This window comes from Rubricoccus marinus, assembly GCF_002257665.1.
GTDB lineage: Bacteria > Bacteroidota > Rhodothermia > Rhodothermales > Rubricoccaceae > Rubricoccus > Rubricoccus marinus.
Genome location: NZ_MQWB01000001.1, coordinates 282021 through 370473, shown reverse-complemented (window position 1 = coordinate 370473; position 88453 = coordinate 282021). Strand labels below are relative to the sequence as shown.

Annotated in this window: 70 protein-coding genes; 30 read left to right on the top strand and 40 right to left on the bottom strand. The window is 70.9% G+C overall.

Features of this window, described 5'->3' with window-relative positions; translation table 11 throughout:
- Nucleotides 1–86: 86 nt before the first annotated feature.
- The gene (locus tag BSZ36_RS01495; protein ID WP_094545396.1) at nt 87–2564 is read left to right on the top strand and encodes a zinc-dependent metalloprotease; all 2478 of its coding nucleotides are present in this window, start codon (nt 87–89) and stop codon (nt 2562–2564) included.
- Nucleotides 2565–2611: 47 nt separating this feature from the next.
- Here BSZ36_RS01495 and radC read toward each other — a convergent pair whose 3' ends face one another.
- Nucleotides 2612–3385, bottom strand: a complete 774-nt coding sequence (gene radC / locus BSZ36_RS01490) for a RadC family protein (RefSeq protein ID WP_094545395.1) — start codon at nt 3383–3385, stop codon at nt 2612–2614.
- Between the two features lie 286 nt (nt 3386–3671).
- Between radC and BSZ36_RS01485 the strand changes: the two genes are divergently transcribed.
- The 3 genes from BSZ36_RS01485 to BSZ36_RS01475 all read left to right on the top strand — a co-directional run bounded on the left by BSZ36_RS01485 (nt 3672) and on the right by BSZ36_RS01475 (nt 5422).
- Nucleotides 3672–3980 carry a hypothetical protein gene (locus BSZ36_RS01485; RefSeq protein ID WP_218827516.1) on the top strand — a complete coding sequence of 103 codons (309 nt, stop codon included), beginning with the start codon at nt 3672–3674 and terminating at the stop codon, nt 3978–3980.
- Nucleotides 3981–4019: 39 nt separating this feature from the next.
- Nucleotides 4020–4874: an alpha/beta hydrolase gene (locus tag BSZ36_RS01480; RefSeq protein WP_094545393.1), complete on the top strand. Its 855-nt coding sequence runs from the start codon at nt 4020–4022 to the stop codon at nt 4872–4874.
- A 110-nt stretch (nt 4875–4984) separates the two neighbouring features.
- Nucleotides 4985–5422, top strand: a complete 438-nt coding sequence (locus BSZ36_RS01475) for a hypothetical protein (RefSeq protein ID WP_094545392.1) — start codon at nt 4985–4987, stop codon at nt 5420–5422.
- A 78-nt stretch (nt 5423–5500) separates the two neighbouring features.
- Here BSZ36_RS01475 and BSZ36_RS01470 read toward each other — a convergent pair whose 3' ends face one another.
- From BSZ36_RS01470 to BSZ36_RS01455, 4 genes are read right to left on the bottom strand one after another with little or no spacing between them, the layout of a single operon-like run.
- A complete protein-coding gene (locus BSZ36_RS01470) occupies nt 5501–6154 on the bottom strand; it encodes an HD domain-containing protein (RefSeq protein ID WP_094545391.1) in 654 nt (217 codons plus the stop codon).
- A gap of 60 nt (nt 6155–6214) precedes the next feature.
- Entirely contained in the window at nt 6215–7894 is a 1680-nt protein-coding gene (bshC, locus tag BSZ36_RS01465; RefSeq protein WP_094545390.1) for a bacillithiol biosynthesis cysteine-adding enzyme BshC, read from the bottom strand.
- Complete coding sequence (locus BSZ36_RS01460; protein ID WP_094545389.1) at nt 7891–8493, bottom strand: hypothetical protein; 603 nt, start codon at nt 8491–8493, stop codon at nt 7891–7893. Before BSZ36_RS01460 ends, bshC begins: the two co-directional genes overlap by 4 nt.
- Nucleotides 8493–9083, bottom strand: a complete 591-nt coding sequence (locus BSZ36_RS01455; protein ID WP_094545388.1) for a bifunctional nuclease family protein — start codon at nt 9081–9083, stop codon at nt 8493–8495. The genes BSZ36_RS01460 and BSZ36_RS01455 overlap by 1 nt, the downstream gene beginning before the upstream one ends.
- Nucleotides 9084–9628: 545 nt before the next feature.
- Here BSZ36_RS01455 and BSZ36_RS01450 point away from each other — a divergent pair.
- Complete coding sequence (locus tag BSZ36_RS01450) at nt 9629–11833, top strand: T9SS type A sorting domain-containing protein (RefSeq protein WP_179270960.1); 2205 nt, start codon at nt 9629–9631, stop codon at nt 11831–11833.
- Between the two features lie 106 nt (nt 11834–11939).
- Here the strand turns inward: BSZ36_RS01450 and BSZ36_RS01445 are convergent, their stop codons facing one another.
- A complete protein-coding gene (locus BSZ36_RS01445; RefSeq protein WP_094545386.1) occupies nt 11940–12287 on the bottom strand; it encodes a winged helix-turn-helix transcriptional regulator in 348 nt (115 codons plus the stop codon).
- A 79-nt stretch (nt 12288–12366) separates the two neighbouring features.
- Between BSZ36_RS01445 and BSZ36_RS01440 the strand changes: the two genes are divergently transcribed.
- Nucleotides 12367–12999 (top strand): NAD(P)-dependent oxidoreductase, encoded by a 633-nt coding sequence (locus tag BSZ36_RS01440; protein WP_094545385.1) that lies wholly within the window; start codon nt 12367–12369, stop codon nt 12997–12999.
- 48 nt (nt 13000–13047) lie between these two features.
- Here BSZ36_RS01440 and tyrS read toward each other — a convergent pair whose 3' ends face one another.
- The 9 genes from tyrS to BSZ36_RS01395 all read right to left on the bottom strand — a co-directional run bounded on the left by tyrS (nt 13048) and on the right by BSZ36_RS01395 (nt 23902).
- Complete coding sequence (gene tyrS / locus BSZ36_RS01435) at nt 13048–14316, bottom strand: tyrosine--tRNA ligase (RefSeq protein ID WP_094545384.1); 1269 nt, start codon at nt 14314–14316, stop codon at nt 13048–13050.
- A gap of 70 nt (nt 14317–14386) precedes the next feature.
- Nucleotides 14387–15487, bottom strand: a complete 1101-nt coding sequence (gene hisC, locus BSZ36_RS01430) for a histidinol-phosphate transaminase (RefSeq protein WP_094545383.1) — start codon at nt 15485–15487, stop codon at nt 14387–14389.
- A gap of 89 nt (nt 15488–15576) precedes the next feature.
- Entirely contained in the window at nt 15577–17307 is a 1731-nt protein-coding gene (locus BSZ36_RS01425; RefSeq protein ID WP_094545382.1) for a tetratricopeptide repeat-containing S1 family peptidase, read from the bottom strand.
- A 33-nt stretch (nt 17308–17340) separates the two neighbouring features.
- The gene (locus BSZ36_RS01420; protein ID WP_094545381.1) at nt 17341–18180 is read right to left on the bottom strand and encodes a purine-nucleoside phosphorylase; all 840 of its coding nucleotides are present in this window, start codon (nt 18178–18180) and stop codon (nt 17341–17343) included.
- Nucleotides 18181–18255: 75 nt separating this feature from the next.
- On the bottom strand, nt 18256–18648 hold the full coding sequence (locus BSZ36_RS01415; RefSeq protein WP_094545380.1) for a hypothetical protein: 393 nt from the start codon (nt 18646–18648) through the stop codon (nt 18256–18258).
- Entirely contained in the window at nt 18641–19444 is an 804-nt protein-coding gene (locus BSZ36_RS01410; protein WP_094545379.1) for a regulatory protein RecX, read from the bottom strand. Before BSZ36_RS01410 ends, BSZ36_RS01415 begins: the two co-directional genes overlap by 8 nt.
- A gap of 87 nt (nt 19445–19531) precedes the next feature.
- A complete protein-coding gene (locus BSZ36_RS01405; protein ID WP_143536714.1) occupies nt 19532–22036 on the bottom strand; it encodes a TonB-dependent receptor in 2505 nt (834 codons plus the stop codon).
- A gap of 107 nt (nt 22037–22143) precedes the next feature.
- On the bottom strand, nt 22144–23343 hold the full coding sequence (locus tag BSZ36_RS01400; protein ID WP_094545377.1) for a FecR family protein: 1200 nt from the start codon (nt 23341–23343) through the stop codon (nt 22144–22146).
- Between the two features lie 7 nt (nt 23344–23350).
- Entirely contained in the window at nt 23351–23902 is a 552-nt protein-coding gene (locus tag BSZ36_RS01395) for an RNA polymerase sigma factor (protein ID WP_094545376.1), read from the bottom strand.
- Between the two features lie 173 nt (nt 23903–24075).
- On the opposite strand from BSZ36_RS01395, the gene BSZ36_RS01390 reads away from it, so the two are divergent.
- The 4 genes from BSZ36_RS01390 (at nt 24076) to BSZ36_RS01375 (ending at nt 30556) form a co-directional block, all read left to right on the top strand.
- Nucleotides 24076–25464, top strand: coding sequence for a T9SS type A sorting domain-containing protein (locus BSZ36_RS01390; RefSeq protein WP_179270959.1), 1389 nt, complete (start codon nt 24076–24078; stop codon nt 25462–25464).
- Between the two features lie 492 nt (nt 25465–25956).
- Nucleotides 25957–28659, top strand: a complete 2703-nt coding sequence (locus BSZ36_RS01385; protein WP_094545374.1) for an FG-GAP-like repeat-containing protein — start codon at nt 25957–25959, stop codon at nt 28657–28659.
- A gap of 85 nt (nt 28660–28744) precedes the next feature.
- Nucleotides 28745–28966: a hypothetical protein gene (locus BSZ36_RS01380; protein ID WP_094545373.1), complete on the top strand. Its 222-nt coding sequence runs from the start codon at nt 28745–28747 to the stop codon at nt 28964–28966.
- Nucleotides 28967–29167: 201 nt separating this feature from the next.
- The gene (locus BSZ36_RS01375; RefSeq protein ID WP_143536712.1) at nt 29168–30556 is read left to right on the top strand and encodes a T9SS type A sorting domain-containing protein; all 1389 of its coding nucleotides are present in this window, start codon (nt 29168–29170) and stop codon (nt 30554–30556) included.
- Between the two features lie 10 nt (nt 30557–30566).
- On the opposite strand, the gene BSZ36_RS01370 is transcribed toward BSZ36_RS01375, so the two are convergent.
- From BSZ36_RS01370 to BSZ36_RS01330, 9 genes are all read right to left on the bottom strand, one after another.
- Nucleotides 30567–31418 carry a geranylgeranylglycerol-phosphate geranylgeranyltransferase gene (locus tag BSZ36_RS01370; RefSeq protein WP_094545371.1) on the bottom strand — a complete coding sequence of 284 codons (852 nt, stop codon included), beginning with the start codon at nt 31416–31418 and terminating at the stop codon, nt 30567–30569.
- Between the two features lie 106 nt (nt 31419–31524).
- A complete protein-coding gene (locus tag BSZ36_RS01365; RefSeq protein ID WP_094545370.1) occupies nt 31525–31914 on the bottom strand; it encodes a helix-turn-helix domain-containing protein in 390 nt (129 codons plus the stop codon).
- A 156-nt stretch (nt 31915–32070) separates the two neighbouring features.
- A complete protein-coding gene (locus BSZ36_RS01360) occupies nt 32071–32523 on the bottom strand; it encodes a hypothetical protein (RefSeq protein ID WP_094545369.1) in 453 nt (150 codons plus the stop codon).
- 120 nt (nt 32524–32643) lie between these two features.
- Entirely contained in the window at nt 32644–36651 is a 4008-nt protein-coding gene (locus BSZ36_RS01355) for a M36 family metallopeptidase (protein WP_143536710.1), read from the bottom strand.
- Nucleotides 36652–36863: 212 nt separating this feature from the next.
- On the bottom strand, nt 36864–39431 hold the full coding sequence (locus BSZ36_RS01350; RefSeq protein ID WP_094545367.1) for a TonB-dependent receptor domain-containing protein: 2568 nt from the start codon (nt 39429–39431) through the stop codon (nt 36864–36866).
- Between the two features lie 222 nt (nt 39432–39653).
- A complete protein-coding gene (locus tag BSZ36_RS01345; protein WP_094545366.1) occupies nt 39654–42251 on the bottom strand; it encodes a serine/threonine-protein kinase in 2598 nt (865 codons plus the stop codon).
- A gap of 11 nt (nt 42252–42262) precedes the next feature.
- Nucleotides 42263–42874 carry an ECF-type sigma factor gene (locus BSZ36_RS01340; RefSeq protein ID WP_179270957.1) on the bottom strand — a complete coding sequence of 204 codons (612 nt, stop codon included), beginning with the start codon at nt 42872–42874 and terminating at the stop codon, nt 42263–42265.
- Nucleotides 42875–43228: 354 nt separating this feature from the next.
- Nucleotides 43229–43768: a tetratricopeptide repeat protein gene (locus BSZ36_RS01335; protein WP_094545364.1), complete on the bottom strand. Its 540-nt coding sequence runs from the start codon at nt 43766–43768 to the stop codon at nt 43229–43231.
- A 53-nt stretch (nt 43769–43821) separates the two neighbouring features.
- On the bottom strand, nt 43822–44430 hold the full coding sequence (locus BSZ36_RS01330) for an ECF-type sigma factor (RefSeq protein WP_094545363.1): 609 nt from the start codon (nt 44428–44430) through the stop codon (nt 43822–43824).
- Between the two features lie 242 nt (nt 44431–44672).
- Between BSZ36_RS01330 and BSZ36_RS01325 the strand changes: the two genes are divergently transcribed.
- Nucleotides 44673–46244, top strand: coding sequence for a hypothetical protein (locus tag BSZ36_RS01325; protein ID WP_094545362.1), 1572 nt, complete (start codon nt 44673–44675; stop codon nt 46242–46244).
- Between the two features lie 90 nt (nt 46245–46334).
- Here the strand turns inward: BSZ36_RS01325 and BSZ36_RS01320 are convergent, their stop codons facing one another.
- Nucleotides 46335–47408: an LLM class flavin-dependent oxidoreductase gene (locus tag BSZ36_RS01320; RefSeq protein ID WP_218827515.1), complete on the bottom strand. Its 1074-nt coding sequence runs from the start codon at nt 47406–47408 to the stop codon at nt 46335–46337.
- A 105-nt stretch (nt 47409–47513) separates the two neighbouring features.
- Between BSZ36_RS01320 and smc the strand changes: the two genes are divergently transcribed.
- On the top strand, nt 47514–51083 hold the full coding sequence (gene smc / locus BSZ36_RS01315; RefSeq protein WP_094545360.1) for a chromosome segregation protein SMC: 3570 nt from the start codon (nt 47514–47516) through the stop codon (nt 51081–51083).
- A 6-nt stretch (nt 51084–51089) separates the two neighbouring features.
- On the opposite strand, the gene BSZ36_RS01310 is transcribed toward smc, so the two are convergent.
- Nucleotides 51090–53789, bottom strand: a complete 2700-nt coding sequence (locus BSZ36_RS01310) for a T9SS type A sorting domain-containing protein (protein WP_094545359.1) — start codon at nt 53787–53789, stop codon at nt 51090–51092.
- Between the two features lie 318 nt (nt 53790–54107).
- On the bottom strand, nt 54108–55004 hold the full coding sequence (locus BSZ36_RS01305; RefSeq protein ID WP_179270956.1) for a sulfotransferase family protein: 897 nt from the start codon (nt 55002–55004) through the stop codon (nt 54108–54110).
- Nucleotides 55005–55183: 179 nt separating this feature from the next.
- Here BSZ36_RS01305 and BSZ36_RS01300 point away from each other — a divergent pair, with 179 nt between their 5' ends.
- Complete coding sequence (locus BSZ36_RS01300) at nt 55184–57004, top strand: ABC1 kinase family protein (RefSeq protein ID WP_094545357.1); 1821 nt, start codon at nt 55184–55186, stop codon at nt 57002–57004.
- A gap of 102 nt (nt 57005–57106) precedes the next feature.
- A complete protein-coding gene (locus tag BSZ36_RS01295; RefSeq protein ID WP_094545356.1) occupies nt 57107–58729 on the top strand; it encodes a hypothetical protein in 1623 nt (540 codons plus the stop codon).
- Between the two features lie 37 nt (nt 58730–58766).
- On the opposite strand, the gene BSZ36_RS01290 is transcribed toward BSZ36_RS01295, so the two are convergent.
- From BSZ36_RS01290 to BSZ36_RS01280, 3 genes are read right to left on the bottom strand one after another with little or no spacing between them, the layout of a single operon-like run.
- Nucleotides 58767–59678 carry a glutaminase gene (locus BSZ36_RS01290; protein ID WP_094545355.1) on the bottom strand — a complete coding sequence of 304 codons (912 nt, stop codon included), beginning with the start codon at nt 59676–59678 and terminating at the stop codon, nt 58767–58769.
- Nucleotides 59679–59704: 26 nt separating this feature from the next.
- Nucleotides 59705–60229: a YfiT family bacillithiol transferase gene (locus tag BSZ36_RS01285; protein WP_094545354.1), complete on the bottom strand. Its 525-nt coding sequence runs from the start codon at nt 60227–60229 to the stop codon at nt 59705–59707.
- On the bottom strand, nt 60226–61104 hold the full coding sequence (locus tag BSZ36_RS01280; protein ID WP_094545353.1) for a M15 family metallopeptidase: 879 nt from the start codon (nt 61102–61104) through the stop codon (nt 60226–60228). The genes BSZ36_RS01285 and BSZ36_RS01280 overlap by 4 nt, the downstream gene beginning before the upstream one ends.
- 127 nt (nt 61105–61231) lie before the next feature.
- Between BSZ36_RS01280 and BSZ36_RS01275 the strand changes: the two genes are divergently transcribed.
- Both BSZ36_RS01275 and BSZ36_RS01270 read left to right on the top strand, forming a co-directional pair.
- Nucleotides 61232–63127, top strand: a complete 1896-nt coding sequence (locus BSZ36_RS01275) for a cation:proton antiporter (protein ID WP_094545352.1) — start codon at nt 61232–61234, stop codon at nt 63125–63127.
- Between the two features lie 188 nt (nt 63128–63315).
- Nucleotides 63316–64518: a tetratricopeptide repeat protein gene (locus tag BSZ36_RS01270; protein WP_094545351.1), complete on the top strand. Its 1203-nt coding sequence runs from the start codon at nt 63316–63318 to the stop codon at nt 64516–64518.
- Nucleotides 64519–64607: 89 nt separating this feature from the next.
- On the opposite strand, the gene fsa is transcribed toward BSZ36_RS01270, so the two are convergent.
- A complete protein-coding gene (gene fsa, locus BSZ36_RS01265; RefSeq protein ID WP_094545350.1) occupies nt 64608–65270 on the bottom strand; it encodes a fructose-6-phosphate aldolase in 663 nt (220 codons plus the stop codon).
- A 165-nt stretch (nt 65271–65435) separates the two neighbouring features.
- Between fsa and BSZ36_RS01260 the strand changes: the two genes are divergently transcribed.
- Nucleotides 65436–66851 carry a Na+/H+ antiporter NhaC family protein gene (locus tag BSZ36_RS01260; protein WP_094545349.1) on the top strand — a complete coding sequence of 472 codons (1416 nt, stop codon included), beginning with the start codon at nt 65436–65438 and terminating at the stop codon, nt 66849–66851.
- Nucleotides 66852–67201: 350 nt separating this feature from the next.
- Here the strand turns inward: BSZ36_RS01260 and BSZ36_RS01255 are convergent, their stop codons facing one another.
- The 4 genes from BSZ36_RS01255 to BSZ36_RS01240 all read right to left on the bottom strand — a co-directional run bounded on the left by BSZ36_RS01255 (nt 67202) and on the right by BSZ36_RS01240 (nt 69970).
- Entirely contained in the window at nt 67202–68035 is an 834-nt protein-coding gene (locus BSZ36_RS01255) for a DNA/RNA non-specific endonuclease (protein ID WP_094545348.1), read from the bottom strand.
- 77 nt (nt 68036–68112) lie between these two features.
- The gene (locus BSZ36_RS01250; protein ID WP_094545347.1) at nt 68113–68541 is read right to left on the bottom strand and encodes a hypothetical protein; all 429 of its coding nucleotides are present in this window, start codon (nt 68539–68541) and stop codon (nt 68113–68115) included.
- A 101-nt stretch (nt 68542–68642) separates the two neighbouring features.
- Nucleotides 68643–69011 (bottom strand): DUF2237 family protein, encoded by a 369-nt coding sequence (locus BSZ36_RS01245; RefSeq protein WP_094545346.1) that lies wholly within the window; start codon nt 69009–69011, stop codon nt 68643–68645.
- Nucleotides 69012–69214: 203 nt separating this feature from the next.
- Complete coding sequence (locus tag BSZ36_RS01240; protein ID WP_094545345.1) at nt 69215–69970, bottom strand: nucleotidyltransferase family protein; 756 nt, start codon at nt 69968–69970, stop codon at nt 69215–69217.
- An 89-nt stretch (nt 69971–70059) separates the two neighbouring features.
- Between BSZ36_RS01240 and BSZ36_RS01235 the strand changes: the two genes are divergently transcribed.
- From BSZ36_RS01235 to BSZ36_RS01225, 3 genes are all read left to right on the top strand, one after another.
- Nucleotides 70060–71730, top strand: a complete 1671-nt coding sequence (locus BSZ36_RS01235) for a glycosyltransferase (RefSeq protein WP_094545344.1) — start codon at nt 70060–70062, stop codon at nt 71728–71730.
- 116 nt (nt 71731–71846) lie between these two features.
- Nucleotides 71847–72263: a BLUF domain-containing protein gene (locus tag BSZ36_RS01230; RefSeq protein ID WP_094545343.1), complete on the top strand. Its 417-nt coding sequence runs from the start codon at nt 71847–71849 to the stop codon at nt 72261–72263.
- 243 nt (nt 72264–72506) lie between these two features.
- Nucleotides 72507–76310, top strand: coding sequence for a multifunctional oxoglutarate decarboxylase/oxoglutarate dehydrogenase thiamine pyrophosphate-binding subunit/dihydrolipoyllysine-residue succinyltransferase subunit (locus BSZ36_RS01225; protein ID WP_094545342.1), 3804 nt, complete (start codon nt 72507–72509; stop codon nt 76308–76310).
- Between the two features lie 21 nt (nt 76311–76331).
- On the opposite strand, the gene BSZ36_RS01220 is transcribed toward BSZ36_RS01225, so the two are convergent.
- Nucleotides 76332–76862: a hypothetical protein gene (locus BSZ36_RS01220; RefSeq protein WP_094545341.1), complete on the bottom strand. Its 531-nt coding sequence runs from the start codon at nt 76860–76862 to the stop codon at nt 76332–76334.
- 76 nt (nt 76863–76938) lie between these two features.
- Here BSZ36_RS01220 and BSZ36_RS01215 point away from each other — a divergent pair, with 76 nt between their 5' ends.
- The 5 genes from BSZ36_RS01215 to BSZ36_RS01195 all read left to right on the top strand — a co-directional run bounded on the left by BSZ36_RS01215 (nt 76939) and on the right by BSZ36_RS01195 (nt 81482).
- Nucleotides 76939–77529, top strand: a complete 591-nt coding sequence (locus tag BSZ36_RS01215) for a GNAT family N-acetyltransferase (protein ID WP_094545340.1) — start codon at nt 76939–76941, stop codon at nt 77527–77529.
- Between the two features lie 53 nt (nt 77530–77582).
- On the top strand, nt 77583–78026 hold the full coding sequence (locus tag BSZ36_RS01210; protein WP_094545339.1) for a GNAT family N-acetyltransferase: 444 nt from the start codon (nt 77583–77585) through the stop codon (nt 78024–78026).
- Between the two features lie 121 nt (nt 78027–78147).
- Nucleotides 78148–80154 (top strand): glycoside hydrolase family 15 protein, encoded by a 2007-nt coding sequence (locus BSZ36_RS01205; protein WP_218827513.1) that lies wholly within the window; start codon nt 78148–78150, stop codon nt 80152–80154.
- Nucleotides 80155–80242: 88 nt separating this feature from the next.
- Nucleotides 80243–80953, top strand: coding sequence for a hypothetical protein (locus BSZ36_RS01200; protein WP_094545338.1), 711 nt, complete (start codon nt 80243–80245; stop codon nt 80951–80953).
- 22 nt (nt 80954–80975) lie between these two features.
- The gene (locus BSZ36_RS01195; RefSeq protein WP_094545337.1) at nt 80976–81482 is read left to right on the top strand and encodes a hypothetical protein; all 507 of its coding nucleotides are present in this window, start codon (nt 80976–80978) and stop codon (nt 81480–81482) included.
- Between the two features lie 4 nt (nt 81483–81486).
- Here the strand turns inward: BSZ36_RS01195 and BSZ36_RS01190 are convergent, their stop codons facing one another.
- The gene (locus BSZ36_RS01190) at nt 81487–82005 is read right to left on the bottom strand and encodes a dihydrofolate reductase family protein (protein WP_179270955.1); all 519 of its coding nucleotides are present in this window, start codon (nt 82003–82005) and stop codon (nt 81487–81489) included.
- On the opposite strand from BSZ36_RS01190, the gene BSZ36_RS01185 reads away from it, so the two are divergent.
- Together BSZ36_RS01185 and BSZ36_RS19180 are read left to right on the top strand one after the other, a co-directional pair.
- Nucleotides 82004–82702: a pyridoxamine 5'-phosphate oxidase family protein gene (locus BSZ36_RS01185; protein WP_218827512.1), complete on the top strand. Its 699-nt coding sequence runs from the start codon at nt 82004–82006 to the stop codon at nt 82700–82702. The genes BSZ36_RS01190 and BSZ36_RS01185 overlap by 2 nt on opposite strands.
- A gap of 75 nt (nt 82703–82777) precedes the next feature.
- Entirely contained in the window at nt 82778–83173 is a 396-nt protein-coding gene (locus BSZ36_RS19180; protein ID WP_094545334.1) for a hypothetical protein, read from the top strand.
- A gap of 249 nt (nt 83174–83422) precedes the next feature.
- Here the strand turns inward: BSZ36_RS19180 and BSZ36_RS01175 are convergent, their stop codons facing one another.
- On the bottom strand, nt 83423–84169 hold the full coding sequence (locus BSZ36_RS01175) for a MerR family transcriptional regulator (protein WP_094545333.1): 747 nt from the start codon (nt 84167–84169) through the stop codon (nt 83423–83425).
- A 77-nt stretch (nt 84170–84246) separates the two neighbouring features.
- On the opposite strand from BSZ36_RS01175, the gene BSZ36_RS01170 reads away from it, so the two are divergent.
- Nucleotides 84247–84948, top strand: a complete 702-nt coding sequence (locus BSZ36_RS01170; RefSeq protein ID WP_218827511.1) for a carboxylesterase family protein — start codon at nt 84247–84249, stop codon at nt 84946–84948.
- Nucleotides 84949–85045: 97 nt separating this feature from the next.
- On the opposite strand, the gene BSZ36_RS01165 is transcribed toward BSZ36_RS01170, so the two are convergent.
- Nucleotides 85046–85705, bottom strand: coding sequence for a hypothetical protein (locus BSZ36_RS01165; protein ID WP_143536709.1), 660 nt, complete (start codon nt 85703–85705; stop codon nt 85046–85048).
- 274 nt (nt 85706–85979) lie between these two features.
- A complete protein-coding gene (locus BSZ36_RS01160; protein WP_143536708.1) occupies nt 85980–86399 on the bottom strand; it encodes a hypothetical protein in 420 nt (139 codons plus the stop codon).
- 88 nt (nt 86400–86487) lie between these two features.
- Between BSZ36_RS01160 and BSZ36_RS01155 the strand changes: the two genes are divergently transcribed.
- Both BSZ36_RS01155 and BSZ36_RS01150 read left to right on the top strand, forming a co-directional pair.
- Nucleotides 86488–87240: a metallophosphoesterase family protein gene (locus BSZ36_RS01155; protein ID WP_094545330.1), complete on the top strand. Its 753-nt coding sequence runs from the start codon at nt 86488–86490 to the stop codon at nt 87238–87240.
- Nucleotides 87241–87375: 135 nt separating this feature from the next.
- Nucleotides 87376–88404, top strand: a complete 1029-nt coding sequence (locus BSZ36_RS01150) for a DNA-formamidopyrimidine glycosylase family protein (protein WP_094545329.1) — start codon at nt 87376–87378, stop codon at nt 88402–88404.
- Nucleotides 88405–88453: the final 49 nt, after the last annotated feature.

The following is an 88453-nucleotide window of genomic DNA, read 5'->3' as shown; positions in this document are numbered from 1 at the left end:
CGGGGTACGGGGTACGGGAAGCTGCAAGGCCCTCGCCTCTGGCGCCAGAGGCCCCGCTAGATTGGAGGCGTCTCCCCCCTGCCGCCATGCGCCTCGCCGCCCTTGTTCTCCTGACCGCCCTCGTAGGCTGCTCCGCCACCGCGCCCGCTTCGCCAGAGGCGCCATCTGCCGGGGCCTCTGGCGCGACGCCCGGCGCGAAAGCCGACGGCCTGCCCAGCATCGCGGCCGCGACCGAGGGCATGGACCGCCGCGACGGCCTCTTCCCGGTCTACTGGGACGCGGGCGCGGGCAAGGTGTGGCTGGAGATCCCCGCGATGGAGCAGGACTTCCTCTACGTCAACAGCCTCGCGGCCGGCCTGGGCTCCAACGACATCGGCCTGGACCGGAGCCAGTTGGGCGGCACGCGGCTGGTGCGCTTCGAGCGCGTGGGGCCGAAGGTGCTGATGGTGCAGCCCAACCTGGACTACCGCGCGGCGACCGACAACCCCGCTGAAGAACCGGCCGTGCGCGAGGCCTTTGCCGAGGGCGTGACGTGGGGCTTCACCGCGAGCGCCGAGACCGACGGACGGACCCTGATCGACGTGACGGACTTCCTGGTGCGCGACGCGCACGGCGTGGCCCAAACGCTCCGAGCCTCTGGCGAGGGCACCTTCTCGCTGGACAAGTCCCGCAGCGCGCCCGTCCCCGCGATGCTCAAGGCGTTTCCGCGCAACACGGAGTTGGAGGCGCGGCTGACGTTTACAGGCGACAACCCGGGACGCGAGGTGCGGAGCGTCGCTGCCGACCCCAACGCGGTCACCGTCCGCATCCGGCACTCGTTTGTGGCGCTCCCGGAGCCCGGCTACGAGCCGCGCGCCTTCGACCCGCGCGCGGGCTACTTCCCCCTCACCTACGCCGACTACGCCGCTCCAATCGGCGAGGACACGCGCCAACGTCTTCTCACGCGCCACCGCTTGGAGTGCGCCACTCCGCCCGACGCCAGCGGCCTCTGCGACGTGAAGGAGCCCATCGTGTACTACCTGGACCCCGGCACGCCCGAGCCCGTCCGCGGCGCGCTGCTCGACGGCGCCCGGTGGTGGGCCGAGGCCTTCGAGGCCGCGGGCTTCCGCGACGGCTACCGCGTCGAGGTCCGGCCCGACTCCATCGACCCGCTGGACGCGCGCTACAGCACCATCCAGTGGGTGCACCGGTCCACGCGTGGCTGGAGCTACGGCGCCTCCGTCGTGGACCCACGCACGGGCGAGATCATCAAGGGCCACGTCTCCCTGGGCTCGCTGCGCGTGCGCCAGGACTACCTCATCGCCGAGGGGCTTCTGGCGCCCTACGCGGGCGCCGACGCGGGCGGCTTCGCGCAAGAGGCCGACGACCCGATGCTGCAACTCGCGCTCGCGCGCATCCGCCAGCTCTCGGCGCACGAGGTCGGCCACACGATCGGCCTCGCGCACAACTTCGCCGCCAGCGCCGTCGGGCGCGAGTCGGTCATGGACTACCCGGCGCCTCTGGCGACGGTCGCGGGATCTGGCATCGACGTAGGGGACGCCTACGGCGTGGGGCTCGGCGCGTGGGACGTGCAGGCCGTCCGCTACGGCTACACGCCAGAGGCCTCGGAGTTGGAGCAGATCCTGCGCGAGAACCAGGACCGCGGCCTCCTCTACATCACGGACTACGACGCGCGGCCCTCGGGCGCCGCCAGCCCGGTCGCCGCGCTCTGGGACAACGGCTCCGACGCCGTGCAATCGCTGCGCGACGAGATGGCCGTCCGCCGGATCGCGCTCGACCGCTTCTCCGAGGCCACCATCCGCGACGGGCGGCCTTTGGCGACGCTCGAAGAGGTCCTCGTGCCGCTCTACCTCCGCCACCGCTACCAAGTGGAGGCGACCGCCCACCTCGTCGGCGGGGTGAGCTACGCCTACTCCGCCCGCGGCGACGGCGCCGCAGCGCCAGAGGCGGTCCCGGGAGCGGTGCAGCGCGAGGCGCTGGACGCGCTTCTGGCGACGCTCGCGCCGTCGGAGCTCGCGCTGCCGCCAGCGGCCCTCCAGCTCATCCCGCCGCGCCCGCCAGGCTACTACGACGGCCGCGAGCGATTCGACCGGCGGACGGGCGTCACGCTCGACCCCATCGCGCCGGCCGAGACGGCGGCGAACATGGTGCTCTCGTTCCTCCTCGACCGCGAGCGCGCCGCGCGCCTCGTCTACCAGCACGACCTCGACGCGTCGCAGCCGGGCCTGAGGGACATCTTCGCGCGCACGCAAGAGGCGCTTGCTGCCATGCCAGCCTCTGGCGCGTACGAGCAGGAGATCCGCCGCACGGTCCACACGGCGTGGACGCAGGCATTGATGGGCCTGGCCGCCGACCGCTCCGCGGCGCCCGCCGTCCGCGCGCGCACCGAGGCCGCGCTGCGCGACCTCCATGGCCGGTACGCCGCGGCCTCTGGCGGCTCCGAGGACGCCGCCCACGCCGCGTGGCTCGCCGCGGACATCGAGCGCTTTCTGGACCGCGACTACGACCCGGAGATGGCGCCGCGCCCCGTCCGCACCCCGCCCGGCTCGCCGATTGGCGACTGAGCCTCTGGCGCCAGAGGCCCCCATCCCTCCATCCCGCATCCCTCCAGTCACATCAGCCCCCGCTCCTTGAGCGACGTGTAGCCGCGGCCCGCGATAATGACGTGATCGTGGACCGGGATGCCGAGCACGGCGCCGGCCTCGCAGAGCTGCTTCGTGATCGCCACGTCCTCGCGCGAGGGCTCGGGGTTGCCGCTGGGGTGGTTGTGGAGACAGATTACGCTCGCGGCGTTCTCCAGAATGGCGCGCTGGAACACCTGCCGCGGCTCCACGATGGACGCGGCCAGGCCGCCTGTGGTCAGCGTGTGCTCGCTCTGGATCACGTTGGCCGTGCTGAGGTGGACCACGACGAACACCTCGCGCGGGAGGTCGCGCAGGCGTGGGCCGTACGCCGCCGCCACGTCCGCCGGGCTGCGGACCGTGACGCGGGCCTCTGGCGGGGCCGCCTCCACCCGCCGGCCGATCTCGAACGCTGCGGCCAGTTGCGCCGCCTTCGCCGGACCGACGCCCTTGGTCGCCTTCGCGACCTGCGCCGCCTCGCGCCGCGCCAGCTTCGCGAGCGAGCCATAGGCGCGGATCAGCACCTGTCCCAGCTCCACAGCCGAGAGGCTGCGCCCGCCCACGCGCGTACCCGTCCCGAAGATCAGCCCGATCAGCTCCGCGTCCGAGAGCGCGGCGGGGCCTCTGGCGAGAAGCTTCTCGCGCGGCTGCTCATCCGCGTTGCGGTCTTTGAGCGCGACGTAGTCCACGGCGACTTCGGGCTCCTCGACGGGCTCGCGGATGGTGCGGTCCAGCGACGTGGAGAGCAGTGGGGAGTCGGACATGCGGGCGCGGCGGGTGTGCCGCGCTAGACCCGCCAGAGGCGGATTCCTAACGCCAGAGGCCTCTGGCGGAGGCCGGCGTGTAGCCGGTTGTGCGGTGCGGTGCGGCGGTGTACCATGTGGCTCTAGCGGCCTGCTCTGCTACCGAGAAGAGGTGCGGTGGCAGTTCCGCCTAACCACAGGTTCTACCGCGCGTCTCATTCTGCAACCGACTCTCATAGCGGGCTCGCTCGAACGGGACTTCTTCCGCCGCCCCTCGAACGTCGCGTGGTTCCTCGCCAGGGCCTCTGTGCTCGTCGTGCTCCTCCTGTCTTTGGGCCGGGCTTTGGGCGGCAGCCCCGCCCTCTCGCTCGTCGCGTTCTTCGCCTTCGCAGTCGCTCACGCGGTCGTTTCACGTCGTTTCGCTGCGCTCGGTCCCGACGGGGCTCAGCGGGGGCCGCTCGGCATTCCCGACCGACTGCGCGGCATCCGGGTAGCTTCTCGGACGGTGCCGTCCGCGCTCCGCCCCTTGCTCGCTCTCTCCGCTCTGTGGATCGTAATGGAGTGGATCGTGATCGGCCTCGCACTGGCGATGCTTTTCTTCGGCGTCACGCTTTGAACGGGCGCTCGTTTGCAACGCTAATACTATTCCTCATACATGAGAACTGCCGTTTGCCTTGCCGCCCTCCTCGTCGCGTCGGGGTGCGTCTCGGTTGACATCACCGAGCGGGGGTTCTTCCCCGCCCGCCGAGCTGGAACAGACCGGGAGGCCGTCCCCGGCACCGTCGCCGCCGCCTTCCCCGGCGTCACGTACGAAGAGCAGCGGATCGAGGCCGCCGACGGGACCGCGCTCTACGGCGCGCTCATCCGTCAGCCTGGCGCCGACGTCACTGTCCTCTACTTCGGGACCAACGAGTCCACGGTCGAGCAGGACGGGATCGAGACGACCCGAGCGTTCCTCCCGCTCGGCGCCAACGTCTTCTTGGTGGACTACCGGGGGTACGGGTGGAGCGATGGCCGGGCGACGCTGGATCTCGCGTTTTCCGACGCGCTCGCGGCCTACGACCACCTCGCCGCGTTGCCCGGCGTAGGCCGCGTCGTCGTACACGGGTTGTCGCTCGGGAGCTTCATGGCGGGCCACGTCGGGGCGCGCCGCCCAGCGGCCGGCGTCGTGCTAGAGGGGTCGGCGACAACGGTGAAAGAGTGGGCCAACTCCCGCACCCCGTTCTACTACAAGCCGTTCGTCCGCTTCCGCGTTGAGGAGAGCCTTCGGGGGGTGGACAACCGAGCCGAGGTCCGGCAAATCGAGGAGCCGTTGCTCCTCTTGGTGGGAAGCGAGGACCACACGACACCCCAGGTGCTCTCGCGGCGCCTCTACGCGGCATCCCCGCTCCCGGAGAGCCGGAAGACGCTCGCGGTGATTGAGGGCGGCGACCACGGTAACGTCATCGGGCAGCCGACGTTCGCAGGCGTATACCGGGCGTTCCTAGACGGGGTGCGCGCTGAGCGTTGAACGCCCCGCGGTAGAACCCGCGTTCTCGACCCGTGCAGGCGCCGGCGTACCCTCTCGCTCCGTTCCACCGACAGTGCTGCCCGTCGCGGCCACTCGTTCGATGTCCGCCGATGACCTTGCTATCCCCAGACATCCAGGAGTGGCTTGAGTCGAACACGACCGCGGGCTCTGCCGAGTACGCCCTCGCCAACCGCGACGAGCGCCGCGAACAACTCGCAGACCTCGGCATCCCCGAGGACTCACAGATCGGACAGTTCTACGTCTACCACGGCGCGGACAGCATTACCGGGTGGTACGAGCTCAACGACCTCGACGAGACGGCCGATTGGACGGAGTACGCGCACGAGGAGCTTGAGGTAGCCGACCACTTCCTCGCCCTTAGTTCCGCCGAAGGCGACGGGATCGTGCCGTACGACAAACGCACCGGGGCCGTCTACGACGTGACGTTCGGGCAGTTCGAGGCGCTAGAAGCGGGCGAGCTTCCGCCCATCGGGGACACGTTCGAGGACTTTCTCAGGTGGTGCAGGGATCGCGCCCAGGACGCCTAATCCGGTGCTGCTAGTAGCCGGACCTCGCGCGGTGCCTCGCAAGAGGCCTCTTGCGCGAACCCAGACTCGCACCAGAGGCTACAGCCCCGCCGCCGCCACGAACCGCGCGATCTCCTGCTCCAGCCTCTGGCGCTGCGGCACAAGGCGAGGGTCCTCGTGGCAGCGAGTGGCGTCCAGGACGGCGCGGAAGTACCAGAGTTGGTCCGCGGCACCCGCCGTGAGCCCGACGCGGCCCGGCGCGCTCGTAAAGATGTCGATGCCCGCCTCCAGGCTCGACGCCATCGCGTAGGCGTTGTGCAGCTTGTCCGCGAGCGAGACCGCCGAGGCCTCTGGCGGCCCGGCCTCGATGTGCGCGACGTAGGCGTCCTTCCGCTCGCGCCACGGCAGCCACGCGCCAGAGGCCCCGGTCTTGGGCTCGCTCACAGCCTCCACGATGGTCACCACGCTCTCGCCGACGAGTTCGGCCATGCGCTCGCGCGAGAACCAGCGCTCGTTCCGGTCGCGGTCCTCCAGCGCGTCGTGCAGGAACGCGGCGGCAATCGTGACCTCATCCCACCCGGCGCGCGCAACGGTCATCGCGACGGTCGTGACGTGGGCCATCGCGGGGACGCCCGGCGGCGTGGTGCCCGAGGCGGGCGGCAGGACCGGCGGCGTGCAACGGCCCTTGCGGTACGTCCCGTCGTGCCACTCGGCGGCGATCTCGATGGCGCGCTCGATCAGGGGAGAGAACATCGGACGGGAACGAAGGGGAACGGGCCTCTGGCGCCAGAGGCGGAGGGTGCGCCGGAGCGCTTACACGTCCACCGCCCAGTGCTGAGCCGTGTGGAGGTCGTGCTGGGCGTCCAGCGCGTCAGCGATCTGCGCGAAGCCGTCCAGGCCGAGGCGGACCGCGAAGGCGAAGGGGTTGGCCGCACGCTCTTGCAGCGAGCCGCCGGGCCAGAGCGCGGCGTGAGCGCGCGCGAGCCGCTTGCGGATGTCGTCGTGCTGACGCTTCTGCACGCGGACGGTCTTGGTCTCCAGCCGCGCGAGCGCCTTGTGGACGCGCGCCTGCGCCGCCTCGCCAGCGGCCCGAAGCGATGGGTTGAGGTCCGCCGCGAGATCCGTTAGCCGCGCCAGTTCGGCGTCGGCGGCCTCACGTGCGGCGGCGAACTGCGCGGGCAGATCCGCGCCAGAGGCTGCGTGCGCCCCGGCGGTTTGCGCCTCTTGCGCGAGGCGCTTCCAGTGCGCGTCGATGCCGCCTTTGAGGTCCGGGAGGTCCAGGCCGTAGCGGTCCAGAACCTTGCGTACGCCTGGCTCCACCAGGCTCACACTCAAGCGCGGCACGATCGCAGGCATCGGCACGCCGAAGCGCTCGTAGACGCCCTTCAACTGAGCGAAGTACGCCGTCTCGCCCGGCCCCGCGATGTAGGCGACGGTCGGGAACAGCACGTCTTGCAGGACGGGCCGCAGGACCACGTTGGGGCTCAGAGCCTCTGGCGTCTCGCGCGCGAATACGGCGAGGTCGCTGATCCGGTGCGCTGTCCCTCGGCCGATCGCGCCAGAGGCCGCGCCAGTGTTCGGGTCGCCAGAGGCGTCGGGGTCCAGCGCGAGGCGTTCGTCGCCGCGCAGCCAGAACAGGTTGAGCGGGCCGGGCTGGATCTGCGCGTGGTAGCCCGCCTCCACCAGCGCGTCGCTGGCGGATTGGAGCGCGTCCAGCGTAGCCTGCGGGTCCTCGGCCTCTCGCGCGAACAGGTCCGCCGCCAATGCCTTAATGGCCGGGTCGTCCGGCGAAACGAAGACGAGACCCGTCCCGCGCGTGAGCGCCTGGAGCGTGTCCCAGAACGCGTCGCGCCAGAGGCGGCCGGGCGTCCACGCCTCGCGCAAGAGGTCTAGCACCTCGTTGCGGTACGGTCCTTCGGGCAGCGCGCGTTCCATCTGCGCGAGGGCCTCCGCCAGCGGCTCGGCCTCCAGCCTCTTGCGCCCGACCGGCTCGCGGTTGTTGGGGTCGGCGGTGCCGTAGCGCACGCGGCGCACGGTCTCGCCAGAGGAGACGGCGGTGCTCCGCACTTCGTCCAGGTCGTGGTCCTCGCCTGCGAGCCAGAAGACCGGGACCACGGGCCGGCCCGTCTCGCGCGCCACGCGCCGCGCGGTGACCACGGCGCCGAGCGCCTTCCAGACGGTGTAGAGCGGCCCGCCGAACAGGCCGAGTTGCTGGCCCGTGAGCACGGCCACGGTCCGCGGATCGCGCAGGCGCTCGATGTTGGTCTGCGCGGCACCGTCAGCGCCTCTGGCGTCGGCCTGCGCGAGGAGGGCGTCCGCGAGGGCGTCTCTTTGGCGTGGGAACGCCGCGGCCGCGTCTGCGGCATCCGATAGGCCCGTGCGCCAGTCGTAGGCGTAGAAGCGGAGCGCCTCCGCCGCGCCAGAGGCGACGGCCTGAAACAGGCGGCTCGCGCCAAGGGATGCGTGGGGAACCGGACGGGCCTCTGGCGTCACTGCTTCTTAGGGTCGCGCGGCCACGCCGTATCCATCTGGTAATACCCCTCCTCGTAGTCGTCCTCCATACCGAACAACTCTGGGTTCTCCATCGCGGCCTTCATCCCGACGAGCATCCCTTCCAGTTCGGCGTTCATCCCAATCTTCCAGGCGGCGCCGTCCCACAGGAGCGTCGTCGTCTCAATGCTACGGATGGGCGTGCCGAGCAGCGAGACCTCGGTCCGCGCCACGACGTGAGCCAGGCGGTCCCCCTCCGTGACGGTACCCAGGACCTCGGTGCTGATGGATGCGAAGGCGTCCTCCATAAACGGGTTTGCGCCCATCGCGGCGCCGACGAACGCCGCCAGCAGATCCTCTGGCGAGCTATCGGCTCGTACTCCCAAGAGCGAAGCCGTAATGGGGTCATCGCCCGCGATCAGAGCGGCAAGCTCGCTGAACCGCTCAAGGTCTACAGGGTCCATCAGCGCTGCGGCGGTCGCCCAGTCGCCTGCGGCTACCGCGTCCGCGTACTGGATCACCGTCGCCTCCGCGCTCGCGATGTCTTGCGCGGAGGCGCCAGAGGCCGCGAGGCAGGCGAGCGCGAGGACCCAGCGGCGCATCAGTTCTCGGACTTCATCCGCTCGATCTCGTCGCGCAGTTTGGCCGCCATCTCGTAGTCCTCTTCCTCGATGGCCTTCTGGAGTTGCCCCTCCATGCGTTCCAGACGCGAGCCTCCGCCGCCGCCCGAAGTCACCACTCGCTGCGGCGCGTCGTCCGCCTCTGGCGCGTCGATGTCCTCATCGTCGGCCGGGATGCCGGCCTCTTCGAGCACGCTCGCAGCCACGAAGATGGGCGCATCCGTGCGCACGGCCAGCGCGACGGCGTCGGACGGGCGGGAGTCCAGTTGCGCCTCCTCGTCGTCGTAGACGTAGCGGACCTTGGCGAAAAACGTCCCCTCACGGAGGTCGTCGATCACGATGTCGGTCACCTCCGCGCCGAGCGCCTCGAAAAGGTTGCTGAGCAGATCGTGCGTCATCGGCCGCGGCGGCTGGATCTTCTCCAGCTCCAGCGCGATGGCCTGCGCCTCAAAGGCGCCGATGATGATGGGCAGGCGGCGGTTGCCGTGCGTCTCGCCTAACACGAGGGCGTAGGCTCCACCCGAGGATGGGCTCGTGGAGAGCCCGATGATGTCGACCTGGATGTAATCCATCGGAAAGCGCGTGCGGGTGGCCCTGTTGTGGGCGCGGGAGGGCGGCGAAGATACGGGCGTGGAGGGCGCCTACGCCGCCAGGGGCGCGGCGTTCTGCCTCGGGCCTCTGGCGGCGGCGGAAATCCCCCGCGTCTCCCAACCGCGCCGCGCAGACGCTCTAGATGCTCGCTCCCACGTGTTTGGGGCGCCAGAGGCAGCCCGGGCCGCGTGCCAAAATCCGACCTCGTAGCCATGCGAGGTCCCGATTTTAAACCCGGCAGCGCCGGTTCGGCAGTGGCGCGTCGTGCCCGCTCTCTGGAAATGTGCTCGGAACGTCGCGTTTTCGGCACGCCAGAGGCGAATGCGGCTTCTCCACACGCCGCGCACGAGAGGAGTGCCGGAGCGGCATGGGCCTTGCATTCTGGCACCCGTACGGCGGTGACATCCATCAGAGACCGCGCTCACGGTCTGCTTTTCGCCGCGCCTCTGGCGCCCGAACTCGGTCCTCTGAAGCCTCAGGCACCTTGCAGCGCCGCCGCAACCCACCCCTGCTTACCCCCGGATTTATGCGACTTCAGACTCTCCTCCTCACGCTTCTCCTGGTCGGCGCGTCCGCGTCGGCTCAGACCACCTACGAGGTCCGCCAGGAGTCCGCGCCCAACGCGAACGACTTCGACTCCCAGCCCTCGCTGGGCACCGTCACGCCCTACGATGGCACCTCGCAGACGGTCGCGGCCTACTACAACCGCTCTTCGGGCGCCCCGTTCACCTACCAGGGGCCCGCCCCGCTGTACAGCGCGATTGCGAACGACAAGGCCGTGCTGTTCCTCGTCGAGACGAGCGAGGGCCTCGCGCTGATGAACGTGATTCGGGCTGGACAGGGCAACACGCTCTGGTCCACCACGACGTCCGGCCCGTTCACCTCGCTCGCGTTGGAGGACGACCCGGACAACGCGGCCGACACGTTCACCTTCGCCAACGGGACGCTCACGGCATCCGGGCAGATCGGCGCCACGTATGGGGACGGATCGGTCCTGCTCGTTGAGCGGAACAGCCCGGAGCCCATCTTCTTCAGCCTGGACTCCGGGACGCAGGGCCTCAGCGGAGCGAACGCCGGCATTCAGGTGTTCGGGCCTGACGGCTCTGGCGGCAACACGGTGATTCCGGCTAGCATCACGAACGGACGCCGCGTGCGGCTCGCGCCCACGCAGCTCAGCATCGGCGCGGGCCCTCCCTCGGACGCTCCAGGCTGGCGGCTGCTCTCGGCTCCCGTATCGGGCCTGAGCGTGTTGGACCTCGCGCAGATCAACTACGTCGGCGGCGTGCCTGCGGGCGACGTCAACGCGGCGCAGTACCCTGGCGCAGGCTACACCAACGCCAGAGGCCAGCTCGCAGGCAACCTCTTCCACGCGTACGAAGGCGTGGCGAGCATCCGCAACCAGGCCGGCACCGCGGACTCCGTCGCAGTGATCTACGCTCCCGTTCCCTCCACGGATTACACCTTCGAGTCCGGCCGCGGCCTCTGGTGGTACTGGTACGACGCGGCCTTTGACCTGGAGCAGACCCGCGGCGGCGGCATCGGCGTGAGCTACGAGCTCACCGACGCGGACTTCGCTCTCCGCGCCAGCGGCCTCCCCGTCACGTCCGACGTGACGGCGAGCTTCCCGCTCGCCACCGTCCTCCCGCTCACCTTCGACGGTGACGGCGACGGAAACCCGGATGCCGAGGTCCCGCAGGACTACTTCTACATGGGTGGCAACCCGTTTGCGCAGCCGTTCAACGTGGACGGCATCTCCGCCTCTGGCGGAACCGTGCAGCAGCTGGTCTACACGTGGGACCCGACCGCCCTGGACGGCGCGGGCAACCACGTGCCTCTGGCGCGCTCCGCCACCCCCACGCCGACGAGCAACGCGGGCGCGAACGCCGCCGTGTGGCAGGGCCTCCTCATCGAGGTGACGCCCGACGGCACCGCCGGGCCGACGCTCACGTACGCCGCCACCAGCGCGGACGGGGGCGCCGCGGCGACGTTCTACGGCAAGGGCGGCTCCGCGCCAGAGGCCATCCAGGAGTTCGCGCTCACGCTCTCCGGCGAGGGCACCGAGGACAAGGCGTGGCTCCGTTTCCAGCCCTACGCCACGGACGGCTGGGACGCCGCCGACGGCTCCAAGTACTCCCTCGCCCCAGCGCAAATCGCCTTCTCGACGCCAGAGGGCAAGCGGCTGGGCATGAGCGCGCTCGACGATGGGACCGCGGCGCCTCTGGCGCGGCGCGTACGGGTGCGGATGAGCTTTACCGCGAAAGAGGCTGGCACGTACACCCTCGCGTGGGACCGGACGCTCGCGAGAGGCTGGGGCGCCACGTTGTTCGACCGCGTCACGCGCCGCCGCGTCAACATGCGCCGCAACGCGAGCTACACGTTCCAGAGCGACGCCATGGACTGGTCCGAGCGCTTCGAGATCCGTGTCCGCCCGGCCAAGGGCGCCGCGACGGCGAAGACCTCGGGTGAGGACGAGCCCGTTGTGGGCACGCCGTACCCGAACCCGGCCTCTGGCGCGAGCCGCATAGAGGTCGCCGTTGGCGAGGCGCAGGACGTGCGGGTGTCCATCTACGACGCGCTTGGCCGCGAGGTAGGCGTCGCCCACGAGGGCACGTTGGCCGCCGGCTCCCACGTGGTGACGCTTCCGGTGGAGTCCCTCTCCGCGGGGACGTACATCGTCCGCGTGACCGGCGGGGACGTTGCCGAAACGCGCCGTCTCACCGTCGTGCGGTAGCCGAGCCCGGCCTCTGGCGCCAGAGGCGCCCGGCCCACAACCGGCCGCTCCCGACCTGGGGCGGCCGGTTGCTGTTTGCGCCAGAGGCGCAGGCCTCTGGCGGGCTTTAGCGCTCGGCGCCGGCGGTGAGGTGCGTGGCGCTCCACTCCGCGAGGCCTTGGAGCAGGGGCACCAATGAGCAGCCCCGTTCGGTCAGCGCGTACTCCACGCGCGGCGGGACCTCCGGGTACTGCGTGCGTGCCACGAGCCCATCGGCTTCGAGCGCGCGGAGTTGCTGAACGAGCATCCGCTCCGAGATCCCACCGATGGCGCGGCGCAGCGCGCCGTAGCGGTGCGTGCCCGTAGAGAGTTGCCAGAGGATAGGCACCTTCCACCGCCCGCCGATCACGTCGACCAGGCGCGTGACGGGGCAGGCGCCACCGTCGAGTCCAGCTTCAGGGCGTGCCGTTTCCATTTCTTACCTGGGGGTGTGTACCTGAGGGAACTGTACGTACCGGCGAGGCCGTGTGCACAACCTACACCCCGCCTCCCCCATGCTCGTCTCCATTTTCGGCGCCTCCGGACGCACCGGCCGCCCCCTCGTTCAACAGGCCCTCGCCGCAGGGCACGCTGTCACCGCGCTTGTCCGCACGCCAGAGGCCTTCCCCCTCACGCACGCCAACCTCACCGTGGTGCAGGGCGACGCCACCGACCCCGCAGCGGTCCGCGCCGCGATTCCGGACGGCACGGACGCCGTCTTCGTCGCGCTCGGGCATGCCGACGGCTCTCCCAAAGACGTGCTCACCATGAGCACGCGGCACATCCTCGCAGCGATGGAGGCCTCTGGCGTACGCCGCATCGTGAACCTCACCGGCGGGGGCGTGGCCAGCCCAAAGGACCCGCCGTTCCTGCCGGCCAAGATCGTCCGCGGCATCATGCGCGTCGTGGCGGGGCCGCTCCTGAAAGACTCCGAGCGGCAGCACGCGCTTCTGGCGCAATCCGGCCTGGACTGGACCAACGTCCGCGGGCCGCGCCTTACCGAGGGGCCCGAAACAGGCGAGATCGAGGTCGGCTACCTCAAGCTTGGCCCCGCTTCGGTCTCCCGCGCCGACGTGGCGCGCTTCATGCTCAACGCGGCGGAGAGAGGCGAGTGGATCGGCGAGGCGCCGCACATCACATCCGCCTAGGCCTCTGGCGCATCAACGCCAGAGGCCCGGTAGACAACGCCTCTGGCGTTACGCGAGGCGGACGAGGTGAACGCGCTTCTTGCCCATCCGCACGACGATGACCTCGCCATGGAGCGCGTCCGCGGTGGTGACCATCTGGTCGATCCCGTCCACCTTCTCGTTGCCCAGCCGCACGCCGCCGCCTTCGACCAGGCGCCGGGCCTCGCCCTTGGACTTCGCCGCGCCCGCGTCCGCGAGAAGCGTCACGATGTCGACGCCCTCGCCTTCCAGGTCGCCAGAGGCTCGGGTGGACTCGGGGACGCCCTCGAAGACCTCGCCTAAGTCTCGGACGGTGAGGGCGGCGAGGTCGCCGCCGAAGAGGGCCTCGGTCGCGCGCTCGGCGGCTTCCAGGCCCGCGTCGCCGTGTACCATGCGCGTGACGGCCTGCGCGAGGGCGCGCTGCGCGACGCGCTTGTGCGGCGCCTCGGCGTGCTCCGCCTCCAGCGCGTCGATCTCCTCGTGCGAGAGCCACGTGAACGCCTTGAGGTAGTCGACCACGTCGGAGTCGTCGGTCCGCATCCAGAACTGGTAGAAGCGGTACGGCGAGGTGCGCTCGGGGTCCAGCCAGACCGTCCCGGCCTCGGTCTTGCCGAACTTCGTGCCGGCGGCGTTTTTGATGAGCGGGTAGACGAGCCCGTGGCCCTTGGCGCCGCGCGTTTTGCGCAAGAGGTCCGTGCCGGCGGTGATGTTGCCCCACTGGTCGGACCCGCCGACCTGCATCGTGACGCCCTCCTTGTCGTGGAGGACGAGGAAGTCGTAGGCCTGGAGGAGCTGGTAGCTGAACTCGGTAAACGAGAGGCCGATCTCGCTCTCCAGGCGGCTCTTCACACTCTCCTTCGCGGTCATGCTCGCGATGGTGAAGTGCTTGCCTACGTCGCGGAGGAAGTCCGTGAGCGGGATGGTGGTCAGCCAGTCGGCGTTGTTGAGGACTTTGGCGGCGTGCTCGCCCTCGAAGCTGAGGAAGCTCTCCATCTGCGCCTGGATCCCGCGCACGTTGGCGTCGATCTGCTCGCGCGTCTGGAGCGTGCGCTCGGCACGCTTGCCGCTCGGGTCGCCGATGAGGCCCGTCCCACCGCCGACGAGCGCGATGGGCGTGTGGCCCGCGCGCTGGAGTCGGGCGAGGCCCATCAGCGGGAGCAGCGAGCCAACGTGCAGGCTGTCCGCCGTCGGGTCGAAGCCGCAGTACGCCGTGACGGAGCCGCTCGCGAGGTGGTCTTCGAGGTCGGGCGTGTGGTCGAACACCACGCCGCGCCAGCGGAGGTCGTCTAGGAGAGTCATAATGCGTGATTCGTGATGCGTGAGCGGAGGGCAGTGAGGCGAAAAGGGAAGATCGAGGCTCCCTCACGCATCACGCATCCCGGATTACAGATTCGAGCGAAGCGAGAAAGGCGTCGTTCTCCTCGGGCGTGCCGATGGAGACGCGGAGCCAGCCGGGCGTGCCGTCGCGCGGCGCGAGGTCCGGGTAGCCGGTCACGTCGCGGATGTTGACGCCTCTGGCGGCGAGCGTTTCGCGGACCGCGGCGTGCGCCAGAGGCGTGCGGAAAAGGAAGAAGTTGGCCTTGCCGCGGAGCACCTCGCAGCCGGGCATCGCCTCGACGGCGTCGGCCAGCCGGTCGTGCTCGGCGCGGGACTCCGCCACGCGCTCCGCGACCAGTTCGGGCCGCGCGAGGACCTGGAGCGCGACGGCCTCGGCCAGGCGGTCCACGACGAACGGGAGGCGGGACTTTTCGATCTCCTGGATCAGGTCCGGGTGCCCCACGAGCGTGCCGACGCGGAGCCCGGCGAGGCCCATCGCCTTCGAAAACGTCCGCATGACGAGTACGTTGGGGTGCTCGGCGAGCACGTCCAGCGCGGTCGGGCCGGTGAGGAACTCGTGGTAGGCCTCGTCGATGACGAGGATGCCGGGGACGCCCGCGGCGAGCTGCTTGAGGTCCTCGTGCGGGATCGTCTGCCCGGTCGGGTTGTTGGGCGTCGTCACGACGGTGAGCGCGGCGCCAGAGGCCGTAGCCGCGGCCAGGATGGCGTCGGCGCTGTGCGTTAGATCGGCCTCTGGCGCAACCTCGGTGACCTCGGCCTCGAACATGCGCATCACGCTCGCATAGAGCGAGAACATCGGCGTCGGGAGGACGACCGGCGTGCCGGGGTCCACAAAGCAGAGCCCGAGCGTGTGCGTGATCTCGTTGGAGCCGTGGCCCACGATGACGGCCTCTGGCGCGAGGCCCCACTGCTCCGCGACCGCCGCGACGAGGCGATGCGGGCGGTCATCGGGGTAGCGGTTCCAGGGCGTCTCGCGGACCTCCTGGAGCGCCGCGTCCTTGATGGCGTCGAGGACGCTGTACGGGCTCTCGTTCTGGTCCAGCTTGGCGGCGATGCCGGTCTGGGTCGGCACGCGGTAGGCGCGCTCGCGGCGGATAGCCTCGCGAACGAGGTGGGTCGGGGCGTCGGACATGCTCGCAGAAAAGTGAGGCTGCAAGATGGCCGCTTGCGGAGGGGTGCGGGGTGAAGAGGGATGGAGAGATGCGGCTCGCCGGTGCCCCTCTAGTACCCCAACGGGACCTCGGGGGCCAGCCGGACCCGCGCCAGAGGCCGGAGCGCCGTCGGCCGCAGGACCTCGTTGCGGAGCAGGAAGCGGAGGCTGGCCGCCCACCCCGGCGCCGAGGCGAGCCGCCGCTCCAACGCCAGCGCCGCGTCGTCCTCGCCTCTGGCGAGACGCACGACGCCGAGGAGGTACAGCGCGGGTGCATAGGTGGGCTCGTGGTCCAGCACTTCGGCGAGGGCGTCCTCGGCCTCGCGCCAGCGGCTCAGCGCGACGAGCGCGCGGGCGTGCCCCATCGCGCCGAGGTGCGCGTAGGCGTCGGAGGCCCGGATCTCACGGAAGAGGCGCTCGGCCTGGATCGGATCCGTTTCCAGGTGGTGGTGCGCGAGCGCGTAGGCAGCCGGGAAGTAGCCGGCCTCGTGCGCGCCCTGGTAGATGCGCGCGGCCTCGTCGTCCTCGCCGAGGGCTTCCAGGACGGACCCGGCGAGGAACTGGAGCGCGGCGTCCTGCGGCGCGGCGCGGGCGGCGTCCATCAGCAGCGCGCGGTGGCGCGGCGCGTCGGCGGGCCTGTGGCCGGGGCCGGTCAGCGCCGTCGCGGCCTCGAAGGCGCGAGCGGCGGGAAGCGCGCGGGCGGCATGGCGGAGCGCGCGCGCCAGAGGCACCGGGCGGCTGGGCCGCTGGCGGAGCGCGGGAACGGGGTCGGCGGCGAGGCACACGTCCTCGCGCAAGAGGTCGGCCTCACCGTTCGTGGAGCGGCCGGAGACGACGACGCCGAGCACGCGGCCCCTGGCGTCGAGCAGCGGGCCGCCGCTGTCGCCGGGGCGGACGGCGTTGCCCGCCGTGCGGAGGTCCGGGCCGATGCCGGTGTAGAGCGCCGCGGCGGTTCCGACTTGTGGCCGCTCGAAGGCGTCCCCGCCGTTCGCCAGGGGCCACCCGAAGGTGAACGCGACGGCGTCGCCCGCGGCCTCTGGCGGCGCGACGGGCAGCGCGGCCATCCCCTCGGTCTCGCGCGGGTCGATGTGCAGGACCGCGATGTCTCGCTCGGGATCGAGCGCCCACACGCGGCGGACGGAGACGATGCGGCCCGACGGAAGCTGCACGCGCACGCGGCCCGCGCCTACGACGACGTGGTAGGCCGTCACGAGCGCATCGGGTGCGGCGAGCCACGCCGAGCCGACGCGGCGGAACGGCGCCCGCCCCTGCCGCCCGTCGGCCACGATCGCGACGACCGAGGCGGCGGCGTGGTCCGGCTGAACGGCGTAGCCGCGGAGCCTCTGGCGGCGCGTCTCGAGCGTGCGCCCGCCGAGGTCCAGCGCCAGAGGCGCCACGCTCAGGTCGCCCTCGCGGAGGACGCGGAGCGTATAGCGGCGCTCCAGTTGGAGCACGCCGCGGTCCCAGTGCTGCACGACCGGCCCGGCCGATTCCAGCGCCACGTCCTCACTAGCCTCTGGCGCCGAGGCGGTGAGCGCGCGGATAAACGGCACGCCAGAGGTCTCGTCTTGCAGCGCCACGGCGAGTTCGACGACCAGCGTAACGGTCTCGCCGACCCGCACCACGCGGCGGTCCAGCGTGCTGAACAGTTCGGCTTCTCGCGCGGCGGCCTCTGGCGCGGGGGCGTCCGCGTGTTCCAGCGCCAGAGGCGCGACGTCTGCCGCGCTCGCCTCTGGCGCCGCCCATCGCACCGCCAGAGGCAGCGCGAGAACGGAGAGGGCGAGGCAGAGCAGACGGGACATGGGAGCGGCGGGGTGCGCCGTCCCGTGGGCGGCTCAGCGCCCGGGTCCGGTCTCGGCGACGATCGCGCGGACCCAGGTGGAGAGCCGTTCCCGGACCATCTGCCCGACTTCCATCACTTCGGCGTGATTGAGCGGGCGGCCCTGGAGACCGGCGGCGAGGTTGGTAATGGTGGACAGCCCGAGAACGGGCATGCCGAGCGCGGCGGCCTGGATGGCCTCGGGGACCGTGCTCATGCCGACGGCGTCGGCACCGGCGCGCTGGAAAAAGCGGATCTCGGCCGGCGTCTCGTACGACGGCCCGGCCGTCCACACATACACGCCCTCACGATAGGGCACGCCGTGTGTTAACGCAATGTTACCGGCCTGTTTTCTCCACTCCGCGTCGTACGGGTTGGACATGTCCGGGAAGCGGTGCTCGCCAGAGGCCATCTTCCCGCTCAGCGCGCTCGTAAACGCGAGGTTGATGTGGTCCGTGATCAGCATCAGCGTGCCCGGCACGAACGACGGGTTCATCCCGCCCGCGGCGTTGGTCAGGAACAGCCCCTTCGCGCCGAGGGCATGTGCAAGCCGGACCGGGAAGGTCACCGCGCGAGGCTCGTGGCCTTCGTAGAGATGCACGCGCCCCTGCACGACGAGCACGGGGCGCCCTTCCAGCGTGCCCAGCACGAGCCGCCCGGCGTGGCCCTCGACGGTCGAGGCCGGGTAGTGCGGGACCTCGCCCGTCGGGATGATGACGGCGTCCTCCACCTCGTCCGCGAGCGCGCCGAGGCCGGAGCCGAGGACGAGGGCGAGATCGGGCACGAGGTCGGTTTGGGCGCGGATGGCAGCGACGGCCTCGTCAATCTGTCGGGCGTCTTCGGCGGGGTCGAACATCGGTCGGGCAGGAATCGGGGACGCGCAAGATCGCCCCGCCGCGCGCCTCTGGCGCCAGAGGCCTGCGCGCGCCCCTCAGCCGTGCGCCCGACGCGCGAGCGAGACGACGTAGGCCACCACCGCCACGGCCACGAGTTGGCGGCTGGGAATCACGCGCGGCGCAGCCAGCCGCGCCATCGGCACGTCGGTCCAGGCCAGCCAGAGCGCAGCGCCGAGCGCGAACACGCACACGACGCCGGCCAGCGCCACCCATCGCGCCGTGGCCGTGCGGCGCGCCCACCACGCGAGCGCCGCCAGAGGCGCGTACGGCAACACCAAGACGCCGAGCGACGGCCGGGGGACGGAGTTCAGCGTGGGCTCGCGCAGGATCACGGCCACCGTGACGGCGGCGCAGAGGGCACAAAGCCCCCACGCGATAAGCGTCAGGCCCGGAACGCGGCCGGCCTCTGGCGCCAGAGGCTCAGGCATCCCAGCCGTCGTCCGCGTCCTCTACGTCCTCGTCTTTGGCGAGCGCGGCCTCCACGGCCGTCCGGGCCTGGTCGAAGGAGAAGCCGCGGCGGAGCAGGAAGTCCGTCGTCTTCTTTTTGCGCTTGCGCGTGTCGGACTCGCTGGAGAGCGCGCGCCAGCGCTTGAGGCCGAGCGCGTTGGCGGACTCCGCCAGGTCGTCGGCGTCCAATTCCTCCAGCGCGCGGTCGATGGCGGCGCGGGGGACGCCTTTCTTGAGGAGGTCGGCGCGGAGGCGCTGCGGGCCGTGGCCGCGAGAGGCGGCGCGGCCTTTGGCGAAGGCCATCGCGTAGGCGGCGTCGTCCAGGTAGCCGTAGCGCTCCATCTGCGCGATGGCGTCCTCAGCGGCGAAGTCGGAAAAGCCCCGGCGCGCGAGCGAGCGTTTGAGCTCCGTCGAGGTCTTGCCGCCGAGCGAGAGGTAGTCCAGCGAGGCGCGGCGCGCGGCGATCACCTCCTCTTTCTGAAACAGCTTGTGCTGTGCCTCTGGCGTGAGCACGAGCCCCTTTTTGAGCCCCTCGCCGATGGCGATATCCGCCGCGATGCCGAAGGCGAACTTCCCATCCAGGAAGATGCTCACGCGGTCCATGTCCTTTTTCTGAGCCTGGACGGACGTGATGGTGCCTTCGGTCAGCGTCTCCACGTCGGGCACGCGGACGCGCTTCTCGAACGGGTCTTTCTTGCCGGCGTCGGGGCGCTCGGTGTCTTCGCCAGAGGCCTCACGTGCGTCGGAGCGGCGCTCCCAGGGGTTCTTTCGGTTCATGCTCTAATCTCGCCTCTGGCGGTGACAGGCGCTTGGCAGGGGAACGGGGATGCGGGAATGGGCAGAGCCTGTCGGCCTCCCTCCCCGTTACCACCGTGCGACCAAGCGCACGCCGGGGACGACGGCGGGGCCGAGGGCGCCGAGCGCCAGAGGCGCGCCGGGCGGCAGCCCCCCGCTCGCGAGCGGGCCGTCGCCCCGCAGGCGGGTTTCGGCGCGCGCGCCGAGGATCCACGTCACGCCAAACGCCTCGGTCTGCGCGTCGGCACCGAGCGTGAGCCGGGCCTCTGGCGCGTCGCGGTCGCCCCTCGCGCCGGGGCGGGCAGATTCGAGATCGAGCCGCGCGCCGAGCGTGGCGAGGCCGAGCGTCTTCTCGCCCGCGACGGAGAACGAGACGGGGCGGCTGTAGCGCGACGCGCGCCAGGGACGGACGGCGCCAGAGGCCTCTGGCGCCTCGCGGCGCACTTCGGCGCGCGCGAGCGAGAGGCCGCCCTGAAGCGCCCAGGTCTGGCGGCGGACGCCCGCGGCGAGGTCCAACCCAACCGCCCGCTCGCGGTGGGCGGGAAACAGCGCCGCCAGCGACGCCGCCTCGACGGGCGGCTCCTGGACCGCCAGGCCTCGGGCGAGGCGCACGTCGCGCGCGGTGCGGACAAAGAGGTCGGCGCTGAACGCGACATCGTCGGATGGGCGCCACTCGGCGCCGAGCCCGCCGAGCCAGGTCACGGCAGGCGCGATGCCGCCGCTGGCGAGAAGCCAGCGCGTGGCGGCGAGATCGCGCGGGGCGTTCGCGCCAGAGGCGTAGCCGTGCAAGCGGTGGACGGCCTGGGTCTGCCGCGCGAGGCCGGCGCGGAGGTCGAGCCGCTTGGGGACCGCGCTCCACCGCGCCTGCAGCCGCGGCTCCGCGACTGCGCGCGTACCGACGAGGGCGAGGCGTACGCCGGGGCGGAGTTCGAGGCGGGCGCTCGGCTTCCACGTGTCGCGCGCGTAGACCGCCGCCTCGGTCAGCCTCTGGCGGAGGCGCACGCCCTGGTCCGCGCTCACCTCGCGCACAGCGGCGTGGGCGCCCAGGCGGACCTGGTGGGTGAGCGAAGGGGCGTGATCGACCTCGGCGCGGAGGCCGCCTTCGGTGATCGCGGTTTGCGTGGCGAGGCCGGGGGTCTCCTCGTCGCCAGAGGCGCGCGTGAGGTAGGCGAGGCCGCTGGCGAACGTGCGATCGTCCACGAGGCCGTCGTAGCGGACGTTGGCGGCCGTGCTCGCGCTGCGGATCTCCCACGAGGCGGGAGCAGGGCCGGAGAGGAGGTCGGCGCCGAGGCGCGTGCCGCTGCGGTACGCGCCTGCCTCCACGGTTTGCGCCGGCCGCGGCGTCCACGTCAGCTTGGCCTCCGCGTCCCACGCCCGCCGCGCCGCGTCGGCCTCGCCGCGCCACCCGCGCGGGTCGATCACGAGCGCGCCCGCCTCGGCGCGCGCCGACGCCAGAGGCAGATCGCTCGGGCCGGGCCTCCCCCACCCCACCTGGGCGCCGAGCGTCGGCGCCAGAGGTGCAGAGACCACGCCCCGAACGCCGCCCAGGCCGCCCGCGAGGACGCCTCTGGCGTCGGGCCCCGGGGCACGCGTGGTGAGCTCCAAGACGCCCGCACCGCCGTCCAGCTCGACGGGGAGCGGGCCGTTGTGCAGCCGCGCCGACTGCAGCGCCTCGGGCTGAAACGAGGCGTTCTCGCCGTAGATGGGCACGCCATCGCGCACGACGAGCGCGCGGCCGGGGTCGGCGCCGCGCAGCGTGAGCGGGCCGCTGGCGCCCCCGGCGCGCGAGACGCCCGGCACGAGTGAGAGGCCGCCGAGCAGGTCGCCGCCGAGGACCGGCCCGGCGATGGAGAGCGCGGGCCGCCCGGCCTCTGGCGAGCCCGGCGGCGTGAGGACCGCCAGGCCGGGCTCGGGCTCCAGCGGCTGCGCCGACGGCCGGACCGTCGCGGCGGAGGAGTTCACCGCCTCGGGCCGGAGGCGGATCGTGGGCGGGAGCTGCGGCGAGGCCGGAAACACGTCCAGGTCCACCCGCACCGTGCGGTAGCCGACGTGCGAGACGCGGACGGAGTACCGCCCGGCCGGGAGCCGCTCGACGGCGAACTCGCCTCTGGCGTCGGCCACGCCGCCGAGGTCGAGGTCGACGAGCCAGACGTGCGCGCCCCAGAGCGGCTCGTCGGTCTCGGCGTCGGTCACGCGGCCCTCCAGCACGCCGGTGTAAAGGGAGGGGTCGTCTCCCAGGCCGGGCAGGTTGAGCGGGTCTGAGATGAGCACGAACTGCGCGCGCCGCACCCGCTCGGCGCGGAGCCCGCTGCCCGCCAGGAGCGCGCCCAGCGCCGGGCCCGGCGGCTCACCGACGGTGTAGCGCCCGCTTACGCGCACGTCCCGCACCAACCGCAGCGCGAACACGATCTCGACGCCAGAGGCCTCAGTAAAGGCGTACAGCGCCTCCGCCAGCGGCGCGCGATCCCACGTCAACGTCTGGGCCTCTGGCGCCCCTTCGGACTGCGCCATCGCGCCCGCCGCCACGCAGGCCGCGAGGATCGCGCACAGAACGGGACGGACGGCCAGGGACACGGCGGCGGCGGGGACTCTCGACTCGAACGATACGCGCCCCCGACAGCGTGTGCGGTCGGGGGCGCGGGGCCGGAGGGGGTGGAAGCGGCGTGGGCGCCGCCAGAGGCCTACCGCGCGAGGCGGAAGCCTTCGGCCGTACGGAGCACGTCGGCGTCGAGCGCGAGGGCGAGCGTGTTGAGCGTGCTCAGCGCGCCTTCAGACGTGTGGAACGTGCCGGAGACCGGCTCGCCCGCGAGGTCGGCGTCAACGCTGATGTCGGCGCCGGTGGCCTGCGCGATGCGGCGGACGACCTCGGCGGCGCTGAGCTCGCGCGCGTAGATCGTGCCGGTCCACTCCAGGTCCGAGGCCACGTCCGTCAGGCTCGGCGGGGCCGGCGCGTCGAGCGCGAGGATGCGGGTGGTCTCGCCGGGCGCGAGCGTCACGGCCTTTTCGGCCTGCGCGCGCGGCGCCACGCGGACCGAGCCGCTGGCGAGCACGACGGCGGTCGCGCTGGACTGCGCCAGAGGCTCCACGGCGACGCTGAACGTGGTCCCGAGCACGGCGATGTCGGCGTTGGGCGTCTGCACCTCGAACGGCGCGCTCGGGTCGCGTGTGATGTCGAACAGCGCCGTTCCCGCCAGGAGTCGGGCCTGGCGGGGGCTGATCTCGGCGCCTTCGCGCGGGATCATGAGGACGGCCCCTGGCGCGAGCGTGATCTCGGAGCCATCGGCGAGGGCCACGAGTTGCTGCTCGCCGGCGGTGATGCGCCGGAAGTCGGCGTCGCGGGCGTAGAGGAACGTGAGCACGGCGCCGAAGGCGACGACGGCCATGAGCGCGGCGCCTCGCCACACCCACCGGCCTGCGCGGCGGCTCGCTGGGCGGCTCGCGCCCGAGGCGACGGCCTCGCGGGGCTCGGCGCGGCGCTGCGGCGCGCGGCGGCGCGTCTCGCCAGAGTCCTCGGGCACGAGAGCGGCCTCTGGCGCCGCGGCGGCGTCCCAGGCGGCCTCGAAGGCATCGCGGTCGTCCTGGATGCGCCGTGCGGCGGCCTGAAGGCCCGGGTGCGCGGCGACGGCCTCGGCCACGCCAGAGGCGTCCAGCCGCTGGCGCTCGTCGGCGCTCAGGGCGTCGCGGCCGAGGGCGTGGAGCACGAGGAGATCGCGCTCGGGAAGGTCGCGCGAGAGGTCCGCGCGGACCTCGGCCTGGACGCGGCGCCAGAGGCGGGCGTCGGCTTCGAGGTCGGGGTTCTCGGCGAGGATCGCGTCCAGGGCGGCCTGCTCGTCGGGCGAGAGGCTGTCATGGAGAGCGAGAAGGGTGGTCGCGTCGCGCATGGGAAGGTCAGCCGAGGGTGGGAAGGCTGAGGAAAGCGAGAACGGTGGCGAGGACGGTTCGGAGGCGCTCAAAGGCGCGCTTGACCTGCATCTTGACGGCCGCCTCCGTCGTGCCGAGCGTCTCGGCGATCTCGACGTAGGGGTAGCCCAGTTCTCGCAGTTCGAGGATTTCGCGGGCGTGGTCGGTCAGCGCGCTCATCGCGCGGTCGAGGTCGATGCGGTCGGCGCCGTCGTCCGCGCCGACGCTGCCGGGCGTGGGCAGGTCGGGGTCGAAAAGTGCTTCGCGGAGTTGGCCTCGGCCACGGTAGAAGTCCTGGAGTTCGTAGAGGGCCGCTTTGAGCGCGAAGGCTTTGAGGCGGGCCGGGTTTTCGAGCGCCTCCAGTCCGCGGTGGATGCGGATAAAGGTGTTCTGCACGAGGTCGTCAGCGTCGGGAGTGCGGCCGATGCGGGCGCCGAAGAAGGAGCGCAAGACCGGCTCGATGGCGGCCATGAGCCTCTCGCGGGCGTCGCGGTCGCCGCTCTGGGCCAGCGTAACGGACTCGGGGCTAAAGGGGTGCATGGAACGTCCCCCGGCAGCCGGGGCGGCCGACGGGAGTCGTCGGCAGAGGTGTAGCCGCCTCTGGCGTGCACGAGGTCACACGCGGGCGCAGCGGGAATCTAGACGAGGGACCGGAGATGCGGGGTGAGGGATGCGGACGTTCGCCTGGGGCGCCAGAGGCTGTATCCTGGGCCATGCGGTTGCTGCTCGTCCTCTTCGCGATGGTCCTGGCCTCTGGCGCGGCGGCGCAGCCGGAGGTGACGTGGGAGCGCGTGGGAGATCGTCCGCACGACACGGTATTCCCGCTCTCCGTGGGTCCCGATGGCTTTCTCTGGTCGGCGTTTAACGAAGTGGAGGCGGTCAGTGGTGGACAGGTCTTTTACCAAGGCCTGTACCGACTAGCGCCGCCGTACGACTCGGCCACGCTTTGGGAGAAGGTCTCCGCACCCGTTCGAGGCTCCTCAAGGTGGGCCCATGTGGTCTCTCGTGACACGATCCTCCTGGATGAGGGGAATAGGACCTACCGTTCGACCGATGGGGCAGGGTCCTGGCAGCAGATTCAAGACGTCAATGGTGTCACGCGGATCATCGAGATGCCCGCGGGTTTGCCGCACGCTGGGCGCTTGATCGCCGCTCGTGGAGGCCAAGTGGCCTCCTTCTCGGACGACCGAGGCGCCACCTGGACCCCGGCAGACCTGAGCGGGCTTACCAACGGGTACGCCGAGCGCATCGCGGTCGTCACGACGGGGGCCCACGCCGGGCGCCTCGTGGCCGGGGGGCTCTCCGGCATCATCGCCTCCGACGACGGCGGCTACACGTGGCACACCACGTCCGAGTGGGCCTTCCGCCAGCAGTCCACCAACTGCATCGCGACGCTCCGTGGTCAGTCACCGAGCGGCGGCGACCGGGTTTTGACGGTCGTGAACGACATCCGCATCCCGGACGACTCCGTCCGCGTGAGCGTGTCGGACGACGGCGGGGAGACGTGGCAGCGGGGGGCGGGCCTGTTCCCCGGGGATTTCCGCACGTGCATGGAGGTGGTGGATCTCGGAGGCGGCCGGGCAGCAGCCGTGATGATGAGAGGGCCGGTGTGGTGGACCGAGGATGCCGGTGAGACCTGGGCACGGTGGGCGGAGTGGGAGGAGTTGGTGGCGCCCAGGGAGGTGGTTGGGGGCGACCCCCGTGCGTTCTGGGCGCTCGCGGGCCCGGACGGGCGGCTGTACATCGGGCTCTCCACTCCCGGCGGGGACAAGTACGTCTACGACAAGAGGACATCGGAGCCCGTGACGGCGTGGCCGGTGGCGGGGGAGCCGGCTCCGCGGGAGGCCTCTGGCGCGCGTTTGCGCGTGAGCCCGAACCCCGCCTCGGGCGCCGTGCGGATCGCGCTGGAGCTGGGCACGCCAGAGGCGGTAGCGGTCACGGTCTACGACGCCAGAGGCCGCGAGGTCTACCGCGAAGCCTCTGGCGCGCGAGGCGATCACGCGTGGGAGGTCGACACGCGGGCGTGGGCCGCGGGCGTCTACGCCGTGCGCGCCGAGGTCGGCGGCGAGGTGGTGAGCGCACGGCTGGCCGTCGCGCGGTAGGCCTCCCCACGTGGGGAGGCTCAGCCCTGCGAGGGCCCCAGAGAAGCGGCCGCGGCGGGCCCGCTCCGAGGATCCCCCGTTCCGCTTCGAGGGGCCCTCTCTAAATGGGCCTCGTTGGACTGGAACAGGCCCTTTTGCGTTTTCTCCAGAACGCGCCACGGCGCGCCAACGCGGTTTCATACGGACCAATACGGGGACTCCCGGGGACTTACGGGTCGATCCGCGCCAGGTCGCGCCGGCCAGTATTGCACGGCGATGCCACCCCCTGGCGGGACGTCGCGTGCCGCGCCGCGGGGCCTCTGGCGCGTCTCCGGTCACGTCAGAGGGGCCTACGAAGACCCGCCCCCCTTCATTGTCCCGCCCCGTGCGTCTCCACCACTGGTCCCAGCAGAGCAGGGAGCGGCGGCGTAGCCGTGTTGGCGGTCAAAAACCACGCGCCCGTTGGTCTATTTTCCCCCTGCTATTAGCGGACCACCCAAAATCCCAGGGCTCGTGCAAACCTCGTCTCGCCTCCTGATCGTCGCCGCGCTCGTGGCCACGTTCGTCCCCGCTCCCGCGCTCGGTCAAGCCCCCTATTACGCCGAGATTCAGCACGTCCCCGCCCCCGACCCCGTTCGGAACGGGCTCTTTGGCCGGTCGGTCGTCGGCCTCGGCGACGTCGACGGAGACGCCCACCCCGACGTCGCCGTAGCCGAGCCCGGCTCGGGGGAAGTCCACGTCATCAGCGGCCGGGACGGGGCGCTGATCTACACGGCCGCCTTGGGCGCGGGCGCGGACTCCGGCCTGCACGTCGCAGCGTCGGACGACGTCACGGGCGACGGCGTTCGCGACCTCGCCGTCGCGGTCGGCCGGGCGCGAGTCGTCCTGCTGAGCGGGGCGAACGGCGAGGCCGTTTGGACGGCTGAAGGCCCCGGTGCGTCCCCTACGAGGTTTGGGGCGGCCCTCGCGGGAATCGGGGACGTGAGCGAAGACGGCGTCCCGGACGTGGCGGTGGGCGCTCCGGGTGCGGACGTCGACGGCGTACAGGACGCCGGGGCCGCCTACGTGCTGAGCGGGGCCGATGGGTCCGTCCTCTCTTCCCTCACGTCCCCGAGCCCGATGCGGTTTGGGGGGTTCGGGTCGGCGTTGGCGGGCACCCGCGACGGGGTCGCCGTGGGCGCCCCCGCGGAAGTCGCGGACAGCACCTCGCGTGGTCACGTCTACGTATTCGCATCGGGTAGCCTCGTCCGAACGATCCCTGCGCCGAGCGGCGCGGACTACTTCGGGTCCACGCTTACCGGCGTCGGCGACCTGAACGGGGACGTGGTCGACGACCTCGTCGTAGGTACCCCCAGCGCAAACGTCGGCGGAGCTTACGAGGCTGGGCGAGCGTACGCCGTGAGCGGGGCGACCGGGGAGGCCCTCTACTCCCTCACGTCGACGGATCCTGACTACGGCGCCCAGTTCGGGGCCACCGCTGCGCCTGTTAGGGATCTCGACGGGGACGGGGTCGGCGAGCTCGCAGTCGGCGCCCCTGGGGCGGGCCGGGTCACGCTGTTCAGCGGACGGACGGGCACCGCGCTTAAGCTCCTCTCCGGGCCCTACGCGGGCAGCCTCGGGACGGCCACCGACCACTTCGGGAGCTCAATCGTTGAGGTAACCCCGGCCGGCGGCCGGACGGTCCGCCTTGCCGTCGGGGCGCCGGATTTCGAGTTCGACAGACGCGGCAGGGTCGACATCGTAGCGCTCCACCCCGGCGACGCCTTGGACGGTGGCGCCGTGGTCTTCACGCCTACTCCCGGCCGACCCCGTGGGCATTTCGGGACGGCGGTCGCGGTCCTCGACGACGTCGATGGCGACGGCCGGCCAGATTACCTCGTGGGGGCCCGCGGAGAGGCCAGGGCGTACGTCATGACGGGCGACGGGACCACCCTCTACACCGTCAGCCCCCCAGACCCGTCTGAGAGCGTCTGGTTCGGAGGGGAAGCGGACGTGACCTGTGACGTAGACGGGGATGGCGTCCGAGACTTCGTGATCGGAAACGAGCTCACCCTCCGCGGGCCTGGCGCTGCTTCCGTGTTCAGCGGAGCGAACGGGGCCCTGCTTTACTCGCTGTCGTCGCCAGACCCCGTCGAGGGCGGAGGCTTCGGGCACGCTGTGGCCTCCACGCCCGACGCCGACGGCGATGGGTTCTGCGACATCGCCGTCGGGGCGCCGCGGGAAGACGGGCCCAACTACGCGGGCCGCGCGTACCTCTTCTCGGGCCGTGACGGGTCGCTCGTGCACGCGTTCAACGCCCCTGATGGGCGCGCGAGCCGCGAGTTCGGAAAGGCTGTGGCCGGCGTCGGCGACATCGACGGGGATGGGTTGGGAGAGCTGGCTGTGGGTGCCCCATCGTACGATGGAGGCCGGGTACACGTCTTCGCTGGCAGCGACGGCTCTCCCACCCTGACGCTCAACTACCCGGGGGCTCATAACCCGGGCCATTCGTTCGGAAGGTCTCTGACAGGGCCTGGGGACATCGACGGGGACGGGGTCCCTGACGTCGTTGTCGGTGCAAGCACCACGCAGTTAGCGCCGTACCTCTACGCGCTCAGCGGGGCGGACGGGTCTCCGATCTACGCCCTCGACGCACCAGCCGCGGGGCTGTGGTACGGGCTGCGGCTCTCGCCCGCAGGCGACCTTGACGGTGACGGCGTCGGTGATTTCGCCGTAGCGGCATCCGGGTCTAGAGAACCCGCCCGCGTGTACCTGATGGATGGGGAGGACGGCTCGATCCTCGGTACGATATGGCACCCGCTCGGGCGGACCGAAGGCGTAGGCGTCTTCGACATCGGAAGCGGGGTTGCCGTAGTCGGCGCGTCGTATGAGAACGAGGGGAACGTGCCTAGCGCTGGCCGGGCCTACGTCGTGCCCATCGCATCGCTCGTGACGTCCACCGAGTTCGACGGCCCCGGCGAAGCCGCGATGGCCCACGCGTATCCCAACCCCACACCCGGGCCCATCACGTTCAGCCTTCACCTCCGCTACCCCGGTCCCGTCACGGTTAGGTTCTTCGACATGCTAGGAAGAACGGTTCGTAAGCCACTCGAGCTCGAGATGGAAGCGGGGACGCAAGACGTCCGCGTTGACCTCGGAGACCTCGCGCACGGGGTGTACGCCGCGTCCATCGAGACGAGTGGAGGCCGATATGTCCAGCTCATCACGGTTCACTAAGCCGCGCTCCCCCGGCCTCCAGGTCAAGCCTGGCTCAGCGAGGGGCGAGCGGAGCTTCCGCTGGGGGCTGCCGCCGAAGGGTACGGTGCGGGCCCGCCCGCGCTGGTGCTCGGCAGGACCGGGCCGATGGCACAGCGGCTTCCGCACGAGGCTCGTCGCCTTCCCGAACCCGGCCTCCGGGGCGGTCGAGGTCGCGATCCAGCGGCCGAGCGGTTCCGGCGCTGCCCGCCTCGTCGTCGTGGACGCGCTCGGGCGCCGCGTGATCGAGCGGGCCGCCGACGCGCCCGATCAGGCCGGAGAGAGCTGAGCCCTGGACGTGTCGGGGCTGCCGGCGGGGCTCTACGTCGTGCGCGTAGAGATGGCCGATGGGACGGCCGCGAGCACCGCCCTCTATAGCCCGGTGATGACGACGCCCAGACGTGGAACCCCGCCCAGACGCGAAAGGCGTGAGACGCCCGAGCGCGGCTCGCGTGCGCGGCCCTGCGTGGGCCTCGCCGCGAGGACGCTCGTGGCGCGAGCGCTCCTCGCGATGGTCCTGGCCTCTGGCGCGGCGGCGCAGCCGGAGGTGACGTGGGAGCGCGTGGGCAACCACCCCCACAACACGCCCTATCCCCCCTCGTTCGGCCCCGACGGCGCGCTCTGGGGCGTGTTCGCGGACCGGAACAGCCTCGACGGCGAGGAGGTCGTGTACGACGGCATCTACAGGCTCCCCCCGCCCTACGACTCCAGCGCGGTCTGGGTAAAGGTGTCGGACCAACCCCGGGGCGCCGTGGGCGCCATCCACGCCCTGGGGCGGGACACCCTCATCATCGACGAGCTCGGGGGCGCCTACCGCTCCGTCGATGCGGGGCAGTCCTGGACCCGGCACGAGAGCATTGGTAGGACGCTGCGGATCGTGGAGATCCCCGCGGGGCTGCCCTACGCCGGCCGCCTCGTCGCCATGCAGGGGAGCGGGATGGCGCACCTCTCCGACGACCGCGGCGCGTCGTGGAGGGAGGCCACCGGCTGGCTCTACGACGCCTACGGCAACGACGCCCACGCCGAGCGCGTCGCCGTCGTCACCACGGGGCCCCACGCCGGGCGGCTCCTCGGCGCCGGGCTCTCCGGCGTCACCCGCTCCGACGACGGGGGCGACACCTGGCACCCCACGCCGGAATACGCCTACGCCCAGCAGGCCACGGGCTGCATCGCCACGCTCCGCGGGCGGGCCCCCGGCGGGGGCGACCGCGTGGTCACGGTCGTCAACGACATCCGCGTCCCCACCGACAGCGTGTACGCCCGCGTCTCCGACGACGGGGGCGACACGTGGCGGCAGACGGCGGAGCTCTGGCCGTACGGGGCGTTCGGGACGTGCGTGGACCTCGTGGACCTCGGGGGCGGGCAGGCGGCGGCGGTGATGATGCGGGGGCCGGTGTGGTGGACGGGCGACGCGGGGGAGACGTGGTCGCTGTGGGCGGAGTGGGAGGAGCTGTTCCCGCCAGAGGAGCACGGCCCTGAGGTAGGCAACCCGCGCGCGCAATGGGCGCAGGCGGGCCCGGACGGGCGGCTGTATGTGGGCGTGTCGTCCCGAGGGCCGGTGTGGGACAAGCGGACGTCGGTGCCGGTCGTGGCGGTGGCGGGGGAGCCCCCGCCGCGAGAGGCCTCTGGCGCGCGGTTGCGCGTGAGCCCGAACCCCGCCTCGGGCGCGGTGCGGATCGCGCTGGAGGTGAGCACCCCAGAGGCGGCAACGGTCACGGTCTACGACGCCAGAGGCCGCGAGGTCCACCGCGAAGCCTCTGGCGCGCGAGGCGATCACGCGTGGGAGGTCGACACGCGGGCGTGGGCGGCGGGCGTCTACACCGTGCGCGCCGAGGTCGGCGGCGAGGTGCTGAGAGCGCGGTTCACCGTCGCGCGGTAGCGCCAGAGGCTCAGCCTAGCCGCGCGATCACCAGACCCACGATGCCCGCCACGAGCGCGCCTTTGAGCCATCCACTGGCGCGGCGCGAGGGCTCGCGGAGCGGCTCACCCACGCCCAACGTCGCCCCCAGCGTCCATAGCGCCATCAGCAGGCACGCCGCCAGAGGCAGGCCCCACACGTAGAACGATGCGCCAACGACCTCGGCCGCCAGAGGCAACGCCGCCAGCACGAGCACGATCACGCCAATGCTGAGCCCCAGCGCGCGGCGCTCGCCCCACACGATCGGCAGCGTGCGCGCGCCGCCTGCGCGGTCGCCCTCGGCGTCCTCCACGTCCTTCGCGATCTCGCGTGCGAACACGATGGCCGCGCCCACCAGCCCCCCCGCCCACAGCGGGCCTCTCGCGGGACCAACCGCGAGGCCACCGAACGCCACGCCCATTCCAATCACGGCCGCGACTGCCACGTTGCCCAGCAGAACGGTCCCCTTCAGCTTCGCGCTGTACACCCACAGCAGCGCCACCGACGCCGCCGAAATCGCCGCGTGCAGCGGCGAGACCAGCGAGCCCAGGAGAACGCCGCCCGCCGAGAGCAGCGCCCAGAAGATCCACGCCGCGCGCGCCGAGACCGTCCCTGCCGCCAGAGGCCGCCCGGGCCGGTTTACGCGGTCGATCTCCACGTCGTACAGGTCGTTGACCACGTTGGAGCCTGCGCCCACGAGCGTGGCCGAGCCCATCGCGAGGAACAGCGCCCCCAGGGCGGCGCCCTCAAACGCAGCGGCGCCCGCCACGAGGGCCCCTCCCAGCGCCGTCGCGGCGAGGAAGAGGATCACGTTGAGCGGGCGCGTGAGGCGGAGCAGGTCCATACCGCGAACCTACGCCTCTGGCATCCAGGGCAGGTCCTTGCCGCACGATCTGCGCGCGGCGCTACGCCAGAGGCTGCTCGCACGGGGCCGCCTCTGGCGCAAGAGGCTAGGCGACGGCCTCGTCCTCTTCCAGCGTGCGGAGGTAGTCCTCCACGGAGCCCACGCTGACGCGCGTCTCGCCTTTGATCTTCTTGGCCTTGATGCTCCCCTGGCGGATCAGCTTCTGGACCTGGTTCCGGTCGATCAGCTTGAGCAGGCGCCGCGCCTCGGTCCGGCTCACGGTGTCATCGCGGTACTCGGCCGCGAAGCCATTGAGGAAGTCCAGGGAGGACGGGCTGATCTCGATCAGGCGAGTCTCCTGGTTGCGCTTCGAAATCCCCCAACCGAGGTTCGCGTTGATGAGCCCTCGGTCCGTCCAGCGGACGAGAGTCTGTTTGGAGATGAGAAGCGCCTCGGATAGTTCGTCGAGGTCAAGCTTGGTCGCGTCGTCGGTCATGGCAGGAGAGGCCCGGAGTGTGCGGTGGTTGTTGTGACACCTTCCACGCCACACGCTCCGAAAAGGTCCCTCTGATCGCCTGCGTTTTCGCCCTCGTCCCAGGCACGTTCGCGCGGCGCCAGCCGACTCACCTTCAACGGGTTAGATGACTCTGCCTCACCGCATCTGACGGTCCGTGAGGTCCTCCAACGCCTCTGGCGTCAGCACCCGCCACGACGGCGAGCCGAGGGAGCCGCTGGACGTCCGGCGGAACGTCGCTTTAACGAGGACGGCCTTGCCGCTATCGCTCCCCTCTTCCGCGAACGAGGCGGCCGTGAACCGGAACACGAAGGCCGCCTCCACCGGGTTGAAGCCCAGCTCGCGCCCGATCGTCTCCGCCACGTACGGCGCCTCGTCGGTCACGGGCGCTCGCCCGTTGGCCGCCCGGTCATCCACGACGACGGTATGCGGGCGCCTCTCGTCGCCAGAGGCGAACACCCGGACGCGCACCGCACGCGGCCGATCGCCGTTGTAGCTCCGCCACGTCACTTCCTGATCGTGGAGCGGGCCGGACTGCGCGGAGACGGGGGCGGCCACCCAGGCTAGGGCGAGAAGGACAAGTAGGCGCATGGCTCAAACGGCAGACTCGGCCTCTAGACCCATAGCTAACGCCTGTCTAACATGCCGCGCAGTTACACCGAGGGCCGCTCCGCGTGCGGAGCGGCCCTCGTCGCTAGAGGCGGAGCGGGCTCAGCGCGCGACGGTGATGCGCCGCGATGTAGCGAACGTCTCGCCGCGGAGCACCAGCACGTACGCGCCAGAGGCCAAGCGCGAGGCGTCGATCTCGACCACCTGCCGCGTCATCCCGGCCACGGGCCCGCTGTGGACGGATGCCACGCGGCGCCCCAAAAGGTCCAGCACGTCGATCGTCACGTTCTGCGACTCGCGCACGGCAAAGGTGGCCGTGGCCGAGCGACCTACGGGGTTGGGCGCGACCTCGCTGAGCACGTACGGCCCGTCAAAGTCCAGCCCGTCCTCGTTGGCGACGCCTGCGAGGACGTTCATCGAGACATCCACCGAGACGGTCCCGTTGGGGTCGTTGGACGTGAGCACGAGCGTCGTCGTCTGCGTGCTCCCGGCGTTGAACTCGACGCCAGGGGCCAGCGTGGCGGTCACGTCTACCGAGGCGCCGGGGGCGACCTCGCCAGAGGCGGCGCTGAGAGAAAGCCAGGACGGGAGCGTGCCGCTGGCGTCCGCCAGGGACCAGTCCAGCGCCACGCCGCCAGCGTTGGCGATGGTGAGCGTGGCCTCTTGCGTCTCCCCACGGGGCACGTCTTGCGTGACGGAGCCGGGCGTGACCGAGGCCAGCGGGGCGTTCGGGTTGCCCACCGTGAGCTGCAGGGGAACGGTCGTGACGGCCTCGTCTGGGTCGTTGGAGGCGATCGTGAGAACGCCATCGTAGACCCCGACCGCGAGGCCGGCAGCGTCCGCGCGCAGCGTCACCGTCTGAGAGCCGCCCCCAGCGATCCGGCCTGTGGCCGTCGGGGCGTCGCCCCAGAACGCGGAGAGGCGGATGGCCAGTTCGTCGTGGACGTACGCGGCGTTGTTGACGATCTGAAGTCCGTCCGTGCCGTCCGCGTTCTCGACCCCGATGGTGTGCGAGGTGGGGTCGCTCACGTCGTCCTTCATCGTCAGGTACTGGAAGACGATGGCCCCGCTCTGGCTGAGGATGACCTGGAACGTGGAGACCTCCCCGGAGAGGTTGTAGTGCGGCACGTCCTCGTACGTCACCACGAACCGGCCGTCCCCCATGTCCTGGTGCAGGACGCGCCCGCGGAGCGACGGGTTCAGGTCGTCCCAGTACGCCGCGATCATGGCGTTGGGCGTGTCGGCGGTGGGGATGGGATCGTTCGTGTACGAGTCCGAGTCGGTGGCGCCAAAAGACAGGATGCCGTTGGAGCCGATGTAGACCGCCGTCTGGTCCTCTCCGTAGAAGGAGAACGTGAACGGGAGCAGCACCTGCTGGCTGTCGTCGTCCCCGAGCGATATCGCCGTCCCCGTTTCGGAGATGTCGACCCAGTCGAACGCGGGGCCTCCGGCCTCGTCCGAATCCGTCCACGTGTAGCCAAAAGCGTCGGGGCCGCCGGAGCCCTGGCTCTTGGGCGCCACGCCAGAGGCCTGGCGGGCTTCCTTGGCCTCTGGCGTCGGGTCCCGCTCCGGCGCTGCCGCGAGGCGGGTCGCCGCGCCAGCGGCGTAGGCTGCGTGGTGGCGGGCGGTGGCGCTGCTGGAAGCGGCGAGCGAAAGGCTAAAGCGGAGGTCGCCTTCACCCGTGTTCTGGATGTCGAGCGTGGCCTCGGCCGTGCCGCCCACCTCGGCCTCGAACGCGATCACGTCCGACGCCACCTCGACGTCCGGCGCGGCCAGCGTCGTGAACTCGACGGAGTTGGAGAGCGGTGAGAGGTTGAAGCTCTCGTCGATGGCCTTGACCGCGACGTGGTAGGTCGTGGCGAAGTCCAACCCGAGGAGTTCGATCGCCTCTGGCGTGCCGCTAACCTGCGGCGTGCCGGTGGCCATCCGCGGCGTCGCGCCCGCCCAGTCCTCTTCGGTCAGGATCGGCGAGGCGCTCGTGCGGACGAAGTACTCCGCTGCCGTACCGACCGTCCCGTCGTCGCCAGTGGCCGTGAACCGGAGGGTCGCGAAGTCCCCGTTGGCCGTTGCGGAGAGGTCGGTGATGGCCGCTGGCGGGTTCTCCTCCGGCTCCACAAAGCTCTCGACCTGATCGGAGCGGGAGGCCGAGGAACCCTGGCGGGCGGTGAGGCCGAGCCCGCGGCGCGCGAAGCCGCGCCAGAGGATCTCGGTGTTCTCGCCGTTGTAAAGCGCCTGATCGGCGGCGAGGATGGCATCACGGCCGTCCACGAAGCCGGGGCTACAGGGCTGGAGCTTCAGGCCCTCCATCACGAGGGCCAGCATCATCTGGTTGCCCGCCGTGCCGCTGGCGTTGTAGAGATCGGGGTCCCAGCCGTGCTCCTCGATCATCTCCCACGTCACCTCCCAGAGGATCTGGGACCACACGAAGCCGACGCCGTGCGGGGCGGAGAGTCCGCCGTTCGTCGCGCCGTAGGTCGCGGAGTTGACGGAGAAGTCCGTGGAGTACGGCGCGCCGGGCGACGGCTGGAAAGGTGCCGAGCGGATCCCGTTTCCGGAGACCGGCTGCCCGATGAGGTAGTTGCCCACCGGGCGGCGGTCTGCCCCCGTATCTCCGGGCTCGATCGTCATGATGAGGCCAAAGAAGTCGCTCCAGCCCTCGCCCATTTGCTCGTCGTTGCGGAGGCAGCCGACGTTGGACGGGCCTCCGGTGAGGCGCGTCGAGATCCCGTGGCCGTATTCGTGCGCCACAACGGTGTGGTCAAAGGAGCCGTCGATGTCCGGCGTCGGGTTGGAGCCGATGTACATCTGCATGCGGGGCTCCTGGCCGTCCGGGGGCGTCGAGAAGTTGGCGTTGGTGTCGCAGGGGCTGAACTCGTTGCAGATGTCCGCCCCGCTCTGGCTCTCGGAGTCCACCGCGTCGCCCCCGGCGCCGCCGTTGCCGTAGTTGTTCGCCTGGAAGTTGCCGCTGGCCTCATCGAAGCCGTAGCGGTACATGACGTCGTGGACGATGTTGCTCCAGTAGAAGAGGTTGACGACGGAGGCGTCCTTGTTGAGTTCGGGGCTCAGCGCGAAGTCCAGCGGGAAGTCGAACGTGAGGCTCTCGCCGCCGTCGGGCTCGCCGTTCGCGTCCGGCTCCTCGTCGTCGTCGCGGTCGAGGTAGGCGTGCGTGTTGTTGCCGCGCGTCGTCGTGAACTCCGCGCCGGCCACGCCGTCAGTGTCGTGCCAGCCAAAGGGAGACGCGATGGCGTCCTCCATGCCCGAAATGAGGATGCGCGCGTCGCCGGGCGCCACGGGGTCCGAGTAGAGCGGGCTCTCGATGGGCATCGGGTAGGCGCGGTACGTCGCGCCGCCTCTGGCGCCAGAGGCGAGCGCCTTCGCGGCCTGGACCGCGAACGGCACCATCGGCGCCGGGCCTGAGGCGCGGCTGGCCTCTGGCGCGCGGGCCGGAGCGGGGCCATGCACCGGGTAGAGTTCGCTCACCAGGCGGTCCTCCATGCGGATCACGCGGCCCGTGGCGGCGTCGATGTGGCCGAACCAATCGCCGCCGTCCTTGAGGAAGAGCGTGGTCTCCCACGCGAGCGTGAGGCGTCCGCCGTCCTCGGCGTAGACGAGCCGGGCGCGGACGGGCAGGCGCGTTACGCCGCCGTCGCTCAGGACGGTCTCGCGCGAGGCGCCGCCTTTCTGCGAGACGGCCGTGAACGCCGTGCGCGGCGCCACGCCAGAGGCCTGCGCCAACGCCATCACCGCGGCCTCTGGCGAGAGCGAGGCGGTGGCGCTCCCGCGCTTCTGCGCGACGCCAGAGGTCAGGCGGCCGGCGGCGTGGAACACGCGCCCGTGCCGGTCGATGCCGACCGAGAGCGGACCGCTGGCGACCTCGATGCCGCCGATGGCCTGCCGGAGGTACACGTGCTGGATCCCGTTGAGCCCCGGCACCTCGTCCGTGACCACGAGATCCGACACGTCCGCCTGCTGGAGGCTGTGGCGATTCCAGTTGTTCTGGAGGTAGCGGACCGCCGTTTGCTCAGCCAAGCTCTGCGCTGAGGCGAGAGCGGGGAGCAGCAGCGCCAGGGCAACGGCGGCGAATCGAACGGACATGTGCAGGCGGGTCACGATGTTAGAGGCACGGGGCTTCAAAACGATACCACCCGGGCCTCTGCCCTGCCATCACATCTCGCGCCGCACAAACACCTTTCGCACATAAGCCTTGCCCTTATCCGGCCATTGGAGGCTTGCCGCGGCGCCACCGCAAACGCGGCGCCTCAAAAAAACGGCCTCTGGCGGAAGCCGCCAGAGGCCGAACAAACCGGAAGCGACGCCAGAGGCTAGATGCCGAAGCCGTCGCCGCCCATGTCGCCCTGCGGCTGCTGTTGCGGCTGGCGGCGCTGCGGGCCGGAGCCGAACGTGTAGGTCAGCGTGGCCGAGACCTGCTGGATGTTCGGGTCGAACACCGACGACGTCTGGGAGAACTCGGTGTCGGTCGAGAACTGGAAGCGCGCCGTCGAGAACACGTCGTTGAGGCGCGCGGAGAGCGAGAGGCGGTCCGAGAGCTTCTGGTTCAGGCCCAGCGTGGAGAAGCCGAAGCCCTCGCGGCTGCCGCCGACGATGTTGGACGGGCCGCGGTAGAACAGGAAGAACTGGAGGTCCGTGCCCTCGCGCAGCTTGGCCTGCACGCTCGTGCGCGCGCTCCAGGTGAGGCCTCTGGCGGACTCGTTCTCGCCCTCGCCCGTGGTCACCTCCTGGTACACGCTACCGGAGAGGAAGCCGCGGAGCGGGCCGAGTTGCGCCAGGAGCGTCACGTCGGAGCCGTAGGAATCCTGCGTCGCGAAGTTGACCTGCGTGAACGTCCGGTTGCCGGTCACCGGGTCGGTAAAGACCTGGCGGCTGATAGCGTCGGTCGTGCGGCGGTAGAAGGGCGCGACGGTCAGGAAGTACTTGTACGTGAAGCCGAGTTCGAAGGAGTCCGTGTACTCCGGCTTGAGCGCCGGATTGCCGACGCGGACGAACGTGGTGTCCTCGAACGACGGGAACGGGTTGAGCGAGAACGTGCGCGGGCGGTTGATGCGCCGCGTGTACGAGCCCTTGACGAGCGAGCCCTGCGCCAGCGGGTACGACAGGAACACGCTCGGGAAAAGGCTGGTGTAGCTCTGCGAGGCGAGGTCCTCGTCGACCGTCGGGATGCCCGGCGTGACGGGCACCTCGGTCAAGAGGTCGAAGTTGCGCTTGGCGTACTCAGCGCGGACGCCGGCCTGGACCTGGATCGGCCCGACGGGGCGCGCGCCCTGGAGGTAGACGGCCGCGATCTGGCGGTCGTAGTCGAACGCGTTCGTCTGGCCGGGGTCGATCTCGAAGTCGCCGCCGGTGGCCCGCTCGTAGGTCCGGTCGCTCGCGACCCACTCGGCCGTGCCCTTACCGCCGACTTCGAGCTTGAGCGCGCCGAGAGGCCGGGTGTAGTCCACCTGGAACGAGGCCTCATCGTTGGACTGGTCGCTGTTCTGCCTCTGGCGTGCCGCGAGGCCGTTCGTGAGGGCGAAGCACTCGCCGGTGTCGCTGCCCGCGACCGTGCCGAACGCGTCGGCAAAGCAGCCGAGGTCGTCGTTCTGGTTGGCCGTGTAACGCGCCTCGACGGCGAGCTCGTGGTCGCTCGTCGTGCCGCCGCCGCCGCGCGGGCCGCCGAAGCCGCCGCGCATGCCACCGGGGCCTCCGGGGCCGCCGCCAGAGGCCGCTTGCGACCCGCCTCCGCCGCCGACGAACTTGCGCCGGAAGACGAGCGCGGCGTCACCGTTGAAGCCGTCGGAGTTGGAGTCGTTCAGGCGCTGGGAGTCCGCCGTGCCGCCGGTGAGGTAGTCGAAGCTGGTGAAGCCGTCGTTGACGCCGTTGCGCAGCCCGAGCGATCCCTCGAACGTCAGGTCCGCGCCCTCAAAGAAGGTGTAGTTGGCGGAGCCGTTGAGGAAGTGCGAGGTGTTGCGGTTGCCGCTCTCGCCGTTCTGATTGCGGTTGGTGACGGTCTCGCCAGAGGCGTTACGGAGCAGCAGCGAGGACTCGCTGAGCGTCTGCCGCTCGTCGTAGCGGAAGCCGTACTGCGCGTTGAGGTCCCAGGCGCCCTGCTGGTAGCTGACGTTGGCGCCGACGTTGCCGCTGGGCTCGGTCCCGCCGCCGAGCGTGAGGCCGCCGGAGAGGCCGCGATCGGTGCCCTCGGCGAGCTTGATGTTGATGATGCCGCCCATGCCGTCGGGCTCGTACTTCGCGCTGGGGTTGGGGATCACCTCCACGCTGTTCACCTTGTCCGCCGGGATCTGGCGGAGCAGCGCCGCGAGGAACGCGCCGGTCACGGGCACGGGGCGCCCGTTGATCTGGATGGCGACGTTCTGGTTGCCGCGCAGCGAGACGTTGCCGTCGGTGTCGACTTCGAGCGAGGGAAGCGTCTGCAGCGTTTCAAGCGCGCTGCCGCCGGCGGTGACCGCCTGCTCCTGCACGTTATAGACAGTGCGGTCGGCCTGCTGCTCTACGAACTCGCGCTGGGCCGTCACCTGCGCCTCGCCGAGAAGCGCGGCGTCCGGCGCCATCTGGATCACGCCGAGGTCCGTCGGGCCTGCGGAGACCGCGACGTCCTCCTGCTCAATCGTGGTGTAGCCCACGAAGCTGAAGCGGACGCGGTACGTGCCCGGCCGGAGGCCGATCTCGAACCGACCATCGAGGTCGGTCGCGGCGCCGGTCAGGAACGCGTCGTTCTGGTAGATGGTGACGTTGGCGCCAACGATGGACTCGCCCGTCGAGCCGTCCACGACGGTGCCGACGAGCGGGGCGCCCATGCCGCCCATCTGGGCGAGGGCCTCTGGCGCGGAGACCGCTGCGAGGAGCCCGAGGGCGAGCGTGCGTAGGAAAAGAGACATATCGGAACAGCGCGAGAGGCTCGCGGGTGGGGACGTGGCAAAGTGGCGCGGCTACGCCCGCAACGGACGCGAGTTGCGGAGAGCGTGTGGAGCGTCGCCAGAGGCCCGGTTTCGTTGCCAACCGGCCCGTTTGCGGCACCGGCTGCTCGGCCCGAGTCCTCGCCGCGGGGCACGGTCCCACGCACCCCGTCTGCCTCTGGCGCCAGAGGCCCCGGTTCCCGGTTAGCCGAGCCGCTGGCGCACCGCGCGTAGCCGCGCGAACGCCGGGCTGTCCGGGTCCCTCGCGTCGCGAAGGCCGCTGTACAGGCCGCGCGCCTCCTCCCGGGCGCGGCGGATCTGCCCCGCCTCGATGAGCCCTTCCACATAGCGCAACCGCGCGAGCTTCGCCGTCCGGTTGTCCGCGCCCAGCGCCCTCTCCATCGTGCGGGCGCCTCTGGCGATCAGCGCGAGGCCGGCCGACGTATCGCCCTGGAGCGCGCGGGCCTCGCCCACGAGCACCAGGCTGTTGGCGACGCTGACGTGCACGTCCCCGAAGTGCCTCTGGCGGATGCCGAGCGCCTCGACGTAGAGCGTTTCGGCCTCGGCGTAGCGGCCGTCGGACTGGAGCGCCCAGCCAACCTGGCTCAGGCTCTGCGCCACGTGCGGGTGGTCCGGGCCGAGCAGCCGGCGGCGGATGCCGAGGGCCTCCTTGTGGAGCGCGATGGATTCCGAGGCGCGGCCGTCCGCCAGGAGCAGCGCGGCGTAGTCGTTGAGCACCTGCGCGGTCTGGACGTGCTCGCCCATCGTGCGGCGCCGAACCTCGAGCACGCGCTGGTATAGCGGCTCGGCCTCGCGAAAGCGCTGGAGGTCGTAGAGCACGTAGGCGATCTGGTTGAGCGTCGCCGTGATGCGCTCGTCCTCTGGCGGGAGCTGCGCCTCGCGGATGGCGAGGGCCTCGCGGAGTTCGCGGAGCGCCGCCTCGTACTCGCCGCGGACGCGGCTGATGATGCCCAGCCCTTCCAGGTCCGCGGCGATGGCGAGCGGGTCCGGCTCGGCTGCGCCCCGGTGGAGGGCCAGGGCGTCGGTGTAGAGCACCTCGGCGCGGCCGTAGTCGCCGCGCACGTAGGCGAGCCACCCCAGGTCGCGGAGGCCCGTCGCCACGTCGGGGTGATCGTTTCCGAAGTGCTCTCGGCGGAGGTCGAGCGCCTCGCGCAAGAGGCTGTCCGCGCGGTCGAAGTGGGCGTAGCTCTGGTAGATCTTGCCGAGCGAGCCCAAGAGTTGGGCGCGCACGTCGGGGTGCGCGTCCAGGCCCGAGCGGACGCGGAGGGCGGCGCGCGCGAGCACGGAGTCGGCGCTGAGGAGACCGCCCTGAGACCGGCTGGGGTCGAAGTCGCCCAGGAGATCGGTCATAAACGCGGCCACCTCGACGGCCCGCTCGGCCTGGGCCGTGGCGCGGGCGCTCTCCGAACGGGCCTCTCGCGCTTGCCACAGCGTCAGCCCCGCCCCACCCAGCACGGCCGCGAGCGCCACGGCGCCAGCGGCGACCGAGACGCGGTTGCGGCGCACGAACGTCGCCAGCCGGTACCCGACCGTATCTGGCCGCGCCTCCACCACGCGGCCCTCCAGGTGCCGCCGCAGGTCGCGCGCGAACGCCTCCACCGACGAGTAGCGCCGCTCCGGCTCTTTGCGCAGCGCCATCATCACCACGCGGTCCAGGTCTCCCCGCAGGCGCCGCGAGAGCTGCGCGGGCGAGAGGCCTCTGGCGCCCGCGTTGTCCGCAGTAAACGCCGCCGACGGCGCGGGCGGCGAGTGGTCCAGAACGGCCTGCGCGACCTCGTGTGCGGGGCACCCCTCAGTCTGGACCGTTTTGGAGCCGGTGAGGAGTTCGTAGAGCAGCGCGCCGAGCGCGTACACGTCGGCGGCGGTCGAGGCCGGCTCATCGCGGATCTGCTCCGGCGCGGCGTAGGCGGGCGTCAGAAGAGTCCGGCCCGTGTGCGTGGTCGCGGCCCCGTCCTCGCGCACGAGCGTGGCCACGCCAAAGTCGAGAAGCTTGACCCGGGGGGCAGAGGTCCGCGGTAGCGAGGGACGCGCCGTGCCTCTGGCGCCAGAGGCGCCCCCTTCGTCCTCGATGGAGTGCAGCCCGGGGTCCCCCGCCTCGCCAGAGGCCACGAGGATGTTGCTGGGCTTGAGGTCCCGGTGGACGATCAGCGCGCGGTGGGCGTAGGCGACGGCGTCGCAGACCTGCAGGAAGAGGCGGATGCGCGCGTCTACGCCGAGCCTCTGGCGGTCGGCGTAGGCCGTGATGGTCTCGCCCTCCACGTACTCCATCGCGAGCCACGGGCGCCCGTCCGGCAGCGCGCCCGTGTCCAGCAGCCGCGCCACGTTGGGGTGGTCCAACGAGCCCAGCAGCTCGCGCTCGCGCCGAAAGCGCGGCCCCACGTCGGCGGAAAGGCCAGGGCGCACGACCTTGATTGCGACGGGGCGGCGGTAGGCGCCATCGGCCCGGCGCGCGCGGTAGACGGCGCCCATGCCGCCGGTGCCGACCCGCGCCTCGACGCGGTAGCAGCCCACCTCGCGGCCGACCAGGTCGTCCAGAGCGGGGGCGTCCAGCGCGCCGTCGCCCCCTGCGCCCAGCGTGGCGTCGCGCAGGCCGCCGAAGAACCCGTCCGCTTCGTCATCGAGAGCTAACAGCCGGCGCACTTCGTCGCGCAGCGCCTCGTCCAGCACGCCCTTTTCGTCCCGGCACCCGGCGTCGAGGATCTCCTCGCGCGATGCGGGTGCGGCGCCAGAGGCCTCGTCCAAGAGCGCCTCAATGCGACGCCAGCGGGTGGAATCCAGCACGGCGTCAGGGGCTACAGGTCGAGAAGGGGCGAGGGCTTGAGCTCGCCGTAGAGCCACGCGCGCGCCGCGCGCCAGCTCCGCCCCACGGTAGCGACCGAGAGCCCGAGGGCCTCGGAGGTTTCCTCGACGGACATGCCGCCGAAAAAGCGGCACTCCACGATGCGGGCGGCCCGCTCGTCGGCTTTGGCCAGGCGCGTGAGGGCTTCGTCAAGCGCGGAGATGGTGTCGGCCTGCTCGTCGCTGAGGAGCGAGCCGTCGTCTGCCGTGCTCGCCTCGTCCAGCGAGAGGTTCGGGACGCCGCCGCCGCGCTTGAGCGCGCGCTGCGCCTCGGCGTAGGTGACGAGCACCTGCCGCATCGCCCGGCTCGCCACCCCCAGCACGTGCGAGCGGTTCTCGAAGCCCTCCACGCTCCCCAGCAGCTTGAAGTACGCCTCGTGGACGAGCGCCGTCGTGTTCATGGTCTCGTTGCCGCGCCAGCGGGCGCGGTGGTGGCGCGCGAGCGTGCGGAGCTCGTCGTAGAGCCGTCGGAACAGCGCGTCGGAGTCGGCCTCGCCCCGGCGGAGCGCGTCGAGCAGACGGGTTACGTCGCCGGGGGGAGGCGTGTCCGGAGAAGTCGAGGACATGCCGGGGACCTGGGTGGGTGGCCCGAACATACTGAACACCTTTGATTTCGCGCCCCCGCTAGGCCACGCGCGTATTCCCCGCCAGAGGCCGTGGGACCCCGAGGAAACCGGCTCTACGCGCCTCTGGAGGGCGTTCTCGATTTTTTTCGAGCGGCATGACACATATCGGACCGTTTTCCCGCATTAGAGGGTGAGGCTCGTTACAAGCCATCTCTTGCCCCTCGGCAAGAACGGTGGGGCCGCCGCACCTTGTGGTGGGAGTGCGGCGGCCCCGGGCCTCCCCTTCGCCTGATCCCGCTGGCGTTTCGTGCCGGCGGGATCGGATGCGGCAGCGGCGCCTCTGGCGGAGCGGGCTCACGGACTGCTCGCAGAGCGGAGCAAGCGTTCCAGACGTGAGCGCGAGGCCCGCGTGAGCGCGTGATCGGCGCCGTGCACCGCTTTAAAGCAGGCCAGCGCGAGCCGTTCGTTCGGGATCGCAGTGGCGTGGTCCCCCTGCAGCGCCGCGATCCGGGCCAGGAGCCCGTGGCTCGCCCCGGTAAACGGATGCGCCGCGCCGTGCTCGGCGCGGTGGATGCGCACTGCCTCCTCGGCCAGCGACCGCGCCGCGTCCAGACGCCCCTGCTCGCGCAGCACCACCGCGAGGCGCAGCAACGTCGACGCCGCCTCTGGCGGGTCCGATGGCGCCAGAGGCGCGCCCGCGTGGGCGAGCGTGCCGCCGAGGCTCTCGAAGAAGAGCGTCGCCTCGCGCTCTGTTTGGAGCAGCGCGTCCACGTCGCGGCGGAGCGCGGCGTCGCCAGAGGCCTCCCGCGCCAGCGTGGCGTCGCGCTCCGCGCGGGGAAGGTCCACGACGGCGTCGAAGAGGTCCTGAATGCGGCGCCAGCGGTCGGGGCTCATGGGCACGGGGGCTGCCGGGTCTACCGGAACCGGGCGTGCGCCCCGTCACGCGCCTAGATCCGCGACGGAAAATCGCGCTCCATGTGCGTGTAGAGCCACGCGCGGGCCGCCCGCCAGCCGCGCGTGACCGTGGACTCCGAGATGCCGAGCGCGGCGGCCGTCTCCGCTTCCGTCATGCCTCCGAAAAAGCGGCACTCCACGATGCGGGCGCCTCTGGCGTCGAACGCTTCGAGTTTGGAGAGCGCCGCTTCGAGCGCTCGGATGTCGTCGGCCTGCGAGGGGCTGAGGAGGTTGCCGTCCGGCACGCCGGCCACGTCATCCAGCGCGAGGTCGTGCACGCCGCCGCCGCGCTTCTGCGCGTTGCGGCCCTCGGCGTAGTTGACGAGCACCTGCCGCATGGCGCGGCTCGCGATGGCGAGGAGGTGCGCGCGGCTCTCGGCCTTGAGGTCGCCCCCGGCCAGCTTGATGTACGCCTCGTGCACGAGCGCCGTCGTGTTGAGCGTCTCGTTGCCGACCCAGCGCCGCCGCTGGCGCCCGGCGAGATCGCGGAGGTCGGCGTACAGGCGGCGCACGAGGGCATCGGGGGCCTCGTCGATGGTCTCCCCTCTCCGCAGGGAGTCGACAAGCGCGGTGGCTTCGGCGTCGAGGGTGCGGTCGTCCATGGGCTCGGTGGGATGCCGGAAGGTAGGAACGGGCCCACGCTCCGCCAGAGGCCCGGCGCAGGGCGCGAGGGCGTCTCGAAAAAAACGAAGACGCTCTGTGACTCCCGCCCAAACCGCCGCGTCTTCGCCCGGTCCCAGCCGCCGGCGAACGGCGCCAGAGGCTGGGGCCGCCTCGGCAACCCGCCGTGGCCCGCCCTTTCCTGTCCACCACTGTATCGTTAGGCACAGCCCCTTCCCCGCCGATGATCCGTTTCCTACTCCCTCTCCTCCTCGTCCTCGCCTCGCCTCTGGCGGCCGCGCAACCCGGCGCGCCAGACGCCACGTTCGCGGGGAATGGCGTGTTCAGCTACCAGGCCCCGAACACGGGCGCCTCTCGCGTTCTCGTCCGGCCCGACGGGAGGATCCTCCTTATCGGCGTGGTGCAAGGCAACGCCGCCGTGCTCTCCCTCCGCGCCGACGGCACGGTGGATACCGCCTACGGGACGGACGGCGTCGCCGCGTTTCCGGACAGCCGCGCGTACCGCGCGCAGGGAGCGACGCTGCTCGCCGATGGATCGCTCGTGCTCTCCGGCGCCCGCGTGGACGACGACGACACCATCCAGGCGGGCGTGCTCCTCAAGCTGAGCGCCTCTGGCGCGCCAGAGGCCACGTTCGGCACCGGCGGCATCGTGGAGTTGGAGGCCGAGGAGGGGTTTGACCAGAGCCTGTTCGTCGCCGTGCGGGAGCTTACCGACGGCTCGCTGGCCACAGGCGGGACGTACGCCGCGTCGGATGGCGAGGGCGGCGGCGGCGTCCTCTCGGCCCGGTTCACGCGTACCGGCGCGCTCGACGCGTCGTACGGCACGGGCGGCGTGATCAGAACGCCCTCCTCGTCTGGACTGGTGGCGTTTGGGGGGGTCTACGACGCCAACGGCGCGCTCACGCTCACGGGCGGCGTCGCGGTGCCCGATGGGTTGTTCGAGTTGGACGGCGCCCTCGCTCGCGTGCTCCCCGATGGCACGCTGGACGCGTCGTTTGGAGCCGACGGCGTGACCACCTTCAGTACGGGCTTTCCCTTCGTGCTCATGACGGATGCGCGGGTGGATGCAGAAGGGCGCACCGTCGCGGTCGGCATCTCCGCGGACCTGTTCGCGGGCGCCTCGGAAGCCCTCGTCGTCCGCTTCCTCGCCGATGGCACGCTGGACGCGACCTTTGCCGAGAACGGCATCTTCCGCTCCACTCTGGGAGCCGCGATTGCGCAGACCACGGCAGTCGCGATTCAGAACGACGGCAAGGTTCTCTTCAGCGGCACCGTCGGCACGCTTATCGCGCCAGAGGCTTTTGTGGGTCGGCTGACCACGGGCGGGCAGTTGGACGTCGCGTTCGGCACGAACGGCGTGAGCCGCGTCGCCGCCGGCACGCCCGCGGTCGGCGCTGGTCTCGCCCTTCAGGCCGACGGGCGCATCCTCGTCGCGGGACAACGCGGGAACGGCGAGTCCGACCCGACCGGCATCGTCGCCGCCCGCCTCCTCAACGACGACGTGGACACCGCCGCCGAGCCTCCGGCGCGCTCCGGGCCTCTGGCGCTCCGCCTCGCGGGTCCCAACCCGTTCGCCGAGCGCACCACGCTTGCGCTGGACGCGGCCGCGCCTCTCGCGGTCCACGTGGCGGCCTACGACGTGCTCGGCCGCGAAGTAGCAACGCTACACGACGGCCCTCTGGCGGCGGGCCGAACGGTTCTCGCGTTCGACGCCAGCGGCCTCTCGCCGGGGACGTATCTAATCCGCGCGACCGCAGGCGGCGCCTCGGCGACACTCGCGGTCGTGCGGCGCTAACCGACAGGCCTCTGGCGCGCTGTCCACACGCCGTCCACACTGTGGACAGGCGCGTGGGTTGTAGCGCCAGAGGCTCAAACGGCCAGAGGCTCAGGCCGCCAGAGGCGCCATCTCGAAGGCCTCGGCCAGAAGCGAGAACGAGCGCAACCGCGCCTCGGGGTCGTAGATGTTCGTCGTGACCATCACCTCGTCGGCGCCCGCTTCCTCGGCGCGGCGCGTGATCTCGTCGCGGACGGCCTCTGGCGTGCCCACGATCGCAATCTGGCGGTAGAGGTCGACGGCCTGCTGCTCGGCAGGAGAGTAGTCGTGCGCGATGGCGGTCTCTGGCGACGGCAGCGGCTCGAAGCGCCCCGTGCGGATGCCCGCCCAGGCGAGTTCCATCGTGGTCGCGAGGCGGCGGGCCTCGGCGTCGGTCTCGGCGCAAACGACGGTCGCGGCGAGAATGGCGTGCGGCTCGGGAAACGCCTCGGAGGGCTGGAACGCGTCGCGGTAGGCGAGCAACGCGGGGGCCGCTGGCGTGGGCGAGAAGTGGCTCGCAAAGGCGTAGCCCAGCCCGTTGGCGCCGGCGAACTGCGCGCTCGCGCCGCTGGAGCCGAGAAGCCAGATCGGCGGGAGGTCTACGCCCGTTGGCGTGACGCGCACCTGCGCGAACGGGTGGTCGTCGGGGAAGCCGCCGCGCGAGAGCGTGACGAGCTCGGCGAGCTGGTGCGGGAACTGCTCGGCGTCGAACGAGCGGAGCGCGCGGACGTGCGCCGGGTTGGTGCCGGGCGCGCGCCCGAGGCCGAGGTCGATGCGGCCGGGGAACAGCGTTTCCAATGTGTGGAACCGCTCGGCCACGAGCAGTGGCGCGTGGTTGGGCAGCATCACGCCCCCGGAGCCGACGCGGATGCGCTCGGTCGCGGAGGCCACCTGCCCGATAATGATCTCGGGCGCCGAGCTCGCGATGCTGGGCATCCCGTGGTGCTCGGCGTACCAGAGCCGCTCGTAGCCCAGTCGGTCGGCGAGCTGCGCGAGGTCCACGGTCCGGCGGATGGCCTCGGCGGCGGTCCCGCCAGAGGTGATGGGGACGAGGTCGAGGATGGAAAGCGTCATCGGTGTGCGGAGTCGTTTCCCCGCCGAACGCCGCGCCTCTGGCGCCCGATTCCGGCCGGACGAGGTCTTCACGCCGCCAGAGGCCTCTGGCGGAGCGCACCACCTCGCGCGCCCCGCGCCCCCGCCAGAGGCCCGGTATCTTCGCCGGCTCCCACCTCGCGGGCGCCCCCGCAGCCGATGTACCTCAAGAACCTCTCGATCCACGGGTTCAAAAGCTTCGCCCAGAAAACCGCCGTCGACTTCTCGCCGGGCGTGACGGCTATCGTGGGGCCCAACGGGTGCGGCAAGAGCAACGTCGTGGACAGCATCCGGTGGGTGCTCGGCGAGCAGCGCGCGCGCCTCTTGCGCAGCGAGAGCATGGCCGGCGTGATCTTCAACGGCGCCGCCGGCAAAAAGGCGCTCGGCATGGCCGAGGTGGAGCTGACGATCGAGAACACGCGCGGCGTGCTGCCGACCGAGTACGGCGAGGTGACGGTCGCGCGGCGGCTCTACCGCTCCGGGGACTCCGAGTACCTCTTGAACGGCGTAACGTGTCGGCTCAAGGACGTGCTGGACCTGTTCATGGACACCGGCATGGGCGCCGGCGCCTACTCCGTCATCGAGCTCAAGATGATCGAGGACATCCTGAGCGAGAACGCGGCCGACCGGCGGCGGCTGTTCGAGGAGGCCGCTGGCGTCACCAAGTACAAGGTGCGCCGCGGGCAGGCGCTCAAAAAGCTGGACGCGACCCAGGCCGACCTCACGCGCCTGGACGACATCATCGAGGAGGTCGAAAAGCAGGTCCGCAGCCTCTCGCGCCAGGCGCAAAAAGCCTCGCGCCACCGCCGCTTTGCCGAGCGCCTCCGCGCCCTGGAGCTGGCGATGATCGCGCACGACTACGCCCGCCTGGGCGCCGAGCGCGCCGAAGCGGCCCGCGCCGCGCAAGAGGCCCGCGAAGGGGTCGGCGCGCTCAACGCGCAGATCGCCAAGGGCGAGGCCGCGCTCGAAGAGGAGCGGACGGGCCTCGTGGCCAAGGAGCAGTCGCTGGGCGACGCCCGCCGCGCGCTGGACGCCCACATCGAAACCGTCCGCGCGCTCGATTCCGAGCTGAGGGTCGGGACGGAGCGACGCGAAGCGAACGCCCGCGCCCTCGCGCGGCTGGACGCCGAGGACGACGCCGACCGCCAGAGGCTGGAGGCGCTCGACGCGCAGACCGAGGACTTAGACGCCCGCATCGGTGAGACCGCCGCCGCGCTGGAGCAGGCCTCTGGCGTCCGCGACGCTGCGCTCACCGCGCGCGCCGACGCCGACACCGCCGCGCAGCGGGCCCGGAGCACGCGCGATGCCGCGCGAGGGGACCTCGGCCGAGCCTCTGGCGAGGCGCAAAGCGCCCGCCGCGCCCTGGACCGCCTCGCCGACCGCCGCACGATGCGCGAGGCCGAGCGCCAGCGGCTCGCCGCCGAGCAGGCCACGCTCGAAGCGGGCGCTGAGGACAAGGCACCCAAGGCGGACCTCTCCGCGTTCGAGCAGGCGGCCTCTGCCGCCGAGATGGCGATGGGCGAGGCGCGAGAGGCCCGCGACATGGCGCAAGAGGCGCTGGACGGAGCGGAAGCCGCGCTGCAAACGTCGCGCGCCGCGCGCGAAGGCGCCCGCGCCGAGGCCGCGCTCCTGAGCGCGCTGGTGGAGGAAGGCAGCGGCGACGACGCCGTCTCGTTTCTCCGCGAGCACCCCGACTGGGACGCGCCGACCGTCGCCGACGTGGTCGGTTGCTCGGACGAGGACCAGCTCGCCGTCGAGGCCGCGCTCGGCCCGTGGGCGGGCGCGCTCGTCGTTCAGACCGAGGACGAGGCCGACGCCGCCATCGGCCGCTTGCGCGCGTCGGAGCGGGGCCGCGCGACGTTCCTCGTCCTCAGCCGCCTCGGCCGCGCTCCGCAGGAACGCTCCCCCACGCCCCCTGGCGCCGTGCCTCTGGCGGACCGCGTCCGCGTGGACGGCGCCTACGGCGCGCTCACCGGCGCCCTTTTTGCCAACACGTTTCTCGTCCCGTCGCTGGGAGACGCCCGCGAGCAGCGCGAAGCCTACCCCGTCGCCCGCTTCGTCACGCCCGGCGGCGCGTGGACCGACGGCACCGGCGCCGTCCGCGGCGGCAGCGCCACGGCCCAGACCTCGCGCCTCGGCACCCGCGAGCGGCTCGCGACGGCGCAAGAGGCCCTGGACGCTGCCGAGGCCGCTCTCGCGAGCGCCCAGACGGCCGCGGGGAGCGCCCGCGACGCCCGCGACGAAGCGCGCCAGGCGCTCCGCGCCGCCGAGTCCGAGCGCGACGCCGCGCGCCAGAGGCTGGCGGGAGCACAGCGCGACGCCGACCGCCATGCCGCCCAACGCGAGGCGCGAGAGGCCCAGGCCACACGCCTCGCCGCGAGGCTCGAGGCCCTGGACGCCGAGGCCTCTGGCGAGCCCGACGAAGCCGACCTCCAGACCGCCCTCGACGCCGCTACGGCGCAAGAGGCCGACGCCCGAGGCGTCCTCGAAACCGCCGAGGCCGCCGCGCGCGAAGCCGCCGAAACGCTCCGCCAGGCCGACGAGGCCTGGGCCGACGCGCGCCTCGCCTACGCCCGCGCCGAGAGCGAGGCCTCTGGCGCCCGAGCCGCCCGCGAGCGCGCCGAAGGCACGCGCCACGACATCGCGCAGCGCCAGGCCACGCGGCAGACCGAGCGCCAGAGGCTCGACGCCGCGCTCGCCGAAGCCTCTGGCGCCGGAGAAGGTCTGCGCCAGCAGCTCGACGAAGCCCGCGCGCTGACCGACGGGCTGCAAACCGCCGCCGAGGACGCGGAGACCGCCGTTCTCCAGGCCCGCGCCCACATCTCCGATGCCGAGGCCGCGCTTCGCGGTCTGCGCCAGAGGCGAGAAGCCGCCGCCGAGACGGCCTCCGGTGCCGAGATCAAGCAGGCCGAGGCCGCCACGCGACTGGACGGCCTGGACGAGCGGCTCACCGAGGAGCACGGCGTCGGCCTGGACGAGGCGGCGGAGCACCTCGACAAGCTGGAGGCGGAGGAGATGTTTCAGCCCGCCACGGCGCGGCTCGAAATCCCGCGCCTGCGCGACAAGATTCGCGGGCTGGGTGCCGTCAACGAGCTCGCGCTGGAGCAGTACGACGAGGAAAAGGAGCGCCTGAGCTTTCTCCAAGAGCAACGCGCCGACCTCGCCCACGCCGAGAACACGCTGCTCACCACGATCGACGAGATCAACACGACCGCGGCCGAGCGCTTCGGCGAGACCTTCGAGGCCGTCCGCGGCGCCTTCTCCGAGCTGTTCACCGACCTCTTCGGGTCGGACGCCGCCGCCGACCTCATCCTCGACGGCGACGACCCGCTCGAAGCGCCCGTCGAGATCCGCGCGCGGCCGAGCGGCAAGCGGCCCGTCTCGCTGGGCCAGCTCTCGGGCGGCGAGAAAACGCTGACGGCCATCGCGCTCCTCTTCGCGATCTACCTCGTCAAGCCAAGCCCGTTCTGCATCCTCGACGAGGTGGACGCGCCCCTGGACGACGCCAACGTGGGCCGCTTTATGCACCTCATCCGCCGCTTCGCGGACCGCACGCAGTTCATCCTCGTGACCCACAACAAGCTCACAATGGAGGCCGCCGACCGGATGTACGGCGTGACGATGCCCACGCCCGGCGTCAGCCGCCTCGTCGGCGTCCGCTTCGACGACGCCTCTGGCGACGGCGCCGATGCGGAGGCCGTCGCGCCGTCACCAGAGGCCGCAGCGTAGGCGCGCCTACCGAATCACGGTCACGAGCCGCGTCACGCGCGAGGCTCCTCCCGCCACGGCCTCTACGGCGTAGACGCCCGCAGCCAGGTCTCCCGGAAGCGCAAACGCCGTCTCGCCAGAGGCCTGCGGCCCGTCGGCGATCACGGCCACCTCGCGGCCGAGCATGTCCAACAGCCGCACGCGCACCCCCTCTGGCGCCGCGAGCGTCACGCGCACCGTCGCGGCTCCGCGCGAGGGGTTCGGGCCAACCGCCAGCGCGATTCCGCCAGAGGCCTCTGGCAAGGGGGCGGCGGCGACGGGCGGCGGGGCACCGGTCGTGTAGAACCGGACCGTGGTCCCGGTCTCCGGCAGCGCGGGCGCCGTCGCGAGGGAGCCGAACGTGTACCCTCCAACAGGGGGATAGCGCGAGAGGTCCAGGTAAGCGAGGGTAGCACTCCGTGAGTCCGTTTCCAGGCACCCGCCTGGGGCCGCGTCAACCTCAGCAAGAAAGTCTCCCTCGAAGTCCTCGTAGCTCGACTCAGGGTAGTACCCGCTGATCGCGTCGCTCTCGACGTAGCCATCGAGCAGGGCGCGAGATTCAGGAATCTCGCTGGGGTCGAACGCGCACGTCCCCGCAATGTCTGGACCGGAAGCATCTACGTCGAGAGAGCTCAGCGCCGGGATCAGCCTCACGTCATCGGCGGGATCATTGTCCTCGCCTGCGACCACCGGGCCGATGTCCCAGATCTCGAACGGCACGCGAATCACGTTGCTCAAGCCTCTATACGAGTAAAAATCTTCGGGGGCGGATAGCGCCAGGCCGCCGCCCGCCGTAAACCGAATCTCGAAGTCGTTAGGCGCCGCCGCGGCGAGCGTGAACCGAAACCGCTGGCTCGTATCGTGGATGTTATCGTGGAGGTAATACTGCCCCGTCGAGTTCAGCGAGCGCCAGACGAGGTTGCCACCCACTTCGTCACATCCGTCCGGGCTCACCGCGTCCGGGCCGCAGGGATCCCCGCCGTCGCCTCTGGCGACCTCGACGTACGCCGGAGCGCCAGAGGCCAGCTCCAAGACGCCGGGCACGTACACCTCTCCTGATTGGACCTCGGAAGCGGCCCCAACAGCGCCATTCGCGCCCGACTCGACCTGCCAGTAGAAGGTCCGCAGGCTGCTCCCCACTACCAGACTCCGGGCGGATACGGAGACCTCGGTCTCCGTCGTGACCCACTGCGACGTGAGGGCCTCTGGCGAGTCGCCCCATCTCAGCGTGTAGCCTTCGGCTCCAGGAACGGGCGTCCACGAGAAGGCGACGCTCTCCAAAGCTCCCACGTACTGCCCGGCCTCTGGCGCCAGAGGCGTGGGGGCGGGCAAAAGAGCGAGGGCGTCCCCGAGTGAGAAGAGCGAGCCGTCGTCGTATGCCACTTGTACCTCGTCGCTGATGTCGCGGAGTTCGGTGACGCTATCGAAGCGGTCCGTCCCTTGCGCGAAGAGGACCGCGAGGTCCACCGTGCGGCTCGCGCCAGAGGCCAGCGTAGTGGGCGGCGCCGTGATGACCATGCGGCGGTCGCCAGAGGGACCGTTCGTGCCCTCGCCGTCGATGTTCTCCTCGCTCCAGAAGGACCCCGTTACCGGGTCTCCTGCAAGGACGAATGGCGTAACGGGGTACGTCTCGGGTTGCCTGTAGCCGTTCCCGAACTCGCGCACCGGTGAACCGCCGCTCCACAAGCCCTGGAGCACGTTGTACATCTGCTCGCCCGTGATCGGGTCCCCCGTCGTCGTCGTGCTTTCCCCGCCGATGAACCAGCTGGAGGCGGCAGCGCCGTTCAGCAGGTCTATGCCCAGCGCGGGCGGAATGCCGTACACCAGGTCTGTCGGGCTGGCGTTGTAGGCGATGACGAGGCTCCGCGTCGTGTCGGTCGCGATGTAGTCATCTCCCGCGGCGCCCAGGTCGGGGTCACTAAAGAAGCCCGCGCGGAGGCCTGTGATCTCGTTCGCGCTCCGGTTGACGATCTCGTAGCGGTAGAACGTGGCCTCTGGCGCCCCGGCCACCGCGTCACCTGCGATCACGAACGCGCTCACGCGCACCTCCACACCGAGCGGCGGCGTCTCGCGAGCGGTGTGCGGCGCGCCCACGTCGTTCATGACCCACCACGCCGTCTGGCTTCCGTAGATCACCGGCCGCTCGCCCGCACCGAGGTCCAGCACCTGCTCCCGCGAGGTCGCCGTCAGCGGTTGGCCGATGGCGTCCACGGCGGGCGCGCCCAGCCCGACCGGCCACGCCGCGAGGTCTGCGGTCGCCTCGCCAGAGGCCTCGTAGCGGTCCACGTCCGCGGTACTCACGACGTAGATGCGGTCGAAGGCGGAGCAGTCGTCGGCGTCGGGCAGCATGCCGTCCTCGTTGAGCGGGCCGGGGTAGAAATTGAAGTTGCTGTAGTTCGAGCCCGCGACGCGGAGCTCGCCCTCGGCGAACCCGCCCAGCCAGATGCCCGCCGCGAACAGCGGGGAGTGGTCGGAGAAGCGCGGCGCGAGGTAGCCGTCGCCGTTGGTCGTGGTGTTGCCAAAGAACAGACTCCCGGTGTTGAACACGCGGGCGAAGACGTTGGACACGTCGAGCTCGCCCTCCGCCGTTCCCAGCGCGCATGAGCCCGGCGTCTGCGCAGAGGCCTCTGGCGCTACGCCAGAGACGCTAAGGAGAGCCAAGACGAGGAGCGTAACAAAGTGGCGCATAGAGATACGGGGAGAGAGAGGAACGTCAGTGTATAAACCTAAACGTCTCAGGAGCCTGAAAAACAGAACGAGCAGTCGTTTCGCGCGGTCCAGCTGTCCGCCCCCTCGCGGGAGCACACCACGGCGCCAGAGGCCTCTGGCGAGAATCGTGTGCGGCGCGAAGCCTTGCGCAGCCTGGGCCGTACGAGCCCCCGATGCGCACCCAGCCCCCTGCCCCGACCGCCTCTGGCGCGGTCCACTCCGGCGACGGCCCTGGTCTAGAGAGAGGGCTCATTGGCTCAGAGGTATAGGGCGCGGGCAGCCTCGCCCCGCAGAGGTTCAACCGGCAGCCTCTAGCGCCAGAGGCCACGCGAGAAGAGGCGCTGCGAGCACGCGGAGGGCGCCTTCGCTGAGCGGGGTTAACTCGCGCTCCCACCGCAGGTCCTCCGCCAAGCGCACCTCGCCGGTCTGGAACCGGTTCTTGTTGCCCTTGAACGTGTGGCTCGTCGCGAGGTCGACGGCGCCGCCTTGGCCTAGCCCGTCCACCTCCAAGTTGGAGAACGCCGCGATCTCGCCCAGCACGCGCTCCGGGTCCGCCATCAGCCTCTCGTACTGGACGCGCATGGATGCCCCCCTGCGCGCGAGTCCCGCCGCCTCGCGGTTGATGCGGCGCCAGCGGTAGAGGTCGAGCGCTGCACGGGGCATGTCGAGCGCGAACCGACCATCGGGGCGGGCCGCCTTGAGGCGGCTCTGGCGCGAGTACACGAACGCGCGGGGATCGCGGACGAGGTGGAGCACGCGGACGTCGGCGCTTGGGATGCGGCGGAGGCATGCCCCGTAATGCGGCCTCTTGGACGAGTCGACGATGACGCGGGCGCCGCTGGCCTCCGTGACGCGGCGGTACATCTCCGTGATTGACTCCAGGTACACCTGCTCCTGCGCCGATGGTGCAGCCCCATGGGCGATGCGTCGCTCCCAAGCCAAAACCTGGTTGTAATGGCCTGAGACATCCACTTGCGAGTGGAAGGACCGCGCGACGTCAAGCGCATCGTTCCAGAACGGGCAGATCGCAAGTGGGTGGCCACACCCACACAGCCGTTCGTCGTAATCCTGCGGGTTTCGCCAAACCAAGTCCAACTCGCCTACATGAGCCACGCTGGGCAGGCTGCCCAAGATGTTGCCCAGCAACGTGGTCCCGCTCCGAGGCGCGGCGGCGATGTACACGATCTGGAGCACGACGGGATGAGATGCGTGAAGGGGTGCCAGTCAGAGCAGAGGGTCACCAGAAGCCTCAGACACAGCGGCGCAACCTAGCGCCTCCGGTACGTGCACACTAGGAGCGCAAGCTAGGACAGAGAGCGCGAGAATCGTGTGAGGCGCGAAGCCTTGCGCAGCCTGGGCCGTACGAGCCCCCGATGCGCACCCAGCCCCCTGCCCCGACCGCCTCTGGCGCGGTCCACTCCGGCGACGGCCTCGCGGCCGACGTGACCGTGGAGGTCCCGCCTCTGGCGGAGATCGCGCCGCCCACCGCCGCGGCTCCATTGCCGCTGCCGCCCGAGCCCCGCATCGAGATCGCCGCGCCGGCCTCGCGCCGCTTCCGCCTCTGGCGGGCGTACAGCGCGGCGGCGCGCATCGCGCTGAGCTACCTCTGGTTCGACCTCTGGGCCAAGGTCCGCGGACCCGCGTGGGCGGCGCGGCGGCGCCAGAGGCTCCATGTCCGCAACGGGCGCCGCGCGCGGCGCGCCATCCTGCGGCTGCGTGGCCTGTTTATCAAGGCCGGGCAGCTCGCGAGCGCGCTCACCAACTTCCTGCCCGAGGGCTTCCGCGACGAGCTCGAAGGCCTGCAAGACCAGGTCCCCGCCGGCGACTTCGCGCACGTCCGCGCGCGCGTGACCTCCGAGCTCGGCGCGCCGCCAGAGGGCCTGTTCGACTGGGTCTCGCCCGAGCCTGTGGCCTCCGCGAGTCTCGCGCAGGTCCACCGCGCGCGGCTAGACGGCCGCGACGTGGCGCTCAAGGTGCAGCACGCCGACATTGAGGCGATCACCGAGCTGGACCTCCAGGCCATCCGCACGATCCTGCGCGTTGTCGGCCGGTGGTTCGGGATTCGCGGACTCAACGCGCAGATGGACGAGATCGAGGCCGTGATCCGCGCCGAGCTGGACTTCCGGCAAGAGGCCATCAACGTCGAGGCCGTGGGCGCAGCCTTGCGCGAGGCCTCTGGCGTCGAGGTACCGACCGTCGTTGCGGAGCGGTCCGCGCAACGTGTGCTCACGACCGAGTGGGTGGACGGCATCAAGTCCGGCGACCTCGCCGCGCTCGACGCCAGTGGCATCGACCGGACCGCCCTCGCCGCGCGCATGCTGGACGCCTACGGCCGCATGGTCTTCGCCGAGGGCGCCTACCACGCCGACCCGCACCCCGGCAACCTCCTCGTCCGGCCCGACCCCGCCGAGCCCGACGGCTTCGCGCTGGTCTTCCTCGATTTCGGCGCCGTCGCGCGCCTCACGCCCACCATGCGCGAGGGGCTCGCGGAGATGATCGCCGGCACGCTCGCCCGCGACGCCTCGCGCGTGACCGCCGCGCTCGGCCTGATGGGCTTCGTGTCCACGGCCTCTGGCGCGAGCGAGACCAACCGGGCGGTCGTGAGCCTGATCGAGAACATCCAGGCCGAGGTGATGCAGGGTATCGACCCCGCCAACTTCAGCCTCGGCGACATCTCGTTCGAGCAGTCGATGGCGCAGCAGAGCATCGCGTTCGACCAGATGCGCGAGATGAACGTGAGCATCCGCGACCTCGCGAGCGCCTTCCGCGTGCCGCGCGACTGGATCCTTTTGGAGCGGACCGCGCTCCTCCTCGTCGGACTGGGGACCGCGCTGGACCCGGCCCTCAACCCGTTTGACCCTGTCTGGCCCTACGTAGAGCCCCTCGTGGGCGAGGCCACGCCCGGCGTCAAGCAGGCGCTCAAGGACCGCGTAGTCGGCGAGGTCAAAACGGCGCTCGGCCTTCCAAGCCGCCTCGACCGTGTGCTGACGCTCGCCGAAACCGGCGCGCTCACCGTCCGCTCCCCCGACGTCGTGGCCTCTGGCGAGCGCGTGGCCGCGGCGGTCGACCGCCTCACGTGGACCGTCGCGGCCTGCGGACTCGGCGCGCTCGCGTTCGCCGCGAGCGGCGCGTGGGTGTGGGTGGCGGGCGTCGCCTCTGGCGGGGCGGCACTGAAAGCGCTCCTGCACCGGTAAGCCAGGGACCTCTGGCGCCAGAGGCTCAGCGTCTCCCCTCATCTCGGGAGAGGCGCGGGGGCGCGACGCGTCCACCTTGTGGTCCCCTTGCCCCACAGGACCATGCGCGCTCTCCTCCCCTTCGCCCTGCTCATCCTCGCCCTACCTGTTCGCGCGCAGTTCCCCATCCCCGTCGTGAGCGACGGGACCTCGCACGAGGTGGTGGGCCTCGCGCACGCCTCCGATGGCGGCCTGTACGCGGTCGGAACGTTCGGTGGCGCCCTCGCGCTAGAGCCCGACTGGCCTCTGGCGACCGTCGAGTGGGAGGCGCCCAACGGGACCGGATTTCTCGCGCGGTTCGATGGCGACGGCGTGCTCCAGTGGGCGCACGTGCTGGAAGCGCGCCGCGCCGGGTTCGGCGACGCGTCCTCCGCCTTTCCAAAGCGCATCGCGGTTTTGGACGACGGCGGCGTCGTCTTGCTGGGCACCATCACGCCGGGGGTTCTGATCGACCTCGACCCCGGCGCGGGCGAGGCCATCGTGCAGCCCCAGACAGGCAACCCCTTGGCGTTCGTCGTCCGCTACGGCGCCTCTGGCGAGTACGTGTGGCACCAGGCCGTCCCGACCACGGGCGCCTTTTCCACCGCCCATCGGATGGGCCTCGCGACCGAGGGCGACGCGGTCTACGTCCTCCTTCCGCCGTCGCCGGACGCGGACCCGGGCGCGCCAGAGGCGCAGTACTTCGCGCCCTCGCTCCTGGCGCTAGACGCAGCAGACGGGAGCACGAGGTTCACCGCCGAGACGACCAGCCCCACCTCGGCGACGGCCGAGGGCGTCGCGGTGGGAGGCGGCGCGGTGTACACCCTGACCCACCACGGCTCTCTGGCCAACCAGCGCTTCACCGTCGAGCGGCACGATGCGACCTCTGGCGCCGCGCTCTGGAGCTACACGCCGACGGCCGGCCGCGACCGACCGGCCGCGATGGAGGCCGACGCCAGCGGCGCGCTCTACGTGGAAGGCGAGCTGACGAGTTCGGCCACAGGCGTGGCGCTGGACCCCTCCGCGCCGGGCACGATCTCGCACTCGCGCTCGGGCAACGAGCGGGCGTTCCTGGGCTCCTACAGCGCCTCTGGCGCGCTCCGGTGGTCCGCCCCCGCCGAGGTCAACGTCGGCGCGTTCGGGTCCGGCTTCGCACTCGGAAGCGACGCGCTCTTCGTCGCCGGCTTCGGCACGCTGAAGTCGTACGCCACTGCCGACGGGAGCCTCGTGCAGACGCTCGCCGCCGTCCACGGAACGCCCTCCCTCTACAGCGTCGCCACGACGGCGAGCCGCGTCTCGGTCTACGCCCAGCCCCGCAACGACGGCCTGTTCGCCTTTGAGGGCCTGCCCGAGGGCTCGCCGGCGACCGCCATCGTGCAACTGGACCAGAGCACGCTCTCCCGTTCCACCAGCCCGACGGCAGCGGCGCCACCCGCCTCTGGCGCGGCGCTCACGCTCGGCGCGGCGCGGCCGCATCCCGTCGCCAGAGGCTCCGAGGTGGAGGTCACGCTCGCGAGCGGCGGCCACGTGCGCCTCCGCTTGTTCGACCTGCTCGGACGCGAGGCCGCCGTCTTCGCCGATGCGGAGATGGCCTCTGGCGTGCACCGCGTGCGCCTGGACGCCAGAGGCCTCGCCTCGGGTACCTACGTGCTCGTGCTGGAGAGCGGCGGCGAGCGACGTGCGCGGACGGTCGTCCTCTCGCGCTGAGAGCGCTCGCGCGGGCTGCGGCCTCTGGCGCCAGAGCTTAGAAGATGGACGCGCCGGTCTTCGTCGTCAGCAGCTCCAGCGCCATCGTGCCCGCGAGGGAGTTCCCCTTGGGACCCAGCCCGGGCGACCACACCGTGGCGACGAACACGCCCGGCAGGACCGCGACGATGCCGCCGCCGACGCCGCTTTTCGCCGGGAGCCCCACGCGGTACGCGAAGTCCCCGGCCTCGTCGTAAACCCCGCAGGTCAGCATCACGGCGTTGATCCGCTTCGCGTGCCGCGGGCTCACCACCCGCGCGCCCGACGGCGAGAGCCCGGCTCTGGCGAGAAACGTGAACGCCCGGCACAGCTCCGCGCACGACATCGAGAGCGAGCACATCCGGCAGTACGCATCGATCACAGCGTCGGGGTCGCCTTGGAGGACGCCGTAGGCCTTGAGCAGGTGCGCGAGCGCCCGGTTGCCGTGCGCCGTCTCCCGTTCCGCCTCGGCCACGGCGAGGTCGTACCCCAACGTCTCGTCGTCGGCCGCGCGTCGGACGAACGCGAGGAGGTGGTCGCCGTTGGACGGCGCCGCAGCGAGAGTGGCGTCGACCACGACGAGCGCCCCGGCGTTGATCATCGGGTTGCGCGGGATCCCGCGCTCGGTCTCCAACTGCACGAGGGAGTTGAACGGCGTCCCCGAGGGCTCGCGCCCCACGCGGCTCCAGATGTCGTCGCCCACGAGTTCCATCGCGTGCGCCAGCCCCAGCACCTTCGCGATGCTCTGGATCGAGAACGGAACGGCCGCGTCGCCGACCGAGAACTCCTCGCCCTCCACCGTCCGGAGCGCCATCCCGAACGGACCGAGGCCGACGGCCGCCAGAGGCGCGATGTAGTCCGCCACGCGCCCGCTCCGCGCGAGCGGCCGGCACTCGTCGGCGATCTCCGCGAGGATGGCGGTGTAGTCCATAGAAGCCGCGCCTCTGGCGCCAGAGGCTACCAGCCGTGGCGCTCGCGCGTGACCGTAAGGTGCGCGAGGTGGTGCCGCCCGTGCCACGCGTACATGCCGGCCATCCACCGCAGCATCATCGGCCCGCCGACGGGGTGGACGAGCGAGCGGCCCCAGTCCTCGGGCGACATCGTGCTCATCAGCGCCACCCATCGCGCGTGGAGCGCCGAGAGCAGGTCCAGGCTCGTCTCCACCGGCGCGACCTGCGTGTCGCCGAGGTCGGCCCACGCGCCTTCGTCGTAGGCCTTGATGCGGGGCGTGTCCTCGGTCAACGCCCATTTAAAGCGGACGTAGGCGTTGGCGTGGCTGTCCGGGACGTGGTGGATCACCTGCCGGAGCGTCCAGCCATCCGGCCGGTAGGGCGTGTCCAGCTGCGCATCGTTCAGGCCTCTGGCGGCGCCGCGGATCTGGGCGGGCAACGCCGCGATCTCGCCGATCCAGGCGCGGAGCTGTTCGTCCGAGACCGGCCCCTCGTGGGCGTACCGGCCGATGGGGTAGCGCGCGTCGGTCATTCTACCGGGAAGTCGAAGTACTGGCCGCGGAAGGGCTCGCCACCCAGCGTGAAGTGCCACCACTCCTTGGAGTAGTTGATAAAGCCGCGCGCGCGCATGGCACCCTTGAGCCGCTGGCGGTTGCGCTGCGCCTCGCGCGAGACGGCGCCAGAGGCCGTCGCGGCGGACGCGTCCAGGCAGTCGTAGGCCGTGCCCATGTCGAGGTCGGCCTCGTCCAGACGTTCGCCGCGCGGGCGGTCGCAGCGCTGGAGCTCGTCGGGGCTGGGGAAGCTCTGGAGCACGTGGCCGAACGCCGGGAGCCGCACGAGCGTGAGGTCCACCGTTGAGCCGCGGCTGTGGCCGCTGCGCGTGGCGATGTAGCCGCGCTGGAAAAGACGCCCGCGGTTCTCGTCGGGGTAGAACGCGAGCTTCATGCTCGCGTCGTCGCCCCCAGCCCACCGCGCGAAGTGGTTGACGGCGGTCTGCGGCCGGTAGCAGTCGTACACCTTGAGGCCCAGCCCGTCGGCTTCCAGGTCCGCGGCGACGAGCTTGAGCGCGTCGGCGGCCTCCTCGCTCAGGATGCACTCGGGCGCGAGGTACCCGTCAATAGGCTCGCCCACGAAGTTGTAGGCCGTGTGGTAGCGGATCTCGCGCGCGATCTCGGGCGCGGTCTCGCTCAGCCGCACAAAGCCCTCGGGCAGGTCGGGCCGCGTGGCCTCTGGCGCGCGCATCGGGACGGGCGGGGGCAGCTCCATGCTCCGCATGGTGTCCGCTCGCGCGGAGTCCACCACGACGGTATCGGCGCGGGCCTCTGGCGAGGAGGGCGGCGCCAGAGGCTCGGAGTCGGCGGTGCCGAGGCAGCCGGCGAGGACGAGGAGGGGGAGTAAGCGGATCACGGGTGCGGAACGGCGGGGCGGCGCAAGCTAGCGTGCGCGGCCCCGAGGCAACCTTGCGGTCGGGGCCGCGCCCGCCCCCGGGGCCGCCAGAGGCCGGGGCTAAATTGCACGCCCCCCTCGCCTCAGCATGACCTCTCCCCTCCTGGCGATCGCCGCCGTCGTCGTCCTCGGCATCGGCGCGCAGTGGCTCGCGTGGCGTTTCCGCCTCCCGTCCATCCTGCTGCTGCTCGTCTTCGGATTTCTCGCCGGGCCGGTCGGGGCACACTTCGGGATCGCGATCATTCCGCAAGAGGCGTTGCAAGGGGACTGGCTCTTTCCGTTCGTGTCGCTCGCGGTCGGCATCATCCTGTTCGAGGGCGGGCTCACGCTGCGGTTCGACGAGCTGCGCGACGTGGGGAAAGCGGTCTTCAACCTCATCACGATCGGCGTGATCGTGACGGGCGTGCTGGCCACGCTGGGCGCGCACTTCCTCGTCGGCTTCTCGTGGGAGGTGGCGGTGGTCATCGGCGCGCTGCTCACCGTGACCGGCCCGACGGTCGTGCTGCCACTGCTCCGCCACGTGCGGCCCGCCGGCCGCGTGGGCACGATCGCGAAGTGGGAGGGCATCACCATCGACCCCATCGGCGCGATCCTGGCCGTGCTGGTCTTGGAGGCCGTGATCCTGATCGAAGAGAGCTCGGCCGCTGGCGAGGGCGAAGGAATCGGGAGCGTGCTGGGCCACCTATTGGAAGGCATCGCGTTCGAGATCGTCGTCGGCGTGGGCGTGGCGATCCTCGCGGCGGCGCTGCTGATCTTCCTGCTCCGGCGGCGGCTGGTCCCGGACTGGCTGCAAAACCCCGTCGCGCTGATGGTCGTCGTGGCGGCGTTTGCCCTCGCGAACACGCTGCAAGAAGAGGCTGGGCTGCTGGAAGCCACGCTGCTCGGCATTTTTATGGCGAACCAGAAGTACGTCTCGGTCCGCCGCATCGTGGAGTTCAAGGAGGACCTCCGCGTGCTGCTGATCTCGCTTCTGTTCATTCTGCTCAGCGCGCGGCTGGAGCTCAGCGCGCTGGAGTTCATGCTGCGGCCCGGCCCCCTGCTCTTCCTCGCGGGCTTGATCGTGATCGTGCGTCCTCTGGCGACGTGGCTCTCCGCCAGAGGCACGGGCCTGACGGGCAAGGAGATCGTGTTCCTCTCGTGGCTGGCGCCGCGCGGGATCGTGGCGGCGGCTGTCGCCAGCCTGTTCTCGTTCCGCCTGGAGGAATTCTACCCGGCCCAAGCCGAGGCCATCGTGCCCATCGTGTTCCTCATCATCGTGGGCACGGTCGCCGTCTACGGGCTCACGATCGCGCCTCTGGCGCGGTGGCTCGGGCTCGCGTTGCCAGACCCGCAGGGCGTGCTCATCGTGGGCGCGCACTCGTGGGCGCAGAAGATGGCGAAGGCGCTGCAGGACCGAGGGTTCACCGTGCTCATGATCGACGCCAACGCGGGGAACGTGCGCCGCGCGCGCAAGCGGGGCCTTCCGGCGCAGCGCGCGAACGTGCTCGCCGAAGGCGTCAAAGACGACCTCGACCTCTCGGGCGTCGGCCGGATGCTCGCCATGACGCCCAACGACGAGGTCAACGCGCTCGCCGCGCTGCACTTCGGCGAGGTCTTCGAAGGCGACGAGGTGTACCAGCTCGCCATGCGCGCCGACGCGCCCGGCCGCCTCGAAGGCGAGATCCCGCGCCACTTGCGCGGGCGCCCCCTGTTCGACGGCGACGTGACCTACGACGACCTCGACGAGCGCTTCGAAAAGGGCGCCCGCATCCACGCCTTCGACATCACCGAAGGCCAAACGATGGACTCCCTCCGCCTGGACCACGAGGGCTTCCTGCCCTTTTTCATCGCCAAGGACGACGGCCACCTCCGCGTCGTCGCCTCGGGCGAGGGCCGCCCCTCGCTGCAGGCAGGCGACATCCTCTTCGCGCTGACAGACCGCGTGCCCGATCCGCCTCTGGCGCCAGAGGCCGAGCGCGCGGGCGCCGCCCCCGAGACCCTGTAGCGCGCCGCTGGCGCCAGAGGCCACCTGCCGCGCTCGCGACGCACCTCTCGCGCGTGGGCCCGGCAGAGCGGCCCCAGCCGAGCACGTTTTCGGAGCCCGCCTGTCACCCGCTCCGCCCCTTCCCGTTGGGAACGCCTGCCTCTGGCGCTAGCGGCGCTCTCCTCGCCCACGACCTCCACCTTCCGCCGATGACCTCCGCCCGCCAGCGCGCGTTTCTCCTGCTCCAGCAGGGCCGCGTGGACCTCGCCGAGACCGAACTCCGCCGCGCGCTCGCCGAGGACCCCAACGACGCCGAGACCCACGCGCTTCTGGCGCTGGCGCTCTGCGACCTCGACCGCGAAGCGGAGGCGCTGGAAGAGGCCAACCGCGCCATCGGGCTCGCGCCGGAGCTTACTCCGGCGCACCTCGCGCGCTCGCAGGCGCTGCTCCAGCTCGACCGCGCCGCCGACGCCGAGGCCTCGGCGCGAGAGGCCATCCGCATCGACCCCGGCGACGCCGACGCCTTTGCCGCTCTCAGCGCGGCGCTCACGGCGCGGCGCCAGAGGCAGGAGGCGCTGGACGCCGCCGAGCAGGCGCTCCGGCTCGATCCCGAGCACCCCAGCGCCACGAACCTCCGCGCCATCGCGCTCGTGCGACTCGGCCGGCGCGACGAGGCCTCTGGCGCGATCGAAGGCGCGCTCTCGCGCGATCCCGAGAACGCCGTCTCGCACGCCAACCGCGGCTGGACGCTGCTGCACCAGAACGACGTGAAGGGCGCGATGCTGTCCTTCCGCGAGGCGCTGCGCCTGGAGCCCGGCAACGAGTGGGCGCGCTCGGGGATTCTGGAGGCGATGAAGGCGCGCAACCCGGTGTACCGCGGGCTCCTGGCGTACTTCCTGTGGATGGACCGGCTCTCCAGCGGGCAGCGCTGGGGCGTCATCATCGGCGGCTACCTCGCCGCTCGGCTCGTCCCGTTCCTCTGGATCGTGTACCTGCCGGTCGTGCTCCTCACGTGGACCGGGGACTCGTTCTTCTCGCTGCTGCTCTTGCTGGACCCGTTCGGGCGGCTGGTGCTCAACCGCGAGGAGAAAGCCGTGGCGGCGCTCGTGGGCACGTGCCTGATCGGCGGGCTCGGGCTCGGCATCGCGGGGCTGGCCGGGGCGCCAGAGGCCCTCTTCCCCGTCGGCCTCGGGCTCATGGCCCTCGCTATCCCGATTGCGGGCACGGCGCGGGCGCCGGAGGACAAGCGGCGGCTCTCGGTTCTCTACACCGCGGCCCTCGCGATGGTCGGCGCGTTCGCGGCGTTCCACATGCTGGCCAACCCGCTCGGTGACATGCACGTCACGCTGGGCGGCATCTACGTCTTCGGCATCGTGGCGTACACGTGGGCCGGCAACCTCCTCGTGCGCTGACGCCAGAGGCCTCTGGCGCGGATACAACCGCGCCCCGCCAGCCGAAGCCTGCGGGGCGCGGGAACGAACGGGCCTCTGGCGCCAGAGGCTCAGGACTGGCCGGTGGCTTTCTGGTACTCCTCCCAGTCGGCGAGGAATTTCTCCAGGCCGCTGTCGGTCAGCGGGTGCTTCAGGAGCTTCTTGATCACGTCCAGCGGCATCGTCGCCACGTCGGCGCCGAGCTCCATGCACTCCACGACGTGCATGGGGTGGCGGATGGACGCGGCGAGCACCTCGGTATCGTAGCCGTACGTGCTGTACACGTCCACGATCTGCCGGATGAGTTCGAGCCCGTTGGAAGAGATGTCGTCCAGGCGACCAATAAACGGCGAGATGTAGGTCGCGCCGGCCTTGGCGGCGATCAGCGCCTGCGGCGCCGAGAAGCACAGCGTGCAGTTGGTCTTGATGCCCTCGTCGGAGAGCGTCTTGATGGTCTTGATGCCGTCCAGGATGAGCGGCACCTTGACGACGACGTTGCTCGCGATCTTGGCGACCTCGCGGCCCTCGGCGACCATCTCGTCGTAGGTCGTGGACACGATCTCGGCGGAGACGTCGCCGTCCACGATGTCGCAGATCTTGGCGATGTGCGCCTGGAAGTCCTCGGCGCCCTCCTTACGCATCAGCGACGGGTTGGTGGTCACGCCGTCGAGGACGCCCATGTCGTGGGCTTCCTTGATTTCGTCGATGGAGGCGGTGTCGATGAAGAACTTCATGGCGAGAGGGTCGGGGGAGAGAGAGCGTCAGTCTACGTCCGGGCCTCTGGCGGGGTCCGCGAGAGTCAGTGAAGCGGCGGCCTCTGGCGCCAGAGGCGCGTGCGGGGATGCGCGCCGGCGGCCACGCGCGGCGGCGGTAAACTCCGTGCCCCACCCCGCGCCCTCATGGAAGACCCCACCTGGACGAGCCTGCTCCCGCCCATCCTCGCCATCGGCCTCGCGATCTGGACGCGGCAGGTGTACCTCTCGCTCGCCGCGGGCATCGTGCTGGGCTTCACCATCCTAGCGGGGTGGAACCCCATCGCGGGGATCGGCGGCGCCATCGAAGGGCTGGTGACCGTGCTCGGCGACCCGGGGAACGCGCGCGTGATCCTGTTCACGCTCGTGATCGGCGCGCTTATCGCGACGGTGGAGGCCGCGGGCGGCGTTAAGGGCTTTGTGGAGATGCTGGACCGCCGCGGCGTGTTCGCAGGCGCCAGAGGCGCGCGGCTCCTGGCGTTCCTGACGGGCGTCGTGATCTTTATCGAGAGCAACATCACGGTCCTGGTGGCGGGCTCGGTCGCGCGCCCACTCTTCGACCGCCAGAAGCGCTCGCGCGAGATGCTGGCCTACCTCATCGACAGCACGAGCGCGGCGGTCTGCATCCTGCTCCCGCTCAACGCGTGGGGCGCCTACATCCTTGGCCTGCTCGGCGAGCAGGGCGTGGAGGAGCCGCTGCGGCTGTTCGTGGAGGCCATCCCGCTCAACTTCTACGCCCTCGCGGCGGTCACGCTCGCGGGCTTTGTGGCCGTGACGGGCTGGGCCATCGGCCCGATGAAAAAGGCCGAGGACCGCGCCGCCAGAGGCCTCCTCTTCGACGAGGGCTCGGCGCCCGCCGTGGACGAAGGCGCGCTCGTGCCGGAGCCCGTCGGGACGATTCCGGCGCGGGCGTTCAACATGATCGTGCCTCTGGCGGCGATGGTGATCACGATGCCGCTAGGGCTCTGGATCACCGGCGACGGCAACCTCCTGGACGGCAGCGGATCGACGAGCGTGCTCTGGGCCGTCCTCGTCGGCCTCGCGGTCGCGTGGGTCCTCATGTTCGTGCAGCGCGGGATGAACGTGACGCAGCTGACCGAAGTCGGCCTCAAGGGCGCGGGCGGGATGCTGGGCATGGCGCTGATCTTGCTCCTCGCGCTCGCGCTCGGCGCGGTCACGCGCGAGCTGGGCGCGGGCATCTTCGTGGCCGAGGGCGTCGCGAACGCGGGCGTCGGGCCGGTCCTGCTCCTCCCGCTCGTGTTCGTCACGGGTGCCTTCGTGGCGTTCTCGACGGGCACGAGCTGGGGCACGTTCGCCATCATGATCCCCATCGCGGTCCCGGCCGCGGCGGCGCTCGGGTTGCCTCTGGCGCCGTTCCTGGCCGCGTCCCTCGCCGGCGGCATCTTCGGCGACCACGCCTCGCCGATCTCGGACACCACCATCGTCTCGTCCCTCGCCGCCGCGACGGATCACATCGCGCACGTCCGCACGCAGCTGCCGTATGCGCTCCTCGCGGGTGGCGTGGCCATTGTCGGCTTCGCGATCACTGGCGCCGTTCTGTAGGGGATGGGGCCAGTGGCGAGTAGCCAGTGGCAGATGCCTGACGAGCCTCTGGCGCCAGAGGCCGCTGGCGACGGCGTGCGGCTTCGAAGCATCCTGAGAGTACCCCCCGCTTCGCTCGCCCTACGGTCGCGAAGCTGTCCCCCTTGGTAAGGGGGACAGTGGGCACCGAAGCCTCGTGAGAGACCGGGATGGCCCGAGGTCTCGCTAGAGGCGCGGTCGGAGCTGTCCCCTTCTCGGAGGGGGACAGAGAACGCGAGCCCGGACTTCCCTCAGAGCGCGGCACCCCTCCCGGCCTCTGGCGCCTGCGCAGAGCGCCACCGCGGTCTACCCGCCAGAGGCCTAGCCGGGACTTAGTAGCAGCCGCGGCCCGAGAGCCAGTTCTGCATCGAGGTCGCCTCGGCGGTGCCATTGGAGCCGCCGCCAGAGGCGTTCGAGAAGTAGGCGTTCTCCCACGCCGAGTTGGACACGCTCACGTTCGCGGTAAACGTGCTCGGCGTGAGGCCGGAGCCGGACGGGTAGCCGACGACCACGTAGTAGGCCACGACGCCGTTGGAGAGCCGGTCGCACTTCGCGAGTTGGTCCTCAACGCGCTTCCAGTTGCCGCGGTTGAAGTTGTAGTGCTGCGGGACGATGTTCGCGCGCTTGCCCCAGCCGCCGAGTTGGCTGCCGATAAGGTGCCCACCGTCGAACGAGGACGCGGGCGAGCCCCAGTTGCCGACGTTGGTCTGGCAGTATGTGGAGCGCGCGGCCGTCGTGACCGGTGGGAGCCGCTTGTAGGCCGCCAGAGGCCGGCCGGTCCCGTCGATGTAGTGGCTCTCGGAGCCGCCGGCGCCGACAAGCGTGATCCACTTGTTGCGGTCGGCGCTGCGGAAGTACTGCGGGCACTCCGTGATGGTGTCGCCCAGCTTCGCCTCCGCCATGTCCGCGGTGCTCACGTCGATCTGCTCGTAGTCCACGCCGTACTCGGCGAACGTCGCTTCGAGGGCCTCTGGCGAGGCGGAGTCCAACAGCGCTGCCAAGCCGTCGAGCCCGCCGACGCCGTCGAGCATGGCCTCGTAGACCGGGTCGGAGGCGACGGGCGCGACGCCGTCGCCAGAGGCAGGCTGGGTGGCGTCACACGCGGCGAGGCTGAACGCGAGGACGAGTGCGCCGAGGGCGGCGCGCCAGGGGAGAGCAAAACGCATAGCGAAGGGAGGGTGAAGAGAGCCCGGGGACCGCAGACGATACCGCCTCTCTCCTCTCCGCGCCACGTTCTCTCGCGTTAGGCCTCTGGCTGCTCCCCTGACCCGCGCGCGAGCCGCGACGTGCCCCACGCGAAGATGGCGAAGCACGTCAGCGCGCCAAACCCGAAGACGATGCGCGCGACGACTACGTTGGCCTCTGGCGAGAGGAACGGCACGCCGCCCGAGAACCCTCCGGCATCGCCCCACAGCGACACCCAGGCGCCGACCAAGCCCATCGCGAGAACGACCGTGGCGCCAGCGGCGGCCCGGATCGGGGAGTGCTCGGGCGTCATGACGGCCACGCCGCACAGCGCAAAGACGAGGCCGCACGCGGCCAGCACCCACGGCGGCACGTGGACGGTCTCAGGGTCCGTAGGGACCACGCCGAACGCGATGCCCAGAATGAAAAGCCCCACGCCGAGGCAGATCACGCCGATCCAGCGAGGTGCAGAGGTGAGGTCGCGCATGCCTCACGTATCGGCCACTTGGGGTGCGGCATAACTCTCCCGCGCGAACGGGATGAGCCCGCGCCGCACAAGCCTCTGGCGCGGACACCGACGCCAGAGGCCTACACCGCGTGCGCATGCAGGTCGTTCAGCGACACCACGTCGAGCGCCTTGCGGTGCGTGGCTTCCAACACGACGGGCGGTGCGACGCCGGCTTCCAGCGCCTCGCGCCAGCGGCTCACGCACAGGCACCACCGGTCGCCGGGGGTCAGGCCCGGGAAGCGGTACTCGGGCCGCGGCGTCGAGAGGTCGTTGCCTCTGGCGCGCGTGAACGCGAGAAAGTCTGCGGTCATGACGGCGCAGACGACGTGCGTGCCGTGGTCGTCGGGGCCGGTCTCGCAGCAGCCGTCGCGGTAGAAGCCGGTGACGGGGTCCGTTCCGCACGTCTGAAGCGCGGTCCCGAGGACGTTCTGGGTGGTCTCGACTTGCATGCTGGTGGAGGGATGCGGGATAGGAAAAGGGATGCGGGAGCGCCTCTGGCGCCAGAGGCCGGGGGCACTTGGGAGGCGTCTCGATGGGAACCCCCTCCGCCCGCTAGCGGGCACCTCCCCTCGGGGAGGGGTAGACACGGCGCCTCTGGCGCCAGAGGCCGGGGCAGACTCCGAGTCCCTCGAACCCAATCCTCCGTCCCTCCCTACTCGAACTCGCCTCTGGCGACGGCGTCGGTGGCCTCCTCCAGCCGTTCCGGCGTGCCGACGTCGAGAAAGCGGTTGGCGGGATCGCCTTCGAACACGCGGACGGCGCCCGGCGTGGCGGCGAGGCGGAGGTAGGTGGTCATAACCGAGAACTTGTCGTCCTCCACCGCCAGAAGCTCGTCGAGCAGCTTGGGTGCGCAGGCCTGGGCGCCGCAGAAGTCGACGCGGCGGACCTCGCCAGAGGCCTCGCGCTTGGTGTGCTCCTCGCCGCCGTAGGCATAGCCGAGAAGCCCGCCGTCGTCTACGAGGAGGTAGCGGTCAGTCTCGGCGGGGGCGACGGCGAGCGTCGCGAAGGCCTGGGGTGTGGCGGTCTGCTGCGCCCACAGCGCCCCCAGGTCCACGCTGGTCAGGATGTCGGCGTTGTGGACGAGAAACGGCTCGGTCCGGCGGAAAAAGCCCGCGGCCTTTTTGATGCCGCCGCCGGTTTCGAGCGGCCCCTCGGGCTCGTGGCTGACGACGACCTCGACGCCCTCGCCCGCTCCTGTCTGCCAGCCGGCGTCCTGCACGTAGGCCTCCACCTGCTCACCGAGGTGCGCGACGTTGACCAGCACGCGGTCGGCGCCAGAGGCGAGGAGGCGCCGCGCCACGCGCTCCAGCATGGGCACGCCGTCCACCTCGACGAGGGCTTTGGGCGTGTGGTTCGTCAGCGGGCGGAGGCGGGTGCCGAGGCCGGCCGCGAGGATCATGGCGTCCATGGAGGGACTGGGGGTTGGGGACGAGGGATTGGCAGAAGGAGAACACGAAGGGAGCGGCAGGGTTCAGCACAGTCCCTCCCCTGAGCCCCATGTCCCCCGAACCCAGCCCCCAGTCCCCACCCCTCGGCGTCGTCCACGGCTACGGCTTCTCCGGCGCGGGCTCTAACCTGTGGACGCGCGCCGTCCTCCGCGCCCTCGCCGCGAACGGTCGCAATGTCCACGTCGTCTGCCAGGAATCCAACCCCGCGCGGTTCGACTTCGTGAGCGAGGCGTGGACGCTCTCGGCCTCTGGCGAGAAGACCCAGAGCGTGGCGCCGCGCGAGACCGGGTACCCCGGCCGCGTGACCGTCCACGTGCCGGACCTGGAGGTGCTCCCGGCGTACGTGCGGCCGAGCCGCCCGTCGTCCTACGTCGTCTACATCCCGGACCTGGAGGACGCGCCTCTGGCGGAGTACATCGCGCGCAACGCGCGGGCGCTGGAACGCGTCGCGAAAGAGAACGGCGTGACGGGCTGGGTCGTCAACCACACTGTGATGATGGCCGTCGCCGCGGCGCGGGCGCGCGCGGAGGGCGGCGCGCCGTTCGCGATCCTGCCGCACGGCAGCGCCATCGAGTACGTCGTCAAAAAAGAGCAGCGCAGCCGCGACCTGGCCGAGGAAGCCGCCCGCGCCGCGTCGGCCGTGTGGGCGCTCAACGGCGAGATGGAGGGCCGCATCAAGGAGGTGTTCGCGGGCTTGGACGGCATCGAGGCCAAGATGGACCGGATGCCGGTCGGGACCGACACGTCGGTTTTCCAGCTCGTCGCGCGCGAGGACCGCCCCCGCGCGGTCGAGCAGATCGGCCAGGCTGCCGGCAGCGCCAGAGGCCGCACGGCACAGCAGGAGGCTGGCCTCCGCCAGAGGCTGGAGGCGCTCGCCCCTGGCGCGTCCGACGAGGCGGTGCACGAGGCGCTCGCCTCTGGCGAGTACGAACGGTCTGCGCCCGACGCGGCACTTGAAGCCAAGCTCGGCGGGATTGACTGGGCCGAGGCCAAAACCGTCGTCTTCGTGGGGCGCCTGATCGCGGCCAAGGGGATGCCCGCGCTCATGATGGCGTTTCCGCGCGTCGCCGCCGCGCACCCCGGCGCGAGGCTCATCGTGGCCGGGACCGGCGGGCTCCGCGAGGCGCTCGAAGCGCTCGCCTGGGCCCTCGCCAGAGGCCGCGCCGACCTCGTGCGGCAGATCGTCCGGCTGGGCGGCGCGCTCGAAGGCGCGGGCGGGCTGGACGCCGAGCCGTTTTTCGCCGCCCAAGCCTTTCTCGACGGCCTCGACGAAGCGGGCGAAGCCGACACGTACTTCGCGACCGCGCAAGAGGCCCTGACCGACAATTCCGTCGTGTTCACCGGCTTTCTCGACCACGCCGCGCTCGGCCCGCTCTACGGTCTGGCAGATGCAGGCGCGTTCCCCTCGGTCGTGCGCGAGGCGTCCCCGCTCGTCGTGCCCGAAAGCGCCGCCGCGGGCGTGCTCCCGGTCGGCCCCGACATCGGCGGCATGGGCGACAGCCTCCGCACCCTCGCCGACGGCCTCCCGCCAGAGGCCCGCGCGCTCCTCCTCGTCCGTCCCGAGGCCGAGCACCGCGTGGGCGACCTTGCCGACCGCCTCTCGCGCGCGCTGGAGCACCCCCGGCAGTACGCCGCGGAGCTGCGCCGCGAGGCCGAGGCCCGGTTCGACTGGCGCGCCATCGCCGAGCGCCTCGCAACCCGTTTGGACGCGCTGGCCTAGGGGTTCTCCCCGGCTCCCGCATAGGGGCTCCCCCCGAAGCGCCTCTGGCGCTGAATCCTTCACGCGTAGGAGGCTTCCCGACGAACCAAACGGGCGCGCCAAGGGGTTAGCCCTCCATGCTGTACGCCCTCCTCTACCGCTCCGTCGCCACCCATCCTGTGGGCGAGCTCTCCCTCCGCGCCCTCACTGTCCGGGCCGCGCAGCGAAACAAAGAACTGGGCGTCACAGGCGTGCTCCTGCACGGCGTACACGAACACCTGCCTGAGATCCCCGGCGCCTTTCTCCAGTGGATTGAAGGGCCGGAAGAGGCCGTGCGCAAGCTGTTCGAAAGCATCTCCGACGATCCGCGCCACCAGAACGTGGAGACGATCGCCGAGGGGCCTCTGGCGAAGCTGGCTGGGACAAACCAGCGCCTGTTCCCCGACTGGGACATGGAGGCGGGGACCATCGGTGAGCTGCCCGCTACGCTCGCGGGCTTTCTCACGTACGTCCGCCGCCAGAAGCGCGGCGGCGGCTGGGCGCTCGCGGCCTAAGCCCTGAAGGTCACCGTGGCGCGGCGGCATCCGTCGCGGCGACAGCGATCTGCACCGGCATAGCGCCCTCGCGGCGACGTAGCTGCCGGGCCTCTTGCGTCTGGGCGCGTGCGGGCGCCCATTCGAACACGCCAGAGGCTCCCTCTCAATCCCCCACCGAACCTTCCGGGATCGGGTGGAATGGCCGCGCGTACTTTTGTCCCACGCATTTCTGGCACCTCCCGCGCCCCGCGCGCCCCCACTGTGGACCCCCTCGGATACAACAGCGGCTACGTCGAAGACCTCTACGCGCAGTACCTCCAGAACCCGGACTCCGTGAGCGCCTCCTGGCGCGAGTTCTTCGCCGACTTCGACCCCGGCGCGATGGTGGTCCGCAGCGCCTCTGGCGAGGCCGCGCCCAGCGCGCCTGCGTCCGGCAACGGCGCCGCCCCAGAGGCGACGCCTGCCGCCGCATCCGCCTCTGGCGACGGCGCGCCCCCGAAGGCTCCGGCGCCCGCGCCGCCGAAGGCGCCAGAGGCCAAGCCCTCCGCCCCTGCGGCCTCTGGCGGCCCGGTGCGGCCCGAGATCGCCGTTCCCGAAGGCGCCGAGACGAGCCCGCTCCGCGGCGTCGCCGCGCGCATCGTCGAGAACATGGAGGCCAGCCTGACCATCCCGACCGCGACAAGCGTGCGGGACCTCCCGGTCAAGCTCATGGCCGAGAACCGGCGCCTCATCAACCGGCGCCAGATGGCGACCGGTGGGGAAAAGGTGAGCTACACGCACCTCATCGCCTACGCCATGGTGCGCGCGATGGAGGCCGTCCCGGCCATGCGAGATGCCTTCCGCCACACCCAGAGCGGTGGCGGCGAGCGCATCTCGCCAGAGGCCATCTCCATCGGCCTCGCCATCGACATCGAGAAGCGCGGCAAGCGGCAGCTGCTCGTCCCGAACATCAAAAAGGCGGGCTCGCTCTCCTTCGCGGAGTTCCTCGGGCAGTACAACGACATCGTCAAGCGCGCGCGGGACTCCAAGCTGGAGCTCGCGGACTTCCAGCACACGACGGCCACGCTGACCAACCCCGGCGGCATCGGGACCGTGATGAGCGTGCCGCGGCTGATGCCGGGCCAGGGCCTCATCGTGGCGGTCGGCGCCATCGGCTACCCGGCGCACTACGCGGGCATGAAGGCCGCGCAGCTCTCGCGCCTGGGCCTCTCGCCCACGATGACGATCACGTCCACCTACGACCACCGCATCATCCAGGGCGCGGAGTCGGGCGAGTTCCTCGCCTACATGGCGGGACTGCTCACGGGCGCCAGAGGCTTCTACCAGGACGTCTTCGCGAGCCTTGGCATCCACACGCCGCCGTTCTCGATGAACGCGGACAGCACGCCGGAGATCGGTCGGGCTGGGATCGGCTCCAGCGCGAAGGCGGAGAAGATCGAGAAGCAGGCGCGCGTCTATGAGCTCATCCGCGCCTACCGCGTGCGGGGGCACCTGCTCGCCGACACGAACCCGCTGGGCTACGAGCCCCGCAACCACACCGAGCTGGACCCCGGCTCCTACGGCCTCTCGGTCTGGGACCTCGACCGCACGTTCCTGACCGGCGGCCTCGCGGGCGTCCGCGGCGGCCTCGCCGGGCGCGAGAAGATGACGCTCCGCGACATCCTCGACATCCTCTGGGACACCTACACCGACCACGTCGGCAGCGAGTTCATGCACCTCTCCTCGCCAGAGGAGAAGCGCTGGCTCATTGAGCGGATCGAGCCGCAGCAGTTCCGCGAGCCCATCGCGACGCCGCGCAAGAAGCGCATCTTCGCCAAGCTCAATGAGGCTGAGGCGCTGGAGCAGTTCATCCACACGAAGTACATCGGCCACAAGCGGTTCTCGCTGGAGGGCGCCGAGACGATGATCCCCCTCATCGACGCCGTCCTCTCCGACGCCGCCGATCAGGACGTGGAGGAGGTCGTGATCGGGATGGCGCACCGCGGCCGTCTGAACGTGCTCACGAACATCATGGGCAAGCCCTACAACAAGGTGTTCGACGAGTTCGAGGGGACCATCAACCCCGACGCCGTCCACGGCTCGGGCGACGTGAAGTACCACCTCGGCCAGACCGGCACGCACACGTCCCCCTCGGGCTCCACGACCGAGCTCACGCTCGCGTCCAACCCCAGCCACCTCGAAGCCGTCAACCCTGTCGTGGAGGGGATGGTGCGCGCCAAGCAGCAGCGCATCGCCGAGGCCAACCCCGGGATGACGCAGAAGCACCTGCTGGACCGCGTGCTCCCGCTCCTCATCCACGGCGACGCGGCCTTCGCGGGCCAGGGCGTCGTCGCGGAAACGCTGAACCTCAGCCAGTTGGAGGGCTACAAGACCGGCGGCACGGTCCACCTCGTGGTCAACAACCAGATCGGGTTTACGACGCTCCCGATGCACGCGCGCTCCTCCGCCTACGCGACCGATATCGCGCGGATGATCCAGGCGCCGATCTTCCACGTCAACGGCGACGACCCCGAGGCCGCCGTCCGCGTGGCACGCCTCGCGCTGGACTTCCGGCAGGTGTTCAACAAGGACGTCGTGATCGACATGGTCTGCTACCGGAAGTACGGCCACAACGAGGGCGACGAGCCGAGCTACACGCAGCCGCTCATGTACGCCGACATCAACGGCCACCGGAGCGTCCGCAAGCTGTACCTGGAGAGCCTCTTGCGCAAAGGCGAGATCTCGCCAGAGGATGCCGAAGAAGTGCTGGACGACTTCCGCTCCAAGCTCGACGAGGCCTTCGAGGCCACCAAGGAGCTCGCCGAGCAGCGCCGCGGCGCCGAGGTCCCCATGCCGACGCACATCGAGGCGACGGATAAGGCCGACACGGCGGCCTCTCGCGAGCAGCTCACGCAGGTCATGCGCGCGCTCGTGGACCTGCCCGAGAGCTTCGACGTGCACAAAAAGCTGGCCCGCCTGGTGGTCACGCGCCGCGAGAAGCAGTTCGAGAGCGGCACGATCGACTGGGCCTTTGCCGAGGCCCTCGCCTTTGGCACGCTCCTGCTTGACGGCACGCCTGTCCGCCTGAGCGGTCAGGACTCCGGCCGCGCGACGTTCAGCCAGCGCCACGCCATCCTCTACGACCAGACGGATGCGCACCGCTACATCCCGCTCAACAACATCGCGCCCATCTCGCCAGAGGCTTCTGGCGACGGCAGCAGCCAGGCGCGCTTCCAGGTGTACGACTCGCTGCTCAGCGAGTACGCCGTCCTCGGCTTCGAGTACGGCTACACCGTCGCCGAGCCCCGGGCGCTCGTGATGTGGGAGGGCCAATTCGGCGACTTCGTCAACGGCGCGCAGATCATGATCGACCAGTTCATCTCGTCGGCCGAGGCGAAGTGGGGCCAGACCTCGCGGTTGACCATGCTCCTGCCGCACGGCTACGAGGGCCAGGGACCTGAGCACTCCTCGGCGCGCCCCGAGCGGTTCTTGCAGCTCTGCGCGGAGGACAACATGATCGTGGCGAACTACTCCACGCCCGCCAACTACTTCCACGCGCTCCGGCGCCAGATGAAGCGTGAGGCCGCCAAGCCGCTCATCATCATGACGCCGAAGAGCCTCTTGCGCAACCCCGCTGCGGTCTCGTCGGTGGAGGACCTGAGCGAGGGCGAGTACCAGCCGCTGATCTCGTCCGGGCAGACCGGCGCGAGCCGCCTGGTGTTCTGCTCCGGCAAGGTGGTCTACGACGCCCTCAAGGCGAAGGAGGACGCTGGCGCCTCCGGCGTCGCGATCGCGCGGTTGGAGCAGATGTACCCGTTCCCCGACGAGGCCGTCCGCGCCGAGTTGGACGCGAACCCGGATGCCGAGGTCGTGTGGCTCCAGGAGGAGCCGCAGAACATGGGCGCCTGGTTCTTCGTGCAGCCGCGCTTCGACGAGATCATCGCCGAGATGAACGGAGGCGACTGCAACCACCGCATCGCGTACGCCGGCCGCAAGGCCGCCGCCTCGCCCGCGACGGGCAGCGCGAGCGTCCACGCCAAGCAGCAGGCGCAACTTCTGGCCGACGCGCTGGGCCTCGAGGCCTAGCGCCAGAGGCCTCTGGCGGGTTCAGCCTCCGGCGGCGCTCTGCGCGTCGTCGGAGGCCGTTGGAGACGAGACGAGGACTCGCATCTTCTGGTCGTACCACGACTCGCGGCGGCTGACGAACTCGCGTAGGCAGGGGCTCGTCTCCACCACGGACTCGACGTAGGTGTACCACTCCGCCCAGTGGCGGCGCGCCGTCGCGGAGTGGGACTCCGTGGTTTGCTCCAACACGGAGATCAGGTCGATAAAGTCGGCGAACATCTCCGCGAGCGTCTCGATCTGCTCTCGCTCTCGCTTGTCCATCCGCCCGGGCACCTCCTCCCCATCGTAGAAGTAGGGCTTCCACTCGGGGTGCTCCAGGAAGTAGCGGTTGATCTCCAGCATCATCGCCGCGACGTGCTGGTAGACCGTCGCCATGTTCGCGTTCGTCAGGAGCACGGTCTGCCGCTGCGACTCCTGCCACTGCCGGAGCGCGTAAAACACGGCGATCAGCGCGAGGACCGCCGCGACGGATGAGACGAGCCCGCTCAGGGCTCCAACGGCTTCCCACGTCATACGCGAGGCGGTACCCGCCGGCAGAGCCGCGAATCTACAGGCGGCGGGCTGAAGCGCCAGAGGCCTATCCTCCGGCATGCCCGACGCCCTCTCCCCCGTCACACTTACCGGCGCCCACGTCCGCCTGGAGCCTCTGGCGATGAGCCACCTGGATGCCCTCGCAGCGGTCGGCCTGGACCCGGACCTCTGGCGCCTGACGCCGAGTCCCGTCCGCACGCGCGAGGACATGGCCGCCTACATCCAGGCCGCGCTGGACGGTCACGCCAGAGGCGAGATGCTGCCGTTCGCGACCGTGGACCGGGCCTCTGGCGGGGTCGTGGGCAGCACGCGGTTCGGCAACATCGTGCCTCAGCACAAGCGCGTCGAGATCGGGTGGACGTGGATCGGCAAGCGGTGGCAACGGACCGCCGTCAACACCGAGGCAAAGCTGCTCATGCTGCGCCACGCGTTCGGGCCTCTGGCGTGCAACCGCGTGGAGCTCAAAACCGACGCGCGCAACGTGCGCTCGCAAGAGGCCATGCGCCGCATCGGCGCGACCGAGGAGGGCACGCTGCGCCACCACATGGTCACCGCCAGCGGCCACCTCCGCGACTCCGTCTACTTCAGCATCCTTCTCGAGGAGTGGCCACGCGTCGAAGCTGGGCTCCTCGCGAAGCTGGACCGCTGAGCCTCCGGCGTCAGAGGCCGCCAACCTCTGGAGTCTCTCCCCTCGCTCCGCTCATGCCCGTGATCCGCGCCACCGCGCAGCACCTCGACGCTCTCGCGCCGCTTTTCGATGCCTACCGGCAGTTCTACCGCCAGGCGCCGGACCCCGACGGCGCGCGACGCTTCCTCGCGGAGCGCATCGCCAGAGGCGAGTCCGTGATCCTGCTGGCCTCTGGCGATGGTGGCCCGCCCACGGGGTTCACGCAGTTGTATCCGTCTTTCTCGTCGGTGCGGATGCGGCGCGTGTGGGTGCTCAACGACCTGTTCGTGGCGCCAGAGGCTCGGCGGAGCGGCGTGGCGCGAGCGCTGATGAACGCCGCGCGGGACTTCGCGCGAGAGGACGGCGCGGTCAGCCTCGAACTGGCGACCGAGCGCACGAACGCGAGCGCGCAGGCGCTCTACGACAGCCTCGGCTACGAACGCGACGATGCCTACTGGCACTACGCGCTCATGCTCTGAGCCTCTGGCGCCAGCGGCCCGCGCACGCTTCGCCACTGGCCCCTCCCCCACGGCTTCCCCGGCATTTCCCCGAACTCCCGCGCGCGCCAGAGGTTGGAGCCCGTTCACTCCCGACCCGCCTGTGGCCCCGCACGACCCGCTCCCCCTCGAAGACTACGGCCTGATCGGCAACATGCGGACCGGCGCGCTGGTCGGCAAAAACGGCTCGGTGGACTGGCTGTGCCTGCCGCACTTTGACAGCCCGAGCGTGTTCGGCGCCATCCTCGACCCCGAAAAGGCTGGTCGCTTCGACATCCGAGTAAGCGGGGACGCCGCCACGTGGCAGGTGTACCTCCCGGACACCAACGTGCTCGTCACGCGCTTTACCGGCGAGGAGGGCGCGGCCGAGATCGTGGACTACATGCCCGTCGGGCTGGAAGGCCCCGAGGGGGGCTACCACCGGCTGATCCGCCACGTGCGAGTGCTGCGCGGGACCGTAAACGTCTCCGTTCACTGCGAGCCCGCCTTCGACTACGGCCGCGCCGAGCACACCGCGACCTACACCGAGGGCGAAGGCGTCGTGTTCGAGGCCGCCTCTGGCGGCAAAGGCGGCGGCCCCATCCGCCTCGCGCTGTCCACCAAGCGCGGGATGGAGCTGACCAAGGGCGCCTGTGGCCCCGGCGCGGTCCGCGAGCTAGAGATGACGCGCGGTGACCGCGCCACGTTCGAGGTCCGGCTTCTGGAGGAAGGCGAGAGCCTGGACGAGCCGCTCTCGCGAGAGGACGAGTACGCCCTGTTCCGCAGCACGACGGGCTTCTGGCGGAGCTGGCTCAAGACGTGCTCCTACACCGGCCGCTGGCGGGAGTCCGTGCACCGGAGCGCGCTCGTGCTCAAGATGCTGACGTTCGAGCCCACCGGTGCCATCGTGGCCGCGCCGACGACGAGCCTGCCCGAGAACATCGGCGGGCACCGCAACTGGGACTACCGCTACTCGTGGATCCGCGACGCCGCGTTCACGCTCTACGGCCTCTTGCGGATCGGCTTTACCGCCGAGGTGCGGTCGTTCATCCTGTGGCTGCGCGAGCGCTGCGAGGCCGGCGTCGCGGACGACCCCAACGGCCCGCTCCAGATCGTCTACGGCATCGACGGGCGGCGCAACCTCAAAGAGGAAGAACTGGACCACCTCTCGGGCTACCGCGACTCGCGCCCGGTCCGCATCGGCAACGGTGCGCACGACCAGTTGCAGCTCGACATCTACGGCGAACTCCTCGACGCCGTCTACCTCTACGACAAGTACGGCACCCCCATCTCGTGGGACTTCTGGCAGGACCTCACGCGCTACGTGGACTGGGTCTGCAAAAACTGGGACCGGCCCGATGAAGGCATCTGGGAGGTCCGCGGCCAGCAGGAGCACTTCGTGTACTCCAAGCTCATGTGCTGGGTCGCGCTGGACCGCGCGCTGCGCCTCGCGGACAAGCGCTCGCTCCCGGCGCCGCGCCAGAGGTGGACCGAGACGCGCGACCTGATCTACCAGACCATCATGGAGAAGGGCTACAACGAGGAGCGCGGCGCCTTTGTCCAGACCTTTGGCGGGGACGCGCTGGACGCGAGCAACCTGCTCATGCCGCTGGTCTTCTTTACCGGCCCCAACGACCCGCGCATGATCTCGACGCTGGAGGAGACGCTCAAGGCGCCAGAGGAAGGCGGGCTGACGAGCGATTGCCTCGTATGGCGCTACAACACCCGTGAGGTGGACGATGGTGTCGGCGGCGAAGAGGGCGCCTTCAACCTGTGCTCCTTCTGGCTCGTGGAGGCGCTCGCGCGCGCGGGCCGCATCGAGCCCAAGTACCTCGAAAAGGCGGAGGTGATGTTCGCCAAGATGCTCAACTACTCCAACCACCTCGGCCTCTTCGCTGAGATGACGGGCCTGCGCGGGCAGGCGCTCGGCAACACGCCGCAGGCGTTCTCGCACCTCGGCCTCATCTCGGCTGCCTACAACCTGGACCGCACGCTCAACGAGGCGCAGGACCTCCGCTCCTCGCGCGCCGCCGAGGTCCACGCGCCAGAGGCCTCTGGCGACGCCGGCTCGCCCGCCACGCACCCCGGCGCCTCGCCGCACTCCCAGCCGGGTACGACGGCGGCGCGGTAACGCCGCGCGCGGAACGGGCCGCCGACGAGAGAGCGCCCCGCCTCTGGCGTGACGGGCCGGTGGCAGCACCGCGGCGGACCTTGACGCCATGACCACTCCCGACACCCCGCCAGAGGCCTCTGGCGACGACGACGCGCGCCCGCCCCGCTTTTTCCTCTGCTCCACGTGGCCGCTGTGCAAGACGCGCGGCGGCCGCGAGGCCGTTTTGAAGTACGCGCTGCCGCCGTTCGTCAACGGCATGAGCCGCCGCGAGCCCGACTTGGAGCACCGGCGCCCCGCCATCACGGCATCCAGCCGGGGCCGCAACTTCGCCCCACGCCTGCGCCCCGGCGACACGGTCCTGTACACGACCACAAAGGGCCGGTGGGGCGAGGTCCGCACGCCGCACTGGCGCCTTCTCGGCGCGCTCACCGTCGAGGCGACGTTCGCGTCGCACGAGGCTGCGGCCGCCGACTACCGCGCCAGAGGCCTGCGGCTCCCCAGCAACCTCGTCGTGGACGGCAACGCGCCCTTGCCGGTCCCGCTCACGCTCCACCACGGCCGCCTCCACACCGACGAGTGGGACGCCGTCTGCCGCGAGCGCGCCCAGGCCTCTGGCGCCGTGGCCGTCTGCGCCGCGCACGCCGTGGAGCTGTTCGCGCCGCCAGTCCTCACGCCAGAGGCGCTGATGGCCATTTTCGGGACGGTCCCCAACACGCGCACCCCGCCGGAGATCACCGAGGCGCAGGCGGACCGGCTGTGGGACCTCGCGCAGGACCCGCCAGAGGCGGGCGCGGGCCTCTGGCGACGAGCCGCGTAGCGGTGGGGTAGGTTGCGCGCCCATGCACCGGACCGCCTACGCCCTCCTGTTCGCCCTCGCGTTGGCCGGGTGCCAGGACGACCCGTGGGTGCGCCTCAACGTCGGCGCGAACAACATGCGGTGGGTCCCCAAACGGAGCCTAGTGACGCAGGCGAGCGGCGCGTGGGTCTCGGCCACGCTCCGCCCGCAGGACGCCGACTTCTTTACCGCCGCGCCGTTCTCGGTCCTCCTCCACCGCGACGACCGGCCCGACGGCGCCCGGGAGGACCGCGAGTGGCTCACGCGCTCGGTCACTATCGAGGGCGTCACCGACTTGGACCGCGCGCTGGGGTTCGTCCCCCTCGTGGACGCGCTCAGGACCGATTCCTCTGGCGCCCAGTACCTCGTGCCTCTGGCGGACGGCCGCGTGCGCATCCGCTTGGAGCGCCGCCGCTCGTCGCTCTGGGTCTACGACACCACGGTCGTGGTCGCGCCCCGGCCCTCTGGCGGGTGGGCCGAGGACACGACCGCTGCGCCCTGGCTGGAGTAGCCCGCTACCGCGCCACGGTGTAGCGCATCTCCGTTCCGCCCGCGTGCGCCTCGGCCCAGTCCAGGCGGAGCCCGGTCGGCCCGGCGCCCTCGCGCCAGAGGCGCACGCCGGAGCCGAGCAAAACGGGCACGACGAACAGGTGCACGGCATCGAGCAGGCCCGCGTCGCGGAACTGGCTCGCGAGGTCGCCGCCGCCAACGAGCCAGACGTGGGCCTCTGGCGCGAACGGCGCAAGGCCTTCGGCGAGGTCGCCAGAGGCGAACCGGACGCCGGCGGGCGGATGGGGGTCGGGCGGGCGCGAGGAGTAGACGACGGTGGGGCGCCCCTCGTAGAGCCACTGGTCCCAGGCGCGGATCTGGTCGTAGGTGGCGCGGCCCATCGCGAGGGCGTCCACGCTGTCCCAGAAGGCGCCGTAGCCGAAGTCCTCGCCCTCGGGCGGCTCCGGCAGCCAGCCGACGCCGCCGCTGGCGTCGGCGATGTAGCCGTCGAGGCTCTGGGCGACGTAGAGGGTGACGCGGGGCATGGCGCAAGATCGCGCCAGAGGCTGGACGCGAGAGCCTCTGGCGCCCGTTGTTCTCTCGCGCATCGGTACCCTTCCGGCGTCTACCGAGCGACCCATGATCGACTCCGCCGCCGACCTCCGCGACCACTACCCCCAGCCGACGGGGCGGGCCGTGGACAAAACGCTCGACCACCTCGACGCGCACTGCCGACGCTTTCTCGCGCTCGCGCCGTTTGCCGTCCTCGCCTCTGGCGACGCCAGCGGCCGCCTGGACGCGTCCCCGCGCGGCGGCGCGCCGGGGTTCGTCCGCGTGCACGACGAGCGCACGCTCTGGCTGCCCGACGCGCCCGGCAACAACCGCCTGGACTCGTTCTCGAACATCGCCGAGACGGGCCGGGCGGGCCTCCTCTTCCTGATCCCGGGCGTCGACGAGACGCTGCGCGTCAACGGTTCCGCGCGCGTCCGCGTGGAGCCCGAGGTGCTGGGCGCATTCAGCAGCGAGCGGCGCCTGCCTCGCGCAGTTTTGGAGATCACCGTGGAGGAGGCCTACCTCCACTGCGCGAAGGCGCTGATGCGCTCCCGCCTCTGGCGTGCCGACGCGCAAACCCCGCGCGAGGCGCTCCCGCCGACGAGCCAGATCTTGAACGACCAGACGGGCCGCGCCGACCGCGAGGAGACGCAGGAGGAGATGGCCGCGCGCTACGCGCCAGACCTGTAGCGCCAGAGGCCTCGAGGATGATCGGTGTGGGCGCGGAAGCGTGCGTGAGTAGAGGAACCCCATTCCCCTGCTGCCATGCGCACATCGCTTTCTCTCGCCCTCGTCCTCTTTCTCGCCCTCTCGGGATGCGACTCCAGCGCCCCTGAGCCCGCCCAGGTCTCGGGCACCTGGACCGGGACGGTCACCCTCGGCGCCAACACCACGGCGACGCTGGTGCTCCAGCAGACGGGCTCGGTCGTCACCGGGACGGCGAGCGTCAACGGCGTCGCCGACGTGGCCACGCTCCGCGGCGACCTCGACGGCACCCGGTTCACGTGGACCGCTCAGGCCGCTGGCGGCTGCCTCGTGCTCAACGGCACGACCGACGTGCAGGCCTCTGGCGCGACGCTCGACGGCGATGTTGAGGTCAACGGGAGCAACTGCCCCCAGCCGACCATCGTCCGCGGGCCGATCATCCTGACGCGGGCCTAAGCCTCTGGCGCCAGAGGAGGGTCTCAATTCGAAGGCCCGCGCTCCCATCCTGAGCGGATGCGACGGCTCTCCAACTCGGGCTTTCAGGCTGGGGACGCTTTTCCCAGGCCGGTCGTCATTGCCTCCAAACCACTCGTCATCGCGAGCGACAGCGAAGCGATCTCGCGATGCTGAGCGGCTAGATCGCCGCGTCGCGTTGCTCCTCGCGATGACACTGGTGAGGGTTGTGGGCGCCCTGAGCCTCTGGCGCTAGCGCGCGTCGCGGACCTGCTGCGCGTAGGCGAAGAGGCGCTGCATCCGCTCCGGGTCCAGGCCCATCATCTGCGACGTGCTCTCGCCCTCGTGCGTCCACACGTTGCCGAGCGACTCGGTGATGCCGGGGTCGTGGTGGGTGAACATCGCCACCAGCTCGTCCCAGCGGTTGATGAGTGCGCGGGCCTCTGGCTCGGTGGGATCGGTCCCGGCGTCCATCTCGGCGCCGAGGGCGCTGAAGAGGCGCGGCCACTCGGCCTCGACCTCGCGGATGGTGTCCTCGCCCAACGCCTCGCGGCGCTCGGCGAGTTGTTGCAGTTGCTCGGGGGTGTAGTGCGTCTCGATGGTCTCCATGGCCTGAATGAGGGTGGTGAAGGTGTCGGTGGGGATCGGGGCGCCAGAGGCCTGCCGCTGGCGCAGGAGCCGCGCGAGGCCGTCGAGCCTCTGGCGGAGCGCGTCGATCTGTGCCGCCTCCTCGGTCAGCCTCTGGCGCTGGCGCTCCAGAAGGGCGACCGGGTCGAAGTCGGGCGCGTCGAGCGCGGCGCCGATCTCCGCCAGAGGCGTCCCGAGGGCGCGGAGCGAGCAGATCTGCTGCACGCGCTCGATCTCCCTCGCGCCGTAGCGGCGGTGCCCGGCGTCGGTGCGCGAGGGCGCCAGAAGCCTGGCCTCTTCGTAGTGGTGGAGGGCGCGGACGGTGAGCCCCGTGCGGGCGGCCAGTTGGCCGACGGTGAGTGTCTCGGTCATGGCGCGAGGGTACACACCTCACGCCGCGTGAGGCGCAAGCGCGAGCCGCTAGCTTCACGTCTCCTTCTCGTGGCTCCATGCGCCTCTTCCTACTTCTCATGCTCCTCCTGCCTCTGGCGCCAGAAGCGCAACCCTCTCTCCCGTACAGCGGCAGCTGGACCGACGCGGCCTCTGGCGAGATGCTCGTCGCGCTCCCCGAGGGCTACGAGGCCGACGCGGAGCGCCGGTGGCCGCTCCTCGTGTTTTTACACGGCGCGGGCGAGCGGGGCGACAGCCTCGCGGCGGTCGGCGTGCATGGGCCGCTGAAGGAGCGCCGCGAGGGGCGCGACCTCCCGTTCGTGATCGCCGCGCCGCAGGTGCCCGAGGGCGGGCGCTGGACCATGGGGCGCGTGGCCGCAGCGATGGACGCGGCGCAAGAGGCCTACCGCATCGACGCGGACCGGGTGTACGTGACGGGCCTCAGCATGGGCGGCTACGGCGCGTGGGAGGCCATCGAGCGACTCCCGGAGCGCATCGCGGCGGCGCTGATCGTCTGCGGCGGCGGCAACCCCATCGGCATCGGCGCGGCGCGCGAGGTGCCGGTCTGGAACGTCCACGGCGCGCTCGACTCCGTAGTGCCCATCAGCCAGTCCACCGCCATGGTGAGCCGCCTGCGGGCCTCTGGCGGCGACGTGCGCTTTACCGTCTACCCGGACGCCGGGCACGACGCGTGGACGGAGACCTACGCCAACCCGGAGGTGTACGCGTGGCTGCTCTCGCACCGCCGGAGCGAGCGGTAGACTCTGGCGCCAGAGGCCTCTGGTGGGGAGCGCTAGGCCGACTGCGGACGGTATCCGCTGGTGGCCTTTGGCGGCTGCTTTGGGGGCCGTCGCGTCATTAGGGCATCATGTCCTCATACCTTCTCGAATAGAGGCTCACCGTCCGTGCACCGATGCCCGAGTCCCACCCATTTTTGACCCGACTGTACAAGGTCAGACCGAGACGGTCATGGAGCGAGAGGTAAGCCTCTCGCATGGTGGCATCCATACCTACCTCAGGCATAACGCCACCATGATGGAGCGGTATGGGGTAGCGGCCCCAATACGGGAGGGCGCTGCTAGCGACGGAGCAAAAATTCCTCTCGGACTCGCTAGCCTCCACTGAATCAATCTTATCAAGCAGGTGGATGAGATTGTTAGTCTTGATCTCAGACCCCAAAACTCCGTCGGAGATCAGTTTGGGATCCTCCGCTACCAAGATGCCCTTGGTCAGATTCTCAATCGCGAAACCCGCAAGCAATAAATAGGGCCGAGACACGGCGTAAAACTTAGAAACCTCACGCCTGACCTTCGGCACCTCAGATATCAGGTTTCCATCTCGTACCTCTTCAATCTCTACAACTGGTTCGTCCTCAACGCGCAGTCCGTTGCTCTTGTCGTTCCACAAAACCTCAGCCGCATCCCGCAACTCGTCAGCATGATTGAGCCAGCAGCTAGGCAACCCATTGACGACGAAAAGCGTTTGGGCATTGAGCCTTTCCAACTCAGCGTCCGTCATGTTCGCAATATCGTCCAGAGACTTACCGTGCATCGGATTGGGGAAAGGTCGCCTAACAGGTATTTGGCGGCATCGAGCCTCTCTACGCAGAAACACCTGTCGCTAAATCTAGAGCCCCTCCCGCCTCTGGCGCCAGAGGTTAGAGCGACACCGATAGACTCCCAGCGTCGCTAGAAGCGCGGCGGTGATCAGCCCCGTCACGGCGACGTTGACGGCTCGTTAGCGCGAGGCTGCCCGTTCATACGACGCCCCTAGCGCCAGAGGCCTCTGGCGCCTACGTGGCGAGCACCGCCTCCCGCAACCGATCGAGCCCGTCGCTGGGGAACGGCCAACTCCACGTGAGGCTCGCGTCCTCACGGCTCCAGGCCGGATCGGAGCGCAAGCGGAGCAGGCTCCGGCAGAACACGCGGAGCGTGGGGCCGAGGGGCAGCCGCGCGGGTCCACTCTGTCCGCTCGGGTCGCTCACGGCGACGAGCACCTCGTGCCCTTCCACCTCAAACGACCAGTGCCAGTACGCGGGCTCCAGGGACCACTCAACGCGCACGCTCTGCCCCCCGGATGCGAGGAGAAGGAGCGCCTCCACGAGATGCGCGAGGGAATCGCAGGGAACGTCGGAGACGCTTCTCGAAACGCTCCAGTCGGGCGTGCTCACCTCGACATCGAGCCAGCCGTGCTCAGGGGTTCCGAATCTCACGTCCAGTCCAGAATCTCTCACGCGCGCGCGGTGTAGGCTCGGTGGCTAACTACTCCGCCCGTTGCCTCTGGCGCCAGAGGCCCCGCCCATGCGCACCGCCGCCCTGTACGACATCCACGGCAACTTGCCCGCTCTGGAAGCGGTGCTCGCCGACGTGCAGGCGGAGGGCATCGAGCGCGTGATCGTCGGGGGCGACGTGATCGCGGGGCCGTTTCCGGCGGCGTCGCTCCGCGCCCTCCGCGCGCTGCCCGTCCCGACGCTCTTCATCCGGGGCAACGCAGAATCGGAGACGCTGCGGGCCGCTGCGGGACAGCCGCCGGGCGGGTTCTCCGAGCGGGCCGACGGGGAAGCGCGATGGCTCGCCGAGACGCTCTCCCCTGACGACCTCCGGTGGATCACCTCGTGGCCTCTGGCGGTGGAGATCGAGAGTCCGGGCCGCGTGTTGTTCTGCCACGCCACGCCAGAGAGCGACTCGCGCGTGTTCACCTCGCGGACGCCAGAGGCCGCCATCGCGCCCGCCTTCGTGGGCGTGGACTGCCCGACCGTGGTGTGCGGGCACACGCACCTCCCGTTCGACCGGCGCATCGCGGGGCGGCGCGTCATCAACGCCGGGAGCGTCGGGATGCCGTTCGGCCAGACCGGCGCCGACTGGCTCGTGCTCGGGCCAGAGGGCATCGCCTTCCGCCACACCGACTACGACCTCGCCGCCGCGGCCGAGCGGATCCGCGCCTCGGAGTACCCGCACGCGGCGTCGCTCGCGCAGAACAACGTGGAGCGCGTGCCCTCTGCCGATCAGGCCCTCGCGATGCTTGAGCAGTTGCAGGCCTCGCAGGCGGCCTAGCAGACACGTCACGCCAGAGGCCTCTGGCGAGACGCCCGGACCCCGCGCGCCTCTGGCGCCGTAGGACGGGTCCTCTCTCCCGCTTCTGCGCCGCTCCTCCCCGGAGCCTCTGGCGCCAGAGGCCGCCTCTCTGCCATGCCCGAAGGTCCCGAAGTCCGCCGTGCGGCGGACGCCTTGAACAGCGCCCTCGCTGGGCGTGAGATCGTCGCGTTCTCGACGCGTATCAAGACCGCGCGCGCGTGGCTGGACGCGCACAAGCCCGAAGGCGCCGAGACCGAGGGCGGCCTGTTCGTCGGCAGGCGTATCGAGCGCGTGTGGAGCCACGGCAAGTGGCTCGTGGGCGATGTGGAGGGCGGGCTCTACTTCGCGAGCCACTTCCTGATGTGGGGCCGCTGGAACGTGGTCCCGCCCGACGACGAGATGGCCGTCACGCGCGACAAGCGCGAGCGCGCCCGCATCGAGGTCGAGGACGCCGTGGCCGTGCTCACCACCGCGCCCAAGTTCGCCGTCGGCAAAGGAGACCCCGGGGCCTCTGGCGAGGCGGACGCCTCCACGTCCGGCCCCTACGGCGGCCCGACCGCCCACCTCGGCCCCGAGACGCTGCCCTACGAGGGGCCACAGGCCTTCGACACGGACGCCTTCCACGACCGCCTCTTCTCCGGCGCGCACAACGACCGCACCATCGGCGCGGCATTGCTCGATCAGACCATCCTCGCGGGCGTCGGCAACTACCTCCGCGCCGAGATCCTCCACGCCTGCCGCCTGGACCCGTGGACGTTTGTCGGCGACCTCACGCCAGAGGCTCTGGCCTGCCTCGACCGCGAGATCCCGGCCATCTGCGCCTACGCCTTCGCGCACGGCGGCCGCACGATTCCGCCCCAGGCCGTCGAGCGCATGCGCGCCGACCCGGACCTCCACTACGGCGAGGCGCACGACTACAACCTCAAGCACTGGGTCTTCCGCCGCACCAACCTCGACTGCCTCGTCTGCGGCGACACGGTCCGCCAGAAAAAGCAGGTCACGCGCCGCTGGGAGGACGACGAGGGCAACCTCGAAGAGAAGAAGCGCCCCATCTACTTCTGCCCCACCTGCCAGGGCACGACCGTCGAGCTCAAGCCGGTCCGCAAGAAGAAAACGAAGCAGCCCGCCCCGCCCGATGCCTAGCCCTCTCTTTCCAATCGGTGTCATCGCGAGCGGAGCGCGGCGATCTCGT

Excerpts from the sequence above, each read along its gene's own strand:
- BSZ36_RS01275 (WP_094545352.1), top strand. The coding sequence starts at position 61,232 with ATGACCTCTCCCCTCCTGGCGATCGCCGCCGTCGTCGTCCTCGGCATC.
- BSZ36_RS01330 (WP_094545363.1), bottom strand. The coding sequence starts at position 44,430 with ATGGACGACCGCACCCTCGACGCCGAAGCCACCGCGCTTGTCGACTCC.
- BSZ36_RS01245 (WP_094545346.1), bottom strand. The coding sequence starts at position 69,011 with ATGCAAGTCGAGACCACCCAGAACGTCCTCGGGACCGCGCTTCAGACG.
- BSZ36_RS01150 (WP_094545329.1), top strand. The coding sequence starts at position 87,376 with ATGCCCGAAGGTCCCGAAGTCCGCCGTGCGGCGGACGCCTTGAACAGC.
- BSZ36_RS01370 (WP_094545371.1), bottom strand. The coding sequence starts at position 31,418 with ATGGACCTGCTCCGCCTCACGCGCCCGCTCAACGTGATCCTCTTCCTC.
- radC (WP_094545395.1), bottom strand. The coding sequence starts at position 3,385 with ATGTCCGACTCCCCACTGCTCTCCACGTCGCTGGACCGCACCATCCGC.
- BSZ36_RS01175 (WP_094545333.1), bottom strand. The coding sequence starts at position 84,169 with ATGACCGAGACACTCACCGTCGGCCAACTGGCCGCCCGCACGGGGCTC.
- BSZ36_RS19180 (WP_094545334.1), top strand. The coding sequence starts at position 82,778 with ATGCGCACATCGCTTTCTCTCGCCCTCGTCCTCTTTCTCGCCCTCTCG.
- BSZ36_RS01445 (WP_094545386.1), bottom strand. The coding sequence starts at position 12,287 with ATGGAAACGGCACGCCCTGAAGCTGGACTCGACGGTGGCGCCTGCCCC.
- BSZ36_RS01270 (WP_094545351.1), top strand. The coding sequence starts at position 63,316 with ATGACCTCCGCCCGCCAGCGCGCGTTTCTCCTGCTCCAGCAGGGCCGC.
- BSZ36_RS01285 (WP_094545354.1), bottom strand. The coding sequence starts at position 60,229 with ATGACCGACGCGCGCTACCCCATCGGCCGGTACGCCCACGAGGGGCCG.
- BSZ36_RS01210 (WP_094545339.1), top strand. The coding sequence starts at position 77,583 with ATGCCCGTGATCCGCGCCACCGCGCAGCACCTCGACGCTCTCGCGCCG.
- BSZ36_RS01195 (WP_094545337.1), top strand. The coding sequence starts at position 80,976 with ATGCACCGGACCGCCTACGCCCTCCTGTTCGCCCTCGCGTTGGCCGGG.
- BSZ36_RS01400 (WP_094545377.1), bottom strand. The coding sequence starts at position 23,343 with ATGCGCGACGCGACCACCCTTCTCGCTCTCCATGACAGCCTCTCGCCC.
- BSZ36_RS01340 (WP_179270957.1), bottom strand. The coding sequence starts at position 42,874 with ATGTCCTCGACTTCTCCGGACACGCCTCCCCCCGGCGACGTAACCCGT.
- BSZ36_RS01360 (WP_094545369.1), bottom strand. The coding sequence starts at position 32,523 with ATGCGCCTACTTGTCCTTCTCGCCCTAGCCTGGGTGGCCGCCCCCGTC.
- BSZ36_RS01455 (WP_094545388.1), bottom strand. The coding sequence starts at position 9,083 with ATGGATTACATCCAGGTCGACATCATCGGGCTCTCCACGAGCCCATCC.
- BSZ36_RS01470 (WP_094545391.1), bottom strand. The coding sequence starts at position 6,154 with ATGTTCTCTCCCCTGATCGAGCGCGCCATCGAGATCGCCGCCGAGTGG.
- BSZ36_RS01475 (WP_094545392.1), top strand. The coding sequence starts at position 4,985 with ATGACCTTGCTATCCCCAGACATCCAGGAGTGGCTTGAGTCGAACACG.
- BSZ36_RS01410 (WP_094545379.1), bottom strand. The coding sequence starts at position 19,444 with ATGAACCGAAAGAACCCCTGGGAGCGCCGCTCCGACGCACGTGAGGCC.
- BSZ36_RS01495 (WP_094545396.1), top strand. The coding sequence starts at position 87 with ATGCGCCTCGCCGCCCTTGTTCTCCTGACCGCCCTCGTAGGCTGCTCC.
- BSZ36_RS01290 (WP_094545355.1), bottom strand. The coding sequence starts at position 59,678 with ATGGACTACACCGCCATCCTCGCGGAGATCGCCGACGAGTGCCGGCCG.
- BSZ36_RS01350 (WP_094545367.1), bottom strand. The coding sequence starts at position 39,431 with ATGTCTCTTTTCCTACGCACGCTCGCCCTCGGGCTCCTCGCAGCGGTC.
- BSZ36_RS01365 (WP_094545370.1), bottom strand. The coding sequence starts at position 31,914 with ATGACCGACGACGCGACCAAGCTTGACCTCGACGAACTATCCGAGGCG.
- BSZ36_RS01165 (WP_143536709.1), bottom strand. The coding sequence starts at position 85,705 with ATGACGGACGCTGAGTTGGAAAGGCTCAATGCCCAAACGCTTTTCGTC.
- BSZ36_RS01390 (WP_179270959.1), top strand. The coding sequence starts at position 24,076 with ATGCGGTTGCTGCTCGTCCTCTTCGCGATGGTCCTGGCCTCTGGCGCG.
- BSZ36_RS01220 (WP_094545341.1), bottom strand. The coding sequence starts at position 76,862 with ATGACGTGGGAAGCCGTTGGAGCCCTGAGCGGGCTCGTCTCATCCGTC.
- smc (WP_094545360.1), top strand. The coding sequence starts at position 47,514 with ATGTACCTCAAGAACCTCTCGATCCACGGGTTCAAAAGCTTCGCCCAG.
- hisC (WP_094545383.1), bottom strand. The coding sequence starts at position 15,487 with ATGTCCGACGCCCCGACCCACCTCGTTCGCGAGGCTATCCGCCGCGAG.
- BSZ36_RS01310 (WP_094545359.1), bottom strand. The coding sequence starts at position 53,789 with ATGCGCCACTTTGTTACGCTCCTCGTCTTGGCTCTCCTTAGCGTCTCT.
- BSZ36_RS01450 (WP_179270960.1), top strand. The coding sequence starts at position 9,629 with ATGCGACTTCAGACTCTCCTCCTCACGCTTCTCCTGGTCGGCGCGTCC.
- BSZ36_RS01440 (WP_094545385.1), top strand. The coding sequence starts at position 12,367 with ATGCTCGTCTCCATTTTCGGCGCCTCCGGACGCACCGGCCGCCCCCTC.
- BSZ36_RS01425 (WP_094545382.1), bottom strand. The coding sequence starts at position 17,307 with ATGTCCCGTCTGCTCTGCCTCGCCCTCTCCGTTCTCGCGCTGCCTCTG.
- BSZ36_RS01335 (WP_094545364.1), bottom strand. The coding sequence starts at position 43,768 with ATGAGCCCCGACCGCTGGCGCCGCATTCAGGACCTCTTCGACGCCGTC.
- fsa (WP_094545350.1), bottom strand. The coding sequence starts at position 65,270 with ATGAAGTTCTTCATCGACACCGCCTCCATCGACGAAATCAAGGAAGCC.
- BSZ36_RS01200 (WP_094545338.1), top strand. The coding sequence starts at position 80,243 with ATGACCACTCCCGACACCCCGCCAGAGGCCTCTGGCGACGACGACGCG.
- BSZ36_RS01250 (WP_094545347.1), bottom strand. The coding sequence starts at position 68,541 with ATGCGCGACCTCACCTCTGCACCTCGCTGGATCGGCGTGATCTGCCTC.
- BSZ36_RS01300 (WP_094545357.1), top strand. The coding sequence starts at position 55,184 with ATGCGCACCCAGCCCCCTGCCCCGACCGCCTCTGGCGCGGTCCACTCC.
- BSZ36_RS01155 (WP_094545330.1), top strand. The coding sequence starts at position 86,488 with ATGCGCACCGCCGCCCTGTACGACATCCACGGCAACTTGCCCGCTCTG.
- BSZ36_RS01460 (WP_094545389.1), bottom strand. The coding sequence starts at position 8,493 with ATGCGCCGCTGGGTCCTCGCGCTCGCCTGCCTCGCGGCCTCTGGCGCC.
- BSZ36_RS01420 (WP_094545381.1), bottom strand. The coding sequence starts at position 18,180 with ATGTTCGACCCCGCCGAAGACGCCCGACAGATTGACGAGGCCGTCGCT.
- BSZ36_RS01215 (WP_094545340.1), top strand. The coding sequence starts at position 76,939 with ATGCCCGACGCCCTCTCCCCCGTCACACTTACCGGCGCCCACGTCCGC.
- tyrS (WP_094545384.1), bottom strand. The coding sequence starts at position 14,316 with ATGACTCTCCTAGACGACCTCCGCTGGCGCGGCGTGGTGTTCGACCAC.
- BSZ36_RS01240 (WP_094545345.1), bottom strand. The coding sequence starts at position 69,970 with ATGGACGCCATGATCCTCGCGGCCGGCCTCGGCACCCGCCTCCGCCCG.
- BSZ36_RS01230 (WP_094545343.1), top strand. The coding sequence starts at position 71,847 with ATGCTGTACGCCCTCCTCTACCGCTCCGTCGCCACCCATCCTGTGGGC.
- BSZ36_RS01170 (WP_218827511.1), top strand. The coding sequence starts at position 84,247 with ATGCGCCTCTTCCTACTTCTCATGCTCCTCCTGCCTCTGGCGCCAGAA.
- BSZ36_RS01395 (WP_094545376.1), bottom strand. The coding sequence starts at position 23,902 with ATGCACCCCTTTAGCCCCGAGTCCGTTACGCTGGCCCAGAGCGGCGAC.
- BSZ36_RS01185 (WP_218827512.1), top strand. The coding sequence starts at position 82,004 with ATGGCGCAAGATCGCGCCAGAGGCTGGACGCGAGAGCCTCTGGCGCCC.
- BSZ36_RS01260 (WP_094545349.1), top strand. The coding sequence starts at position 65,436 with ATGGAAGACCCCACCTGGACGAGCCTGCTCCCGCCCATCCTCGCCATC.
- BSZ36_RS01480 (WP_094545393.1), top strand. The coding sequence starts at position 4,020 with ATGAGAACTGCCGTTTGCCTTGCCGCCCTCCTCGTCGCGTCGGGGTGC.
- BSZ36_RS01235 (WP_094545344.1), top strand. The coding sequence starts at position 70,060 with ATGTCCCCCGAACCCAGCCCCCAGTCCCCACCCCTCGGCGTCGTCCAC.
- BSZ36_RS01415 (WP_094545380.1), bottom strand. The coding sequence starts at position 18,648 with ATGCCTGAGCCTCTGGCGCCAGAGGCCGGCCGCGTTCCGGGCCTGACG.
- BSZ36_RS01190 (WP_179270955.1), bottom strand. The coding sequence starts at position 82,005 with ATGCCCCGCGTCACCCTCTACGTCGCCCAGAGCCTCGACGGCTACATC.
- BSZ36_RS01325 (WP_094545362.1), top strand. The coding sequence starts at position 44,673 with ATGATCCGTTTCCTACTCCCTCTCCTCCTCGTCCTCGCCTCGCCTCTG.
- BSZ36_RS01255 (WP_094545348.1), bottom strand. The coding sequence starts at position 68,035 with ATGCGTTTTGCTCTCCCCTGGCGCGCCGCCCTCGGCGCACTCGTCCTC.
- BSZ36_RS01295 (WP_094545356.1), top strand. The coding sequence starts at position 57,107 with ATGCGCGCTCTCCTCCCCTTCGCCCTGCTCATCCTCGCCCTACCTGTT.